The sequence below is a fragment of the Rossellomorea vietnamensis genome (genome assembly GCF_008180415.1).
Lineage (GTDB): Bacteria > Bacillota > Bacilli > Bacillales > Bacillaceae_B > Rossellomorea > Rossellomorea vietnamensis_C.
On record NZ_VTEI01000007.1, the window covers coordinates 230,687 to 318,988 of the forward strand.

An 88,302-nucleotide genomic window follows, 5' to 3' on the forward strand; every position below is an offset into this window, starting at 1 on the left:
TACTCCTAGAATTCTTACCGAATGCGGAGGCAACAAGGAAAAAGTGAAACAAATTTTCACCTTGATGCTTACTTTCATCGGATCTCCTTGTATCTATTATGGAGATGAAATCGGGATGACTGGAGGAGCGGATCCAGGGTGCAGAAAGTGCATGGAATGGGATACCGCGAAACAGGATAGAGGACTCTTCGAACATGTCCAGAAGTTGATTTCCCTCAGAAAAGAACATAAGCTTCTCGCCAATGATGGAACATTCACTTTCTTGCCTGCTGAGATTAATGACGATTTCATAGCTTATACCAAATCAGATGGAGAGAATACAATCGTCATTATTTTAAATGCGTCAGATAAACATGTCGTGTACCCTCTGCCATTTACTCTAAAAGGAAAGAAAATTACAGATGTTTGGCAGGATCAAGAATTTGCTGCAGATTCCGAAGATATAGGGGTGGAATTAAATCCGCTCGGCTTCAGCATCCTGCAATTTTAATGCAACTTCCTCCCGGCATAAGAAACTGCCGGGAGGAAGTTGTTTATTTCGCAGATGATTTTTAAAGAAATATACCTTTTATTTTTTCCAATCAGCCCTCCTGCTGATATTTTTTGAGTATAATTGAGTAATATAATTTATTAGAAAAGAGATGACTGCTTCATGAGTCTAGATAAGAAAAAACTTAGTCTTTACGCACTCACATGGCCGATTTTTGTAGAAATATTCCTGCATATGCTAATGGGGAATGCTGATACATTGATGCTGAGCCAATATTCGGATGACTCTGTGGCGGCTGTCGGGGTTTCAAACCAGGTACTGTCCTTAATCATTGTAATGTTCGGATTTGTTGCAACCGGGACCTCCATACTTGTCTCGCAAAACTTAGGTGCCGATAAGATCACCTCGGCACGGGAAGTAGCTGTAGTTTCGCTGATTATCAATCTGGCATTTGGATTTCTCTTAAGTGTGCTCATATTTGCATTTAACGGTCAAATTCTCAGCCTGATGGATATCCCTCAGGAATTGCGCGGCGAAGCATCCACCTATTTAACTATCGTTGGCGGTTTCTCCTTTATTCAAGCTTTAATTATGACAGCAGGCGCAACTCTGCGAAGCTATGAGTTTACTAAAGATGCCATGTATATCACTATTGGGATGAATATCTTGAACGTGATCGGAAACTACCTATTTATTTTCGGACCATTCGGTATTCCTGTCCTGGGTGTTGAAGGTGTATCCATTTCTACTGTTGTCAGCAGGACAATCGGCCTCATTGCCATTTCCTTTGTTTTAGTGAAACGGATTCCAGGGATTTTCTCCGTCAATCGGCTTTTTCCTGTACAGCACATTAAAGACCTGCTCAGGATCGGCATCCCCTCAGCGGGTGAACACCTGTCCTATAACGGTTCACAGATGGCCATCACTTACTTTATTGCCATTCTTGGGACTGAGGCATTGACAACAAAGGTATATGCTCAAAATCTCATGATGTTCATCTTTTTATTTGCCCTTGCCATCAGCCAGGGGACTCAAATCATGATCGGGCACATGATAGGCCGCAAAGACTTTCAATCGGCCTATGAAAGATGTATCAAAAGCTTAAAGACATCAATCATTATCTCCTTGGGAATGGCCGTTATTTTTGCATTGTTCTCTGAACCGCTTTTGAGGATCTTCACAAGCAATGATGACATCATTTATCTCGGAAGCATTTTAATCTGGCTGACCATCATCCTCGAACCAGGAAGAAGCTTTAATTTAGTCGTCATCAGCTCGCTCCGTGCAGCGGGCGACGTCAAATTCCCGGTTTACGTTGGTATCCTCTCCATGTGGGGAGTAAGTGTGTTTCTGTCTTATTTATTAGGAATTGTATTTGGACTCGGCTTGATCGGTGTCTGGATCTCCTTCATTGCAGATGAATGGCTCCGTGGACTGATCATGCTCCGCCGTTGGAGATCAAAAGTATGGATGGATAAAGGCTTTATAGGCAAAGCTTCAGCAAAATAACTCACCCCCCCTGCCTGTTCAAGCAGGGGGTTAATTTCGCTTTAATTCAGCCCATCCTCCCTCTTTTTTTCCTTTCCATCTAGTACTGTCCTGCTTATAGCTTGACCATATTTCCCATCCTTTCTTCAATACCCTCCGCTATTTTCTAACTGGTTTGATTAGAGGTGCATCCATTAAACAAATTTGAAGAAGAATCACTTTCAAATTCAGAGTGTATTTTTATTTAGCGCATAATGACTTTTCAAAAAAATTTTCATGTATCCACTTAAAGGCTTAGAGATTATTTTATCTCTAAGCCTTTAATCTACTATTAAGCTTTGCGAAAACAATCTCTCTAAAAAACCAGGCTTACTTGCAGTGGAAAAGCCCACTTTAAATTTTTTTAACATTAAAACGCTTACATAATTTTTATTAGTTGATTTTTTCAAGTATTCAGAATATGATAGGAAACATAACTAATTGATGTTAGTTTTTCTGACATCAAATTCAAGGAGTTGATATATATGAAAAAAATCGAAGCTATTATCCGTCCTGAGGTATTTCAAGCATTAAGAGAAGGCTTGGCTGCAAGTGGATTTAATGGATTGACCGTTTCTGAAGCTGCAGGCTGCGGCAAACAAAAAGGAAAACAAGGGTTGTTTCGAGGCACCACCTTTGAAGTAGCTCTCTCCCCGCGAGTAAAGGTTGAAATGATTGTAGAGGATTCTGAAACAGATGAGATTGTCGACTTGATCTGTGAATACTGTTCAACAGGAAAAGTCGGCGACGGTAAGATTTTCATCTCCGATATTCAGGAAGTAGTCAGGATCCGTTCCAAAGAACGCGGTAAGCAGGCCTTTATTTAATTTATTTACAAATGTCAAACTCTATTCTAAACACGTAAACCATTCTCCATCAAGACTCACTGCAGGCCCTTACTTTCTCTTACGCTTTATGACCACAAAGAATTTAAAATCAGGAGGAAAAATAATGCTGAAAAAAGTATCATCTTTATCTGCTTTACTTTTGCTGGCTGCCACTCCCGCTTTTGCCCAGACACCTACTGCCGCTAGTGTTCAGAGTTCCGTTGACGGTATGTGGATCATGACCGCAGCTTTATTGGTGTTTTTTATGCATGCCGGGTTTGCGATGGTGGAATCCGGGTTTACCCGCTCTAAAAATACGCTGAATATCCTTATGAAGAACTTCCTTACAATTTCCATCGCCTCTATCCTCTATTTTCTTGTTGGTTTTGGCTTGATGTTTGGCAGCACTGCCAACGGACTTACTGGTACGGATGGGTTCCTTCTGGCAGGCCGCGAAGACATCGGATTCTTTGTCTTCCAGGCAGTGTTCGCAGCAACTTGTGCGACGATCATATCAGGCGCAGTTGCAGAACGGATGAAATTAAGAAGCTATATGATTATTACCGTGGTTATTACAGGAGTCATTTATCCTGTTGTCGGACACTGGGTTTGGGGCGGAGGCTGGCTTTCAGAACTCGGCTTTGTTGATTTTGCAGGCTCCACTGTCGTCCACTTAAGCGGTGCAGTAGCTGCTTTCATTGCCGTTCTCTTCCTTGGACCGCGTATAGGCAAATATACCAATTCTAAAGTAAATGTCATTCCCGGCCACAACATCCCCATCGGAGCTCTTGGCGTTTTCATCCTTTGGTTCGGATGGTTTGGTTTCAATGGAGGAAGCACATTGGCTGCCGATCCTGATTTGGTGCCGCGGGTAATCACTGCAACACTCCTTTCTGCTTCAGCAGCTGTTTTATCTTCTGCTTTTTACACTGCATTCCGCTTTAACAGAATTGATCCTTCCCTGACATTGAACGGCGCTTTAGGAGGGTTGGTAGGAATCACAGCTGGATGTGCCAATGTTTCCATCGGGGGATCCCTTGTAATAGGACTCATTGCAGGAATACTATTGGTCGAGGGTGTACGCTTTATAGAAGTAAAATTGAAAGTGGATGATCCTGTAGGAGCCATTGCCGTGCACGGACTTTGCGGAATCTGGGGAACATTGGCTATTGGTTTCTTCGATGTATCAAATGGACTTTTCTATGGAGGAGACCTTTCCCTTTTAGGTACACAGGCAATCGGGGTGGGTGCTGTCATACTCTGGGTCGCTGCTTCTTCCGGTGCAGTCATCTATCTTCTCAACAAGGCCGATAATATCCGCGTCTCCAGTGAGGATGAGTTGGCTGGTCTCGATTTCTCCGAACATGGCGCCACTGCATATGAATTAAGTGAAACTGTGCTGACGTCGCACTCTAACCAGCCGAATACTGCTTTTGGTAAAGAGCTGGTGAGGAAGCTTGATGGCTTGAGTGTTCCACCTTCAAAGAAACAATATCACTGATAAAAAAGCGCAAGCGCCCCTTTTAGCCCCGACAGGCAAATGTTCCCCGGAGAAAAAAAGGCGGGCTTTCCTTTTACTCTCCGGGGGTTATTTGATCCCGAGGGGCTAAGTCCGTTCCAGTGGGTACGGACCCTAGGGCGCTGGAGCCGGATTCATAAAAAGCGGAAAGGCCCCGCTCAGCGGCGTACGGACTGTACCAGCCCCGCATGAGATAAAGGAATCACGAAGAACGAAGTGATTCGATGATAACTTATCGCAAGGAGGGGATGGGCAGTACGCTAGCCGCTGGGGCCTCGGAGCTGGATTAAGAAACGCTGCCTAATTTTCGATTTAAAAAAGTTATACTTTCTTATTTTGATGAATTCAAACCCCTTCCTGTTTACGGAAGGGGTTTTTCGTGTACCTTGAAGGGGTTTAATAGATTGATGATCAGGCTGTATTAGGGGCTTTCTGACTGCATCATTTTTCAACTTTACATTCAAGGCACTTCCTTCAACCAGACTATTAAACCATACACCCCGCCACTGCAAAAAAAAGCTCACACCGGTAAACGGCATGAACTTCAAAAGATCATCGATCCACAATATTAATATTGTAATCTTTGAACCAAACGTGCATCTGTGCGAGATGAGCGAGGAGCTGCGGTCCTGTCATCAACTGTCCGAACCAAGGGGTTTTAAAGGCTTCCCCGTTCGTTTCAACAAGGGACTTCAGCTTCCCATGATCAAATAACTCATAAAGTGCGCTTGATTTGTCTTCCAATATTTCCTCAAGCCAGTTCTTAACCAAGGAAGTGTAAACGGGATGGTGCGTCTTGGGATAAGGACTCTTCTTTCGGTAAAGCACTTCATCAGGTAAAGTCCCTTCCAGCGCTTTTCTCAGAATCCCCTTTTCCCTGTCTTCATGCATTTTCCATTTCCAAGGAATGTTCCAAACATATTCAACCAGGCGGTGATCAGCAAACGGCACACGTACCTCAAGGCTCGCTCCCATACTCATCCGGTCTTTTCGATCCAGCAGGGTCGTCATGAACCAGATAATATTCAGATAGAAGAGTTCCCTTCTTTTAGCTTCTATTGGGGTTTCACCTTCAAGAGCAGGGGTTTCTGCCACGGTTTCATTGTATTTCGAGAGTACATATTCTTCGAGATTTAACTTTTTACGTAAATCGGCTTTCAACAGAGACTGCCTCTCTTCTACAGATCTCATCCACGGGAAGCCTTTACGATTGAAATCATCTTCATTGTGGAACCATGGATATCCACCGAAAATTTCATCCGCACACTCCCCAGAAAGTCCGACAGTGAATTCGTTCTTAATTTCTCTGCAAAACCATAAGAGCGATGAATCGACATCAGCCATGCCAGGCAGATCTCTTACATGCACGGCCTCGGTCAGATAATTCTTTAATTTCTCCTGTGTAATGATGCAGTTATGATGGACAGTATTGAACGTATCCGACATCAGGTTAATCCATTTGCTGTCAGAGTCAGGTTGAAACTTATTGGATTTGAAATGCTCATCATTGCCCTCATAATCAATAGAATATGTGTGCAGCCTTCCTTTTCCTTCCTTTTTAAAGGCCTCTGCTGCAATGGCTGTGATGGCACTGGAATCCAGTCCTCCAGATAAAAACGTGCATAAAGGAACATCCGAAATCAACTGTCTGGTGATACTGTCTTTCACTAAGAAGCCCACTTTTTCAACCGTTTCATCAAAACTATCCGTGTGCTGGCCGCTTTTGACATTCCAATATCTCCAGACCTTCAGTCCATTTTTTGAGAATATCAAGGCATGCCCCGGTCTCAATTCCTTAACACCTTTAAAAACTCCCGATCCCGGTGAACGTGATGGTCCGAGTCCAAGGAGATCTGACAAGCCCTCTCTGTTGACTTCTGCTGGTATAGACGGATGGGCCAGCAATGCTTTTAATTCTGATCCGAATAGAAGACCACTATCTCTCTCTGTAAAGAAGAATGGCTTCACACCAAGCCGGTCCCTTCCGATAAATACCTGCTGTTTCTCGCTGTCCCATACAGCAAATGCAAAGATTCCGTTTAGATGCTGAACACAGTCCTCCCTCCACTCAATATAGGAAGTCAAGAGCACTTCAGTGTCTGAATGCCCCTTGAATGTATAGCCCTTGGAGATCAGTACTTTTCTTATATCCTCCGTATTATACAGCTCTCCGTTATAGCATATGACGAACCTGTATCCCTCCGCCTCTTTTGCCATCGGCTGTTTACCGCCTTCAGGATCTACGACTGTAAGCCTTTTATGCCCAAAAGCAGCATGAGTATCCAGCCATACATTGGAATCATCCGGTCCCCTTTTAGAGAGTGTTTCGGTCATAGTTTCCAAGATACCCCTGGAGTTTCTCAAGTCTTTTCTAAAGTTGATCCATCCTGTTATTCCGCACATTTCAGTCATCCTTTCTATTTCAGGCAAATTGGGCTAGATGCAATATGGATTATCATATGCAATCTTCAGAAAATGGTTAATTGTCTTATTTCACTTTTACTTTAAATGAATATGCTAAATTAGGCCCAAAATGTAGATAATGTTGATATAACATTTTCAGGTAAGGGGGGAAATAGGTGAATAACCTGTACAGAAAGAAGCTCCTTCAGCGGCAAAACCGCTCCTACACACTAGGAACTGTAGAATTCATTCATAATCAATGGGTGTTTTTTGATGATGAGTTGGATGAAGCGACCGATCTGGAATTTTACACACAGCAGGAAGTGGAAGTTTTTCGGGACCAGGGATGGGAAAGAGGGATATTAGAGTCTGAAGGCATTGTAAAGACACCTTACGATAAGACGAATCTCAAAGATACGGAAACAATCCGGATAAAAAAAGCACTGATCTATTCACTGGAAATGCTGATTGAGGAATTAAGTGATGATTCTTTTTTTCAATTTCTGACCAGCTTGAACTCACTTGAATTCTCTTTGTATGATTGTATATTCTGCCACAATCACCTTTGTTTTCTCGAAGACAGGAAAATCAGAGAAGGAGTGAACTTTTTGACGTTTGATAATGGAGAGACAGTGTGTTCGGTACAGCATCACTTTACTTATTATAAAAAACAACGTGACCGATTTGAGTTCACCTTGAGTACAGGAAAGAGAATCGTTATTGAAAAACTTGAATAAGACAAGATCAAAAGCGGAAGCGCCTTGACCAGCCCCGACAGGCAAATGTTCCTCAGAGAAAAAAAGGCGCTCTTTCCTTTTATTCTCTGAGGGTTATTTGACCCCGAGGGGCTAGGCGCTGCAGCTGGACGGATCAAAAGCGGAAGCGCCTTGACCAGCCGCAGCCGAGGAGGCTCATCTAGCTTCAGCGGCCAGCGACTAGCAGATTTCGGTCTCTCTCCTTGCGATAAGTCATCATCGAATCGCTAAGGCTCTTCGTGATTCCTTTATCTCATACGAGAGCCCTAAAATCTGTAGGTCGCTGAACGGCCGCTTCTGCTTTTGCTTCACCGCCCGCCCCGCGGAGTCGTCCGCCTGGAGCGGAAATCCATTTCGTTTAATGCAGCCACAATCTTTTCGAAAACAGCCATTTTTAAAGTAACACAACACTGCGATTTCAAAGATAAACCCGAGTATCTCTCATCCACTTTTCCATTTCATCCGGACGAACAGGCCTTGAAATAAAGTAACCCTGTCCCAAGTCACAATTGAGATCATGAAGGAGGTCGAGTTGTTCACCAGTTTCAATTCCCTCGACGATTACCTGCATGCCCAGCCCTTTCCCCATTGTTGAAACAGCCTGGACAATGGCATAGTCAGAACTGCTTTCCTCGATATTCTGAACAAATGATTTATCAATTTTAAGAACGTGTAAAGGAAGATGCTTCAAATAACTTAAAGATGAATAACCTGTTCCGAAATCGTCAATGGCAATTTTGACTCCGAGGGCCGACAGTTCCTCCATCCTATCAATCGTATGTTCCGAATGCTGGATCATCACACTTTCTGTCAATTCCAGGCATAGGTACTCCGGGGACAGCCCAGACAGTTTTAATGCGCAGTTGATTTCCTGGGTGAAGGACGGCTGTTGAAACTGGTTAGCAGAGACATTCACTGAAATATAAAAATCAGGAAGCCCTTTTTCCTGCCATTCCTTCGCCTGCTTACAAGCCTCTTGAAGTACCCAGTTTCCTATTGGACCTATCAATCCAGTTTCTTCCGCCAACGGAATGAACTCCATTGGAGATACGGTTCCCAAGTAAGGGTGATTCCATCGGATAAGAGCCTCTGCTCCAATTACCCGCCTTCCGCTCAGCTTCACAATGGGCTGATAATAAAGGGTGAATTCCTCCCTTTCAAGTGCCTTTCGCAGATAACTTTCCATTTTCACTTTTTTCAGCGTATTTATATTCATTTCATCCGTATAGAAAACAACCTGATCTCCACCATTTGATTTGGCCCAATTCAATGACGTATCGGCATTTCGCAATAAGTCTGACAGGTTGGTTCCATGGCTTGGATATACGGCGATACCTATACTTGCTTTTATATAGAATTCCTGGTTTCCCTGTACGATTGGCAGCTGGATATGTTCTGCAATTAGTTCTGCAACTTGCCTGATTTTCTCGTCTGTTACGTTTTTGCTTATCAGTATGGTGAATTTATCACTGCCAAACCTGCCAAGATAAGCCCCTTTTGGCAGCACACTTTTAATCCTTTCAGCCAGCTGGATCAATATGCGGTCACCTGCAGAATGCCCCAGTGTGTCATTAACCAGCTTGAAACGGTCTATATCCAGAAAGAGGATGCCGAGACGGCGCTTCTTTTTATTGGCCCGTTCGATGAATTCTTCTGATAACTCCCTGAATTTCACTCTGTTCGGAAGACCTGTTTCTGCATCGAAATAAGCCAGCTGGGTGATTTTCTCTTCCGTTTTCTTCTGTTCGGTAATATTCCTGCCGATTCCGAATAAACCCACGCACTTACCGTCAATGGTAATCGGGATATTTTTTATATGAAATAGTTGAACCTCCCCTGACTTGGAAGGAATCCATAGCTCATAGAATTGCTCTTTCCCTGACAGGGTCCTGAAGAAATGCCTTTTGATCCGGGGAACATCCTCTTCAAATATATAAGATATGGATAGTTTTCCGATCAGCTCAGATTCAGAGTATCCAAATGTCTTCAGGAAAGTGGGATTAACAGAATTAAATTTACCTCTTAAGTCGGTTGAGTAGACAAAATCAGTATTATTTTCAAATAGAGACCGATAGTATTCCTCGGAAATCTGGATATTTTCATTCAACTTCTGTATGTCGTTAGAAGAAGCATTAATCAGCTGTGTAAGGGAAACCCTTGTATTTCCTTCTGAAGTATGAGTGTACTGAAACCTGTCCCTCTCAACAGGGAGCAGCTGATCATTTTCAGAGATAGAGAGATAAGTAAGAGAATGGGAATATAAGTCAGGTGTTTTGCTGCCGTCCATTAAAATTTCCCCATGCGAGAAAAAACCTGATGTATTTGCTATCTCTGCCATCATCTCCATTTCGGACTTAGTAAAGTCCGAAATGAACTGCCTGCGTGCAGCGCAGTTAAAAATGAATAGAGCTTCGGCCGGCTTCCTCCTTAACCGATTTAATTCTTTCAATGAACATTCCACAATTGATTCCAGATCAGCAAACGCAAAAGTGAGACTGTCTCCCTGTTTCACTTCTTTACTCATTTCTATAGAACCATTTCCCAGGATCCTTATTGGAAAGAGAGTGGTTACCCCCTCATTTCTCTTCACTAGGAAAGGAAACTCAACACCTGACTCCGGAAGACGGGAAACAAAGCTTTCCCCTAGATAGTGTGCCAATACCTTCAGTGGTTTCAAATGATCGATCTTTTCAATGACGGCTCCTTTTGACTGCGTGACCGTTAATGGCCTTCCAACTTCTTTCCATTGTTCATTGATAAAGGTTTGAACAATCAAGCCAGAGTTGTTCAGGGCAGCCGCAACTATACCCTTTTCCGATGCTTCTATTTCCGTCAATACAATTGACTGTTTTCTTCCTGGAACATCTATTGAAACACCGCCTCCCACTGGTATCTGGGGAGTTATAGAATGAAATCCTTCAAGGATTCTTGGCAGATTTACATCCAGATGGCTCGCAAACAGGATGACTGCTTTTGTTTCCATATCGACGAGCTCTTCAGCCAGAAGTCTGCCTGTTTCATATGCTCCCTCATCATCAATGACTTCCAGAAGCTTAGAAACTGCTTCTGTTTTTTCAAGGATGGTAAAGGACAAAACAGGAGAATCATTAATAATCTCTCCATTTATAATCTGACCCTCAGTACTGCAGCCGATTATGACAGCCATAGGCAGATAGGATAAAATTTCTGCTCTGATCCGTTTCGCCTCATCCATAGGCACTTGTCCCAAAAACATCTGAACAAGTATAGTCGGGTATAGTTCTAATTTATTTGAGCTGATGTAACCAGCCAGTCTTTCTCGAGAAGAATATATATGATTGAATGATTTAGCCATTGGACACACCACCGCTCTTGAAAACAATCTATGTAATACTTTTTCTTTTGTTCAGTATTCGTATATTCAATTCAGACGTATAAGACTTATATAAAAAATACCATAATTTTCAGACATATTGTACAATTATTTGTGAATTTTGTAGAATATTAAGGGAATTTGGGTTGTTTTATCTTTTCAATTGGAGGCTTTTGGGATCTTTAATAGAGGGTGGATAACTTTATACTATCTGCTGGTCAGTACACTCTTTTAGCTTACTGCCGCAGAGTCGGTGTGTTTTCAGATAAGTTCGAGGCTGTACTCGTTTTCATTGTAATGTATTTCCATATTCATGCACAAAAAAGCTGCTCCCTTTAGAGCAGCCTTTGCAGTATTTAGGCCAGAGACCAAAGTCCCAATGGCAGCCAGACACCAAGGTAAAGTGTCACTACCAGGGCAATAATCAATTGAGCCCAAAAAATACCTGTTTTTTTGCCTTTATTAGTCCGGACTAAGATCATTTCAAACATGGCAATGACCCACAATCCTCCCAATAACTTCAGACCGTACTGCATCGGAAAGACTCCTTGATGTTTCCAGAACAGAAGAGCTCCTGTCAGGATGATCAATAGATAAAACAGTCTCAATGTCATATGAACAATTTTCATCGCTTTCTTTTTGCCGCTGTTATGTAGGTACAGTGCTGCAAAGAACAAAATAATCCCGATCACCCATGTTGCAATATGGGCATGAGTATTATCAAACATGTACATTTCCTCCTTGAACAACTAATATCCTCATTATCTTACCATACCTCTCTTCATCTGCACGAATAATACCTGCTTATGACAAGAAATTGTAACTTCTATTGAATGGTATTGGTAAGCGTTCCAATCCTGTCTATGGAAATTTCAACTTTATCACCGGATTTTAAGAACCTTGGAGGTGTGAAACCTTTCCCTACCCCTGAAGGAGTACCTGTTGCAATGATATCCCCTGGTTCAAGCGTCATGCCTGCTGACAGTTCTTCAATAATTTTTCCTATTGGGAAAATCATATCACTTACTGGTGCCTCCTGACAAACTTCCCCATTCACCCGGGTTGTAATGGTGAGAGATTCGGGATTCTCAATTTCATCTGCCGTTACGATATAAGGACCGATTGGGCAAGTCGTATCAAGGCTCTTGCCCAGGAAAAACTGCTTATGCTTTTTTTGAAGGTCTCTGGCCGTGATGTCATTGAGTATCGTATAACCAAAAATATGGTGACAGGCTTCTTTTTCCGAAATATTTATCCCTTTGTTACCGATAATGACCGCGAGTTCTCCTTCGTAATCAAGCTGTGAAGTTAGAGAATTATGGGATTGAATAGCCGTCATGCTGCCAGTCACCGATGTTGGTGCCTTTGTGAATATCATGATATGCTCCGGGATGTCCGCCTCGCTTCCCATTTCAATCGCATGTTCACGGTAATTCTTGCCTACACACATGATATTTTTAACTGGTCTCGGTATCGGCGGGAGCAGAGTCACATCTCTCCAAGGAAATACAAGTGAGACTGTATCCTCGAGTGACTCTCCGAATCTTACCAATTCCTTCAGGCGGCTCATATGCGTCTCTTCTTCTTCTTGAATAAGCTGAAGCAGTGAGTCAGGAAGCACTCCCTTCCCATCAAAACTTCTTTCCAAGGCAGCCAGATTCCAAATCGCCTCTCCTACTTCCTTTACAGCACCGTATCTTTCTTCCTTCCCTGCTTTGAATGATACCAGTTTCATGATTCACCCTGCCTTTATCTCTTTATTTGGCTCTTTTCATAAACTTTGTTGCTATTTGATACAATTTTACAAAGATACATCGGAATATCCTCGTTAGTAAGAGAACGAGAGCTGCTCTTTATGATTAGAGAGTTATACCTAAGTATCCAGGGGAAAAATCTGTATCTTGGTATTTTACCGAAAGCAGCAAGTTATGCGAAAACATCCTTTTATTTAGATGTTTCCGCTCCCTCTTTTTTATAAGTAAGGACTCTCCAAAGCTTTTCCATGGGTCCTTGGCGGAACTTGGACAACCATAATTCTGACAGAATCACTCCAATCAGGAAAATCGCTGCCGCCAGCCATGTTCCGGTTACCAAGGTCACTTCTCCATATAACCCCAAACCATAATTATAGAAAATCAATGTTCCGATGATTGACTGTGCCAGATAGTTCGTCAGTGACATTCTTCCTGCAGCTGCCAATGGCTTAAGAACGGTTGAAATTTTTCGGTTAATCAATAATAAAGCCAACAGTATCGCATATGATACTGATAAGAATGGAGCTCCCAGCATATCTTGAATATAGGCAGAAGCAATGTTGGCATGAGTAGTAAACGGCAATGATTTCAGGATCAATCCTGCAGAAGCGAAAACGGCCAGCATTACTATCCAGAATTTTTTATGTTCAGGAATCCGTTCCAGCACTTTCAGCTTGCCGGCACCTGCTCCAACCATGAGCATTGGAAGAATCGAAAGCATCAAGAAAATAATATTTCCAGGACCATTTACATTGTACCAATCTTCAAATCTCTGAAGAAAGATTTCTTTGAAGCTTCCACTGCTGTATGCTTCCAATGAATTCGTGATATTTGTTAAATCGGAATAAAAAGCAGTACCTGCCGGATCGGTAACACTAACGAGCAGAAGCAGGATACTGAAAAACATTTGTGGAAGCAAAAATAACAATGCGCCAGTCCACAGCAATGCTTTTCCGGACATTTTCATAAAAGCAAGTAATATCAGGCCAAATAATGCATAGTTGATCAGAATATCACCAGACCAAATCAGGAAGGCATGGACACAGCCTATGAGCAAAAGTACGAGAAGCCGCCTTACAGCAAGGGGGTAAAAGTTTACTCCTTTCTCTAGTGACCTTTCCTGCTGCATGGCCAATCCATATCCAAACAGCATAGCAAACAGAGGATAGAAGCTGGATTGAACCAAAATATCTATCCACGGGAACAGCTGCTGGTCAGCCGGCGAACTCCACCACGAATAGTGGTCCACATACAAAAATGGCGAATGAAAAGAGATCATATTAATGATGAATATTCCGAGCAGCGAAAAGCCTCTTATCACATCAAGTGAAAGCAGCCTTTCCTGTTTATTGACTGGTTGAAGTACCTGCATGTTTCTGTCTCCTTCTCTAACGAGTATATCCTCTATTGTAACTCGTTTAGCGCTTTTAGGCGATTATCACATCCACCGTCCGCTGTCATAAGATAATCTAACTAACTCAGCAGAAAAGGTGTGAACAGTATGCCGGCTTTTGTAGGAGCTGTTCAAGTTATCAGCGTGGGATCGAGCGGGGTCTTTCATATCGGTGACGTCTTTCAAATCAGACCGGTTTCTTCCGCAAAAACATTTGCAGGAGCGGGTTCGTTCATTACCGGAGATGGGATTTCTGTTTACAATGAAAACTCTGTTACCTACACAATTGATGATGATACGCTTGACCAGGGAATAAATTTTACATTGTGATTGTGAGGGTGATCAAGATGAAACTCTATGTCCAGCAGTCCATCCATATACACATGATTAAAATCGGGGGAATGTCCAACTCCTCCGTATTCCAGATTGGCACCTCAGGACAAATCCTCCCTACTTCTTACCTTTATAATACAGGCGGGTTTGAGGAACCAGCACCTGAACCGGAAAAGAACGGCCCAGCACCAGAGGGGAACGATGTATTGGTTCCTTTGACTGCTCCAGGAATATAGAATTTTAAAAGAAAGCGGTGACTACCATTGCAGCAGTATTATACTTACCAACAACTCTATCAATTTATAACTGAGCAAAACAAACGAGTAAGCAACCTTGAGACACTCATCCAAGAGCTGCAGCAGGAAGTCTCTGCTCTAAAAGAAAAACCATCCATCAATGTAGAAAGTATTGAATATCGATTTGACCAGCTCAAGGTTGAAACCCTGGAAGGGACGCTCAATATCGGCTTGAACCCCAGTGATTTGGAAAAAATTGAGGACTTCGCTGTTGAAGGGCAGCCTGCAGGCCCCACTCCCCCTGTCAAGCAAGTTGACATGGAAGATATGCAAAAGTCCCTCATGCCAAGGGTAAATGATTATATTCAGAAAGAAGTCCCAGGAATCATCAGTGACACCGAACTTCAATTAGGCATATCACTGGATGAATCTTATTATGAATTGATTAAAGAAGATATAAAGAAGCAAATGCCGCAAAGAATTCAATTTTACCTTCAATCCATGCCTGTATATCAGGAAAGGCAGCAAGGAGAACCAGCTTGGGAAGAGAAGATTTTCACCAAGGTAAAAAGTGATATCGTGAATGCCATTCATGCCTTCATGTCCAATCTTCCCCCCAATATGAAAGGAGATGTTGAAAATGAACCTTCAAGTGATCAATCGTGAATTATGCGTGAATACCCTCAATATTGAGGCAGTGGCAAGTTCTTCCCTGCTATTGATTGGAGACGCCAATATCATACAGCTTGCCTCCACCTTCGACACTCCCGCTGAGTCACTCATTATTGGACCATTTGTTCCTTTGACTCCGAAAGGGTGATTGTAAATGGGCAATAGATATTCCATTGTAAAAGAGTTTAAAATTCGGACTCTCTCTTTCAGTTCTGTCCTTCAGATCGGAGACTCTAAAGAGATCACCTCCTTTCAAAAGGCATTAGCCGTTCAAAGGGAAAGAGAGTTATTCTTTTCCAGCGAGGGGGATTTCAGCCAGTATCCCATATACAGTGAGCCTATTCCTTTTACGCTGCCCCCCCCTCCAGTTGCTTTCACAAAACTAGACGAGTGCCCGATAAAAGTGAACAACATCGATATTATCGGTTCTTCCTTTTCATCTGTCCTCCATATTGGCCAGACGGAAAATGTATTTATGGAGGCAAGGGTCAAGAATATCCGGCAGCTCAAGCCTCGTGGAAATGATGAAGTATGAACAAATGCCCTGTTTTTTTCATAAAGTAAAATTATAAGCCAATTTGACGATAAAGGGTGTATTCTTATGCCGGCTATTATAGGACCTGTCCAAATTCTCAGTGTAGGCGGAGGGAATGTCCAGTTCGGGGATGCAGGAATTATTTCTCCAAAATCCAGCCAAAAAACAACAGCGGGCTCCGGCGGTTTCAATACAGGGCCTTTCCAGCTTACGTATAACGTGTTCAGTGCGAATACGACCTTTGATTGCAATGTAATCGACCAGCCGATTACCGGGAATAACTAAGGGAAGGCAGATTGGTTGATCATCGCCTTCCCTTTCGTTTTCTTTCATTTGATTTCCTTGATCTGACCAGCTTGGTGGACGGCTGTTTTCTAATCCATTTTACGAATTTCGCTATCCTTTCATCTTTCTGGAGACTTTCGATGGTCGATAACCTTGCAGCCAATTCTTCGTTCGTATAAAGCGAATGAATTTGTTTATGGCAGGCTCTGCAAAGTTGAGCAGTCGGCAGGAACGTTCCTCCCTCTTCCTTCGGGGTGAGATGGTGCCTGGTTGTCTCAACTTCTTCTCTCATACATAATTCACAGGTCCCAATCAAATTCTTTACCATCCTTTCCACCTCCTGCCTTTTATTTGATGGTAGTCTTTCGGAATTTCAGAAAGACTGGGGTATCAGCAGACCTGCGGGTTTGTTGGCTGTTTAATGATATTGACCTTTGTTATGGGCCAGACTGAATACTGCTTTCTCTCTGTTTTCGTGTGCCTCGCTAACGTCGAACAACCCCCATCTCTGCCCGCTCGTAATCAAGTTATATTTACCCTTCCTTAAGCTTAAACATACATTTGGTTCCATTGCTGTATAACATGCTGTCTTTCTCCACACTAAAAATGCTCCGGTGAAAATATGAGGCCACTGAAAAAAGACCAGCAGAGACTTATAATTGTAGAATCGTGCCTTTTCCGCTTCAGGTGTTAGCCCCCGGCTCCACTGGGCTGGCGCCTGTTTTAGCCGGTCTTTTAGCTAAAGCTGCCTGTCATTTCCATGATTACGTACCCAGCGGTAAAAAATAAGGGAACTTTTTTCCCTTAATCGCAGATGCATACTTATTTAGGGGGTAAATAGCGGAAGTTTTTTCCTTTATATGATAAAAAAGCACCTTTTTTAAGTATATTAAGCTAAATAAGGGAAATTTTTCCCCTATTTCACATTTTTACAGTGTTTGTTAGTAAATAAGGGAACATTTCTCCTCTATTTTTATCAAAATAGTGAACCACCTTGCTCCGTGCCACCGGGCACTGCGTTAAATTAGCATCTTTCCAACCACTAGTTGAGAAAGTACACCGACAGCCAAATTTCCCAAAAAACATCTAAGGGTTCTAAAGCTAATGAAGCAAAGAGAGCGACAAACACATTGCTTTCAAAGAAAAAAGTCAACTTTTCCTCTTATTTAAGGAAGGAAAGTTGACTTTTTCTTTGTTAATAACAAGTGGATTTTAAAATTCGGCAGATCTTGAGTACCCCCAAAATCCCCCGGAGCTTTCGCATCTATTCTTTTTCCACATTCAATACATGGCTGCCGTCAAAGAAATAAAGATACCGTTCATTGATTGTTTCCTTCCAGATCCGTTCAACGGCTTTGGTATACAATCCTACCTGCACAAGATAACGATCAAGCAGAATCGGTCTTGCTTCCTCAAAGCCGCCTTTGTAACGGTCTTCTATGCCATCAGTCTTGTAATCCATGAGGACAAGGCCATTTTCGTCCCGGAAAATCAGGTCGATTATTCCCTGGACAAGAACTGTTTCCGAATCTTTTGCAGAAGCCGCCGCATCAATTTCCTGGACAGGTACAGCCATACTGAAAGGAACCTCCCGGTGAATTTCCTCAGCTCTCAATACTCTCTGCCCCATATCGCTTTTGAAGAATCCAAGGATGTTCTGCTGGTCAATGGCTTCGGCCTGTTCATCTGTCAGCAGTTCCTTCCGCTTCAGGTCTTCAAGGAGCAAACCCAGCGACTGCTCGTCCGGCATTTCAGAAAAAGAAATATGCTGCATGACCATATGCATGGCTGTCCCGATTTCAGCCGGGGTCAGCTCTTTCTCTTGAAGGAATTTAGGCCGCCTGAAGACCGGCTTCTGGATTTTCCTTACCATCCTGTCACTGCTGGCTTCGTCAGAAATCTCAAACATCCTTTTGATTTCCGAAACGGATTGCTTTGAAGGGAGTACTGCTGCTTCGGGAAATGGATAACGCCATGACAACGCTTCAACGACCTCCTCTTTATCAGGAGATTCCTGCTCAACCGGAAGTCCTTCTTTGACCTTTTCCAGCCATTCCGTCTCCTTGGCATCTTCTTCTCCATCTAAAATCAGGAACTGAGATTTCGGAATGACGTCAAGCTTCCAGCAAGACGGATGCTCACCGATTTCTGGATGAAGAGGACGGGATGCAGCACCACTCTCACTTAAGAGTGAGCAGTCCCTGTGTCTGACAAGGGCCGGTCCCACCCAATCCATGAAACTCAAGGCTTTGGCCCGTTCAAAGTCCGGAAGCAGCCATCCCTGATGATGCGCGGCTGCATTCCATTGTTTGATTGACTTTTCCGCATCTTTTACAGTGCCTATAAGGTATAGTTTTTCTTTCGCACGGGTAAGGGCGACATACAGCACCCTCATTTCTTCTGCTATTGTCTCAAGCCTCTTCTTTCTTTTAAAAGCCAGCTGAGGCAATGAGGGATAACTGATCCTATTATCCGGGTCAAGGTACTTCGAAGCAAAACCATATTCCTTATCAAGCAGATAGGGCTGGTTCAGGTCCATTAAATTGAACTGCCTTGATAGTCCAGCCACAAATACGATTGGAAATTCAAGCCCTTTACTGGAGTGGATGGTCATCATTCTCACCACATCTTCCTGTTCACTCAGGGCTCTTGCTGCTCCTAAATCATCTCCCCGTTCGCGCATACGGTCTATGAAGCGCAGAAAACGGAATAATCCCCGAAAAGAGGTTTCTTCATATTGGCGTGCTCTGTCATAGAGGGCTCTTAAATTGGCCTGCCTCTGCTTGCCCCCAGGCATCCCGCCGGCGAAATCATAAAACCTCGTATCGCGGTACAGCTGCCAAACTAATTCTGCCAGTGACCCCTGGCGCGCTTTGGTTCTCCAGACAGTCAAGCTGGAAAGAAACCTGCTTATCTTTTCATGCACTTCTTCATCATATTGATCCGGTTTTTTACGGATATATTTTTGGACCGCTTCATAATACGTACCTGATTTAGAGTGGATACGGACCTCGGCAAGTCCCTCTTCATCAATCCCGACTATCGGTGACCTCAATACCGAAACAAGCGGGATATCCTGATAGGGGTTATCGATCACTTTCAACAAAGACAGCATGATGGCAACTTCTGTCGCTTCGAAGTAGCCAGTTGAAAGATTGGCATAGATTGGAATGCCCTGTTTCTTGAACTCTTCCATTATTTCAGGAGCCCAAGGCATCGAGCGGAGAAGGATGACAATATCCTTGTATTGCAGCGGACGGTGGCGGCCTGCCTTCGGATCGTATATCTCTTTGCCTCCGCCTATCAACTCTTTGATTTTGAGTGCCATATACCTTGCCTCGACCACTGATTTTTCCAGGTCCGCTTCATCATAAACCAAGCCTTCCATTTCAGGAGTATCAACAGTTTGGCTGACACCTCCATCAGACTGGTCTATGACCGCCACTTCAATGGGATATTTTTCATCTTCAGGATAGGCCGCTCCCTTCACGAGCAAAGCCTCATGATCATAATCAATATCCCCGACATTCACACCCATAATCTGTTTGAATAAAAAGTTCGTTCCATCAAGGACTTCCATCCTGCTGCGGAAGTTCCTGGATAAGTCGATTTTCATTCCTGTCTCTCCGCCTGAAGGGGTGAATCGGTTATACTTTCCTAAAAACAGATTCGGCTCTGCCAGGCGGAATCGGTAAATCGACTGTTTAACGTCTCCTACCATAAACAAGTTCCCTGCTGACTCCTGGTCAGACGTTACCAGCCCCAGGATGGATTCCTGCACAAGGTTGGTATCCTGATACTCATCCACTAGCACTTCTTTAAACTGTTTCCTGTACTGGAGGGCTGCAAAGGATGGCTTCAATCCTTCAACTCCCCCATTTTCCGTCAGGATTTCCAGACAGAAGTGTTCAAGATCCGCAAAATCGACGACTCCCTTTTCATTTTTTAATGAATGGAATTTTTGACTGAAGCCTCTTACAGCTTCGACGAGGGATTGAACGACTGCCCTCATTTTTTTCATATCCCTCAAGTAGGTTCCAGGTTTACGGGAAAAGAAATCCTCCGCTATCTTCTCAATCATTTTCTTGCCTTTATCCCTTAGAACCTTTGCTTCTTCCACTAGGTCAGGATCATATTCTTCACCTTTACAAGGCTTCAATCTTGAAAATTTAATAGATTGAAACACGGCATGCCCCTCGGTCCATGACTGTTGAAAAGAAGAACTGATTCGTTCAGTCAGGGAGAGGTCATCCAAAAAGTTTTCCGCTCTTGGAGCAGGGCCGCCGGGCTCTTTCGATAAATCATATGCCTGCTGAAACAAGGCCTCTGCCCCTTTCAAGTTCAGCAGGATATCAAATTTCAGCGCTTCAATGAATGGGAGGTCATCAATACTTCCCTCTTCTTCCACATCATACATATCTACCAGATTGCCAAGCCACGCATCAGGGTCGGGATGCGATCTTGAAAAATCGTACAGCTTGCGGATCATATCCTGAAGAGCCGCGTCACTCCTGTCGTTTGTAAAGGTGTCCACAAGCTTGTAAAAAGAGTCATTATCCTCTTTTCCATATTCCTCTTCAAACAACTCATCCAGGACTTCATCACGTAACAGCTCACCTTCTGTATCATCCAGGATCCTGAAACCGGGATCGATATCAATGAGATAATAGTATTTACGGATGACCTCCAGACAGAACGAATGGAGAGTGGAAATCGACGCTCGGTTCAACAGGCTCAGCTGTTTCCGCAGGTGATAGGAACTGGGATCGGCCGTAATCGCCTTCTCCAATGCCGTTCCTATTCTATGTCTCATTTCTGCCGCTGAAGCATTGGTGAACGTCACGACAAGCAGCTCATCCACATTGATTCCATCTTCTTTGTCCAGCATCTTTTGGATGATCCTTTCGACCAGTACAGCCGTTTTACCGGAGCCGGCTGCCGCCGCAACAAGGATATCCCTTCCTTTTGCCCAGATAGCCTTCCATTGGTCATCTGTCCATGTAGCATCTTCGGGCTTCATTGGAATATTATTCATGGGCGTCTTCCTCTCCTTTCATCTTTTGCAGCAGGTCTGCCGGTTTTCCTTCGGTAAAAATACGAAACTCATTTTCTTCAAGAGAAGAATCGAACTGACAGACTGATTTGAATGAACAGAACTGGCATGGAGTCCGGTCCTTTAATTTATATGGAGTGATATCCGTTCTTCCAGACATAATGTCATCGCCTGATTTCTTATACAGGTTCCTTACATGTGTTCGCATGACATTAAATTCTTCTCTATCCGCTGCTTTCGTACGTGATGATAATGTTCCGTCTTTCTTCAATCCTGCAGAAATAATATTGGATGTACCCGATTCCAGTGACTGGTCCATCATGCGGACTACATCGGTTTCGCCCAGGACAAGCCCCTTCATCTTGAAGCTTTTGAAGATTTCCTCTTCAATTTGTTCAAGCGTAAGGATTTTTTTGCTGTTCACCATAGGGTTATGAACATGGAAATAGAATACCCCCGCAGGATTTGCATCTGCGCCGATCAACTTCCGTGAATGCGTCAAAACGATATCCAGGTATGTCAGCATCTGCAGTGATAGACCATAGTACACTTCTGTCATATCAAGGTCCCTGGCACTCGATTTATAATCGATGATCCGCAAAAAGACTCCTTCATCACTTTCCGCTTTATCAACCCTGTCGATCCTGCCTTGAAGCGCCATCTTTGTCCCGTTTTTCAATGTAAAGGAGAATGGTGGAAGTTCCGCTTTCGGTCCGAACCCTAATTCAAGCCCTACCGGTGAGAAGCCGCTTGCTTTTGCATGCTCGCTCAAAATCAAGGACGCCCTGCCGATAACATCCTGAAGCTTCTTTTTAATATAGTGGTGCCGATTGGAACTGAGCAGAATTTGGTGCTGAAGCTTAGGAGCAAGCGACAGAACCGCTTCCCTTGCCAGTTCAAGGCACTGCGTTTTTGTCAGTTGTTTCCACGTTAATCCATGCCGGTCGATTTCCTCCGAAATCCACTTAAGCGCAGCGTGGAACATATCTCCTATATCAGGTGCTTCCAGACGGTAGATGTCCCGTTCACGGAGTTTCAGTCCATGATTGGCGAAGTGGGAGAAAGGACATCCATGGAACATCTCCATTCTTGAAACACTCGCCAATATTTCATCACCATAAAGTGCCTGGCTCGTATCGTCTCCGAGCCGCTTTCCTTTATTTTGATAAGACAGGCTGGAAAGTATATGACTGGCCCGTCCTTTCCAAACAGGATCAGCAACGTAGTAGTTGTAGACGTCCCACCAGAATTCCTGCAGGTGATAGCCTCTCTTCTTCGCTTGCAGACCAGATGTCAGATAGGAGATGGTCACATTGGGATGAGAGACATAAGCAAGCTGCTCATTCTTTGGCAGCTCTGAAGGATCATTGATCAGCAGGCTGATTGAAGTTTGAGAACACAGCTCTGACAACCTCTTAATATAAGCCGATGGCAGAAGTGCCTTTCCTTCTTCGTTTGCAATTGGATAGGACACATAAAGCCTTTCTGAAGGTGTAGTGAACGCCTTATAAGCAATAAACTCTTCATCAAGGAGCCTGGTTTTGCTTCCAGGGGCTATACTCAACCCAGCCGTGGTCAATTTCTCCCTGTCTTCATCAGAAAAAATTCCGTCCTCTGTGATTTTGGCAGGAAGAACACCATCATTCACCCCGATGACAAATGCTGCCCGCAAATCGGCCAGCCGTGATTGCTCAAGATTGGCGATCATCACCTGGTCAACCGCAGGAGGCACCAGGGAGAACCTCATTGATTCAATTCCGGCATCTATAATGGAAGCGAATTTCTTCACGGTTACTTCTTCGTCTCCTAAAATTTCCACAAATTGATCAAGCAGATCCATGACGGCATTCCAAGCCTGATCATGCTCCCTCGCTGAGATGATATCACCTCTGCTCTCTGCCTCCATTCGCAGCCTTTCCAGCTTGGCGGGAATATCGAGTTCTTCCAAATAAAGATAAAGAATCTCACATAAATCCCGGCCGGTACTGCCTTTTTTCAACCGGCGGCCAAAACGCAGGATTGGTGCAGAGATAAATAAACGCAGCTCATTTATCTCCTGCTCCATCTCCCGTTCTCTATCTGTTTGGGGCATATCCGCCTGTTCCAGGCCGCGGAACCTGCGGTATAGCCATCTATCCCTCCTGGTCCACTTATCCCCCTGTATTCCGTAGGCAAGAACGTAATTCTCAAGCCTGTCCATCTGCTCCCTCAGCAGCTGGGGATCACGCTCATATGGAAACAGCAAGTCTGTCTTGACTGCACGGAATACAGGTTCGTACCGCCAGTTGCTGTTCATGATTTCGAGTGTGGAGCGGATCAGCTCAATCAACGGATGATTCAGCATCTTCCGTTTCTGGTCAATAAAGTAGGGAATTTCATAATCATAAAATACCGTCTCAATGATATCCTGATACTCCTGGCCATTCCGGACAAGAACAGCCATGTCTTTATATCGGTAACTCTCGTTTCTGGCGAGTCTTCTGATTTCCCTGGCCACTCCTTCAATTTCCGCTCTCCGGTTTGAGGCTTCAAGGATATTCACCCCTGAAGCTCCCTCAAACGGAAGTACCGGCCTTTTTTCAAAGTTCTCTTCTATATGCTGCAATCCCTTATCCAGAAAGCGGCTGGTCTTCTTCAGGACGATTTCTTCTTCCACGCCCCCTCTTGAGACATGAGCAAGTCCGGATAAGGCACCGTAGGTTTCGGAAGTCATCCTGAATAAATCTGTCTCATCACCCTGATGTGAAGAAGATTCAGCAGTTAAGGAAATCGTAACTCTAGGGCAATAATCCATCAACTTACCAATCACCGCATATTCCTGAGGTGTGAAGCTATGAAATCCGTCTATGAAAATCTCAGCTTCCTGAAGAAAGCCGGACTTCTCTATCGACTCTTCCAATAAGGTAAAATAATCTTCCGAATCAATATACTTGCCTGATAGATTTTCTTCAAAGCTGTCATAGATCAACTGCAGATCATGAAGCTTGTCCGCTAATGCCTTCGACTGCTGTCCGTCATCCGCGTAGCTCTCCCGGTTTTCTGATAATTCTTCCGGCGAAACGCAATACCGCTTGAATTCAGTCAGCATCATTTCCACATGCTCAATAAAACCAGCCTTATCCGATGCACGCGAAAATAACTTCAACTGATCCTTTTTATCATCAATGATTTTCCTGATCAGCATATTCAGGCCGACACTTGATAGGTGATACCGGTTCAATCCTCCGGTCTCCTGAAGGATTCTCCAGGCAAGGCGTGTAAAACTGTACACCTGAGCACGGATCATCCCGTTTATCCCTTCTTCATTGACCAAATTATATTCAGAAAGAAATGTCATTTGGTCTGGAACAAGGTAAATGACCGGACTGCCGTTTGGTTCCTGTCTCAGTTTTTCTTTGATTTCATTTAAAATCATATTGGTTTTGCCTGTTCCGGCACGTCCCAAAATAAATCTGACCGACATGTTCCCACTCCCTGTGTTCATTATTTTCTTTATTATTTATAAATTGAGGATATTTTGTTTTTAGTTATTTAAAAGGTCTTTTCGTAAGGCTGTTTTCGCAAAGATTGTGGCTATTTTAAAGAGTAATGGATTTCCGCTCCAGACGCGCGACTCCGCGGGGCGGGCGTTGAGCCTCCTCGGCTTCGCCTGCGGGGTCTCACCTGTCCCGCTAGTCCCGCAGGAGGTCGCACGCCTTCCGCTCTAATCCTTCCACGTACAAATGAGGAGAGGATAAAATAGCATCAAAAGCAATAATCTTTTAGAAAAGAGCCTTTCGTAAAGAATATGGCTGATTTATAGAAACTTCATATTAAAATGAAGAATTGTATTTTTAACAGATCACAAGGACAGCCAAGCTCTTAATCCTGATTTACTTTCTTAGATTTCGAATTTCTTTGTACCAACAGTTCCTCACAAAGCTCAATACAAATACCTTGTGAACGATAATGATTAAGCAGCTGCACTGAATCAAGATCAATGTCGTTATCCTTTAAAATCTGTGTGAACTGCTGAAAGGTTAAATTAGATATCGTCATAACCCTTTTACCAGGAAACGATAGCTGCAGACTTCTATTTATAACATCTTGCTTACTCCCAAGTGTTTTTAGCGAAGAAGCAAAGGTCAAGACTGTTTCAATGAAGTTGATTTCTTCGTTATTGATGCTGTTTTTAATTAACCAATCTGTTACTGTCTCGTTGTTCATTTTATAATCCACTCCGTCATTCGGCTATATATAAGAAATTTCAGCTCTCCAGCCATTACATCCATAACGGAGCTAAAGGACTGTCTACGTTCATTATAATATACTGTGTTCAATCTGTCGGGATTTGCAGTTCTGTTATCCATGGAAAAATTATGGAAGACAGCAGGAACTGTAAATGTGACAGGCTGCCTTACATATTTTATGGGTAAAGGAGGATGAAACATGAAACTCTCTTCTTTACGTGCAGAAGCTCTTTTGGTCACCATGGGGATTTTTGTGGCCTGCAATATATATACCTTGATTCCGATGTACGATGCTGTGGCGGAATCCATTTCGATCAGAGCCGAACAGGTTGTATTTGCCGGAAGTATTTTTACATTTTGTTACGCTGGAGGTCTGTTTCTTTTTGGAGGAATTTCCGATGTAGTCGGCCGAAAATCAGTGATTGTATTCGGCATAGGGATTTCAGCTCTAGCTACAGGGGCTGTCGCACTATCAGGAAACGAATGGAGTTTGTACGCCACCAGGGGGCTGCAGGGCTTTTTTCTGGGCAGCTTTGCACCTGTTGCTTTTGCCTATTGTTATGAACTGTTTGAAACGAAGAAGCGCACTCTTCTGCTCGCGTTAATCAACTCCGGGTTCCTGGCTGCCGGCATTCTTGGGCAGATTATCAGCAGTTCCCTGTCAGGATGGTTCGGCTGGCAGACCGTTTTTTATTTCTTTGCGGCCATTTATGGCTTCTTGTTCCTGTTTGGTCTCAGTGAACTTCCGGTTACTTCTAACACAGAAAAGAGAGATTTTTCCCCTGCTGCTTACATTTCCATTTTAAAAAAGCCGGCTTTATTCATGTGCTACGGGATTGTCCTTCTCCTGCTCTTCACCTTTGTCGGCTACTATGATACTCTTTCCCGGTACTATACTGGAAGCTCCGCTGAATTGCTGGCCATACGCTCAGCCGGTTTGCTAGGAGCAGGACTATCTTTATTTACCAACTACTTCATTAAGCAATTGGGGGAGACGAAAACCTTGTTTTTCGGGCTTCTTCTGGGCAGCATAAGCATCCTCCCTCTCCTGTATCATTCAGGTTATACTATCTATCTTCTGTCTTCTATAACCTTTGTGTCTGCCATTTCTTTGCTCATTCCCACGATCATCACGTTCATCGGCAATTGGGCAGGCAGCCACAGAGGAAAGGCTTTGAGTTTATACTCTTTTTTCCTTCTCACCGGTGCCAGTTTTGCTCCTTTGACTATTATGGTTCTCTCCTATAAGCAGGCATTATTTTTGCTTTTAGGAGCATTTGCCATTCAGGCGATTTTCGGGTGTTTCATGAGAGTGAACCACAGTTCACTTCAAGATCAGCAAACAATCTGACGAGGCTTAGCCATTGAGATCAATAACCAAACAGAGAGCCCGGATGTATCCTGGCTCTCTGCTGCTGTTTTACATTGTTTCCACAAAAACGGTCGCACCCATGCCTCCGCCTACACATAGAGACGCAATCCCTTTCTTCAGTTCCCGTCTGTTTAATTCATGGACCAGGGAAACGACGATTCTTGCCCCTGTACAACCAACTGGATGGCCAATGCTTATCCCGCTTCCATTGACATTCGTCTTATCCCGGTCAAGGCCGAGCTCTTTTTCTACAGCAATATACTGAGCTGCAAAAGCCTCATTCACCTCAATAAGATCAGCTTCCTCAAGAGACCAGCCTGTTTGGGAAAGACCTTTCTCCACTGCCGGCACCGGCCCCCTGCCCATCAGCTTCGGATCAACTCCGGCCACTGAACATCCAGAGATTCTTGCCAGCGGTTTGAGGCCTCGCTTTTGTGACTCTTCTTCTGACATTAAAATCAAGGCTGCTCCGCCGTCGTTCAAACTTGAAGAATTTCCTGCTGTCACGGTTCCTCCCTGTCGGAAAGCTGGCTTGAGAGAAGAAAGCTTCTCCATTGACAGGCCGGCACGCGGACCTTCATCCTTTGTTATCGTTTTGGATTCCCTTCTGGACTTGACCGTTATAGGGACAATTTGATCATCAAAATATCCCTCTTCAGCGGCCTTAACAGCCCTTTGATGGCTCAACTGCGCCAATTCATCCTGTTCTTCTTTCGTAATATTATGCATCTCTGCCAGGTTCTCCGCTGTCTCTCCCATCATGATTCCATGAATTGGATCCTCCAGGACTTCCCAAACTGAGTCGCGGATTTCACCATGCTGCAGCCTCTGTCCCCAGCGATGACCTTTCATTACGTAAGGACTAGAGCTCATAGCTTCCACTCCGCCGGCAAGCACTATATCGGACATGCCCGTTTGAATCTGCATGAATGCAGAAATGATGGCCTGCATTCCGCTGGCGCATTGTCTCTGGATAGTGTAACCAGTCGTTGTATCCTCAAAGCCGGCCAACAGTGCTGCGGTCCTTGCTGTATTCGGCTGATCAGTCCGCTGGATACAGTGACCCAGTATGACTTCATTGATATCTCCCGGTCCAAGCCCGCTTTCTTCCGCAGCCTTTTTCATTACCGGCACAATTAAATCGGTCGGCAGCAGATCTTTGAATGCTCCGCCAAAAGCTCCTACAGGAGTCCTGAACGCAGACGTTATCACTACATTTCTCATTTTCTTCATCCTCTCATTTACATCATTATTCCGCCATCAACCTGAAGAACAATTCCATTAATATAGTCAGATTCCTCCGAGGCTAAAAATAAATAAGCGTTTGCCGCATCCTCGGCTTTCCCGAATCTTCCCAAAGGAATTAAAGCATTCATTTGTGCTTTCACCTTATCGGGAATCTTCGCGGTCATTTCTGTCTCGATTACTCCCGGTGCAACGGCATTGACATTGATTCCCTTCGATCCAAATTCCTTTGCCCAGGTTTTGGTCATCCCGATGACAGCTGCCTTAGATGCAGCATAATTCGTCTGGCCCACATTCCCGAAAAGTCCACTGGCAGACGCTGTATTGATAATTTTTCCCTTTCCACTTTTCACCAGGGCCGGCAGAAATGCCTGAGTACAGTGAAATACCCCTGTTAGATTAACATCGAGTACTTTTTGGAAATCTTCCACCGTCAACTTCGACATAAGGCTATCCCTCGTGATACCGGCATTATTGACTAAAATGTCAACACCGCCATGTTCCTTCATTACCTTTTCCGCAAGGGTGTTAACGCTTTCACGATCGGCAGTATCAACCTGATAGAATGAAGCATTTCCTCCTGCATCCCTTAATGCTTGAGCCTCCGTCGCTCCCTTGCTCTCATCGAAATCTGCCATAATCACCCTGCAGCCTTCCCGGGCAAACTTTTTAGCGGCTGCCAGCCCGATTCCATTCGCACTGCCCGTAATAACAGCTGTTTTATTCTTCAATCTCATTATGTATCCTCCTTACAATCTTCTCTTCATGGTTGAATATTTCGACAATAAACCATCTGATTCCTCTAATTTCAACGGAAAATGTCTGTATTCGAAATTAATGGATGACTACAGTGAGGATATTACTTCTGTTTTAGTGCACTCTATGAGTAGATTTTGAAAAATAGACCTTACCGAACGGAGGGATACTATGAAGAAAAAGCTGCTATATATGCTTCTTGCTGCGATGCTGGCAACTTCGATGACTGCATGCGGTGACGCCCCTGGCGAAGACGAAGTAGGCGATGGTGAAGTGAATGATGAGGAGTAAAACCAGTTTTCAATGCGGCACACTCTGATACGCCGTTCCTCCTGGTCATTATGAAACACATCATTCAACTTGCCATGCTGCAAGTTGATGCTGTGTTTATTTTTATGATTAGGTTTGTCTTTTTTTCGTTATTCCAGTTTTTAGAAATTTTAGTTTTCCTGTACTTTAAGGCAGGCACCCGGTCGGGACTTGATATCCTTTAGTAATTACATGGCTTGGCAAAAAACATACCGTTATCTTTTGCTTAACTTATCTATAATGGTATGCTTTCCCGCTAATCGTCCCGTTATCTTCTACTAAGCTCTTTTTATTGGTACGATTCGCGTTCATCCAGCTTATATCTATTTATGTCAGACTGATATTGCTTCTTCCCCGACAACCTGCCATTCAGGTTATTTGCCCCTGGGAACTGAGTCTGTTTCACTGCATACGGACTCTCCGGCGCTGTGATGGGCGGGGACATAATGCAAAATCATCATAAGAGGTTGATATTTCCTGCATAACTAAAAAACGCCCGATTCATAAGAATCAAGCGTCTATACTTCAATCACCAAACTGGACATCGAATTCATTCAACGGCCAATAGCGCATATTCACTTTTCCGACAATCTGTTCCTGATCGACAAATCCAAAGTAGCGGCTGTCCATACTGCTGCGCCTGTTGTCGCCCAGAACGAATACTTTCCCCTCAGGAACGGTTTGTTCGCCTGTGATTTCCTCCAGCGTGAAGTCGCCAGTCAGTTTGGTGCCAACCATTTCCTCTTTGAACTTCTCCAAATAAGGCTCTGGCTGAGCTTCGCCATTTACATATAATTTATCATCTTTGTATTCCACGGTATCCCCGGGCAGTCCGATGATGCGTTTGACATAATCTTCAGTTTCGCTTGCATGAAATACTACAACGTCATAACGATGAAGTTCTCCTACCTGATAGCCAATCTTGTTGACAACAAGCTTATTGCCATCCTCAAGGGTTGGCATCATGGATTCTCCTTCAACAACATAGTTTGAAAACAGGAAAGTCCTGATGACTACAAATATAATCAATCCGATTCCTAAAGCTTTCACCCATTCAAGACTCTCTCTTTTTATGCTGTCTCTCAATCTAATTCCTCCTACCCAGGTTACCCGCGGGAGTGATCTTTTTCTACTTTTTTGTTGATTCGGGCTTCCACCCGTTTACCTCCAATCCAAAGAACGAAGATACCTGCCAGTACCAGTGCAGTACGCAATGGTTGTTGAAATAATGATACAATATCGTGGCCGATAAAGCTAATGGTGAAAATCATCACGGCTTTTCCGGCTGCGACGGCGAGCATATATTGAAAAATATTGATTCCCGACAAGCCAGCCACGATATTGACCAGGGCCGATGGTGTAAAAGGAAAGCATAACAATAAGAAAAGCGGACCAAATCCGTGGCGGTCAACCCACTTCGTCAAACGGTGAACCTGCTTGTTGTTTTTTAAAAAACGGAAAATACGGGCTTGGCCATATTTTCTCACCAATAAAAACACAATCAATGCACCCAGCGAGGCACCTAACCAGGAAAACAGAAAGCCAAACCACAAGCCGAATGCATTCACATTTGCCAGAACAAAAACAAACAGCGGCAGAAACGGCAGGAAAGCTTCAAGCATTGGCAGCAGAATGCCTGGCAAAGGACCGAACGAACGATACTCCTCTATTAAATTCATAATATTTTCAAGTGTGAACCATGCTTTTATCATCTCAATATCCATACTATATCTTTCCCCTAAATATTCATAGAACAAAACCAGTTTTTTAATTTTTCTTCGCAGTGACACTCTCAGTACGCATTACTATTAGGGAAGAGAATAGAATAGACTGGTTATTCACTAACTAAATACCCGAATTGCGTAAATTCTTAGTATTTAGTAAAAGTATATCATAGGTGCTTGCTTTTCTTTATATTGTTACGAAAATGAAATATCATTTACACTGCACCCTGCACAAAAAATATCCGGCAAAAGCATTCTAGCTCTTTTACCGGATATCTCTTCATAACATCAGATATACTTGCCAAACCAATCTTTAATATAATTCAATCTGGCCACTCTCAAATTAGGTTTGCCGTTCCTTGAAAGGTTATGATTCGATTCAGGGAACCTCACCATCTCAGTTTCTTTCCCCTGCCTTTTGACAGCAATATACAGCTGCTCCGCCTGTTCTATCGGGCATCGGTAATCTTTTTCGCTGTGAAGGATCAGGAGCGGTGTATTAATATTCTTCGCATAAGCAAGAGGCGAGTGTTTCCAAAGCTTTTCTATATCATTCAGGCCGGCCTCTATCTGCCATTCTGAAAAGTAGTATCCGATGTCACTGACACCATAGAAACTCACCCAGTTTGAAATCGACCTTTGCGTGACAGCTGCTTTGAATCGATCAGTATGGCCTACAATCCAGTTTGTCATAAAACCACCGTAGCTGCCGCCCGTGATCCCCAGTCTGTCCTTATCGATAAAGTCATATTTTTCGATAACATGATTTACGGCTGCCATTACATCCTCATAGTCTCCGCCGCCATAGTCCCCTCTGACAGCATCCACGAATGTCTGACCGTAGCCATGGCTTCCCCGAGGATTGATGAAGAGAACAGCATATCCTTCAGCTGCAAGCATCTGGAACTCCTGATAATAGGTATTCCCGTACATCATATGAGGACCGCCATGGACTTCAACAATCAAACCGCATTTCTCTCCTTCTTTAAGGTTTGCAGGCTTCATCAGCCAGCCTTTCACTTCCCGATCATCACTGCTCTTAAAAGTGATAGCTTCTGTTTTCGAAAGCTCCACTTCTGATAGAAATTCTTCATTGACTGACGTTAGCTGCTTCAAGCTGCCTGAGGGAATATCAAGTATGAACAGGTCGCCTGGGAGTTCCGGGTTACTGATGGCGGCAATAGCTTTTTGATTTTCGGCATCCAAATCAAATCCGTAAATATGCTGGTCATCCAATAATGCCGGGTAGAGGGCACCGTCCCGATTTCCGTAATAAAGCACGGTGTTTCCATTGTCGGAGGCAAGAAAATAAAAGCTTTGATTATCCGACGCCCATTGGATTCCCGGATTCGAGACTCCCTGCTGAAAATCAATGACCATGAAATCGCCAACCGGGCTGTCCAATTCGCTTGTCAGGCAGCTTAACGATTCTGTTTCCATCTCATACAGCCATACCTTCGTCTGAGTAGCATTCTGATACTCTTTTTCATGTCCAAGAAGAGCGATGAAGCGGCTGTCTGGCGACCAGGCTGCGTTCCCGAAATACCCCGTTCCTCCCGTTACCTTTTTCTCCGTACCGTTTTCTGCATCATATAAGAACAAATCGGTTTGAAAAGATGTATCCAGGTCGGTGCTTTTATCAGCACCATACGCTATGTACTTGCCATCGGGCGACCAGGATTGCAGGGAGTAGTCAACTTCCCCTTCCGTAATTTCCTTCATCTCCAACGTTTTGAGATCCATGACCGCAATATGGCTTCTCTTACCGCTGAAAAACCCGCTGTCATCCGATTTATATTTCATCTTCTTGACTTCAAGCGGCTGCGGGATTTTTTCCTCTTCCTCTCCTTCTGTCAGAGTCTCCCCTTCTTTTAAAGCTGCAGAGAAGGCAATTTTCGTGCCGCATGGAGACCATAACGGCTGTGATGCACCGTTCGGGCAGTGAGTAAGCTGCTGCGCTTCCCCGCCGTTTACTGACAGTAAGTACAATTGGCTTTTGCCGGAACGGTCTGATACAAAAACAATATCTTTCCCATCCGGAGACCAGCGTGGAGAACTGTTCCGGTTTTCTCCGAAAGTCCACTGGCGGCTGGTTCCCTTATCAATATTTAAATGGTACAAATTAGATATGTAAACGTTCTTCTCCTGATCCATTTCAGTTAACACATAGACGGCTTCATTTCCGTGAGGTGAAAACTTTGGGTCTGAAACCGACTTCAAAGCATATAAATCTTCTGCCGTGATTCCTCTTTTGTTTGTCAAAACGCCAACTCCCTTTCAAATAAATGGTTACCCTATTTTAAAAAGTTCGACAGTCCGGGCGCAAATCCTTTGTCTGCGGAATTTTTTGCATTTTGGGGGAGATTTTTTCTATAGTCTGTTTTTTCAAAGTGTTCTTGGAGCTTAAGGTGTGCAGTCTCCTGCGGAACTAGCGGACCCGCTCAACACCCAGACCACCGGGAACGTGCATTTGAAGTCTGAACCCTTCTAATGCCAACCCCTTATTATGAAAAAGTGTTTTGATTTCCCTCCATTTGAGCAGTTCAATCTGATTAGATTTAGAAATATTCAACCATACTATAAAAAAAGATTTCAATTCGACCTTATTCTTCAATATTGGATATTGATAAATCCGTAAAAAGTACGTACAATAAAAATACGAACACACGTTCTTAAATTCCTTATAAAAAGGAGCATAATTATGACCAGGATATCTGAGGAAGATCGAAACATCTTAGAGCAGGCGATTTACCTGCCCATGGTCTTGACTGTGCTGGACAGGGATTTCACGGTTGTGGAGAAGAGTCCCTTCAAACTGAAAAGGCCCTACCTGGAACTGATTGAGGAAACAATGAAGGTCATCCAGAGTGAACTTGCAAGTGTGAAGAAGCACATGAAACTCAACGGAATGAAAGTGGAAAGAATTAAATCGGACGATGCCTTCACCATGTATCTATTTCTCTACAAAGGATACGAAGAGCATCACAACTACTTCAATCCCCGGCTGCGCAACAGGGTCGAGGATTTGCTGAGGCACTACTTGTATCAGCGCTTCCTAAGCACCCAGGCCCCCAAAAGCAAAAAAGCGTGAGGCATCTCACGCTTTAAGCTGTTGGCCAAACAACTGCCTTCTCAGCAATAAGGCGGGTTTAAGCAACTCTTATACATCCTCCCCCGAGGTTTTCTGTCCCCAGGCATACACCGGCACATGCTCGGAGGCTCTCCCTGGATAGGCTGCAAAATTCTGCGACGGAGACTTTCTGTCAGCATTCAAGATCCTATGCTGAAAGTTGATCCGGAGCATTGCCGTCCTCATCATCTGCGCCTCAAAGCTGGCAAATGACATGGGCAGGCTTAAACTCCTGCGGTTCCGGAATGTGACGCTAATCTCTTTGCTGTTTAATTTAGTATAGGAAAGTACGTGATCATGGGATATCCAAATGCATTCTGATTTGGCTGGTGAAGTGGTAGGGAACAAATAAATAGACGAATGAGGATCTACAATGATGGGGGCTTTATGGGTAATGCCTGTTAACCGCTTCGTTCCGTCTTTTCTTCCCTGATAGGAAGACCCGAAAAACTCACAGCTTTTCTTGATAATTTCAAAGGGTTTAAAGGGAGATACTAAGGTTTCATTTCCTTCATGGATTTCCGTATAAGTCCGGGTTCCATATTCTATTGGCATAATCAACATCGTATAAGGGTTGATTTCATATTCTTCGATTATACGAGATTTTTCGACCATTTTTTCGCCTCCTCTACATTTTTCTCTAATAGAATAGCATAATATTCCCAAAATAACACTTCTTTTCCATTAAATATTCCAAATTTGTCCACTAAATAATTATCAGAAAATTAAAATATTTTCGTTGTTTTCTTATGACTTTTCTCATATAATATAAAAAAGTTCTTTTAAAACAAAAGCGGAAGCGCCTTGGTCAGCCCCGACAGGCAAATGTTCCAAAGAGAAAAAAAGGCGCTCTATCCTTTTATTCTCTTTGGGTTATTTGACCCCGAGGGGCTAGGCGCTGAAGCTGGCCGGAACAAAAGCGGAAGCGCCTTGTCCAGCTCCGACAGGCAAATGTTCCAAAGAGATTGTCTTTATTCAGGTCAGACAGGCAAGGCAAACACCATCCAACCGGCATATGCTGTATGAGATTCTGTAACAGATCTTAAATCAGCAATTGATTACATCATCACCCGTCTATATCGTATAGCTTAGTATCCTTCCGAAACTTATCGTCCAGGTGTCATGTGTTAATCGGGTTCTGTGGAATCTGCTTTTTAAAAGCTGTTTTCGCATATATCGTTGCTTTCAGAAAAATCCTAAAAGCCGGATTTTTCCCTGGATACTAAGGTCTTTCGCTCTGAACGAAGAGAGAAGCTCGTTTCTCTCTGCTTAACAGGATTTTCAGATTCATTATGGCGCTGTCTTCGATATTAAAATCAAATGGCCACAAAGTTTACGAAAAGAGCCTTAAAAAAAGACTTCAGAGGTGAGCTTAAATGGATAAAAAGAAAACTTATTCAGAAATGATGAAGGCTTGTGCAATGTCACGGAAAACAGCCACCGATATGACTTTAACTGAGATATATGTGGATATGATTTTAAATGAATTGAACTTAGTCAATCAAAAACGAAAGCTGCAAGAAGAATTGGACTCCGCTCTCGACCAGCGGGACAAGAAAAAATTCATGGAATTATCACAGCAGCTGAAAAAAATGACAGAGGAATACGGTATATAAAACATGGACTGACTCAAAAAGTCAGTCCATCTTTCATTTAGGCGTTCTCGAGATTTATTTTCTTCTTCTCTTCTGTCTCTTCTATTTCTTCAGCCAGTTTATTCGCATTTTGCCCCAGCTTCGCAGAAAGACTGCGCAGCTCTCTTCTTGTTTCGCCCACCCCAGCAACTGTACGGCTGATTTTATCTTGAACCATCATATCGGAGAAAAAGTTATCGAAAAACAGATCGGTCATATTTAAAAAGCCCGAAGTCTCCAGGGTTTGCGTGGATTCCATATTCAGGTCCGCCAATTCTTTTTCAAGCTTCTTCAGGTATCTCTGTGCTTCGTGAAGTGATCTTTGGGCTTCATCCATTTTTGAACGTTTGGCGGCACTGGAGATAATTCCTCCTCCGACCATATCAACCATTCCCCAGTTCCCCGCACTTTCAAGCGAAGCTGCTGCAGAGTCCAATTTCAGAAGCGCCATGGCAGCTGCATCTTCAGCTTCCTTCACTTCTTTCAGCTGAGTTTTAAATTCAGCTGACTGTTCAGCAAGGTTAAATAACAGCTGGCTTAATGGTGAAGAAGAATCATGAATCATTTGTTCTTTCGTTTCAAGCAGAAGCTCATACCGGGACTGGGGAGATCCCAGCTCCGTGAGTTTACTGGAAACTTCCTGATCTTCCTGGAGAAGTTCCTCCAAGGTCTGCTTCCACTCATCAACTCGAAGCTTTGCTTTAACAGCCTCTTCCTTTTCCTTTTGAAGACGCTCCTCTTTTTTTCCTGTCATCGCCAGCAGCAGCCCTGTTAAAGTCCACTCTTCAAGCTTGTCTACATCACGGTTTTCTTTTTGCAGTTCTCTTTTCAACTTATCCAGCTTGCCTTGTACCTCATTAATTTCTTTTTCAAGGCTGCTTTGCTGATCCGACCACTTTCTATGTAATCTTAAGTCTTCTTTAACCTTTTCAAGTCGAGAATTGATTTCTTCCATAATAAAAATCCCTCCCATTGTCTGTACTATTACATACGGATGGGAGGGATTTTAGTTTCACTTATTCTTCTTCATATTCCTCCAGCATGATCAGTCTTTCAAGCATTGTCGGATGTCCGTATCTGAAAACTTTGACCAGGAGAGGAGGATTGACCTGGCTCAAGCCCACCCTCGACAGCTCTTGGAAGGAGGAAATGGCGGCTTCCTTATCTCCCGTCATTTCAATGGCATAACGATCGGCACGAGTCTCTTGATATCGGGATATATAATTTGAGAACGGGCTGATCGTGAACATGAGCATAGAGGTGATCACCAGGAACAGCGGAAGCGAACTCAGGCTGGAGACTCTTTCCACCTTCACCTTGTCTCCATGTCTGCCGACAATAAAATTCATCAGTTTCGCGGCGATCCACAAACCGAAGAATGAAAAAGTAAGGTACAAGGCTATTCCGATATATATATGCTTTTCGACATAGTGAGCCATTTCATGTGCCATGACAAACAGGATTTCTCTTTCCGAGAGTTTGTTGATGGTCGTATCCCATAGTACAATTCTTGAATTCGACCCAACTCCTGTCACATAGGCGTTAAGCGAGTTTGTCTTCGAGGACATATCGACTTCATAAACATGATCAGCCGGGATATTTGCACGATCAGCAATGTCCAGGATTTTTTCTTCGAGAACCTTATCCTTCAAAGGGGTAAAGTCGTTATACAAAGGATCAATCAGGACAGGCTGGATGAACATCATGAAAATACTGAATGGAACAGACAAAGCCCATGCAGCAAGCCACCATCTCTTAGGAAACTTCCGTATCAGCCAGTATAGAACGGAAACAATGATGAACATCGTCAGGTAATTCACCCAGAAGTCAGTCAATTCATCCTTCATCCACTCAGAGAAGGTCTGTGTAGAAATAGCATAGTCCCTCGAGATTCTGTAAGAAATATATTGAAAAGGAAAAATCACCACATTGGAAAGCAGCGAAAGCCAGAACAGATAAATCCCCGTCTGAAGTATTTTATATTTAGATGTGGACTGGGACCAGCGTTGGAATGCCTTCGAAACCCCCAGTATCAATATCAGAAAATAAAACAGCCATTCATATGGGGTGGACAGAAAGAACAATAAGTTCTTTATCTTCGAATACTCTTCACTCAGCATCAGTTCCCTGCCGTTCATAAACGTTTCCGGATCGGCACTGCTGCCTTTATAAACATCAGGCAAAGATGAATCCGCTAAAAAGTAAAGATAAACGTAAAAAAAGATCCCTAACAGCAAATATAACAACACAGCCCTGAAAGCCCATTTACGCAATACTTGTTCCTCCTTTCATTCCTCTATACTATATGTAATAACATGTCCTAAAGAATAGAACAACCAGTTCCAACAAACTCCTCTTAGTTTACCACTTAGGGAAAAACATATTTAACATCACGAAAGATGGAAGTGTCATACTATCGACTTCTTTCAAGAATGAATAGTTCTTTTTGAGCTCTCGAACAGCTTTGATGGATTGGTTCTTGTTGAAAAATTCACCTTTCCAATTGTTCTGCGAAAGCTGTCCATTCTGTACCATTTCATTTACGATAGACCAATAAGCGTCTTTGTTCTTTTGTTTCCCAACAAAATAGTTGTAGATGAACCGGGAACAACCGAACGTTTTATTGATTAATTCAGTCTGTTCATGATTTGGATAGATCCTGAATTTAAAGGTTTTTTTAACATTCAAATGGTTTCACCTCCTTGTAGTAATTATACCAAGAAAGATGGCACCATAGGAACATATGTTTCTTTCGAAGTTTTTTTGTAGAGCCCAAAAGGCAGGCGATTCATCTCCCCCTTATCGATGGGCTATGCCCTTCACACGCTTGAAGAGGGAGTTTTCTCGCGATTTTTTAGATAAAATAACCTGCCTTGTGTTTCTCAAAAGAGACTCACAGCCTGGGAGCCGTGTACCTCGAGTGAACAGCCTCCTCAAAAACTGATCTAAAAAAGAGAAGAATCCAAAGACCCTTCCCTACACAAATAACAATGAATATACAGAAAGCACGGCTATAGCACCAAGAACGACAACAATGACATTCGCCCCGAGATACGCGATAATGAACGCTGCTGCTGCTCCAACAACGCCAAACCAGATATCTCCTTCACTGATCAACAGGATTTTTGGGAAAATCAAGGCGCCCAGCACAGCAAATGGTACATTTTTTAAAACTCCCTGCAAAAATGAAGGAAGTTCTTTCCCTTGAAACATGATGAGGGGAACAAGACGCGGAATATACGTGACAGCCGCCATTCCGATAATCATAATTAGAATAGTTTCACTCATTGGATGGCTCCCCTTTCATATTCCGGCTTGTCACAAACTCTACTAGGACAGCAGACACAATTGTCGATATCATGATTGCCCAGCCTTCTGATATGGAAGTGGTAAACAGAAACACACTGTTCAACGCAGCTGCTGTTGCGGCAAGGTAGACAACCTTCACACTTTTCTTCATGGAAGGGACGAGCAGGCCGACGAACATGGCATAAAGTGCTACCCCCATACTTACCTGCAGGAATTGAGGAAGAATTTCTCCAATGATATAACCCAGCCCGGAATTGACTACCCAGCTGGCATAAGAAATGAGGATGACCCCAAATGCAAAAGCAGTTTTCACTTTGCCATCCTTGACGGAAATCACGGTAAAAGTCTCATCGGTAATGCCAAAAGAATAAATGGCTTTTACCCATCCCTTTTCTTTTTCGAGCTTTTCATTCAGGGAAGCCGACATGAGGAAATGACGGATATTCACAATGAATGTAGTAAGTATAATTTCAAAAACACCAGTGCCAATAGCTATTAAACTTAGAGAAATGTATTGTGCAGCCCCTGCGAACACAAGCAGGCTCATCATCACTGTTTCGTAAAAGGACAATCCGGTTGTACGTGCCAGAAGGCCGAATGTCAGTGCCACTGGAAAATAACCGACTGCAATACTGATCCCTGCCTGGAGGCCCAGGCGGAAGTCACCAGGCTTCCTCGTGTTGATCAAAGCTTCCACTTTCAATCCCACCCCGTTTATATTATAAAATCATTTACTAAATGAATAATTTCACTATATTATAGCGGGGAAGATTTCAGTATACAATAATAATTGTAAAAGTTTTGAAGATAATCTTTTCCGTTACGGGTCCAATACTCGGAGAATGCATACTAACGAAGCCTCTTTATTTCGGCTTTCATTTTTGAGCAATGAACCTACTAAAGCTTTACAAAGTGTACATGACATCAACCAATACTCATTCTCCTCCAATGAAAATTGTCTTTACCACAGCAAAGTATTCCCTGATCATATAATTGATTTTAATGAAGAAGCCTGACTCTCCTGCCAGTCCGCTGCAGTCCAGTCCAAGCTGTTCCCCGGTAAGTCTGGCACGGAAAACGTGATAATCGCTGGTAATGATCAATATTTTTTCATCTGCTCCTCCTATGCTTTCCAGTAAAGCTTTTGAATTGTGCAGATTTTCCCATGTAGTGGTCGATTGGTTTTCCTCGGTTATCCTGTCTTCTGAAATGCCGTGTGCTGAGAGATACCGGAACATTGCGGTTGATTCAGGTATATCTTCTCCTTCCCCCTGTCCTCCAGATACAATAACGGGAACTTCAGGATGCTTTTGCAGATACTCAGCCCCTGCCTCAAGTCTGGACTTCAGGGTCTCTGAAAGTTCCTCTCCCTTCAAGCCGGCCCCGAGAATGACAGCATAATCTATATCATCCGGTATTTCCCTGCCCGCCTCCAACATCAGCATGATCTGCACCGCACCAAAGGAAACAAAGAACAAACCGTAAGCGACGAGGGCTGTTCTTTGAATAATTCTCCACCATTTGTTTCCAAGCTTTCGAGATATAAAGTATAAAAATACCACAAATATAAAGTTCGCTATAATAAATAGAATTCCGAATGTGACTCCAAATATCAAAATAAAAAGGAGCAGCAAAATCACTGCCGATATAAAAATAGACCTTAAAGTTTTTAGATTCATATATAACCTCGCTGATGAAAGATTTTCTTTATTTTACCATTATTTTAAACGGGTCTGCTTCTTCCCTTTCATAAAATTATATAACTATAAGAATATGTGTAGATAGCCCCCTGAATCAGATGGTAAAATGAAGCCAGTATACAAATCTTTACATAAATTGGATGGTGTTCTTCTATGGAAGAGATTGAAAACATATACAAGTGTGAGAACTGTGAGCGGATCCTGCCATGGGTGTACCCCATTTCTCCCTTTATTGATTCGCCGTCATTTGCCATATTCAATTTAGCTGCCGGTCCCCAGCAGGTCGATCTTGTCGAAAAAATCAATGACCATAAGTATACGTTCAGGCTATTTTGCAATCTGTGCGGCTATACCAATATTTTCACTTATGACACTCAAGAGTGAGAGAAGCATACCGGCAATGATATGCTTTTTTTAGTCCGTAAATTAATTCTAAATTCAGCTCAAAAGAACCGAAACAAATTAAAATTTTTAAAAACGGCCTCCAGGAACCCTTTAAACATCCATCCAGCTCAGTAGGGTGATCCGAACTGCTCTGTTCGGCGCTCCTCGAGACCACTTAGGGCGGAATCCCAAGCGAACTGGTCTCTAAAACCTTCCTCGAGACCACTTCGGAGCGGATTCCCAGGCGAACTGGTCTCTAAAGCCTTCCTCGAGACCACTTAGGGCGGAATCCCAAACGAACTGGTCTCTAAAGCCTTCCTTGAGACCACTTCGGAGCGGATTCTCCAAGCGAACTGGTCTCATGAGGCTTCCATATACCGGAGCTTGCAGGGACAATTAAACAGCCTCCCTCCTCCAAATAAATCAGCGATTTTTCCACATAAAAAGAAGCATAGCGGTTTAGATATGCTTCTTTTTATAAGTTATTTCCCCTTGAACTGCGGCTTCCGTTTTTCACTGAAGGCGGCCAGTGCTTCAACACGGTCTTCAGTAGGAATCGTGATTTCATAAGCTTTTCTTTCAATTTGAAGGCCAGTCTGCAGGTCTGTATTCATGCCGTTTTTAATAGCAAACTTGGCCTGCTGAAGGGCAACGGGTCCATTGGACAGCATTTCACCCGCAAATGAGATTACTTCTTCCATGAATGACTCGGGTGATGCCACTCTAGTCAGCATGCCGATATCCAAGGCTTCCTCGGATTTTAACCTTTTAGCTGTCAGGATCAGTTCCATAGCTTTGGATTCACCTATCAAACGCGGAAGGCGCTGCGTTCCTCCCGCTCCCGGGATGATTGCGAGGCTCGTTTCTGTCAGCCCCATGCTAGTGCCGCTGACAGCAATTCTGAAGTCACAGGAGAGAGCGAGTTCCATGCCTCCCCCAAAAGCATACCCGTTCATCGCCGCGATGGTTGGCTGCGGAAGGGTAGATACCCCATTAAACACATCCCCGATTTTCATGACATTTCTTCTCACCTGCTGTTCGGTCAGGTTTTTTCTTTCTTTTAAATCAGCTCCAACGCTGAAAGCTTTTTCTCCCGCTCCTGTAAATATCACAACCCGGATATCAGGATTGATGCGGATGGATTCAATCATCTTCTCCAATTCAAGAAGTGTATCGTAATTAAAAGCATTCATGGCATCAGGCCGGTTGACCGTAACGATCCCCAAGTGTTCACGCTGTTCCAACAAAATGGATTCCAAGTATGTATCCCCCTTTTTGTAATTCTGAATAAAACGCTTCCATACACTCATTCGACAAAACCTGCCTAAAACCTTTCTTCTAAGAACAAAAGCGTAAGCGGCTTGTCCAGCTCCGACAGGCAAATGTTCCAAAGAGAAAAAAAGGCGGGCTTTCCTTTTATTCTCTTTGGGTTATTTGACCCCGAGGAGCTAGCCGCTGAAGCTGGACGGAACAAAAGCGTAAGCGGCTTGTCCAGCTCCGACAGGCAAATGTTCCAAAGAGAAAAAATGGCGGGCTTTCCTTTTATTCTCTTTGGGTTATTTGACCCCGAGGAGCTAGCCGCTGAAGCTGGACGGAACAAAAGCGTAAGCGGCTTGTCCAGCTCCGACAGGCAAATGTTCCAAAGAGAAAAAAAGGCGGGCTTTCCTTTTATTCTCTTTGGGTTATTTGACCCCGAGGAGCTAGCCGCTGAAGCTGGACGGAACAAAAGCGTAAGCGGCTTGCCCAGCTCCGACAGGCAAATGTTCCAAAGAGAAAAAAAGGCGGGCTTTCCTTTTATAGTTTATGGTTTCCCCAGCTAAAAGTCTGTTTCAGTCGGACGGACTGCCGGCTGCTGAAGCAGAGCTGCGGACAATAACCCTATAAGCTGCTCACATCAGCTGCCTTTGTAATCTCCTCAATAAAGAAAGGCTCGTTTCCGATGGCTTCTGCCTCCGGAAACAAGCCCAAATGGATTAAGACTGAACTACTTGCTGTTTTAATGCGCGGCGCAGAATCTTCCCTGTTGTATTCTTAGGAAGCTCTTCTAGGAATTCGACCGATCCAGGAAGCTTGTACTTAGCCAAGTGCTCACTGCAATACGCAATCAGTTCCTGCTCTGTAAGTTCACTGTTCTTTTTTACCACGAAGCACTTTACCGCTTCCCCCATTTCCGGGTCGGGAAGCCCGATTACCGCTACTTCGACTACCTCGGGATGACTGTATAGTACTTCTTCCACTTCACGCGGATATACGTTATAACCGCCGACAATGATCATGTCTTTCTTTCTGTCGACTATTGTGAAGTATCCCTCTTCATCCATCTTAGCCAGGTCTCCTGTGTAAAGCCAGCCATCGCGGATGCTTGCATTGGTTTCTTCTGGAAGTTTGTAGTAGCCCTTCATGACATTAGGTCCCCTGACAATAAGTTCCCCCACTTCACCTGCCGGCACTTCTTCTCCCAGTTCATTCACCACTTTGTTTTCAACATTCACGATAGATGTACCGATAGACCCTGCTTTCCTAGGGCGGTCAAGCGGATTGAAGCAGGTAACCGGTGACGCCTCTGACAAGCCGTATCCTTCTGAAATGGCAACATTGAATTTCTTTTCAAAGTTTTTCAGAAGAGCTACCGGAAGTGAAGCCCCTCCTGATATGCAAAGTCTTAACGTGGAGAAGTCCTCTGGATTTCCTTCTTCATACTGATAAAGGAAATTATACATTGTCGGCACACCCGCAAAGACGGTCGGCTTATATTCTCTTGCCAATTTAAAAATATCCTGCGGGCTGAATTTCGGTGCAATCAGCAGCGTCGCACCTGTCATTAATGGCGCATTCAGGACAACTGTTAAACAGAACACATGGAACATTGGAAGTGTCGTGATGACTCTGTCGTCTTCATTCATCTTAAGATATTCCCCGGTATCCCTTGCATTGGAATAAAGATTCTTATGCGTCAGCATCGCACCCTTTGGTTTCCCTGTTGTACCTGAGGTATATAAGATTACAGCTGTATCCTCTTCAACTAATTGAGGCCCTCTGAATCCAGGATCTCCGGAACCGACAACCTCTGTAAACGATTTCATTTTAGGGTAAGCTGACAGCTGCTCAGGCTGGATGCCCTTTGCTCTTTCATCTCCGGTTTCACAATAGATGAAATGTTCCACTTCAGGCAGATGATGATGCATTTTTTCTACAAGCGGAAGCAGAATATCCAGCGTGACAACCGCTTTGACATCCCCATTTTTCATGATATAGCCTATCTCGTCAGGCGTGTAGATGGGATTGATCGGTATGACTGTTGCCCCAACTCTCATCGCTCCATATAAAGCGATAATAAAATGAGGTGAATTTCCCAAAACGAGTGCTACATGATCCCCTTTGCCAAGCCCAAGCTTTTCAAGTCCGCTGGCAAATTTATTAACAGCGCCATTCAATTCTCCATATGTACTCGACTGGCCCATAAAATAATAAGCCGGCTTCATTGCATGGAGCTTTGCGGATTCTTCCAATCGTGCTGAAAGATTCATGTTCTCCCTCCCCTTTTCCGAAAGATGAATGAATCGTCATTCATCTAAAAATTATAAGTTTTCAAAATATATTTTATATAAAGAATACATAAAATACAAGCATCCTACTATAATTTTACTAATTATAACCAGATAATGGAGGAATTCTACTCTGCTATTCGAGAACAAAAAAACGTATGGACTACACCCTGCTGGTCCATACGTTTCATATTCATAAAAGGTTCTATTCATAAACTTTGTTGCTAATTCATATCAACTTCGTAAAATAAAGGCTTTATATTCTGTTAACCCAAAAGAAATGAACTGCTCCCCTTAAAGAAAAAATCTTCGTATATGGATGGGGATACTGCCGAAAGCAAAATTAATGCTAAAACAGTCTATTTAATACAACCTTATTAAATTTAATTGCTGCTATAGAATGTGATTTCACCTTTATCCCCCTTTAGGTAGAAGGATCTTCGCTGCAGGCGTACGATCTCCTGCGGGACTAGCGGCCGACTAGTTCCAGCGCCCAGCCCCGCGGAGTCGTCCGCCTGGAGCGGAAATACATATCGTTCAAATCAGCAGCAATCTTTGCGAAAAACAGCCTTATCAAAAGAAATTTTTAACAACCTGTTCTTCCCTGCCGCAAACCGTACACTTATACTGAATTTCAAGCGCATCTTCGACAGCATCATGAATCGTTTCTTTCTTATCGTTTTCACAATATCGTTTCACTTGAGCTCTTTCCATTTGAAATCACCACTTTCTTCAAATCTGCTTTTCACTATGTTTTATCCATAAGCAAAAAGAAATAACCTGTTTTCAGAAAAAAAGCGGTGACAGGAATGCCTCTTTGATTAGTATATCAGGTTGATGATGTCCTCTTTGGTGACATTTCCAAAGTAGTGTGGAATTTCCACACCTTCAAGGGCATGCTCAACCTCGGCCTTTTCATATTTCAAGCCAGTAAGCTTGTTCTCTATGTCACTGACATCGCCGACACCGAAGAAATCGCCATAAATCTTACAGTTTTCAATAACCCCTTTATTCACTTCCAGCCTGATATCAATGGAACCGACAGGAAAACGGTGGGAATGCTGAAGGTTGAATTTCGGTGATTTCCCGTAATTCCAATTCCAGTTTCCATATCTTTTTTCGGATAATTCATGTATGTTTTTCCAATCTTCCTCCGTCAGTTCATACTCTTCGATTTCATTCACATCGAAGATATAGCGAAGCAGCATAGAGCGGAATTCAGTGATTGAAATCTTCTCTTCAAGAAATTCGGAAATATTGGCAACACGGCTGCGAATTGATTTAATTCCCTTCGATTCAATTTTATCTTTTCTGACTTTCAGGGCAGAAACAACATTTTCAATTTCAGAATCAAACAGAAGAGTTCCGTGGCTGAACATTCTTCCTTTTGTTGAGAACTGGGCGTTGCCGGAGATTTTACGGCCTTCTGCTTCAATATCATTTCTTCCGCTTAGTTCAGCATTCACTCCTAATTTTTTCAAAGCCTTGATCACAGGCTCAGTGAATTTGCGGAAGTTGTGAAAACTTTCTCCATCATCTTTCGTTATGAAACTGAAGTTCAAGTTTCCGAGATCATGATAGACCGCTCCTCCTCCAGAAAGGCGGCGGACAACATGCAGGTTTTCGGACTCAACATATTCAGTGTTGATTTCTTCTATTGTATTTTGGTTTTTTCCAATGATAATCGAAGGTGCATTGATATAGAACAGCAGATACGTTTCATCAATATCCAAATTTTTCAAAGCGTACTCCTCGATTGCCAGGTTTATACGCGGATCTGTAATGCCTTTATTGTCTATAAACTTCATAAAATATCCTCCTTAAAATCGTTAAATGTGTATCTGTAAGTCTTTATGGGCGAGAAGGATTTCTCCATCAAATACACTCCGGGCTTCCTTCACCAGGTTTTCCAGGTTACCGTAATGAGGCAGATGGGTGAGCACCAGCTTTTTTACACCCGCGCCTTTTGCGGCTCTGCCGCTGTCGAGGCTGTTCATATGCCCTGCTCCGCTTCCATCCATGTCTGCATAGAAATTGCATTCGCAAAGGAATAAATCGGCATCCTTTGCAAAAGGGATAAAAGATTCCTGATAAGCTGAATCTGCCGTGTAAACAAGGGTTTTGCCTCCTGCTTCAATTCTCATCGCGTAACATGGCACTGGATGCTTGGTTCGTAAAAAAGAAATGGAAAAGGGACCTGCCTTCAAGGTGGTTTCAGGATTGTATTCTATACCTGCCATCAGGTCCTTGTATGTAAGTGACTCGAAGCCCTGCTTGTCTTCCTTGTGAGCATAAAACGGCAGTGATTTATTATGTTTTCCCAAGTACTTTTGAATTAAAAGGGCATGCTGAAGAACTCCGATATCGGCTGTGTGATCAGGATGGTAATGAGATAAGATGGCAGCGTCCAGCTCGTGTGCTTCCATATGCTCCTGCAGAAAGGACAACACACCGCTTCCGCAGTCAATCAACAGTTTAAAGCCCTGATCTTCCAACAGATATCCCGAGCTGGCTTCATTCTTCTTTGGGTAGCCGCCCCAATGGCCTATTACAGTCAATTTCAATGAACTCTCTCCTTTCCGCATCCCCATTATGAGAATGGTTTTCATCCTATGTCCACTATACTGCAATACGCCTATTTTTTCATTATTTTTGAATTTCAATACAAATTCAATTGACGAAACGACAACTGTTATAATACAATATAAGAAATAAAGAAAACAGTTATATAACAAAGGGGTATACTAAAACTGGAGGGTGATCAACATGTTAACGAATGTAGTGGAGTTTTTCAGGAACTTACCTAAGAAACAATGTGTACAGTGCGGCGAGAATATTGATGAACAACATGAATGCTACGGCAATCATTGCGATGGCTGTCTTTCCGATCACGAGCTGTAAAAACAGGTATCGCTGTTGAAAAACAAAAAAAGCTGAAGCGGATGATTCTCGCTTCAGCTTTTTTTGCTATTCGACGGTGATTTCTTCCTCTGAATGTTCATGAAGGCCTTCATCATTCTCTGCATGAATCGTTACATGATACAAACCAGACTCCGCAAATTCATAATTCCCTTTATAGCTTCCTGCCTCGGATTCTTGGGTTTCAACCCAGGCATGATCCTCCGTTCCTTCCAGCCAGATTTCAAAACGAATACTAGCTGCTTCCAGAGGTTTCCCGTCTTTTTCAAGTTGGGCTGTCAATTCAGTGTCGGTTCCTGATTTAATTGTGTCAGGTTTCATTAAATGAAAGGAGACTTCGCTGTGTCCATGATCATGATCTCCCTCTTCAGAGGAGTGTGATTCATGGTCCTCTGTGACTTCAGCATTCCCAACAGCAATTTGTTTCTTAGGCATTGTATGCATATCGTTAGCAGTTACATGGACTTGTACATGATATACACCATCTTCATCGAACGTCTTTTCAGCCGTATAATGTCCATCTTCGTGATTTTCTGCTTCGATCATTTCACTGTCTTCTTTTTGTCCTTCTTTCCAAATCTCGTACTCCACTTCTGTTGCGTCGGTGATATTCTCTTCACCCTGGGTCACATGTGTACGGAATTCCACTGTTTCACCAGGCTCTGCTGTATCAGGAAGACTCAGGTCAGCACTGATTGCGGTTAAACCGCCTTCCTCACCTGAGTGGCCATTTCCGTGATCTTCATGGTTATTTCCCCCGCTGCCGCAGGCTCCCAATAGCATAATGCCTAATATTAATAAAAAGGGCAGTAATTTCTTCATCTATGCATCCTCCTGAAAACGTGTTAGTTCTTGAATCTTGGCTCTTTTCGTAAACTTTGCTGCTATCTGATAATAATTCCGAAAAAAAAACCTAATTATTAGTGTAACGGTTGAGTCTTCCATAAGTATAGGGCAGTTGTTACAATTTTTAAACATATGTTGATTTTCACAGAGATAGTTCGTTTTTTACTTTTTCAATTAAATCCGGCGAATCTTTAATCCCAGCAACCGTTACTCCGGTCATAAGCCAGCTGAATGCTTGTTTCAGCAAAATGCCCTTATCAAATGTCTCCACTCCATATTTCGTAATCAGCCACGCATTAACACCTGCCACCACACCGCTTCTCAGTGCGAAAACAAAGGTGATATCCACAGGAACACTTTGAAAATCCGACTCTGTCCGTAAAGCTTCTTGCTGAATTGGCGGTCATACCCTTGAAGTTCAGCAAAATCAAGACCGAAATAAAGAGTGATGGGTTTCTTGAGTAAAATAGTGATTAAGAAAAACAGACTCATTGAAATGCTGAAATAGACATTATTCCAAAGGAGTTGAATGGCAGAGCCGGCTAGTACTTCAATGAGGGTGCCTATCACTAAAGTCGATATAATATAAATTCCGAAAATATTAACTCTCTTCATCTCCCAGAAGCGGTACATAGTATAGAGAATCGCAGGCACAGAAGAGAGCAGCATCGCGTAGTAATCACCAGTGACATCCCTCAAAACATTCCAGAAAAGCAGTGGCAGAGCTGCATAAAAAATAAGATCAAGCAGCACTATATTTTTTTTTCATATGTAAAACCCTTTCTTTTAAGGTGAAAATCTTATTTCCGATTAATAAACGTACGTAGTAGAGCTTCAAAAGTGTCATAATTATGGAAATACAAAAAGTTCCGCCATAACAATGGACGGAACTTCTTTGAATGGATAAACAACATGTTCTATCGGTTAGACCACAAACCATACTTTATTTATTTTATCTTCCAGAGCTTCATACATCGCAACGGCAAAGCTCTCCCTGCCATTTGCTCTGCCTGTGACATGTTCATGGTCAATAGCAATATTGTCTTTTATAATGCGGGACAGGAGCTCGGCATGGTTATCAGGATTCTCGCGAAACATTTTACCATAGCGTTCCTTCATCTCCTCAATTCCTTGGTACACCACAGCGTTCGATGGAAATTCCATGACCGTCACATCATCACTGTAGCATTCCAGAAACGCCTCCAGGTTTTGGGCATTATACGCGTCAAGCTGCTTTTGTGCCAATTCTTCTGCCTTTGTATTCATTATTGACCCTGCCTTCCATTTTCTTCTTTTGCTGCTATTCCAGCTGTTGCAGCTTTGATACTTTCCTCGTACCATCTCAGTCTATTTTCCAATTTGACTATTAAACCGTTTACCCACTGAGGCTGCCCGGAGTCAATGACCACGTCCAACGATTTTTTCAACTGTTTAAACATGATCAAATTATGCAGTCTCAGAAACATAGGAATCTTTAAAACTTCCTCATCAGACAGTGTGCAGATAAGGCGGTACCCCTCTATAAACAGAAGGAATTCCCTGCTTTTAAGACTGCTGTCCCTTTCGAAAAGGTCTCTTAGAGCAAAGCATATATCCGCTGCGTACCATCCTGCCACACTGCTTTCAAAATCTATGAATTGCGGATGGCCTTCTTGCCAGATGATATTATCCAATTCAAAATCAAAGTGAATTAGCCCGTATATATCATCTTTATGTTGAAGCTTCAACAGCCATTCTCCGAGAACTTCCTCTTCCATTTGAACTGCTGACGGGAGTCCGGGAACTGTTATATTCAACAAGTCTTCCATTTTACGAATATCTTTTAAGACACCCGATTTCTTAGACACCTGATGAATGCTTCCCAATGCTTTTCCCCAGGCTATCCATTGCTTATCTCCCATTTTTTCCATTTCATGATGAGATCCCTCAATAAAATTCAAAGCCACAGCATGAAAAGTGCCCCATTCTGTCTGCACTTCTTCTATGAACTTGCTATTGACCGAGAGGATTGGTATATTCACCGCTATGCCATTCGCACTTAAAACATCAAGAAACTGAAGTTCCCTTTCCAGTCTTTCCTTGTCCCCAGCAGGTGTGATCCGCAGGATAAAAGAGGAATTTCCTCTTTTGAAAGAATAAACGAAATTACTGCTGGCTCGCATAAATTTTACAGAACCCTTTTCGTATTCCCATAATTCAAGAGCATTGGTAACCCACTCTTCTTGAAAGGGCGAGTGCAGGAAATCCCGCATTAAAGAAAGTTTCATCATCACTATTTTCCTCCTGTTTCGCAGAACGGAAAGAAGTCAGGAGCACCGATTTCAATTCCAATGCATAGGCTCGCAGTTCAGTTACGGCGGGTAAAGACCCTCGGGCGCTGAAGCTGACGGGAGAACATAGTTAAGAGCTGTCCAACCAGATGCAGTATATGAATTTCAATCATCTAAAAAGAGGCTGCCAATCAATCCGACAGCCTCCATTCCAGAGCCAAAGCTATGTTATCTCCATGAAAAGGAGAACTCATACAGGATATCGGTGTTCTTTCGTTCTAGTTTAGATTTATTCGATACCACAATATCAGCCTCCTTTTTAGTATAATTTCCCAACAAATCTATTTTATCTTAAATGTAATATTTTGTGTATTATTTTTTCGTCTGCCTGCGAAGTTTCTCACGATTCAATGTCTGCGGAGGTTTTTCAAACCAGCCCTGCCTGATCATGAGTTTAGCTCCCTCATCTGCGTATTTTCCAAGGCCTATGAGCAGCCTTTCATAAAGCAGTGCTATATCCTTTCTCATAGAGGAGGCAAGCGCCATTCCGTAATCACCCATGCCAATTGAATTCAGCGCCGATATTTGAAACATCATGAGTTTATCTGAAAAAGGACTTTTTGTGGAGGAAGTAATCGTCGAATCCCATGTGGAAGGATAGGAACAGTCGTCTGATTTTAAACAGGCAATGAACTTCTCATTATGTTCTTTGGAGGCATCATACCCCTTTTTAAAGTAATCTGACACCTTCCTTGAATGAGCTACCTGGCCGAATCCCATAAGCAGGGTCTTGGCAACATTCGATACTTCTATATTTGTGCCAAGGTGGGCAACTTCCATTGCAAGCAGGGGCCGCTTCTCTCCAAATATTCCTCCCATGAAATCAACATCTGTCACATACTCGACCCTCTCTGGATAAGCCATGTATGGTGATCTGATGAACACGCCTTTTTCCAGCATGATTTCAGAAACTCTGTCAAATAATTCGTTGGACTGCTGCAGCCACTTGCTGTACAGATCCCTGACATCCCTTCTTGCCAAGACGCCTTTCGCAAGAGAATAGGCATTCAAACCGCTTCTACCGACATGGTGAATATATCTCAGGTAAGTTACATCCGAAAACAGCTTGGGGGCTTCAGAATTAACATCATTCTTCCCAAATCCATTCGGGATAGGCAGTTCTTCTTTAATAAAAAGCGCATGAATGACTTCGATATGTTCTTTGGCAATATCTAAAGCAAACTTGATAACAGGGTCAATCCCCTTATCATCCGTTGTTTTCAGGAAATGGTGCAGAATACAGTAAGCCATCGTGTCAGCCATATATGTATTCCAAAGCATGGCGATTTCAGCTGATGTTAGATCAGTATGATGATTATTTTCCATAAGGTCACCTCGTCGGACTCTTTTCATATTATTATTATTGCCGGCAACACTCGTTAAAATGTAAAATTTCTTCCAACCCCTCCAATAGACCCGGATATTTATGTATACTCCAGCCGTTTTGCTCGAAATAGTTATAAAAAAAGCTGTGTCTGTCGTGGGACAAACACAGCGTCTTTATGAAGTTCTTCATTTTCAGAGAAGTTTCTGGCTTCTTACGATAACCATTCTAGTGACTAAAAACATTGTTCTTCCTGTTCAAAGAGAAGAAACCTTTTATGAAGAAATCAAAAGTCCTCTTGAGGCCTCTCATCCTTGTTTTTGAGATTCCATGGGTCTCTAGAAGCCCGTTTGAGGCCCTCTTATCTTAGATTTTTCGCTTCCTTTGGTCCTCTTGAAGACCTCTCCTCGACACCTCTATCTACAGTATTCTTAACTAGTTATGGGTTTCTACAATCTCATTGCTATACGTCTTCTTGAAGTATCCTGAGAAGTATACGGCAGTAAATGTAATAAACACTAGAAAATAAACGGCTAAGATGCCTGTGTTCTGCCACATGAAACTGAAATCACCGCTTGAAATGACTGCTTTGAAGGCCGCTACCGAATAAGTCATCGGAAGCAGGGCACTTATCGGCTGAAGCGGTGCAGGGATCAGTTCAAGAGGGAACGTACCGGCACTTGTGGTCAGCTGCAGGATCAGGATAATAATGGCTGCAAACCTTCCAGGGTCTCCTAGGATTGTGACCAAAGCCTGGACCAAAGCAATAAATGTAAGGCTGGCAGCAATGGACACTGCAATGAATAAAGGTACACTTTGAACTTCTATTCCTAACCCAAACAATAAGATGCTGTCAGCGATCAAGGACTGGATAACACCAAATACGATCAAAACCGCAAGCTTCCCTCTGAACCAGGCGAAACCTGAAGCAGGTATAGCGGCAGGTTCACGGAGCGGATAGACAATCGAAATCAATAATGCCCCTACAAACAAACCTAAGGAAAGGAAATATGGAGCAAAACCAGTTCCGTAATTCGGCACATGGTTCACCGCCTCTTTCTCCACTTCAACCGGCTCTGCCACCATATCCGAAGTTTCTTCGGTGGTTTGGATTGAATTCGCCTGTTCATCTGCTTTTTTCATTTCTTCCTTGAATTCGGCTGTTCCCTTATAAAGGGAGTCGGTACCTTCTTCCAGCTGGGCTGAACCTTCTGCAAGGTCCTGAGATCCCTGAGTTAATTTACCTGACCCATCCTGAAGCTGCGCTAAGCCATCTTGTAAATCAGATTCTCCCGTTGAAATTTGTTGAGAGCCAGTTACAGCATCTGAGAGACTTTGATTGGCTTTGGAAAAGTTTGAAATGAAATCTGACTGTCCTGCAGCCAATTCTTTTGTCCCTTGGGAGAGTCCTGAAGCACCTTCTTGCAGCTGAGCTAATGCAGTGTTCAATTCAGCACTGCCTTTGCCAAATAGCTGAAGACCGTCTTGAAGCTGAGAGGCACCAGACTGTAATTCAGAAGCACCTGTGGTTAATCCGGCTGTTCCAGTTTCAAGATTGCCGCTTCCTGCTTTCAACTTTTCTAATAGAACCTTAAGCTGAGCACTCTTCTCTTCAGATAAAGATTCCAGCACCGGTGTCAATGCCTGATCAAGAGTGGACATTCCCTCGCTGAGTTCGACAGCACCTGAATGAACTTCGGAAGCCCCTTTTTCAAGAGAGGCCGCTCCGTCAACGACATTACCAGCTCCACTCTTTAATTGTTCATTGCTGTCCAAGAGCTTTCCAAGCCCTGCTGCAGCTTGACCTGTACCACTTTCGAGCCGGTCAGCTCCTGCAGCAGCTTCCTCTGAACCCGCCTGCAGCTTTTCAGCTCCTTGATAAAGCTCGCTGTATCCGCCCGAAATCCTGCCGAGCCCTACAGACAGCTCTTTCGTTTTAGCCGCAAGTTGATCTGCCCCGCTTTTAACTTCGGATAAACCACTATCAAACTCGAGATTTTTCTTAGCCAGCTTCGTAAGGTTTTCCTTAATGTCAGTGGCACCAGTAGAAATTTTTCCAGAGCCTTCATTAAGCTCATCAGCCGCCTTGCTTGCATCTGCAAAGCCCTGGCCCATTTTATCAATGTTTTCAAACATCGTTTCAGCATAGGTCTCTGTGACACTCTTCGATAAGCTCGCTTTTATTTCTTTGATAGCAGTATCCCCGATTTGTGCTGACAGAAAGTTAAAGCCCTCGTTCGGCACATATTTCAAAGAAAGCTTTTCAGGGTGTTCATCCAGCAAGGTAGTTGCATTTCCTGAAAAATTTTCAGGGATTTCAACCAGCATGTAGTACTCCTGTTGCTGCAGGTTTTCATATCCCTCATCGTTGTCGACAAATTGGAAATGAAATTGGCTGCTATCCCTCAGCTTCTCTACCAATTCATCTCCGAGCTTCATATCTTCTCCCTCAAAGACTGCTCCACTGTCATTATTGACGACAGCTACAGGCAGATCCTTTAACTGGCTGTATGGATCCCAAAACGCCCACAAGAACATTCCGCTGTACAAAATTGGAATAAACATGACAGCAAGAATCGGAATGAGCAGTTTCCGATTTTTAAAAATGCTTTTCATTTCTGCTAAAAATAATGATGATTTCATTTTACATCCTCCTGGTATGAATAATTGACTATTTTGGACACATAGTCACTTTTAAGCAAAAAGAAAGAATTACCTTGGAGATAATCCTTCAAATATATACATTTCGAACAGCTTCGCTATCTCATCTTTATCAAGGGGTTTGTGCTCTTGTTCCCAATCAAATATGAGGGATACATACAATTGGAGCATGATGAAGGCGGTGACTTCGGGATTGCATGGCCTGATCTCACCCTTATCGACCGCTTCCGTTATCTTCACTTTAATATAGGAGATGATAGCTTCTTCCAATCGCTTCCGGACTTCAATGACAGCAGGTGTCCCCATTTCCCTTTCTTCCTGGAAGAGTTTAATGGTCAGCTGATGTTCTTTTCTAAACTCGAGTATGCGGAACAGGGCTGCATGGACATTTTCATAAAAGGAATGATCCGGGTCGATTACTCCCTCTGCCGCCTCTTTCATTTCTTTAATAAGAGACCCTGTAATTTCATCAAAAAGCTCTTCTTTGTTTTTGAAAAAATTATAAATTGTTCCCTTTCCAACATTCGCAAGCTTGGAGACTTGATCCATCGTGGTAGCTTTATAACCAAACAATGAGAATGATTTTGTGGCAGCATCTATGATTTGTTTTTTTCGGTCTATGGACAAAGAACCACCTCTTTTTGACCATTTGACTAAATTAGAATTTTGGTCACCTTTGATGTCATTACTTTATCATAACCTATAACAAATAACAAATGGAATTTAAATTTAGTCTGCATGCGTTCATGCCACCTATTAGAATAGGGACAGGCAGAAGAAGAATATATGTTAAATAAGGTAGGATTTTCGAAAGGAGAGTCATCATGAATATACATGTGGTTCAAGGAGGAGATACATTGTGGTCACTCTCTCAAAAATACAGGGTGCCCATAAACCAGATATCAGCTGGAAATCAGCTTAAAAACCCAGACCAGCTGGTCATCGGGCAATCGCTTTTCGTTCCACAACCGGAACAGGAGTATATTGTCCAGCCAGGCGATACGTTATGGTCGATCTCTCAACGCTTAAGGGTGCCATTCACCACCCTCGTCCGATTTAACCAACTGTCTGACCCTTCACGGTTATTTGTCGGCCAGCTGCTTCTTCTTCCTTACCTAGAATACACAGTTAAAGCCGGAGATACTCTTTATGCTATCGCTAACCGCTACGGCTTCACGGTAACAGAGCTTGCATCCCTGAACAATCTTGCCAACCCATCCGCCATCAATGAAGGACAAATTATCAGGCTTCCCAGAAAACAGCCCGAAATTGAAGTGAATGCCTATTCCACAAGGACGGGCTCAGAAGGTGTTGGTGAAGCTTTAAACCTTGGACCTTATTTTACCTACCTAACTCCTTTCACCCATTCGATTACATCGGATGGAGGCATCACTGAATTAAATGATGCAGACCTGATCTCTGCGGCAAAATCCAACAATGTTGTTTCTTTACTGACTCTGACTAACTTTGCCAACCGTACATTTGATTCAGACCTTGCAGCTGAAGTTTTAAGAAGTGAGGAAAAGCAGGAAACCTTGATCAGCACTATACTCGCCAGAATCAGAGAGAAAGGATATGGAGGCCTTAACATCGATTTTGAATATGTATATCCCGAAGACAGAGAAAATTATAATACCTTCTTAAGAAGAATCGTGGCGAGACTAAGGCCGGAGGGGTATTCGGTATCCACTGCCCTCGCACCGAAAATTAAGGAAGACCAAGTCGGCTTGTTGTATGAGGCTCATGATTACGAGGCTCATGGCGAAATAGTTGATTTTGTTGTATTGATGACCTACGAGTGGGGCTGGGCAGGCGGCAGACCTTGGGCGATAGCTCCCATCAGTGAAGTGAAGAAGGTACTTGATTATGCCGTGACCGTCATTCCCCGCAGCAAAATTTTAATGGGTGTCCCGCTATACGGAAAAGTATGGAAAATCCCATGGGTGGATGGAACTTTAGCAAGAACCATCTCACCGCAGGCAGCAGTTGAACTGGCAGCGTCGGAAAATGTAAGCATTCAATATGATGAAACCTATCAATCTCCTTTCTTTACCTATACCGATGACAGCGGCCAGGAAAATGAAGTGTGGTTTGAGGATGCGAGGAGTATTGCTGCCAAATTCCAGACGGTAAAAGATTATAATCTCAGAGGAGTAAGCTATTGGGTCCTCGGCAGCGCATTTCCGCAAAACTGGCTGGTCCAGCACGCGACCTTTTCGGTGAAGAAGTATGGAAGATGAGTGAAGGCTGCGGTGACTGCTGCATCTTTTTGTTTTGTTTTTTTGGAGCCTTTTTTGTACATTTTCGCATTCTTAATGAAGACATATCTATTGGGTTTGATTTGGGACATTTTCTCTCTATTCACACAAGTTCATGGGCCCATTCAGCTCGCTTAGGGACATCATCTCAGCTATTTACTTGAGTTCATGTAACCATTCCGCCCGCTTGGGGACATCTTCTTCTCAGGTATTTTCTTGAGTTATGTATCCATTCCGCTGCTTGGATACATTTTCTCTTCTATTTATAGAAACTCATGTAAGCTTAGGCGGAAAACGCATCAAAGAAAAACCCTTAATGCCCTAGACCACTTAGTTTAATTATAAGGCTGTTTTCGCATATATTGTTGCTCTCGGAAAAATCCCAAGAGCATGCTTTTTCCCCGGAAACTAAGAGTTTTAACTCTAATCGGGGAAGAGCAGCTCTTTTCTTTTCTTTTCGGTTTTGCCAAATTTCATCTTTGTTATAGGGCTATTTTTTTAGAATCAAATAGCAACAAAGTTTACGAAAAGAGCCTATTATAAACTGGCACCTGGATTGATCCTGATACCCAAATCCATTAGTTGATTTAAAACGGTCAACTAAACCGAAGCTTGAAGTTCAACCTGTATATACACTACTGCTGCTGCACGAGGATTAGTAACCTTCATAATCTATTTAAATGTTTTTTTCAATGTTTACGCCCTCAGTTTAGTCTCCATAATTTCATTAATTTCACATTTCCATTACATCGAGACTGGCCCACCTCTTCTGCAACTTCATCCAATTACTTCCCCAATCAAACGTTCGAATTCTTGTCACAGATTCACCAAGCACCTCAACCCCAGCCCTATCAAGCTTTCATAGGGTTTTCATTTAAAAATGAAAGATTGTAAAAATCAACCTTACTTTTTTTGTAACAAATTGAACAGCTTTCATGTGATATTATTCACTTACTAGAAGGCGCGACTATGATAAATGCGCTCTTCTGAAGCATATATAAATTTTTTTCTGGAAGTTTGTGAAACACTGAACAAATTTTGAACAATTTGTGACATTTATAAAAAGAAGGTGAGGAACAGAGATGAGATCACTAAAGCCTTTGCTGATATTCTTATCATTATCACTGATGCTTTTCTTGACCGGCTGCGAAACAAATATGGTTGTATTCGAACCACAGGGGCCGGTGGCGAGGTCCATTACAGACCTGATTAATTGGTCACTGATATGGATGCTGATCGTCGTAGTTATCGTATTTGCATTGTTTGCTTATATCATTTGGAAATACAGGGAAAAGCCTGAAAATATGGATTATGAGCCTCCAGAAGAACATGGAAGCACACTGCTCGAGATCATTTGGACAGGAATTCCGATCCTTATCGTTATTGCTTTGACAATACCTACCGTTAAGACGCTTTACGCTTTGGAAGAAGTTCCTGAAACACTCGAAGAAAAAGATCCGATTACCATCCATGTAACTGCCGCGGATTGGAAATGGATTTTCAGCTACCCTGAGGAAGGAATCGAGACTGTCAACTATGTCAACATTCCAGAAGATACACCTGTTTTATTCAAACTTACTTCAGCCAGTACGATGCAGTCCTTCTGGGTACCTGCACTTGGCGGCCAGAAATATGCAATGGCTAAAATGGAAACCGAGCTTTTCCTTGCAGCCGATAACCCAGGTTCTTATATGGGGAAAAACTCCAACTTTAACGGCCGCGGATATGCTGAAATGGAATTTGAAGTTTTAGCACAAACACAATCTGATTATGATGAGTGGGTTGAAGAAGTAAAGGACACTGCTCCTAAACTTACAGAAGATAAATATGAAGAGCTTCTAAAACCTACCCACCTTGGCCGGATGACATTCAATGATACACACCTTGCTTGGGTGAACCATGCGGATATGGATTCGAAAACATACACAAACCCTGAATTGTACCGCTACCATGGCTACCAAGGTAAAACGTTTGAAGAAGAAGATAATTACAAGAATGAAGATAATGAGAATGAATCTGATCATGATGAACACGGAGATGAAGACCATTCCGGACATGGTGAACATGATGATGAAGAAGATTCTGATGGAGGTGAGCACCATGGGCATTAAATGGGATGAATTTTTTGTTACGGGTGATCCCCTCATTTTGGGAGCCCAAATTTCAATAGGACTCACAATGATCGGACTTTTGGCCGGGATTACTTATTTGAAAAAGTGGAAATGGCTTTGGACGGAATGGATTACGACAGTAGACCATAAGCGTATTGGAATCATGTATATCATCGCTGCTGTCCTGATGTTCTTCCGCGGAGGAATAGACGGACTGCTGATGAAAGCCCAGACGTCCAGACCAGAGATGGAATTCCTAAATGCACAACACTATAATGAAATTTTCACAACGCACGGAGTCATCATGATTTTGTTCATGGCGATGCCTTTCTTGATTGGTCTCATGAACGTGGTGATTCCTCTGCAAATCGGTGCCCGTGATGTTGCTTTTCCGCAGCTGAATGCACTCAGTTTCTGGCTGTTCTTTGCAGGAGCAATGCTGTTCAACCTTTCATTCGTCATCGGGGGCTCCCCTGATGCTGGGTGGACTTCTTACTTCCCATTGGCTGGTAAAGAATTCAGTCCGGGTATCGCGAATAACTATTATGCAGTTGCCCTTCAGATTGCCGGTATCGGTACTTTGATGACAGGGATCAACTTCATCGTCACTATTTTAAAAATGAGAACAAAAGGCATGGGATTAATGAAAATGCCAATGTTCACTTGGACAACATTGATTACATCTGTGATTATCGTCGCTGCTTTCCCTATTTTCACAGTAGCATTGGCGCTGATGACAACAGATCGTATCTTTGGTACTCATTTCTTCACGGTCTCCGGTGGAGGAAGTGACATGCTTTGGGCAAACCTCTTCTGGTTATGGGGACACCCTGAAGTATATATTGTAGCATTGCCTGCTTTTGGTATTTTTTCTGAAGTCATTGCTACATTCTCAAGAAAATCACTATTTGGTTATAAATCAATGGTGTATGCGATTGTCGGTATTGCCGTATTGAGTATGGTCGTATGGGTCCACCATTTCTATACTATGGGATCCGGTCCTGCCGTCAACTCTTTCTTCTCGATTACCACGATGATGATTGCCGTCCCGACTGGTGTTAAGATCTTTAACTGGCTCTTTACAATGAGAAAAGGCCGAATCAAGATGACTACCTCCATGCTGTGGGCACTAGCTTTCATCCCGACATTCACGATTGGTGGAGTAACAGGGGTCATGCTTGCCATGGGTGCAGCAGATTATCAATACCATAATACCTTGTTCCTGGTTGCCCACTTCCACTATGTATTGATTCCTGGTGTGGTTTATGCCGTATTCGCTGGATTGTACTACTGGTGGCCAAAAATGTTCGGCCATATGCTGAACGAGCGATTAGGAAAATGGCACTTCTGGTTATTCAACATCGGATTCAATGTAACGTTCATGCCAATGTTCTTCCTGGGATTAAAAGGAGCGGTCCGCCGTTCTTACACATTCTCAGTAGAATCAGGTTTCTCAAATCTGTTCCTGCTGTCTGCTATCGGATCGATCATTCTAGCAGCAGGTTTCGCAGTATTCTGCTATAACATTTACTGGAGCATCCGTTATGCCGACAGAAATATCTCCAGCGATCCTTGGGATGCAAGAACTCTGGAGTGGGCAACTGCTTCTCCGGTTCAATACTACAACTTTGCCAAGCAGCCTGAAGTGAAATCAATCGATGCTTTCTGGTATATGAAGAAACATGATGAAGGTTTGTCACTTAGCGATTCTGAAATCAAAAAGATTCATATGCCAAGCAATTCCGGTTTGCCGTTCATTATGTGCGTGTTCTTCGGAATAGCCGGATTCTTCCTGGTATTTGAATGGCAGATTGCCACAGTCATCGCTTCACTTGGTATCATTGCAGGCTTGATTTACCGCTCGTTTGACTATAACGACGGCTACTACATCCCTGTTGATGAAATCAAAGAAGTAGAGCGTTCTTGGAGAAACAAAAAAGGAGAGGTGAACAAACATGTCAGCTAAAGTCGATACTTCACTCCCTTTAGAATATCAAACTGAACAAAACCGATTAAATATACTAGGCTTCTGGATTTTCCTTGGAGCGGAAATTGCTCTCTTTGCGACCTTGTTTGCGGTTTACGCTGTGCTGAGCCAGCGTTATGCCGGCGGTCCTGCACATCAGGATATCTTTATGATGAAGGAAGTCATGATTCAAACAGTATTGCTTCTTACAAGCAGCTTTACATGCGGGCTGGCTATTTTTGAAATGCGAAAAGGCAATTTAAAAGGCCTGATTACCTGGTTGATCATCACCCTTGGCCTTGGTGCCGGATTCTTATTCATGGAGATCAATGAGTTCATCCATTATGTCCATGAAGGAGCGACTATGCAGACAAGCGCCTTCCTCTCCAGTCTATTTGTACTGCTGGGAACACACGGAGCCCACGTTACATTCGGTATATTCTGGGCAGTCATGGTCATCTTCCAGCTTGTCAAGAGAGGACTTACTCCGGTAACAGCACGTAAAGTCTTTATCATCGGACTCTACTGGCACTTCCTTGACGTCGTCTGGATCTTTATCTTCACATTCGTTTACTTGAAAGGAATGATGCTATAATGGAAAAGACAAAAAGCTACCCAATAAGCCACTTTGCCGGCTTTATCATGTCACTCGTCCTTACCTTTGTAGCAGCTTGGGTTGCTTTAAAAACCTCTCTCTCATTTACTGTAGTGCTTTGGGTGATTGGCACGCTCGCCGTCGTTCAGGCAGGCTTGCAATTATTCATGTTCATGCATGTCAATGAAGGTGAAGACAGCAAAGTACAGATCATCAACATAGCTTATGCAGTATTCTGTGCGGCTGTAATTGTAGTCGGCTCCATCTGGGTCCTGACTTCAGGCCATGCCGCTCACTAATAAAATCACTTAAAAAGGCTTGGAGATGTATTCTCCAAGCCTTTTTTGTTTTTACAATTATAATCGATTTTTAATAATGCCAGTCATTTCAGGCTTGCTTTTTCCCGTAAATTCTTCAATCAGGGGCAGGAAAATCAATGTTCCAAAGATGAACATGAAGCCGACCATCACACCGATTCCAATAGAAAGAAAGTACTCCTGCATGATACCGCTTACAAAAAAGCTGTAAATTGTTAAGACTAATCCGATTGCTGTTCCTGCCGCTGAAAACCATTTAATGGCTGCTAATGTCTGATGTTTGTCTCCCATCCGTTTTTCCCCCTATATATTTTCCTTTATATACTACTATTTTATGTTTGTTCACAGATTTGTCAAATAAAATTCTTAAAAAGTTCAAAAATAGTTGTTTGAGCTGGATTATATATATGGTTGGAATAACGCTCTTTATCCTCTAGTTTGTTTGTTTCATGCTGGCTGGACGGTTCTCTGGCTGCATCGAATCTTTAAATTCTTGATTTCATGCTGTTTAAATACACATTTTACTGCATGGAGCCCTCTATTCTCCTGATTTCATGCTGTATATACTCACTTTTTACTGCATCAAACCGAAAACCTCCTGGCTTCCATGCTGTTTAATCACTTCCCCACCCAACAATTAGTAACAACTCATTACAAACCAACCAATTTAGCACATTACCACAACAAAAGGGGACAGTCTCTCAAGATCTATTTTCAAAACAAAAAAAGCATGCCCACTGGAAGGAACCAGCGGGCATGCGTAAAATTTTATGAAAGATAGTTTAATACGTTTTCGACGGCTTTTTCACCTTGATCAATACAATCGGGAAGGCCGAGTCCTTCGAATGAGCTTCCGGCGATGAATAGTCCCGGCAATTCATTGCGGACTGTGGACTGCATCGCTTCTAATCGTTCTTTATGCCCGACCGTATACTGCGGCATAGCATCCTTCCATCTAGAAACGATTGTAAATTCCGGATCCATCGTAATATTCATGATTTTGTTCAGGTCCTGCAGTACTATTTTTTCAATCTGGCTGTCAGATAGGTCGACAACCGCTTCATCTCCCGCTCTTCCCACATAGCATCTGATCAATACTTTGCCTTCAGGAGTTGTATGCGGCCACTTTTTATGCGTCCACGTACAGGCTGTAATCGTATAGTCGCTGTTTCTTGAGACGACGAAACCAGTTCCGTCGATGTCCTTTTGAATCGCTTCTTCCGGAAAAGCCATGGCGACAGTTGCCACTGAGGTAGCAGGAATCGATTTCAAATGGTCGAAGAAGCTGTATTGTGGAAACATTGCCGGTATGGTTGGATGCGGTGTTGTAAGGATGACACTGTCCGCATCAAGATTTTCACCATTATTGAGCACCAGAGAATAACGGCTGTTTCCTTGTTTCTCAATCTTTTCAACTCTGACACCTTTCAGAACTGAGTCAGCTGCAAGCCTTTCCTCTATAGCATCAACCAATGACTGCAGTCCTTTAGTCAATGTAAGGAAGATCGCTTTTTTCTTGCCGCTTTTGTCCTGCGGTGCAGGGGTCGTTTTTTTCATGCCAAGAATCAAGCTTCTGTGTTTTTGCTCAACCTGGTAGAACTGTGGAAATGTTGACATTAGGCTTAGTTTGTCAATATCTCCCGCATAAATCCCGGATAAAAGTGGCTCGATCAAATTTTCAACAACTTCATCGCCCAATCTTCTTCTGAAGAATTGGCCGAGTGACTGATCACCTTTTGCATTCGATTTAGGTAAAATAAAGTCGGCTGCAGCTCTTGCCTTGCCCTGCATAGAAAACAAACCGGTAGTAACAAAAGGAGCCATTTGTGTCGGAATGCCCATCACAGATCCGCCCGGCATGGCATGAAGCTCCTCATTAACAAGAACATAAGACTTGCCTGTTGAGTTGTTCACAAGATCATTATCGATGCCGACTTCCTTAGACAGCTTTGCTGCGCTCGTTTTTCTTTCGAGGAAAGAGTCCGGTCCCCGTTCAATTATGAAACCGTCCCGTGTCACTGTCTGGATTTTGCCGCCAAGCCTGTGGCTCGCTTCTATTAACTTAATTTCAAGTGGACGGCCGGTCTTCTCAGCTTCTTTTTGTAAATAGTAAGCTGATGTTAATCCTGTAATTCCCCCGCCGATAATTACTACCTTCTGTTTCTCCACTGCTCATCGCCTTCTTTTTATAATTTTGATTCTTATTTTAAATGCTTCATTACAACCGCTGCCATTGCATCAATGAACTCCGGCTTGGCATTTGGCATTTCCGGTCTGTAGTAGCTTGCGCCGATTTCATCTGTGACAACTTTACATTCATAATCATTATCATAAAGAACTTCCAAATGATCCGCCACAAAGCCTACTGGAATGTAAACAAATGTGTTATAGTTCTTTTTCTCATGCAAGTCTCTCGTCAAATCCTGGACATCCGGGCCGAGCCATGGATCAGGTGTGTTTCCTTCACTCTGCCAGCCGACAGCATATTCAGTGATTCCCGCTCCTTTGGCAATCAGATCAGCTGTTTCCTGAAGCTGATTCGGGTAAGGGTCTCCATCTTTGAGGATTTTTTCAGGAAGACTGTGAGCTGAAACGATTAAAACAGCCCCGTTCCGTTCTTCTTCCGTCATTTTCGCATAGGTATCTTTTACTTGCTTAACCCAGTAATCAATGAACTTGGGTTCATCATACCAGCTTTCAACCGAAGTGATGCTCGGACCTCCGATTTTAGCTGCTTCTTCCTTGGCACGTCCGTTGTAGGATTTAACACTGAAGGTGGAGAAGTGAGGAGCCAAGACGATTGATACTGCCTCTTGGATTCCATCTTCATGCATTTGCTGGACCGCATCTTCAACAAATGGCTCAATATGCTTTAAGCCAAGATACATTTTGAACTCCACTTCATCCTGGATGGCATTTAGATGCTCTTCAAGAGATTTACCTTGGTCAAGTGTGATTTTTGCCAAAGGAGAGATTCCGCCGATTGCCTCATAACGCTGTGTCAAGTCTTCAAGCATCTCAGGAGAAGGCTTTCTGCCATAGCGGATATGTGTATAATACCGTTCGATGTCTTTTTCTTTATAAGGAGTTCCATAAGCCATTACAAGGAGCCCCATTTTTTTCTTTGCCATATTGATTCACCTCAATAGTAAAATTCGTTGCTGCCTTATAGACAATTCTCTGCCTTGGAGACATTTCAGCATGGTCTATGAGCAGTATTTCATAAAGAATTACCCTTTTAGCTTCTGAGAACTGTATTCATGGATAAATGCCGTCAGCCTTTTCAGCGTTTCCGGCTTAACGGAAGGGAATACTCCGTGGCCAAGATTGAAAATATAACCCGGCTCCAGGACCCCTTGGTCGATGATTGCTTTTGCTTTATCTTCAATGACATCCCATGGAGCAAGAAGGATAGCAGGATCAAGGTTGCCCATGACTGTCTTGGAAATTCCATTTGAACGTGCTTCCTGGATTGGAAGCCTCCAGTCCAATCCGACAACGTCGATAGGAAGGTCATGCCACTCCTTGGAAAGGTGGCTCGCTCCTACACCAAACATGATCAACGGAACATTCTCTTTTTTTAACTCAGTAAAGATCTTTTCCATTGTCGGTTTGATGAATGTACGGTAATCCTCTACATTCAGCGCGCCAACCCATGAATCAAAGATTTGGAAAGCCGAAGCTCCTGCCTGGATTTGTGAGCGGCCATAGCGAATGGTCATCTCCGCTAATTTATCCATCAATGTGAACCAGGCTTTCGGTTCTGCGTACATGAACGCTTTCGTTTTATTATAGTTCTTCGAAGGTCCGCCCTCGATCATATAACTCGCTAGTGTGAAAGGTGCCCCGGCAAATCCGATCAGCGGTACAGACAGCTGCTCCTGAGTCAGCAGTTTGATGGTATCCAGCACATAAGGAACATCGCTTTCCGGATCAATTTCCCCAAGTTTTTCTACGTCTGCCAGCGACTGGATCGGATTGTCGATTACAGGGCCGATACCGCTTTTGATATCAACATCCACTCCGATTGAAGGCAGCGGGGACATGATGTCCTTATAAAGAATGGCTGCGTCTACGTCATATTGCTCTACAGGCAAACGAGTGACATACGCACAAATTTCCGGCTGATGAGTAATCTCAAACAGCGAATATTTTTCTTTCAGTTTTCGGTACTCTGGCTGGGAACGTCCAGCTTGTCTCATATACCATACAGGTGTATAATCCGTCCTCTCACCTCTGGCAGCTTTTAGAAATGTGTCATTCAACTTTTTCATATATATATATCCACCCTTCTGTAATCCTCTATGTACACCATTGTATTATATTTTGGCTTAAGAACAAAAAATCAAGCAGCAATACAGCCTATCCGTTCATATATCCCGTTTTCACTATAGACTTTTCCACTATAAAAGTATAGTTCAGGACATTAAATGTCATAAATTTGCCGATTTTTTTATGTCCTTTTGTTCAAAAATCCACCCCGGTTTGCAGGAGCCTCCCCAAAGCGCTATCATGAACATACAGACTTGATACATACTCATATTGAAAACCCAGAGTTTACCCGTATTAACCGAGGGGAAAGATAGCAATATAATCAAATCGGCAGGAGTGAAGTGAAAATGTATGTTTATTTAACAAGCGGAACGCACGACTTTCTAAAAACACTTGAAAACAAGTACTCGGATCAAACGTTGGTCCTGATGGATAATGCTGACACGGCTGTCCTTGTCCATGAAACAGAAGGTGAATCCGTCTTTCAGGAACCAAGACGCTACGAGGTGATCGACTCTACAGGCAGCCTTAAAAAGCACGGATTCATCGTCATCAACAATATCCCTGTTTCCGATGAGGGACGCCCTGTTTTTGAATACCGATTCAAAAACCGCGCAGGATTAATAGAAGAAGTTGATGGATTCATCGCCATCAGGGTGCTTCGCCCAATTGATACAGACACGTACGCCATCTTGACACAATGGGAAGATGAGCATTCCTTCAAAAAGTGGCAGGATTCACAGCAGTATGCCAAAGCTCATGAAAAACGAGGAACAGAAGACGGAGTGGATGCTCAAAGAAATATGTTCCCCCGTCCTTCCTATGTAACAAAATACAGCATCGCAGAAGACGAAGAATAAACCAAATACAGAAATGCCCCTCTCAGCAGCGCATGAATTCTAGGCCTCTGGTATGTGATAAAAGAATAATCTATAACGAAAAACGGCACAGATGAAATCAGTTAGCTGCAGGGGACATGCAGCTGAATTGTCTAGAGAGCTGCAATCACCCATTTAGCCGCGGCAATCAAATACCCCTTAGAGAAAAAAGGCAGCTTTCCTTTTGATCTCCAAGGGGTTTTTTTAGTGCCATATTTTTGTGCTGCTTCGGTCGGGAGAGACGTATTTCCATTGAGATAAGTATGATGTTGATGCTGCTTCGGTCGGGAGAGGCGTATTTCCATCGAGATATGTATGATGATGGGACTCTTCGGTCGGGAGAGACGTATTTCCATTGAGATAAGTATGATGTTGATGCTGCTTCGGTCGGGAGAGGCGTATTTCCATCGAGATATGTATGATGATGGGACTCTTCGGTCGGGAGAGATGTATTTCCTGTGAGATATGTATGATGTTGGGACTGCTTCGGTCGGGGAAGACGTTTTTCCGCTTAGATATGTATGACGATGGGGCTGCTTCGGTCGGGAGAGACGTTTTTCCGGTGAGATATGTATGATGATGAACCTGCTTCGGTCGTGGAAGACGCCATTTTCATCAAGACATGTTTGAGAGGACGATACTTAGGTCATTAGAGCCGTGTATCCCTTCAACTTACTTAGGAAAACAAGGGACTAAGTCATGTTGAGTGTTTACGAGAACTGGATTCCAGAACACTGGCTAATTTCCAATATGAGAATACTTTCCCATCATTCCAAAAAGCCGGTCCACAGTTTCAATTGCGGACCGGCTTTCTCATTAATTAAGAGAATTTGATATAGGCCCTTTTCAAGTCAAGAACCTACTCCCTGCTGTTAGTTCCCGGGACCATTAAGCAAAATACCATTCCGGTTGGCATAAATGGCTGCCTGTGTCCGATCGGCCACACCCAATTTACTGAGGATATTGCTGACATGGGTTTTGGTCGTTTTCACCCCTATAAACAACTCCTCAGAAATTTCCTGATTGGTCATCCCTTCTCCAAGGCATTTCAGAACTTCTATTTCCCTGGCTGTCAGATCCTCATGCAGCTTCCTTACTTGTGGACGGAATCTGCTCATCATCTTGTCCGCAACCTTTGGGGCAATCACGCTCTCTCCTTTAGCTGCTTTATAGACTGCAGAGGTTACTTCATCTGCACTTGCAGTTTTCAATAGATAGCTGTGGGCACCTGCCTCGATTGCAGGGAAGACTTTCTCATCATCATAATAACTTGTAAGGATAATAATTTTACAATCCGGCAGAAACGTAAGAATTTCCTGTGTAGCTTCAATTCCATTTCCGTTCTCCATCAATAGGTCCATCAAAATGATCTGCGGCTGATATAACTTTGCTAGCTTAACCGCTTCATTTCCGCTGGATGCTTCCCCAAGAAACTCAATTCCATCCTCAGTCAGCAGGTAGGTTTTCATCCCAAGCCTGACCATTTCATGATCATCCACGATCATCACCTTGATTTTATCCATTCCCGCTCTCTCCCTTTTCTTTTAAAGGTATTCTTATATTAATATATGTTCCTTCATTTTCTTTTGACCTGATTTGAAAAACGCCGCCAATCTCTTCACACCGCTCTCTCATTGTCTGCAGGCCGTAGGATGTCATTTTTTGCTGATTGACGCTGAAACCTTTTCCATTATCGCTGATGTACAAGGTCAAGGTCGAATCGATTCTTTTGGCTGCTATCTTTATTTGAGTAGCTTCAGCGTGGCGAAGGATATTGGAGATCCCCTCTTGCACGATACGAAAAAGGTGGGCTTCCGTTCCCTTTGTCAAACCTTCCAAGTTGTCCAGCTCGGGGGTTATTTCAATTGGAGTTTTTTCGATTAATTCACTAATCAGCTTCTTTAACCCTTCAGCCAGATTTTCACCCTTAAGATCAATCGGCCTTAGGTGAAGCAGCAGTGCCCTCATTTCTCCTTGAGCTTTTGCGGCGATTTCGGCTACCTGCTGTAAAATGGGTTCTGCATCCTTTGGTTTGTTTCTCACCGTTCTCACAGCCGCTGATGACAGCATATTCAGAGCAAACAGCTGCTGGCTGACTGAATCATGCAAGTCTCTTGCCAGTCTGTGTCTCTCCTCCATGACTGCCGCCTGGTGGGCCTGTTCTGCTAACTCCGATTTCTCATCGGCCAGCCTTTGCAGGATTTTCACCTGTTCTTGTATATAAACAGCCAGTTGGTTCAGTTCGTCTGTGATGATTCCAATTTCATCCTGCTTGCTGTCTTCCACTCTGGCAGAAAACCTTCCGCTTCTTAAAACGGATACAAAGGTGGAGATATCATCGAGCCTCCCCTTGAACAGGGATCCGGTCCTGACCCCGAAATAGATACTGAGCGACGAGAACAGCAAAAAGATAAGGAGAGTCAGATAAAGAGAGCCAGCCAGCGTGATAGAAGGGATATCTGTCATCAGAATATAGAATTGAATGATCAGAAAGAAGATCAGGGTACCCATAAGCGCCATCATGAAAAAACTTCTAAAAAACCAAAAACGGATATTCATAGATTTATTCAACAGAAACACCCCCTCATACCTTGTTGATCCGGACAGAGCCGATGGAGTACTCTATCTCAATTTTCAACTTCTTCTCTGCTTCTTCATATCCCGGAGACCGATAGCTCAGATTCGGCTTGATGTCCGAGGACTTTTGTCCGAAAATCTTAATATCTCCAATACTTCCTGCAACGTAGATATCAACCGGAATATCCTCTGGAATCAGCATTTTCACGTCACCTATCCAGCCCTTTATCTGGATGGGCGTTTCTCCCTCAGGGACATATGCCTTACTGATATCAAAATAATAATCTCCAATCATGTTATACAGCCTCATGGGCTCCAAGGGCCAATTGGGCTGATTGAACTTTACATCTCCTATGATAAATCCGCGGTTTACTTTTATTCCTTTTTTCTTCCTTCTCTCATTGTGCAGTTCTGTTTCATCCTCAAAAGGATAATCATCCGTTATCCTCACTCTGATCCGGCTTTTCTTCCATAACACCATGAAGGCGAAACCGATTAAGCTGACCGGCCACAATTTCCACCAGTCCCAATAGCTGAACGCCATAACCCCAAATACATCGAGAAGCAGCAGCCCTCCATAAATAAAAAGAAACAACCCCATGGTGAACTTCAAGGTTCTTCTCCATTTCAAACTTGTGTAAAGCCACTTCACTCCCTCAATAAGGATGAGAAAAGGGATAAATATGACAAATAACTGTTTTATTTCCAAGGAAATGACACCTATATTGATTAAAAGAAACACGACTCCTGTAAATAATAGAATTGCAGAGAAAAACCATTGTTTTCCGCCAGAATTATTCATTCTTCCACACCGCCTTTTACCATACTTTCTTCATTTCGCTGATTAATGCAAAATCCCTTTAATTATTTCACTGCTTTGCTTTCATTTGGCTGTTTTCGTAACCTTTGCTGCCATTCCATATAAATTTAAATTTAGAAAACGATAGCCATAATTGAAGGTAAATCGCCTGTAAAGCAAGAAAGAAAAGAGCCGCTCTCTCTGTTTAGAAAAAACACTAAAAAATTCCGCACTTGTGATTTTTTCGAATGTCCAATTCATGTGAACACAGTCTTTCCTTTTAGGACGTTTCTTCATATAGCCCCGGAAAGGAGCTTTTGCAATTAATAATCGTCTAACAGACAGTCCTTATCACCCTTAACTACAGTTTACCTCTCCTTCCTCTAAACTAAGAGGAGCAAGGGCAGGATTCATCCTCCGTCCAGAGGCGGATTTTTTCTTTCCAGTCTCTTCACCTTCACTATTTTAATGAATAGTCTGTAGTACAAAAAGGCAGATGCCCCTTTTTGAAGTAAAAATCATGTGAGGGGGAGTATCCATGCTGGTGGAATTGACTGCATTACACTGGCTGTATTTAGTTTTTATCGGGTTAATCATTGTTTTCATGGTGTTTCGGAAGGATACGACCATCGTTTGTATATCAGGGATCTTTCTCATTGCCCTTGTTGCCAGCGGTTCATTGACCAGTTCTGTCAGCAGTGTTTTTACAAGCTTTATTTATGCCATCACAGAACTTTTATCCACCATCCTGGTCATTTCAATTATTGTCGGAATGAGCAGGACTCTCACAAAAACGGGAATCAATGATGTAATGATCAGTCCTTTTGCGAGACTGATTAAAACCCCTGCTCTTGCTTATTGGACCATCGGTATCGTCATGATGCTGATTTCCTGGTTCTTCTGGCCATCTCCTGCAGTAGCCCTTCTCGGAGCAGTACTGGTACCTGTTGCTCTGCGTGTCGGACTTCCAGCTTTAGGAATAGCAATGGCGATGAACTTATTCGGTCATGGAATTGCGCTTTCCGGCGATTTCGTCATCCAGGCTGCCCCCAAGCTGACTGCAGATGCAGCAGGACTCCCGGTTTCAGAAGTCATTCAGGCGAGTATCCCTCTTGTTGCTGTTATGGGGATCGTTACAACGGCTACTGCATTCTTTCTTATAAAAAGAGACATGAAAAGAGGAATTATGCGAGTAGAGGATTCACAGCTTCAGGAAATTGAAAAAGAACAAGGGCCGGAGCTGCTGAGTTCAGGTGCAAAGAAATTTTTCGCGCTGATGATTCCTGCGCTGTTTGCCCTTGATATCCTTGCCATGTTTTTGTTCGATCTGCAGGGAGGCGATGCAACAGCTCTCATTGGAGGAACATCGGTTTTTATCTTGCTCATCATATCCCTAGCCGCATACAAGACAAAAGGATTGGAGCAAACCACAAGTTTCATTATCGATGGTTTTCAATTTGGGTTTAAAGTGTTCGGGCCCGTCATTCCCATTGCGGCTTTCTTTTACCTTGGAGATTCCGGGTTTTCTGTGATTATTGGAGAAGGCATTCTTCCTGCAGATTCTGCCGGAATCGTCAACGACTTAGGAGGAGCTCTCGCAGCTGTTGTCCCCCTCTCCAAAGCCGTCGGAGCGGTAACCCTCACTACTGTGGGAGCCATCACAGGGTTGGATGGGTCGGGGTTTTCAGGAATCTCACTAGCAGGTTCGGTGGCACTGCTCTTCTCTGACAGCATCGGTTCAGGAGCAGCAACCCTGACAGCGCTCGGACAGATTTCTGCCATCTGGATAGGGGGAGGCACCCTTGTCCCGTGGGCATTAATTCCCGCTGCAGCAATTTGCAATGTTGATCCATTTGAACTGGCGAGAAGGAACTTGGTCCCCGTTTTAGTCGGCTTGACAGCTACTACCTTCACGGCAATGTTTCTCATATAACCTTCAGCCTTTTCGAATGAAAGACCTTAATATCCAGAGTTTTATCAGCAAAAAACCAGAGCTGAATGCCCTGGTTTTTTGCTATATAATCTTCTCATTCCGTTGGCATCCTTTACTTGGATATCACTCTTAAATGCTCTTCTTCATTGATTATTATTTGCATTTTTTGATTTAGCTATAGAGGTAATGGTGTCAGCAGAAAACATAATTAAAGCAAAAGTGAGTATATCACTCTTTCCGCCAAGCAGGAATAAAACAATGATTAAAGCTAGAAATCCTATTCTTACTAGAAATAGCAGCGTTTTTTTCTCTTTAACAAACTTCTGGAATTCAGGTGTCTGAGGAAGATAAATACCAGTGGCTGCAGACAGCATTAACAAAGCTATCTTGAGGAAATAGTCATTCCAAAAGTAACCTCCAAGAGCAGCCAGAGTTAGAAATGAAGATGTTGAAATCAAAAATAAGGCTGCAGTGCCAAGGATAAAATTTTTCTTTGTTTTTAATGTTGAAACAACCATTATAGTTATTCTCCTTCTTCCCCTTATGACAGAAAAACAAATTCCGCTAACCTGTTGAAATAGCTCTTTATCAATTAGACGGACAACCTATTAAGAAAGTTTCAGATTATTGCAATAACCGTTAATGAAATATCCATACATCTTATAATTCTTTGCAAAAAATTGAATGAGGGCATTGTTAATACAAGGCTGTTCTCACATTTGTTGGTGCTTTGGGATATCCCCTGGTACTCCAGAATCGGGGGAGAAGCTGTATTATGGTTATTTTTCGAAACTAATATCAAATGGCAACAAAGTTACGAAAAGATTTACAACAAATAAAGCTGGTCTAATTTTCATGCGAATCAGTTTGCAATTTACACTTTAAATTTGAGATTTACCAGCCAAAACGATCTAAGAGTGAGGCGAAAGCCCGCTCTTAAGATTCATCTTATTAATAACATTATTTTTTAGTTTAAGATATACATACTCGCATAGAACATAATAGGAAAATCCAATCAGAAAACCGGCAAGTACATCTGATGGATAGTGCGCAGCGTCCACAACCCTGCTGAGACCTGTCAAAAGTGCCAAAGATACAGCAGCTGCATAAACAGCGAATCTGCCTTTTTCGGAACTGATCACCGCTGAAATAAAGAAAGCCAGCACCAGCATAAAGATGAGGCCAACCATCGCGTGGCCGCTTGGAAAACTAAATCCTTCTTCGCCATGCAATGCTTCGGGTCTTCCTCTTTCCACTGCTGTTTTCAAAAATTTATTTATTAAATTTCCTCCGCCGATGGCCAAAACAGTAAATATGATGCCGATAAAATTTCGTTCTTTAAAAGCCAGCCATAGTATCAGAATTACACTGACCGAACCAATGACCAATTCGCTTCCCATTATAGAAAAACACAGCAAAAAAGGTACCTTTTTCAATAAGGAAAAGAGCGGCTGATCAAACCAATGTATGTAATCTGTTGAGATTAGTAAAAGAACTGCCATGAACGTAGTGAACGTTATCCAACCCCATATGATTTTTTTCTTGAACATATTTCACCTCCCCTATATGTTTTAACATACTTTGAAGTCTTGCAGCTATATAGTATTCACCTAAGCAAATTCAGTGAAGGAATGATATAATATTCTTAATTTTCATATATTTAACAACAGTAAGGACGTTTTAGGGAGGAATGGGAATGCTTAATCAATTGTATGAAAAACTGGAAAGTGACTGGGAGGAAATGATAGAAATCAGGCGTTATCTCCATCAGAATCCGGAAGTTTCATTTAAAGAGGAAAAAACTGCTCAATATATTGTTGATTTCTATCGGAACCTGGATATCGAAGTAACCGAGGGAGTTGGCGGCAATGGCGTCGTTGCGAGGATTCAAGGAGGAAAGCCTGGGAAAACGATTGCTTTAAGAGCTGATTTCGATGCTCTTCCTATCCAAGATGAAAAAGAGGTCCCCTACCGTTCTAAAGTAGAAGGGGTCATGCATGCTTGCGGCCATGATGGACATACAGCCACATTACTGGTACTGGCAAGAGCTATGAATGAAATCAAGGCAGAACTGCCGGGATCCTATGTATTTATCCATCAGCACGCAGAGGAATATGCACCTGGAGGAGCAAAACCAATGGTGGAAGCTGGCTGCCTCGAAGGAGTCGATGCTGTATTCGGCACACATCTCTGGGCGAGCGAGCCGGTTGGTAAAATTCAATACCGTACAGGTCCCATCATGGCGGCGGCTGACAGATTCGAAATAACAATACAAGGTGCCGGAGGACATGGAGCCCAGCCTCATAAGACAAAAGATTCTATTGTAATCGCATCACAATTGGTCGGTACTCTCCAGCAGATTGTCAGCCGCAGAGTGAACCCTATTGAACCTGCTGTTGTCACCATAGGCTCGTTTACAGCAGAAAATGCATTTAATGTTATTGCGGATACAGCCAAATTGGTTGGTACTGTCCGCACCTTCAGTGAAGAAACCAGGGATTTTATTATCGGTGAAATGGAAAGAATCATTAAGGGCGCCTGCTTCTCAGCTGACTGTTCCTATACATTTAACTATGATAAAGGCTACCCGGCTGTGGTAAACCACAAGGAGGAAACAGAGCATCTTATCGGTGTTGCAGAAGGCGTAAAAGGAGTCAGTGAAGTAGAAGAGTGTGAGATGCAGATGGGTGGAGAAGACTTCGCCTACTATCTGCAAGAAGTTCCGGGCACCTTTTTCTTTACCGGTGCAAAGCCTGAGGGAGTCGACACCCCCTATCCCCATCACCACCCGAAATTCGATTTTAATGAGAAAGCAATGCTGACTGCTGCGCGTGTTCTGGCCAGCGCGGCTATTACTTACGCAGGGTAACAGGGATGCCGGTACATTATGTGCCGGCTTTTTTTGATTTGTGAGCACTGAAGGACATCATCTCCACAAAAAACAAACATCATGTACCGTGCTTCCCTGGCAAAAAGGTCGCTATCCTGCAAAATATAAAAAAATGCACTCCGCTCACCCAGCGAAGTGCATCTTGATAAATACTGAAGCAAAAAATACTATGAAGACTGCCTGTTAAAATACCTGCTTCTATAGGCATAAACAGCTGCTTCCCCCAACTCCTCCAATAAGCCATAATTGGCATAGGCACCGACAACTGCCCCTATACCCGGTATGAGCTGGAACATCTTCACAAAGTCGATATAATCACGGTATTCCTGTTGAAACACTTTCCAATCCATCTCTACCAGTTCCTCTTTATTTTCATCCCAGCGGTCGATAATGGAAAACACTTCGCGGCGGTGTTCATCACTGGAAAAGGCCAGCTGAAAAATGTAAAGCACGAATAACCTTTCCTCATAAGACGATGGATCATAACCATGAATCTTGGCAGCTTCATACAGATATTTCATCTTAATGGAGAGCAATAAAGGAAAGTCTGCCATGCCCAGAAAAATCCCTCCGGCGCCTGTCCCTGCCCCCTCAAGAGCAGCTGCCTTTCTGTAAAATGACAGCCTTTCCCCCATATGCTTTTCCTTTTCTTCCAAACTCTCTGGAATGGCTACTTTGTTGCTGGAAGTAAACCCCGAACCAGCCAGTGTCACCTTTACCATATTTTTAATGCTGTCAGTTATGACTGTGTGCACCCGCTCAGGAATAACCGAGTTGAATTTTTCCTGAGCTTTCTTAGCAGTACGATTCAATATTCCCGACCTTTTCAGTTTCTTTCTCTTCCAGGTATCCATATCGTTTTGCGCGTCATTTTCAAAGCTGTTCATCTGCCACACCAGTCCCTTTCATTCTTCCTTCGCTGTGAAGCTTTTCCTGATCCACACTTCTATTGCCGCTGCCGGCGGATGAATTTTTCCGATAGCACCCATCTATAAACAAAGCCTGTTATAGCTTACGAATGAAGAAGGGCAGAGTTTCACTCAGGAGTCAAATTTCTTCAGTCTCTGAATGAGATAAGAGAAAGAAAATACAAAGGAGAACAGCAGACCCGCAGCGAGCATCAAAGCTGAACCTGCCCATTGCCCGCTCACAAGCAGGGCTATTGAAAACAGAATCGCTTGGACGATCAATGACCATAGCACCACTTTTTGAAATGACTGGTTCTTGATCCCCTGGGCTGCCGGGTAAAGCGATACCCATATTTTATAATCAAACCGCTTATACATAGGAATAAGCTGGAACCCTGTCAAATACATGAACAGCAGGCCAATCGCAATGCCAAGCCAAAGTGTATCGCTGAAAAAGAGAATGACCATGGCAATCAGTGATAAGCGAATATATAAACCGAAATATTCACTGGTCCTGAGAAGGGAACGGGCATATAAAAATGTAAAAGTCTGCTTTTGCTGATACTTGATTGTATTCAGCAAGCCATCAAGCCACCTTCTTCTGTGCACTTTCCCTTTAAGCTTTGGCACATCTGTAAACATATTCGCCATTCTGTAAAACAGCAGCATCCTTTGCTCTTCCAGGGAAATCAGCACATCCCATTTCAGGCTTTTCTCTTTTACAGATAACTTGAAATAAAATAAGTAACCCAGAAGGATGATTGCAACAACGGCAGCCAGGACCATAGAGGCGTCGCTCAGGACCATATATAAGAAAACGCCATTTAACGCGAACCTGATGACATAATCAACAAGATGAGCCTCTCGTTCCTGGTTTTTCAAGGTGTACCACCGCACATAGAGATTCCAAACCTTCAGCCCTAAAAGAAGCGCCAAGAGAAGAAAGAAGGATTGAAATCCCTGCCCGGTCACCTTCACATACATAGGCATCATTGCCGCCAGTACAAGGAGCAGTATATAGGACTGGGAAATGAAGCTTGTCCATATCCCTTTTTGAAAGAATGATTTCATTCGGCTCTCCAATGGAAGCAAGAAGACTGCATCTGCTTCGCGCAGGAAAGTGTATACAGGACTCCAGGTTAGAATGAGGCCAAGTATGACTGCCATGATCAAAGGAGCAGGAAAAGAACCGTCCAGAGTCGCAACCCACTGATTGTATGTAAAAGCACCCCCGCCCAAGGCAAAAATCAGGACAAACAGGAGATGGTCATTGAACATATAACGGAGGTATTTCCTGAGTTCGGTATTATATTCTACTACCCTTTTTTTCCAAATTTCATCGATATTCTTCATTGATCCATTTCTTCCTTTGTCAGTTCAATATAGATATCATCGAGAGTTGCAGACGGCATGCCAAATTCCTGGCGAAGTTCCTGCAGCGTCCCTTTTGCTCTTATTTGTCCATCATGAAGAATGACAAAAGAATCGCAGTACCTTTCAGCAGTAGCCAGAATGTGAGTCGACATAAGGATGCCAGCTCCATTTTTTTTCATTTCCTCCATCCAGTTCAACAGGGATTGAATGCCAAGTGGATCAAGACCAACAAAAGGTTCATCAATGATATACAGGCTCGGCTGCACTAAAAACGCGCACATGATCATGACCTTCTGCTTCATCCCTTTGGAGAAATGGGAAGGAAACCAGCCAAGCTTCTTTTGCATGCGGAATTCCTTCAGCAGCCCCTCTGCCCTCTTTTTATATTCATCTTCTGGAAGGCCATAGGCCATGGCCGTCAATCTCATATGCTCCTCCAGGGTCAATTCGTCATAAAGGATGGGGGTTTCCGGTATGTAGGCAAACTGTTTGCGATATTCATCTGTATCGCTTTTTAACTGAAGACCATTTATGTTGATTTTCCCCTGTTTAGGCTCCATCAACCCAATAATATGTTTGATTGTCGTACTCTTTCCGGCGCCATTCAAGCCGATTAGGCCGACAATTTCATTAGAATCAATACTGAATGAAATGTCTTTTAAGACTGGTTTTCTCGTATAGCCTCCAACGAGATTTTGAATATCCAAAAGTGACACAAGCAACTCCCTCTCTTTCTGTTGTTGATTTCATTTTAGCAAAGCGAGTGATTCCAGGCTATGCCGGAACCTTACTGCTCATAATATATTCCATGTTTTTCCTGTAGTAAGATGAACAATATTGGCCATCATAATGGAGGAAGGGGACAGCAAATAAAAAAACGGGGTGGTTGTTAAAGACCGGTATCCGATTTAAACGTTTGCTTTCAATAATTTTAGGGGATGGTCGTCATGCATAGTATTGGACTGTACTCACACCATAATTTTTAACATACTTTAAAAATGAGGTGTTTATCAAAGAGAAAAGACTGTCAATGAACTCTTAAAGTGTAAAAAGCTATAAGGTAAGGGGATGGTCGCTTTGAACCAGAGTCAGACAAAACAGAATCTCTATACTCACTGATCTTGCAAAATAATGCAAAATGAGGTGTTTATCGCAGAGTATTCAGACGTTCCACAAATGAACCTATAATATAGTCCCCCTTCAAATGGGGCTGGCAGAGGGTGATGCAGATATTGCCTTCTTGCCAGCCCCTTCTTTGTCCTTTCCATCATTTCACTTCTTGTGATAAAATCAGAAAAACACAGAAAGGCGGGATAGTATGAGTGACTGTATTTTTTGTAAAATCATCGACGGAGAGATTCCTTCCTCCAAAGTGTATGAAGATGAACACGTCCTTGCATTCCTCGATATCAGCCAGGTGACCAAGGGACACACTCTTGTAATACCGAAAGTACATAAAGAAAATGTTTATGAATTGACAGAAGAAACGGCTGCCAGGATTTTTTCAGCGGTTCCGAAAATCACAAATGCAATCAAAGCCGAATATAATCCCATCGGCTTAAACCTTCTCAATAACAACGGCGAAGATGCAGGACAATCGGTCTTCCATTTCCATTTGCACATCATTCCCCGCTACGGACAAGGCGATGGATTCGGAGCCGTATGGAAAACACACACAGATCAATACAGCCCTGACGATCTGAAAGAAATTGCTGAAGGGATCAGCAAGCATTTTTGAACTACCCACCACTTACCGCCCTTACAGGTCGCTTGAAGTGGGGGATTCCTAAGAACACAAACCTATTGGTTCATTTTTGGTTAGGCTATCCCCGCAGTCCCTGCGGTTAATCGCAATGCTTCATTGCAAAGATTTATACTTGCGTTAAGATCCCTTTGATGGCTGCTTTTACAAGTTGGACACGTCCATTCACGCAACGCAAGATCTTTAACGGCTTTATACTTATGATTACATACAGAACATAGCTGGCTGGAAGGGAAATTTTTCGCTGCGGCTATCACCTGTTTACCGTACCATGATGATTTATATTCCAACATAGACCTGAATTGGGCCCAGCTTACTTCGCTGATCCCTTTTAAAAGGTCTTTGTTTTTTAACATGTTTTTGACGGACAAATCTTCAACGCCGATAATGTCGTGGTTTTTGACTATTTCGGTAGAGATTTTGTCCAACATATCTTTTCTTGCATTACCTATTTTTTCGTGCAGCCGGGCAACTTTCTTTTTTTGTTTAGTCCAATTCGAAGAACCCAATTGCCTCCTTGAAAGAATGCGTTGGGCAATAATTATTTTCTTTTCTAGTGTACGGAAAAAGCGGGGGTTTTTATAGGTTGTGCCATCTGAAAGAGTTGCGAAATCCTTCAAACCTACGTCGATTCCGACAGAGGTGCCAGTTTTATTATAGGGTTGAACTGCTGATACAGCCAAAATTGAAACGAAGAACTTACCCGAAGAGCTTCGTCGAATGGTGGCGTTCATTATACGTCCTTCTACCTCACTACTCTTGGCAAAGCGAACCATACCGAGTTTAGGCAATTTGATGTGTTGATCTTTCACTTGTATATTCCCGTTCACAAACTTTGTGGTATAGGATTGAACAGGATTCTTCTTCGATTTGAAGCGAGGTAAACGATTTTGTTTCTTGTAATACCGTGTGTAGGAATCATGAACGATTTCAACTGATTTCTGAAGGGCAATACTATCGACTTCTTTTAAGAATGAATAGGTCTTCTTGAGCTCTCGAACAGCTTTGATGGATTGGTTCTTGTTGAAAAATTCACCTTTCCAATTGTTCTGTGAAAGCTGCCCATTCTGTACCATTTCATTTACGATAGACCAATAAGCGTCTTTGTTCTTTTGTTTCCCAACAAAATAGTTGTAGATGAACCGGCAACAACCGAACGTTTTATTGATTAATTCAATCTGTTCGTGATTTGGATAGATCCTGAATTTAAAGGTTTTTTTGACATTCAAATGGTTTCACCTCCTTGTAGTAATTATACCAAGAAAGATGGCACTTTAGGAACATATGTTCTTTCAAAGTATTTTTAGTAAAGACCAAAAGGCAGGCGATTCATCTCCCCCTTACCGTTGGACTATGCCCTTCACACGCTTGAAGAGGGAGTTTTCTCGTCTTTTTCAGATAAAATAAACATACCTTTACTTATTACACAGCAGAACGAAAACTCCTCCTAACCCGGGGAGTTTTTAAATTTCAATTTTTCAGGCTCTGTAACTTTGCTGCTATGTGTTACTAATTCCGAAAAGAACAACCTTCATTCACTGGAATAACCTAGTTGGCATGAAAAGAGCTCCTATCCCTGATTAAAAGAGAATTCTTAGTATCCGGGGAAAAATCCGGCTCTTGGGATTTTCACGAAAGCAGCAATTTATGCGAAAACAATCATTTTTCAACTTCGTGATAATGCTTTCTGCTGAAGGTTTACGACACTCGATGGGCGTCATTCCTCTTCCCGGCTTGCACAATGAATTCATGGAAGCATTTTGATTAAGAAACAGGATTCTTCAAAAATACGTCCAAAAAATACACTAGAAAAGTTCAGACTGAAAGCTGTTCATGCGATCCCCGCTGTGATATACTAATTTTAACTTTTCGCTGCCGGCAATGAGTGCACGGCGGGAGAAGCACAGTTGAGAATAGAATAGATGAGGAGAGATGAGAAATGAACACAAAATCTTTGGTCGCATTATCACTGTTAGTAGGAATAGGTGCTGTACTGCATGCTGTCATCCCTGGAGTTTTTCTTGGTATGAAGCCTGACATGATGCTGACAATGATGTTCCTGGGTATTTTATTATTCCCGGATAAGAAAAATGTTTTGCTGCTCGGAATCACCACTGGAATTATTTCCGGTTTAACAACACAGTTCCCGGCAGGCTTTGTCCCGAACCTGATCGACAAACCGCTTACTGCTTTTGTCTTTTATCTGATGGTTCTGGGAGTTAGAAAGTATTCAAATTCAATTGCTGGAACTATAATACTTACAGCCGTCGGAACAATAATCTCAGGAATTTTCTTCCTGACTTCAGCTTACCTGATAGTTGGCCTTCCAGGAGCTTTTATTGGATTGTTCGCCGCTGTTGTACTGCCGGCGACACTGGTCAATGCAGGAGCAATGTTTGTGGTTTATCCACTCGTTACTACAATTATCAAGCGAACCAGCTTCGCTCAATCTGTATCATCATAAACATCGGCCTTTTGCCGTATTTACAAAGGAACCTGCCTTGGGTTCCTTTTTATTAGGTTCTTTTTGTAAGGCTCTTTTCGTAAACTTTGTTGCTATTTCACACTAATCCCGAAGAAACAACCCTAATTCACGGGTATAACCTCGTAAATAGGAAAAGAAAAGAGCTGCTCTTCCCCGATTTTAGATAAATTCCGTAAGTAACAGTATTTGCGAATACAGCTTTTTATGATGAGCTGTTTTTATACAGATGGCCTGCTTTAGGGAAAAATTTTCGGGCTCCCCCTTTGTGACTGCAGACTTTCTTTCTGAACAAGGATAAGCTGCTCTTATTTACTGCCTATTATTTCTGATGAATAATGACGGTCGTTTTCCATTGTTATAAATACCACCAATGTTTAAGAAAAGAACTTATTAATTCAGAAACCTACTTCACTGCAACCCACAATAATACTCCCAGAATTAAGGTTATGACTCCTCCTGATCCCAGCACCCCGGCTCGTCTCCTCAAAATATTTTTAGGCGGGTACATCCCCGGCTTTTGGGCAGCCATAAAATAGTGGACCGTTCCAAAGAACAATATAGCGCTCAACGCGAAAAATCCGAATATAATTCCATCCACATCCTCCACCCCTTCCTTTTCCAAGGCTATTCAGAAAAAATTAGTCTGCAGGTAAGAAGCTGCTCACGCTATTCCATAAAAATAAAGCACTTCAATAGACATTCTCTAAACGACCCTATAAATCATGTTTATGCCGAAACGAGAAGGTTATGAGAAAAGTTGATTAGCGTTTTGCCGAAAAGGGTAAAAAGGATATAAAGGATAAAATGTCGAATACTAATTCAAGATTAGATTTGGGGGAAGTTAAATGAAATTTAAATCAGTAACCTTCGGGATATTAGCCGGAAGTGCAATTGGAGCAATCGCCACACTTCTTTCTGCTCCTCAGTCCGGAAAAGATTTGAAAAGACAAATCAACAAGAATAAAGACGAATGGAAGGCTGTTTTGACAGAGATTAAAACCAATGCAGTCGAGGTAAAAGATTCAGTTTCCCGTCTTACATCTGAAAGTAAAAAAACGATCACTCATGTTAAAGATGACATGCAGAGTTCCATTCAGACCTGGCAGGGAGAAACAGAACCAAACATACAGCATATCAAGGATGATATTACCGCAATAGAACAGCTCGCTGATAATATGGAGCAAAAAGTCAGTAAACAATAACTTTAGAAAGCCCTGCAAAATTTTACGCAGGGCTCTTTTTCTTTCTAAATGCAGGGAAAATCTTCGAATATAGAGAAAAAATACTCCCTTTCAAAAAATTTAGTAAATTTAAACCTTTATTAATTTTTATTTTATTGGCATAATAAAAGGGAGAGAGTTGCAAGACTTAAAGATTAGTTGAATCAGACACGGTGAATCAATCAACTTTTGCAAAGCGGGTGAATCATATGGACGAAAGAGAATTCTCCATGAAGGAAGCTATGTTGTTCAGCCAAAGAATGGCTCAACTGAGCAAGGCCTTATGGAAAGCGATTGAAAAAGATTGGCAGCAGTGGATTAAACCCTACGACCTCAATATAAATGAACATCATATTTTATGGATTTCCTACCATTTGAAAGGTGCTTCAATTTCAGATGTAGCTAAATTCGGGGTTATGCATGTATCAACAGCTTTCAACTTTTCTAAAAAGTTGGAAGAAAGAGAATTGCTTCGCTTTTCCAAGAGGGAAAATGACAAACGCAATACCTATATCCAGCTTACTGAAAAAGGTGAAAGCGTTTTACTTGAATTAATGAGGAATTATCAGCCGGAAAAACATTCAATCTTTCAGGGCGTTACCCCGCTCAGGGAGCTATATGGCCGCTTCCCCGATATGATTGAAATGATGGCTGTAGTGAAGAATATTTATGGAAATGACTTTATGGAAATCTTCGAAAAATCTTTCCATAATATCGAAGCAGAATTCACTGAAGAAAACGGCAAGCTTCAAAAAATTTCTTCTGATGACAGGTTCTGACTACAGGTTGCGTTTCAGCTGTGCCATTAACAAAGGATACAATTTTTGAGCGGTACATGCATGAATTACCTCTTGAGGGGTCAATCGCGAGTTTAATTCCTTTGTAAATTCCTTGAAAAGCGGAGCAAAAAATACAAATCCTTCCGCTTTTTGTTCTTGGTATTTAATGTTCAATCTTTCACAAAGTTCATAAAATTCTTGAACCTGTTCTTCTGTCAGTTCTTTTTTAATGACAAGCCTGTAAAATTCGTATCCTCTTTCTGGAATCATTTCCAATAACAGCTTCTGTTGAAATTCAATTCTTTCAATCCTCTTCAATAAATCGACCATATAGACACCTTCTTTTATCTTAGTTAACTTTTATAAAATCACAAACCACTCTTATACTGCGAACATGTTTTAAGTCTTTCTAAAAGCCCTTCCAATTTTTCCTTTCTTAAATAATATCAAATGCCCTTGAAACATGCTATCAGCCTGTTTTCCAAGCTCTTTATCTACAGTAGATTATAGAAAAAGTTATTTGAATATTTTTTTTACAAATTAATGTTATTTTCCCTATTGATTTTTTCGTTCAGACGACGTAAAGTATGAAAGCGAAAGATCAAATCAAACTTGTCGTCTAATGGAGGCGATTTTTTTATGCATTGCTGGAAAACAATTAATTTGGAAAAACAATTCGGCCACAGCCGCGTCATGCTGCTATCTGCTATTGTGATGATGATGGTCTTCACGATCATCTATGTACCTGTCAATCTCATACTATCTGAAGATCTTTATGATAGTCATTTTTATTTCTTTCTGTCGGGTATGCTGGTTATTTACCCATTGCACAAGCTGCTGCATATAGTACCGATATTGACTTATCTGACTAAAATTAAATATCAAGTGAAACGTCATTTATTTTTTATTCCAATCGTCTCTTTTCGTGTGGGAGAGCCCATTTCCAAAAACCGTTTTATCTTAGCGCTTGTGTTTCCCTTTTTCACGATTAACACATTGCTGCTTGCCGGTTGTGTTCTCATGCCCCATTATTCACATTATTTTACGATTCTCACGGCTTACCATACTGGAATCTGTACAATTGACTTTCTGTATGCAAAATGTTTGCTCTACTCTCCAAGAGATGCGATGATTGAAGAAAATGAAGACGGATACGAAATATTGAACCTTCAAAGAGGCAGTATATAGATTATTCAGCATAGACCCCCTTTAGATTATGTTGAATTCCATATCTATTGCGCCTCTTCTTAATTTTTCAGGACTTCATTCTACCAATTTAGAGGATATTTTGGTATCGTATAGCATATAGGAGATATAGGGAGGGGATAAAGTGATCTCCATATTTATCATTTTTTCAGTATTTATCCTTTATTTTATAAACCAAATGACAAACTCGCTTTGTCTGCAAAAAGAAATACCTGAAGAAAGACAGCCAAAAGTCTTCAGGACCATAAACATACTCATAACCATACTCTTGATCTCATCATACATAGAAATATTGTATGCATAACAGAAAAGCGGAGCCGACTGTCTTGGCCCGACAAGCGCTGACGCAACAAAGAAAGGAAGCCTGCACTTTGGCTTCCTTTCTTTGTTGTGCAGCGACTCGAGGGACAAGGAGGCGGAGCTGGACAGCCTTGGAAGTGGAGCCGGCTCTTTCAGCTCCGACATGCACTAGGGCGAAAAACAGTGGAGGTCTGCTCTTGGACCTCTGCTGTTTTTTGTCTAGTGACACGAGGAGCTAGCCGGCGGAACTGGACAGCGAAAAGTGGAAGGCCTTATACAGACCCGACAAGCGCTGACGCGAAAAAGGAAGGAAGCCTGCACTTGGGCTTCCTTCCTTTATTGTGCAGCGACTCAAGGGGCAAGGAGGCGGATCTTGGACAGTGTAGGAAGTGTAGATCTTCCTCTAATATCTACCGCTCAGGCTCAGAGGTACATCTCTTCTGGATTTCCCTTTTCCGTATCTTGCTTTGTCAGCGAGGTACATCACATCGCAATTTTCTTCTTTTCATGTATCTCGCTCCCACACCGAGGTACATCACATCGCAATTTCTTTCTTTTCATGTATCTCGCTCCCACACCGAGGTACATCACATCGCAATTTTCTTCTTTTCATGTATCTCGCTCCAACGGCGAGGTACATCGCATCGAGATTTTTTTCTTTTCATGTATCTCGCTCAAACGGCGAGGTACATCACATCGCAATTTTCTTCTTTTCATGTATCTCGCTCCCACACCGAGGTACATCACATCGAGATTTTTTTCTTTTCATGTATCTCGCTCAAACGGCGAGGTATATCACATCGCAATTTCCTTCTTTTCATGGATCTCGCTCCCACACCAAGGTACATCACATCGTGACTCTCTTCTTTTGAGTACCCCTCTCCCGCTCTGGCTGCAAGAGGGATTATTTCTAAGGAAACATAAGGGATTGGCGAACTTCTATATGTATTTAACTTACCCTGCTGAACACTTCTTCACTAAAGGCTCTTTTCGTAAACTTTGTTGCTAATTAATATCAACTCCAAAGAAATATCAATATTTATAAGGAAAAATACAGTAATGCCGTAAAGAAAAGAGCTACTCTTGCTGATAAGAGTTAAAACTCTTAGTATCCGGGGGAAAATCGGCTCTTGGGATTTTCCCGAAAGCAACAATATATGCGAAAACAGCCCCCCTAAAATACAACAGCGGACCGCCGCTCAGGCAGTCCGCTGTTTTTATGGTTTTATATTTTCAAGCAGTTATTAAACCCAAGCTGCTCCGATGATAATCAACAAAATGAACAATACAACGATTAACGCAAATCCTCCGCCATATCCGTATCCACCTGACATAAGACGCTTCCTCCTTTCTTAATGAAGCATAAGGCAACGAATTGCCTTATGCTTATCGAGGTTAAATTATAGCCAAGCTGCACCTACGATGATTAACAAGATGAACAATACTACGATCAACGCGAATCCTCCGCCATATCCGTATGAGCCACCCATAACTTTCCACCTCCTTTAGAAGCGCTACTTTATCCTATTCAAATAATCATTTTTTGTTTAGGCGCATTACATGTTTCCTTTGAAAAAACTTAGCAAATGTAGGCTGCACCTACGATAATTAATAAAATGAACAGCACCACAATCAGCGCAAATCCTGAGTTATTTCCGTAGCCCATTTTTATTACCTCCTTTTTTCTAGTCAAAATATCTTATGTATGAAGAAGAGATTTGGGTGTTATATATGCCCATTTTTTAGAAAACACTCCATTAATATGTTTATTTTCCTGTTAAGTTTGTGATATAGTATGTTTTGTAGTTTTTAGACAAACCTTATTGACAATACAAACAATTAGGAGATGTTATACCTATGAAGAAATGGATTTTGACAATGTCTTTAGCAGCTGGTGTTATCGGGCTGTCAGCCTGCAGTAATGGAGATGACAATGGTAACAGCGAAGTAGTGGCTGAGACTAAAGCGGGAGATGTTACGAAGGAAGAACTTTTTGCATCCATGAAAGAGAAGTTCACTCCTCAAATGGAACAGGCTCTGCAGGAATTGGTTCTTACAAAAGTTCTTAGTGATAAATATGAAGTGTCTGAAGAAGAAGTAGATGAAAAGTTGAATGAAGCGAAAGATCAACTTGGACCTCAATTTGAAATGTTCTTATCTCAATATAATCTGGATGAAGAATCATTCCGCGAGTATCTGGAGCTGCAGCTGCTTCAGGAAAAAGCAGCTACTGCTGATGTCGAGGTATCTGAAGATGAGTTGAAAGAATACTACGATAATTGGAAACCTGAAATCGAGGTGCGCCACATCCTTGTCGATGATAAAGAGACAGCTGACGAAGTGAAACAAAAGCTTGAGGATGGCGCTGCATTTGAAGACCTGGCAACGGAGTATTCCAATGACCCGGGCTCTGCGGAGAATGGCGGAAGCTTAGGATGGGTTGATTCTGAAGGCAGACAGAGCTTTGTGCCTGAATTCTCAGAAGCACTGGACAAGCTTGAAACAGGCAAAGTCAGCGAACCTATTCAAACTCAGTATGGCTTCCATATTATCGAAGTAACGGATAAGAAAGAGAAAAAGCCGTTTGATGAAATGAAAGATGAACTGGAAAATTCATTGAAGTTATCCAAAGTCACTCCTGAAAAGATTCAGCAGACAATGAAGGCGATTGTTGAGGACGCAGGACTGGATATTAAAGACGAAGACCTTGAGAACAGCTTCGAACAAATTTTGAACCCTCAGGAAGCACCGGCTGTGCCTGAAGAGGGAGATACACCAGCTCCAGCAGAAGACTTACCAGCTGAGGGTGAAGATGCTCCTGCTGAAGGAGAAACAACAGAAGAATAATCGAGTAGGAGGGGGTGACTAACCCCCGACCTCTCACACCACCGTACGTACCGTTCGGTATACGGCGGTTTCAATTAAGTCAAACGCAAAGTTTGATATCTCATAAGCAGACTCTTGAGCCCTTGATTCGACCAGTATTGGTTATCAAGGGCTCTATCTAAGATGGGGCTTTTAGCGATACGCCAATAACCCAACCTAGTATTTGCCCATTCCCAAGCCTTGTTAGTTTGTATTCCTAACTTCGTTAGGTTTCTATGTTTTGTTTTAACTTTCT

Annotated in this window: 85 protein-coding genes and 1 pseudogene (1 of these 86 running past the window's edge); 33 read left to right on the forward strand and 53 right to left on the reverse strand. The window is 42.8% G+C overall.

The window, feature by feature from the left end; genetic code table 11:
* The 4 genes from FZC78_RS14860 to FZC78_RS14875 form a co-directional block, all read left to right on the forward strand.
* Positions 1-490, forward strand: the 3' end of a protein-coding gene (locus FZC78_RS14860; protein WP_148940715.1) for an alpha-glycosidase. The gene continues 1,268 nt to the left of window position 1, outside the view; only the last 490 of its 1,758 coding nucleotides appear in the window; its start codon lies beyond the left edge, outside the window; its stop codon occupies positions 488-490.
* 162 nt (positions 491-652) lie between these two features.
* The gene (locus FZC78_RS14865; protein WP_148940717.1) at positions 653-1,999 is read left to right on the forward strand and encodes an MATE family efflux transporter; all 1,347 of its coding nucleotides are present in this window, start codon (positions 653-655) and stop codon (positions 1,997-1,999) included.
* Positions 2,000-2,502: 503 nt separating this feature from the next.
* Positions 2,503-2,844, forward strand: a complete 342-nt coding sequence (locus FZC78_RS14870) for a P-II family nitrogen regulator (protein WP_148940719.1) — start codon at positions 2,503-2,505, stop codon at positions 2,842-2,844.
* Positions 2,845-2,968: 124 nt separating this feature from the next.
* Positions 2,969-4,345 (forward strand): ammonium transporter, encoded by a 1,377-nt coding sequence (locus FZC78_RS14875; protein ID WP_148940720.1) that lies wholly within the window; start codon positions 2,969-2,971, stop codon positions 4,343-4,345.
* 570 nt (positions 4,346-4,915) lie between these two features.
* Here the strand turns inward: FZC78_RS14875 and asnB are convergent.
* Positions 4,916-6,766, reverse strand: a complete 1,851-nt coding sequence (gene asnB, locus FZC78_RS14880; RefSeq protein ID WP_148940722.1) for an asparagine synthase (glutamine-hydrolyzing) — start codon at positions 6,764-6,766, stop codon at positions 4,916-4,918.
* A 176-nt stretch (positions 6,767-6,942) separates the two neighbouring features.
* Here asnB and FZC78_RS14885 point away from each other — a divergent pair, with 176 nt between their 5' ends.
* Positions 6,943-7,503, forward strand: coding sequence for a DUF2777 family protein (locus FZC78_RS14885; RefSeq protein WP_148940724.1), 561 nt, complete (start codon positions 6,943-6,945; stop codon positions 7,501-7,503).
* A gap of 436 nt (positions 7,504-7,939) precedes the next feature.
* Here the strand turns inward: FZC78_RS14885 and FZC78_RS14895 are convergent, their stop codons facing one another.
* From FZC78_RS14895 to FZC78_RS14910, 4 genes are all read right to left on the reverse strand, one after another.
* On the reverse strand, positions 7,940-10,855 hold the full coding sequence (locus FZC78_RS14895; RefSeq protein ID WP_148940726.1) for an EAL domain-containing protein: 2,916 nt from the start codon (positions 10,853-10,855) through the stop codon (positions 7,940-7,942).
* A gap of 374 nt (positions 10,856-11,229) precedes the next feature.
* The gene (locus FZC78_RS14900; protein WP_148940728.1) at positions 11,230-11,601 is read right to left on the reverse strand and encodes a YisL family protein; all 372 of its coding nucleotides are present in this window, start codon (positions 11,599-11,601) and stop codon (positions 11,230-11,232) included.
* A 98-nt stretch (positions 11,602-11,699) separates the two neighbouring features.
* Entirely contained in the window at positions 11,700-12,608 is a 909-nt protein-coding gene (locus FZC78_RS14905; RefSeq protein ID WP_148940729.1) for a fumarylacetoacetate hydrolase family protein, read from the reverse strand.
* 209 nt (positions 12,609-12,817) lie between these two features.
* Positions 12,818-13,999: a DUF418 domain-containing protein gene (locus FZC78_RS14910; RefSeq protein WP_148940731.1), complete on the reverse strand. Its 1,182-nt coding sequence runs from the start codon at positions 13,997-13,999 to the stop codon at positions 12,818-12,820.
* 129 nt (positions 14,000-14,128) lie between these two features.
* Here FZC78_RS14910 and FZC78_RS14915 point away from each other — a divergent pair, with 129 nt between their 5' ends.
* The 6 genes from FZC78_RS14915 to FZC78_RS14940 all read left to right on the forward strand — a co-directional run bounded on the left by FZC78_RS14915 (position 14,129) and on the right by FZC78_RS14940 (position 16,081).
* Positions 14,129-14,350: a spore germination protein gene (locus FZC78_RS14915; RefSeq protein ID WP_148940733.1), complete on the forward strand. Its 222-nt coding sequence runs from the start codon at positions 14,129-14,131 to the stop codon at positions 14,348-14,350.
* Between the two features lie 17 nt (positions 14,351-14,367).
* Positions 14,368-14,589, forward strand: a complete 222-nt coding sequence (locus FZC78_RS14920; protein WP_148940735.1) for a spore germination protein GerPB — start codon at positions 14,368-14,370, stop codon at positions 14,587-14,589.
* Positions 14,590-14,616: 27 nt separating this feature from the next.
* A complete protein-coding gene (gerPC, locus tag FZC78_RS14925) occupies positions 14,617-15,255 on the forward strand; it encodes a spore germination protein GerPC (RefSeq protein WP_148940737.1) in 639 nt (212 codons plus the stop codon).
* Positions 15,230-15,409, forward strand: coding sequence for a spore gernimation protein GerPD (locus FZC78_RS14930; protein ID WP_148940739.1), 180 nt, complete (start codon positions 15,230-15,232; stop codon positions 15,407-15,409). Before gerPC ends, FZC78_RS14930 begins: the two co-directional genes overlap by 26 nt.
* A 6-nt stretch (positions 15,410-15,415) precedes the next feature.
* Positions 15,416-15,796, forward strand: coding sequence for a spore germination protein GerPE (locus FZC78_RS14935; RefSeq protein WP_148940740.1), 381 nt, complete (start codon positions 15,416-15,418; stop codon positions 15,794-15,796).
* Positions 15,797-15,862: 66 nt separating this feature from the next.
* Positions 15,863-16,081 carry a spore germination protein gene (locus tag FZC78_RS14940; protein WP_148940742.1) on the forward strand — a complete coding sequence of 73 codons (219 nt, stop codon included), beginning with the start codon at positions 15,863-15,865 and terminating at the stop codon, positions 16,079-16,081.
* A gap of 19 nt (positions 16,082-16,100) precedes the next feature.
* On the opposite strand, the gene FZC78_RS14945 is transcribed toward FZC78_RS14940, so the two are convergent.
* From FZC78_RS14945 to FZC78_RS14960, 4 genes are all read right to left on the reverse strand, one after another.
* On the reverse strand, positions 16,101-16,409 hold the full coding sequence (locus FZC78_RS14945) for an HNH endonuclease (RefSeq protein ID WP_148940744.1): 309 nt from the start codon (positions 16,407-16,409) through the stop codon (positions 16,101-16,103).
* Between the two features lie 936 nt (positions 16,410-17,345).
* Positions 17,346-21,116 carry a helicase-exonuclease AddAB subunit AddA gene (gene addA / locus FZC78_RS14950; protein ID WP_148940746.1) on the reverse strand — a complete coding sequence of 1,257 codons (3,771 nt, stop codon included), beginning with the start codon at positions 21,114-21,116 and terminating at the stop codon, positions 17,346-17,348.
* Positions 21,109-24,597: a helicase-exonuclease AddAB subunit AddB gene (gene addB / locus FZC78_RS14955; protein ID WP_148940748.1), complete on the reverse strand. Its 3,489-nt coding sequence runs from the start codon at positions 24,595-24,597 to the stop codon at positions 21,109-21,111. Before addB ends, addA begins: the two co-directional genes overlap by 8 nt.
* Positions 24,598-24,995: 398 nt before the next feature.
* Positions 24,996-25,340 carry a hypothetical protein gene (locus FZC78_RS14960; protein WP_148940750.1) on the reverse strand — a complete coding sequence of 115 codons (345 nt, stop codon included), beginning with the start codon at positions 25,338-25,340 and terminating at the stop codon, positions 24,996-24,998.
* Positions 25,341-25,562: 222 nt separating this feature from the next.
* Here FZC78_RS14960 and FZC78_RS14965 point away from each other — a divergent pair, with 222 nt between their 5' ends.
* Positions 25,563-26,714, forward strand: coding sequence for an MFS transporter (locus FZC78_RS14965; protein WP_148940751.1), 1,152 nt, complete (start codon positions 25,563-25,565; stop codon positions 26,712-26,714).
* 69 nt (positions 26,715-26,783) lie between these two features.
* On the opposite strand, the gene FZC78_RS14970 is transcribed toward FZC78_RS14965, so the two are convergent.
* The 5 genes from FZC78_RS14970 to FZC78_RS14990 form a co-directional block, all read right to left on the reverse strand.
* Positions 26,784-27,959: a thiolase family protein gene (locus tag FZC78_RS14970; RefSeq protein WP_148940753.1), complete on the reverse strand. Its 1,176-nt coding sequence runs from the start codon at positions 27,957-27,959 to the stop codon at positions 26,784-26,786.
* A gap of 17 nt (positions 27,960-27,976) precedes the next feature.
* Positions 27,977-28,717, reverse strand: a complete 741-nt coding sequence (gene fabG / locus FZC78_RS14975) for a 3-oxoacyl-ACP reductase FabG (protein ID WP_148940755.1) — start codon at positions 28,715-28,717, stop codon at positions 27,977-27,979.
* 853 nt (positions 28,718-29,570) lie between these two features.
* On the reverse strand, positions 29,571-30,131 hold the full coding sequence (gene lepB / locus FZC78_RS14980; RefSeq protein WP_148940757.1) for a signal peptidase I: 561 nt from the start codon (positions 30,129-30,131) through the stop codon (positions 29,571-29,573).
* A gap of 20 nt (positions 30,132-30,151) precedes the next feature.
* Complete coding sequence (locus FZC78_RS14985) at positions 30,152-30,769, reverse strand: TVP38/TMEM64 family protein (protein ID WP_148940759.1); 618 nt, start codon at positions 30,767-30,769, stop codon at positions 30,152-30,154.
* Positions 30,770-31,057: 288 nt separating this feature from the next.
* Positions 31,058-33,031 (reverse strand): S9 family peptidase, encoded by a 1,974-nt coding sequence (locus FZC78_RS14990; RefSeq protein ID WP_148940761.1) that lies wholly within the window; start codon positions 33,029-33,031, stop codon positions 31,058-31,060.
* A 439-nt stretch (positions 33,032-33,470) separates the two neighbouring features.
* On the opposite strand from FZC78_RS14990, the gene FZC78_RS14995 reads away from it, so the two are divergent.
* Positions 33,471-33,860, forward strand: coding sequence for a hypothetical protein (locus FZC78_RS14995; protein ID WP_148940763.1), 390 nt, complete (start codon positions 33,471-33,473; stop codon positions 33,858-33,860).
* 69 nt (positions 33,861-33,929) lie between these two features.
* On the opposite strand, the gene FZC78_RS15000 is transcribed toward FZC78_RS14995, so the two are convergent.
* A complete protein-coding gene (locus FZC78_RS15000; RefSeq protein WP_148940765.1) occupies positions 33,930-34,514 on the reverse strand; it encodes a competence protein ComK in 585 nt (194 codons plus the stop codon).
* Between the two features lie 189 nt (positions 34,515-34,703).
* Here FZC78_RS15000 and FZC78_RS24315 point away from each other — a divergent pair, with 189 nt between their 5' ends.
* Together FZC78_RS24315 and FZC78_RS15010 are read left to right on the forward strand one after the other, a co-directional pair.
* The gene (locus FZC78_RS24315) at positions 34,704-34,925 is read left to right on the forward strand and encodes a hypothetical protein (protein ID WP_252183632.1); all 222 of its coding nucleotides are present in this window, start codon (positions 34,704-34,706) and stop codon (positions 34,923-34,925) included.
* Positions 34,926-35,275: 350 nt separating this feature from the next.
* Positions 35,276-35,515, forward strand: a complete 240-nt coding sequence (locus tag FZC78_RS15010; protein ID WP_148940766.1) for an IDEAL domain-containing protein — start codon at positions 35,276-35,278, stop codon at positions 35,513-35,515.
* Between the two features lie 37 nt (positions 35,516-35,552).
* Here the strand turns inward: FZC78_RS15010 and FZC78_RS15015 are convergent, their stop codons facing one another.
* The 6 genes from FZC78_RS15015 to FZC78_RS15040 all read right to left on the reverse strand — a co-directional run bounded on the left by FZC78_RS15015 (position 35,553) and on the right by FZC78_RS15040 (position 40,521).
* Positions 35,553-36,488 (reverse strand): hypothetical protein, encoded by a 936-nt coding sequence (locus FZC78_RS15015; protein ID WP_148940768.1) that lies wholly within the window; start codon positions 36,486-36,488, stop codon positions 35,553-35,555.
* Positions 36,489-36,549: 61 nt separating this feature from the next.
* A complete protein-coding gene (locus tag FZC78_RS15020) occupies positions 36,550-37,806 on the reverse strand; it encodes a M48 family metallopeptidase (RefSeq protein ID WP_148940770.1) in 1,257 nt (418 codons plus the stop codon).
* Positions 37,807-37,894: 88 nt separating this feature from the next.
* Positions 37,895-38,221: a helix-turn-helix domain-containing protein gene (locus FZC78_RS15025; protein ID WP_252183633.1), complete on the reverse strand. Its 327-nt coding sequence runs from the start codon at positions 38,219-38,221 to the stop codon at positions 37,895-37,897.
* A 288-nt stretch (positions 38,222-38,509) separates the two neighbouring features.
* Complete coding sequence (locus FZC78_RS15030) at positions 38,510-38,821, reverse strand: AzlD domain-containing protein (RefSeq protein ID WP_148940771.1); 312 nt, start codon at positions 38,819-38,821, stop codon at positions 38,510-38,512.
* Entirely contained in the window at positions 38,814-39,539 is a 726-nt protein-coding gene (locus FZC78_RS15035; protein ID WP_148940773.1) for an AzlC family ABC transporter permease, read from the reverse strand. Before FZC78_RS15035 ends, FZC78_RS15030 begins: the two co-directional genes overlap by 8 nt.
* 238 nt (positions 39,540-39,777) lie before the next feature.
* Positions 39,778-40,521, reverse strand: a complete 744-nt coding sequence (locus tag FZC78_RS15040; protein WP_148940775.1) for a YdcF family protein — start codon at positions 40,519-40,521, stop codon at positions 39,778-39,780.
* A 174-nt stretch (positions 40,522-40,695) separates the two neighbouring features.
* Here FZC78_RS15040 and FZC78_RS15045 point away from each other — a divergent pair, with 174 nt between their 5' ends.
* Entirely contained in the window at positions 40,696-40,926 is a 231-nt protein-coding gene (locus tag FZC78_RS15045; RefSeq protein ID WP_148940777.1) for a hypothetical protein, read from the forward strand.
* 482 nt (positions 40,927-41,408) lie between these two features.
* Here FZC78_RS15045 and FZC78_RS15050 read toward each other — a convergent pair whose 3' ends face one another.
* Complete coding sequence (locus FZC78_RS15050; protein WP_148940779.1) at positions 41,409-42,185, reverse strand: enoyl-CoA hydratase-related protein; 777 nt, start codon at positions 42,183-42,185, stop codon at positions 41,409-41,411.
* Positions 42,186-42,287: 102 nt separating this feature from the next.
* On the opposite strand from FZC78_RS15050, the gene FZC78_RS24320 reads away from it, so the two are divergent.
* On the forward strand, positions 42,288-42,746 hold the full coding sequence (locus tag FZC78_RS24320; protein ID WP_252183634.1) for a hypothetical protein: 459 nt from the start codon (positions 42,288-42,290) through the stop codon (positions 42,744-42,746).
* A 153-nt stretch (positions 42,747-42,899) separates the two neighbouring features.
* On the opposite strand, the gene FZC78_RS15065 is transcribed toward FZC78_RS24320, so the two are convergent.
* The 4 genes from FZC78_RS15065 to FZC78_RS15075 all read right to left on the reverse strand — a co-directional run bounded on the left by FZC78_RS15065 (position 42,900) and on the right by FZC78_RS15075 (position 47,035).
* A complete protein-coding gene (locus FZC78_RS15065) occupies positions 42,900-44,453 on the reverse strand; it encodes a fatty acid--CoA ligase family protein (protein ID WP_148940781.1) in 1,554 nt (517 codons plus the stop codon).
* A 591-nt stretch (positions 44,454-45,044) separates the two neighbouring features.
* Positions 45,045-45,185: a hypothetical protein gene (locus FZC78_RS23750; RefSeq protein WP_187444358.1), complete on the reverse strand. Its 141-nt coding sequence runs from the start codon at positions 45,183-45,185 to the stop codon at positions 45,045-45,047.
* Between the two features lie 107 nt (positions 45,186-45,292).
* The gene (locus FZC78_RS15070) at positions 45,293-46,279 is read right to left on the reverse strand and encodes a lipoate--protein ligase (protein ID WP_148940783.1); all 987 of its coding nucleotides are present in this window, start codon (positions 46,277-46,279) and stop codon (positions 45,293-45,295) included.
* Positions 46,280-46,300: 21 nt separating this feature from the next.
* Positions 46,301-47,035, reverse strand: a complete 735-nt coding sequence (locus FZC78_RS15075) for an MBL fold metallo-hydrolase (RefSeq protein ID WP_148940785.1) — start codon at positions 47,033-47,035, stop codon at positions 46,301-46,303.
* 202 nt (positions 47,036-47,237) lie between these two features.
* On the opposite strand from FZC78_RS15075, the gene yhfH reads away from it, so the two are divergent.
* The gene (gene yhfH / locus FZC78_RS15080; protein ID WP_148940787.1) at positions 47,238-47,372 is read left to right on the forward strand and encodes a protein YhfH; all 135 of its coding nucleotides are present in this window, start codon (positions 47,238-47,240) and stop codon (positions 47,370-47,372) included.
* A 66-nt stretch (positions 47,373-47,438) separates the two neighbouring features.
* On the opposite strand, the gene FZC78_RS15085 is transcribed toward yhfH, so the two are convergent.
* The 8 genes from FZC78_RS15085 to FZC78_RS15115 all read right to left on the reverse strand — a co-directional run bounded on the left by FZC78_RS15085 (position 47,439) and on the right by FZC78_RS15115 (position 55,178).
* The gene (locus FZC78_RS15085; RefSeq protein ID WP_148940788.1) at positions 47,439-48,212 is read right to left on the reverse strand and encodes a FixH family protein; all 774 of its coding nucleotides are present in this window, start codon (positions 48,210-48,212) and stop codon (positions 47,439-47,441) included.
* Positions 48,213-48,378: 166 nt separating this feature from the next.
* Entirely contained in the window at positions 48,379-48,546 is a 168-nt protein-coding gene (locus FZC78_RS24325) for a hypothetical protein (protein ID WP_252183635.1), read from the reverse strand.
* A gap of 11 nt (positions 48,547-48,557) precedes the next feature.
* Positions 48,558-48,989, reverse strand: coding sequence for a VC0807 family protein (locus tag FZC78_RS15090; protein ID WP_252183636.1), 432 nt, complete (start codon positions 48,987-48,989; stop codon positions 48,558-48,560).
* A 171-nt stretch (positions 48,990-49,160) separates the two neighbouring features.
* Positions 49,161-49,502 carry a nuclear transport factor 2 family protein gene (locus tag FZC78_RS15095; protein WP_148940790.1) on the reverse strand — a complete coding sequence of 114 codons (342 nt, stop codon included), beginning with the start codon at positions 49,500-49,502 and terminating at the stop codon, positions 49,161-49,163.
* Positions 49,502-50,506 carry a phosphotransferase enzyme family protein gene (locus FZC78_RS15100; protein ID WP_148940792.1) on the reverse strand — a complete coding sequence of 335 codons (1,005 nt, stop codon included), beginning with the start codon at positions 50,504-50,506 and terminating at the stop codon, positions 49,502-49,504. Before FZC78_RS15100 ends, FZC78_RS15095 begins: the two co-directional genes overlap by 1 nt.
* A gap of 372 nt (positions 50,507-50,878) precedes the next feature.
* Positions 50,879-51,892, reverse strand: coding sequence for a DUF3231 family protein (locus tag FZC78_RS15105; RefSeq protein ID WP_148940794.1), 1,014 nt, complete (start codon positions 51,890-51,892; stop codon positions 50,879-50,881).
* Positions 51,893-52,325: 433 nt separating this feature from the next.
* Positions 52,326-54,533 carry a YhgE/Pip domain-containing protein gene (locus tag FZC78_RS15110; RefSeq protein WP_148940795.1) on the reverse strand — a complete coding sequence of 736 codons (2,208 nt, stop codon included), beginning with the start codon at positions 54,531-54,533 and terminating at the stop codon, positions 52,326-52,328.
* Positions 54,534-54,602: 69 nt separating this feature from the next.
* Positions 54,603-55,178 (reverse strand): TetR/AcrR family transcriptional regulator, encoded by a 576-nt coding sequence (locus tag FZC78_RS15115; protein WP_187444947.1) that lies wholly within the window; start codon positions 55,176-55,178, stop codon positions 54,603-54,605.
* A gap of 197 nt (positions 55,179-55,375) precedes the next feature.
* Here FZC78_RS15115 and FZC78_RS15120 point away from each other — a divergent pair, with 197 nt between their 5' ends.
* The 5 genes from FZC78_RS15120 to qoxD all read left to right on the forward strand — a co-directional run bounded on the left by FZC78_RS15120 (position 55,376) and on the right by qoxD (position 61,780).
* The gene (locus FZC78_RS15120; RefSeq protein ID WP_148940797.1) at positions 55,376-56,791 is read left to right on the forward strand and encodes a LysM peptidoglycan-binding domain-containing protein; all 1,416 of its coding nucleotides are present in this window, start codon (positions 55,376-55,378) and stop codon (positions 56,789-56,791) included.
* Positions 56,792-57,891: 1,100 nt separating this feature from the next.
* Complete coding sequence (gene qoxA, locus FZC78_RS15125; protein ID WP_148940799.1) at positions 57,892-58,920, forward strand: cytochrome aa3 quinol oxidase subunit II; 1,029 nt, start codon at positions 57,892-57,894, stop codon at positions 58,918-58,920.
* Positions 58,910-60,886 (forward strand): cytochrome aa3 quinol oxidase subunit I, encoded by a 1,977-nt coding sequence (gene qoxB, locus FZC78_RS15130; RefSeq protein ID WP_148940875.1) that lies wholly within the window; start codon positions 58,910-58,912, stop codon positions 60,884-60,886. The genes qoxA and qoxB overlap by 11 nt, the downstream gene beginning before the upstream one ends.
* Positions 60,876-61,481, forward strand: coding sequence for a cytochrome aa3 quinol oxidase subunit III (qoxC, locus tag FZC78_RS15135; protein WP_148940801.1), 606 nt, complete (start codon positions 60,876-60,878; stop codon positions 61,479-61,481). The genes qoxB and qoxC overlap by 11 nt, the downstream gene beginning before the upstream one ends.
* Positions 61,481-61,780: a cytochrome aa3 quinol oxidase subunit IV gene (gene qoxD, locus FZC78_RS15140; protein ID WP_148940803.1), complete on the forward strand. Its 300-nt coding sequence runs from the start codon at positions 61,481-61,483 to the stop codon at positions 61,778-61,780. The genes qoxC and qoxD overlap by 1 nt, the downstream gene beginning before the upstream one ends.
* Positions 61,781-61,837: 57 nt before the next feature.
* On the opposite strand, the gene FZC78_RS15145 is transcribed toward qoxD, so the two are convergent.
* From FZC78_RS15145 to hemE, 4 genes are all read right to left on the reverse strand, one after another.
* Positions 61,838-62,089 (reverse strand): hypothetical protein, encoded by a 252-nt coding sequence (locus FZC78_RS15145; protein WP_148940805.1) that lies wholly within the window; start codon positions 62,087-62,089, stop codon positions 61,838-61,840.
* Between the two features lie 477 nt (positions 62,090-62,566).
* Positions 62,567-63,967, reverse strand: coding sequence for a protoporphyrinogen oxidase (gene hemY, locus FZC78_RS15150; protein ID WP_148940807.1), 1,401 nt, complete (start codon positions 63,965-63,967; stop codon positions 62,567-62,569).
* A gap of 32 nt (positions 63,968-63,999) precedes the next feature.
* On the reverse strand, positions 64,000-64,929 hold the full coding sequence (gene hemH / locus FZC78_RS15155) for a ferrochelatase (RefSeq protein WP_148940809.1): 930 nt from the start codon (positions 64,927-64,929) through the stop codon (positions 64,000-64,002).
* A 99-nt stretch (positions 64,930-65,028) separates the two neighbouring features.
* A complete protein-coding gene (hemE, locus tag FZC78_RS15160) occupies positions 65,029-66,072 on the reverse strand; it encodes a uroporphyrinogen decarboxylase (protein ID WP_148940811.1) in 1,044 nt (347 codons plus the stop codon).
* Between the two features lie 345 nt (positions 66,073-66,417).
* Between hemE and FZC78_RS15165 the strand changes: the two genes are divergently transcribed.
* Positions 66,418-66,930, forward strand: a complete 513-nt coding sequence (locus FZC78_RS15165; protein ID WP_148940813.1) for an antibiotic biosynthesis monooxygenase family protein — start codon at positions 66,418-66,420, stop codon at positions 66,928-66,930.
* An 890-nt stretch (positions 66,931-67,820) separates the two neighbouring features.
* On the opposite strand, the gene FZC78_RS15170 is transcribed toward FZC78_RS15165, so the two are convergent.
* From FZC78_RS15170 to liaF, 3 genes are read right to left on the reverse strand one after another with little or no spacing between them, the layout of a single operon-like run.
* A complete protein-coding gene (locus FZC78_RS15170; protein ID WP_148940815.1) occupies positions 67,821-68,471 on the reverse strand; it encodes a response regulator transcription factor in 651 nt (216 codons plus the stop codon).
* Positions 68,464-69,519: a sensor histidine kinase gene (locus FZC78_RS15175; protein WP_252183637.1), complete on the reverse strand. Its 1,056-nt coding sequence runs from the start codon at positions 69,517-69,519 to the stop codon at positions 68,464-68,466. The genes FZC78_RS15170 and FZC78_RS15175 overlap by 8 nt, the downstream gene beginning before the upstream one ends.
* A 13-nt stretch (positions 69,520-69,532) precedes the next feature.
* On the reverse strand, positions 69,533-70,327 hold the full coding sequence (gene liaF / locus FZC78_RS15180) for a cell wall-active antibiotics response protein LiaF (protein WP_148940817.1): 795 nt from the start codon (positions 70,325-70,327) through the stop codon (positions 69,533-69,535).
* A 535-nt stretch (positions 70,328-70,862) separates the two neighbouring features.
* Between liaF and FZC78_RS15185 the strand changes: the two genes are divergently transcribed.
* Positions 70,863-72,257, forward strand: coding sequence for a hypothetical protein (locus tag FZC78_RS15185; RefSeq protein ID WP_148940818.1), 1,395 nt, complete (start codon positions 70,863-70,865; stop codon positions 72,255-72,257).
* 143 nt (positions 72,258-72,400) lie between these two features.
* On the opposite strand, the gene FZC78_RS15190 is transcribed toward FZC78_RS15185, so the two are convergent.
* A complete protein-coding gene (locus FZC78_RS15190) occupies positions 72,401-72,775 on the reverse strand; it encodes a hypothetical protein (RefSeq protein WP_148940820.1) in 375 nt (124 codons plus the stop codon).
* A 393-nt stretch (positions 72,776-73,168) separates the two neighbouring features.
* The gene (locus FZC78_RS15195; RefSeq protein ID WP_148940822.1) at positions 73,169-73,807 is read right to left on the reverse strand and encodes a phosphatase PAP2 family protein; all 639 of its coding nucleotides are present in this window, start codon (positions 73,805-73,807) and stop codon (positions 73,169-73,171) included.
* 146 nt (positions 73,808-73,953) lie between these two features.
* Here FZC78_RS15195 and FZC78_RS15200 point away from each other — a divergent pair, with 146 nt between their 5' ends.
* Positions 73,954-75,126: a M20 family metallopeptidase gene (locus tag FZC78_RS15200; protein ID WP_148940824.1), complete on the forward strand. Its 1,173-nt coding sequence runs from the start codon at positions 73,954-73,956 to the stop codon at positions 75,124-75,126.
* A 188-nt stretch (positions 75,127-75,314) separates the two neighbouring features.
* Here the strand turns inward: FZC78_RS15200 and FZC78_RS15205 are convergent, their stop codons facing one another.
* The 3 genes from FZC78_RS15205 to FZC78_RS15215 all read right to left on the reverse strand — a co-directional run bounded on the left by FZC78_RS15205 (position 75,315) and on the right by FZC78_RS15215 (position 78,145).
* A complete protein-coding gene (locus tag FZC78_RS15205; protein WP_148940826.1) occupies positions 75,315-76,034 on the reverse strand; it encodes an EcsC family protein in 720 nt (239 codons plus the stop codon).
* 153 nt (positions 76,035-76,187) lie between these two features.
* Positions 76,188-77,408, reverse strand: coding sequence for an ABC transporter permease (locus FZC78_RS15210; RefSeq protein WP_148940828.1), 1,221 nt, complete (start codon positions 77,406-77,408; stop codon positions 76,188-76,190).
* Positions 77,405-78,145, reverse strand: coding sequence for an ABC transporter ATP-binding protein (locus FZC78_RS15215; RefSeq protein ID WP_148940830.1), 741 nt, complete (start codon positions 78,143-78,145; stop codon positions 77,405-77,407). Before FZC78_RS15215 ends, FZC78_RS15210 begins: the two co-directional genes overlap by 4 nt.
* 602 nt (positions 78,146-78,747) lie before the next feature.
* Between FZC78_RS15215 and FZC78_RS15220 the strand changes: the two genes are divergently transcribed.
* Positions 78,748-79,167: an HIT family protein gene (locus FZC78_RS15220; RefSeq protein ID WP_148940832.1), complete on the forward strand. Its 420-nt coding sequence runs from the start codon at positions 78,748-78,750 to the stop codon at positions 79,165-79,167.
* Between the two features lie 80 nt (positions 79,168-79,247).
* On the opposite strand, the gene tnpB is transcribed toward FZC78_RS15220, so the two are convergent.
* Entirely contained in the window at positions 79,248-80,420 is a 1,173-nt protein-coding gene (gene tnpB, locus FZC78_RS15225; protein WP_148940834.1) for an IS200/IS605 family element RNA-guided endonuclease TnpB, read from the reverse strand.
* A gap of 710 nt (positions 80,421-81,130) precedes the next feature.
* Between tnpB and FZC78_RS15230 the strand changes: the two genes are divergently transcribed.
* Complete coding sequence (locus FZC78_RS15230; RefSeq protein ID WP_148940836.1) at positions 81,131-81,655, forward strand: tryptophan transporter; 525 nt, start codon at positions 81,131-81,133, stop codon at positions 81,653-81,655.
* Positions 81,656-82,079: 424 nt separating this feature from the next.
* Here the strand turns inward: FZC78_RS15230 and FZC78_RS15235 are convergent, their stop codons facing one another.
* Positions 82,080-82,274 carry a hypothetical protein gene (locus tag FZC78_RS15235; RefSeq protein WP_148940838.1) on the reverse strand — a complete coding sequence of 65 codons (195 nt, stop codon included), beginning with the start codon at positions 82,272-82,274 and terminating at the stop codon, positions 82,080-82,082.
* Positions 82,275-82,521: 247 nt separating this feature from the next.
* Here FZC78_RS15235 and FZC78_RS15240 point away from each other — a divergent pair, with 247 nt between their 5' ends.
* Both FZC78_RS15240 and FZC78_RS15245 read left to right on the forward strand, forming a co-directional pair.
* The gene (locus tag FZC78_RS15240) at positions 82,522-82,878 is read left to right on the forward strand and encodes a YtxH domain-containing protein (RefSeq protein WP_148940840.1); all 357 of its coding nucleotides are present in this window, start codon (positions 82,522-82,524) and stop codon (positions 82,876-82,878) included.
* A gap of 227 nt (positions 82,879-83,105) precedes the next feature.
* Entirely contained in the window at positions 83,106-83,675 is a 570-nt protein-coding gene (locus FZC78_RS15245; protein WP_148940842.1) for an HTH-type transcriptional regulator Hpr, read from the forward strand.
* On the opposite strand, the gene FZC78_RS15250 is transcribed toward FZC78_RS15245, so the two are convergent.
* On the reverse strand, positions 83,676-84,005 hold the full coding sequence (locus FZC78_RS15250) for a DUF1878 family protein (protein WP_148940844.1): 330 nt from the start codon (positions 84,003-84,005) through the stop codon (positions 83,676-83,678).
* A gap of 309 nt (positions 84,006-84,314) precedes the next feature.
* Here FZC78_RS15250 and FZC78_RS15255 point away from each other — a divergent pair, with 309 nt between their 5' ends.
* Complete coding sequence (locus FZC78_RS15255) at positions 84,315-84,863, forward strand: DUF3267 domain-containing protein (RefSeq protein ID WP_148940845.1); 549 nt, start codon at positions 84,315-84,317, stop codon at positions 84,861-84,863.
* Positions 84,864-85,005: 142 nt separating this feature from the next.
* The gene (locus FZC78_RS24330) at positions 85,006-85,185 is read left to right on the forward strand and encodes a hypothetical protein (protein ID WP_113928232.1); all 180 of its coding nucleotides are present in this window, start codon (positions 85,006-85,008) and stop codon (positions 85,183-85,185) included.
* Positions 85,186-86,425: 1,240 nt separating this feature from the next.
* Here FZC78_RS24330 and FZC78_RS15265 read toward each other — a convergent pair.
* From FZC78_RS15265 to FZC78_RS15275, 3 genes are all read right to left on the reverse strand, one after another.
* Positions 86,426-86,515: a YjcZ family sporulation protein gene (locus FZC78_RS15265; protein ID WP_044022973.1), complete on the reverse strand. Its 90-nt coding sequence runs from the start codon at positions 86,513-86,515 to the stop codon at positions 86,426-86,428.
* 66 nt (positions 86,516-86,581) lie between these two features.
* Positions 86,582-86,671 (reverse strand): YjcZ family sporulation protein, encoded by a 90-nt coding sequence (locus tag FZC78_RS15270; RefSeq protein ID WP_044022974.1) that lies wholly within the window; start codon positions 86,669-86,671, stop codon positions 86,582-86,584.
* An 89-nt stretch (positions 86,672-86,760) separates the two neighbouring features.
* Positions 86,761-86,847, reverse strand: coding sequence for a YjcZ family sporulation protein (locus FZC78_RS15275; RefSeq protein ID WP_148940879.1), 87 nt, complete (start codon positions 86,845-86,847; stop codon positions 86,761-86,763).
* A 191-nt stretch (positions 86,848-87,038) separates the two neighbouring features.
* Here FZC78_RS15275 and FZC78_RS15280 point away from each other — a divergent pair, with 191 nt between their 5' ends.
* Positions 87,039-88,028, forward strand: a complete 990-nt coding sequence (locus FZC78_RS15280) for a peptidylprolyl isomerase (RefSeq protein WP_148940847.1) — start codon at positions 87,039-87,041, stop codon at positions 88,026-88,028.
* 74 nt (positions 88,029-88,102) lie between these two features.
* Here FZC78_RS15280 and FZC78_RS24020 read toward each other — a convergent pair.
* Positions 88,103-88,302 (reverse strand): annotated as a pseudogene (locus tag FZC78_RS24020) (group II intron reverse transcriptase/maturase); the annotation flags it as partial.

Excerpts from the sequence above, each read along its gene's own strand:
- FZC78_RS14995 (WP_148940763.1), top strand. The coding sequence starts at position 33,471 with ATGACCAGGATATCTGAGGAAGATCGAAACATCTTAGAGCAGGCGATT.
- FZC78_RS15265 (WP_044022973.1), bottom strand. The coding sequence starts at position 86,515 with ATGTCAGGTGGATACGGATATGGCGGAGGATTTGCGTTAATCGTTGTA.
- addA (WP_148940746.1), bottom strand. The coding sequence starts at position 21,116 with ATGAATAATATTCCAATGAAGCCCGAAGATGCTACATGGACAGATGAC.
- FZC78_RS15170 (WP_148940815.1), bottom strand. The coding sequence starts at position 68,471 with ATGGATAAAATCAAGGTGATGATCGTGGATGATCATGAAATGGTCAGG.
- FZC78_RS15030 (WP_148940771.1), bottom strand. The coding sequence starts at position 38,821 with ATGAGTGAAACTATTCTAATTATGATTATCGGAATGGCGGCTGTCACG.
- FZC78_RS23750 (WP_187444358.1), bottom strand. The coding sequence starts at position 45,185 with ATGGAAAGAGCTCAAGTGAAACGATATTGTGAAAACGATAAGAAAGAA.
- FZC78_RS14895 (WP_148940726.1), bottom strand. The coding sequence starts at position 10,855 with ATGGCTAAATCATTCAATCATATATATTCTTCTCGAGAAAGACTGGCT.
- FZC78_RS14920 (WP_148940735.1), top strand. The coding sequence starts at position 14,368 with ATGAAACTCTATGTCCAGCAGTCCATCCATATACACATGATTAAAATC.
- FZC78_RS15045 (WP_148940777.1), top strand. The coding sequence starts at position 40,696 with ATGGAAGAGATTGAAAACATATACAAGTGTGAGAACTGTGAGCGGATC.
- FZC78_RS14935 (WP_148940740.1), top strand. The coding sequence starts at position 15,416 with ATGGGCAATAGATATTCCATTGTAAAAGAGTTTAAAATTCGGACTCTC.
- FZC78_RS15195 (WP_148940822.1), bottom strand. The coding sequence starts at position 73,807 with ATGTTCAAGAAAAAAATCATATGGGGTTGGATAACGTTCACTACGTTC.
- FZC78_RS15095 (WP_148940790.1), bottom strand. The coding sequence starts at position 49,502 with ATGAATACAAAGGCAGAAGAATTGGCACAAAAGCAGCTTGACGCGTAT.
- FZC78_RS14900 (WP_148940728.1), bottom strand. The coding sequence starts at position 11,601 with ATGTTTGATAATACTCATGCCCATATTGCAACATGGGTGATCGGGATT.
- qoxB (WP_148940875.1), top strand. The coding sequence starts at position 58,910 with ATGGGCATTAAATGGGATGAATTTTTTGTTACGGGTGATCCCCTCATT.
- FZC78_RS15240 (WP_148940840.1), top strand. The coding sequence starts at position 82,522 with ATGAAATTTAAATCAGTAACCTTCGGGATATTAGCCGGAAGTGCAATT.
- FZC78_RS14910 (WP_148940731.1), bottom strand. The coding sequence starts at position 13,999 with ATGCAGGTACTTCAACCAGTCAATAAACAGGAAAGGCTGCTTTCACTT.
- yhfH (WP_148940787.1), top strand. The coding sequence starts at position 47,238 with ATGTTAACGAATGTAGTGGAGTTTTTCAGGAACTTACCTAAGAAACAA.
- FZC78_RS15270 (WP_044022974.1), bottom strand. The coding sequence starts at position 86,671 with ATGGGTGGCTCATACGGATATGGCGGAGGATTCGCGTTGATCGTAGTA.
- FZC78_RS14875 (WP_148940720.1), top strand. The coding sequence starts at position 2,969 with ATGCTGAAAAAAGTATCATCTTTATCTGCTTTACTTTTGCTGGCTGCC.
- FZC78_RS15010 (WP_148940766.1), top strand. The coding sequence starts at position 35,276 with ATGGATAAAAAGAAAACTTATTCAGAAATGATGAAGGCTTGTGCAATG.
- FZC78_RS15245 (WP_148940842.1), top strand. The coding sequence starts at position 83,106 with ATGGACGAAAGAGAATTCTCCATGAAGGAAGCTATGTTGTTCAGCCAA.
- FZC78_RS15280 (WP_148940847.1), top strand. The coding sequence starts at position 87,039 with ATGAAGAAATGGATTTTGACAATGTCTTTAGCAGCTGGTGTTATCGGG.
- FZC78_RS15110 (WP_148940795.1), bottom strand. The coding sequence starts at position 54,533 with ATGAAATCATCATTATTTTTAGCAGAAATGAAAAGCATTTTTAAAAAT.
- fabG (WP_148940755.1), bottom strand. The coding sequence starts at position 28,717 with ATGAGATTGAAGAATAAAACAGCTGTTATTACGGGCAGTGCGAATGGA.
- FZC78_RS15070 (WP_148940783.1), bottom strand. The coding sequence starts at position 46,279 with ATGAAGTTTATAGACAATAAAGGCATTACAGATCCGCGTATAAACCTG.
- FZC78_RS15185 (WP_148940818.1), top strand. The coding sequence starts at position 70,863 with ATGCTGGTGGAATTGACTGCATTACACTGGCTGTATTTAGTTTTTATC.
- FZC78_RS14970 (WP_148940753.1), bottom strand. The coding sequence starts at position 27,959 with ATGAGAAATGTAGTGATAACGTCTGCGTTCAGGACTCCTGTAGGAGCT.
- liaF (WP_148940817.1), bottom strand. The coding sequence starts at position 70,327 with ATGAATAATTCTGGCGGAAAACAATGGTTTTTCTCTGCAATTCTATTA.
- FZC78_RS15255 (WP_148940845.1), top strand. The coding sequence starts at position 84,315 with ATGCATTGCTGGAAAACAATTAATTTGGAAAAACAATTCGGCCACAGC.
- FZC78_RS15100 (WP_148940792.1), bottom strand. The coding sequence starts at position 50,506 with ATGATGAAACTTTCTTTAATGCGGGATTTCCTGCACTCGCCCTTTCAA.
- asnB (WP_148940722.1), bottom strand. The coding sequence starts at position 6,766 with ATGTGCGGAATAACAGGATGGATCAACTTTAGAAAAGACTTGAGAAAC.
- FZC78_RS14905 (WP_148940729.1), bottom strand. The coding sequence starts at position 12,608 with ATGAAACTGGTATCATTCAAAGCAGGGAAGGAAGAAAGATACGGTGCT.
- FZC78_RS15190 (WP_148940820.1), bottom strand. The coding sequence starts at position 72,775 with ATGGTTGTTTCAACATTAAAAACAAAGAAAAATTTTATCCTTGGCACT.
- FZC78_RS15145 (WP_148940805.1), bottom strand. The coding sequence starts at position 62,089 with ATGGGAGACAAACATCAGACATTAGCAGCCATTAAATGGTTTTCAGCG.
- FZC78_RS15220 (WP_148940832.1), top strand. The coding sequence starts at position 78,748 with ATGAGTGACTGTATTTTTTGTAAAATCATCGACGGAGAGATTCCTTCC.
- FZC78_RS14915 (WP_148940733.1), top strand. The coding sequence starts at position 14,129 with ATGCCGGCTTTTGTAGGAGCTGTTCAAGTTATCAGCGTGGGATCGAGC.
- FZC78_RS15085 (WP_148940788.1), bottom strand. The coding sequence starts at position 48,212 with ATGAAGAAATTACTGCCCTTTTTATTAATATTAGGCATTATGCTATTG.
- FZC78_RS15040 (WP_148940775.1), bottom strand. The coding sequence starts at position 40,521 with ATGAATCTAAAAACTTTAAGGTCTATTTTTATATCGGCAGTGATTTTG.
- hemE (WP_148940811.1), bottom strand. The coding sequence starts at position 66,072 with ATGAAAAAGTTGAATGACACATTTCTAAAAGCTGCCAGAGGTGAGAGG.
- FZC78_RS14965 (WP_148940751.1), top strand. The coding sequence starts at position 25,563 with ATGAAACTCTCTTCTTTACGTGCAGAAGCTCTTTTGGTCACCATGGGG.
- qoxA (WP_148940799.1), top strand. The coding sequence starts at position 57,892 with ATGAGATCACTAAAGCCTTTGCTGATATTCTTATCATTATCACTGATG.
- FZC78_RS15210 (WP_148940828.1), bottom strand. The coding sequence starts at position 77,408 with ATGAAGAATATCGATGAAATTTGGAAAAAAAGGGTAGTAGAATATAAT.
- qoxD (WP_148940803.1), top strand. The coding sequence starts at position 61,481 with ATGGAAAAGACAAAAAGCTACCCAATAAGCCACTTTGCCGGCTTTATC.
- qoxC (WP_148940801.1), top strand. The coding sequence starts at position 60,876 with ATGTCAGCTAAAGTCGATACTTCACTCCCTTTAGAATATCAAACTGAA.
- FZC78_RS15200 (WP_148940824.1), top strand. The coding sequence starts at position 73,954 with ATGCTTAATCAATTGTATGAAAAACTGGAAAGTGACTGGGAGGAAATG.
- FZC78_RS14945 (WP_148940744.1), bottom strand. The coding sequence starts at position 16,409 with ATGGTAAAGAATTTGATTGGGACCTGTGAATTATGTATGAGAGAAGAA.
- FZC78_RS15120 (WP_148940797.1), top strand. The coding sequence starts at position 55,376 with ATGAATATACATGTGGTTCAAGGAGGAGATACATTGTGGTCACTCTCT.
- FZC78_RS15205 (WP_148940826.1), bottom strand. The coding sequence starts at position 76,034 with ATGAACAGCTTTGAAAATGACGCGCAAAACGATATGGATACCTGGAAG.
- FZC78_RS14930 (WP_148940739.1), top strand. The coding sequence starts at position 15,230 with ATGAACCTTCAAGTGATCAATCGTGAATTATGCGTGAATACCCTCAAT.
- FZC78_RS15105 (WP_148940794.1), bottom strand. The coding sequence starts at position 51,892 with ATGGAAAATAATCATCATACTGATCTAACATCAGCTGAAATCGCCATG.
- FZC78_RS14960 (WP_148940750.1), bottom strand. The coding sequence starts at position 25,340 with ATGAACAACGAGACAGTAACAGATTGGTTAATTAAAAACAGCATCAAT.
- FZC78_RS15015 (WP_148940768.1), bottom strand. The coding sequence starts at position 36,488 with ATGGAAGAAATCAATTCTCGACTTGAAAAGGTTAAAGAAGACTTAAGA.
- FZC78_RS14985 (WP_148940759.1), bottom strand. The coding sequence starts at position 30,769 with ATGGATATTGAGATGATAAAAGCATGGTTCACACTTGAAAATATTATG.
- hemH (WP_148940809.1), bottom strand. The coding sequence starts at position 64,929 with ATGGCAAAGAAAAAAATGGGGCTCCTTGTAATGGCTTATGGAACTCCT.
- FZC78_RS15250 (WP_148940844.1), bottom strand. The coding sequence starts at position 84,005 with ATGGTCGATTTATTGAAGAGGATTGAAAGAATTGAATTTCAACAGAAG.
- FZC78_RS14870 (WP_148940719.1), top strand. The coding sequence starts at position 2,503 with ATGAAAAAAATCGAAGCTATTATCCGTCCTGAGGTATTTCAAGCATTA.
- FZC78_RS15275 (WP_148940879.1), bottom strand. The coding sequence starts at position 86,847 with ATGGGCTACGGAAATAACTCAGGATTTGCGCTGATTGTGGTGCTGTTC.
- FZC78_RS15000 (WP_148940765.1), bottom strand. The coding sequence starts at position 34,514 with ATGGTCGAAAAATCTCGTATAATCGAAGAATATGAAATCAACCCTTAT.
- FZC78_RS14865 (WP_148940717.1), top strand. The coding sequence starts at position 653 with ATGAGTCTAGATAAGAAAAAACTTAGTCTTTACGCACTCACATGGCCG.
- FZC78_RS15165 (WP_148940813.1), top strand. The coding sequence starts at position 66,418 with ATGTATGTTTATTTAACAAGCGGAACGCACGACTTTCTAAAAACACTT.
- addB (WP_148940748.1), bottom strand. The coding sequence starts at position 24,597 with ATGTCGGTCAGATTTATTTTGGGACGTGCCGGAACAGGCAAAACCAAT.
- FZC78_RS15230 (WP_148940836.1), top strand. The coding sequence starts at position 81,131 with ATGAACACAAAATCTTTGGTCGCATTATCACTGTTAGTAGGAATAGGT.
- FZC78_RS15065 (WP_148940781.1), bottom strand. The coding sequence starts at position 44,453 with ATGAATCTTTCAGCACGATTGGAAGAATCCGCAAAGCTCCATGCAATG.
- FZC78_RS14940 (WP_148940742.1), top strand. The coding sequence starts at position 15,863 with ATGCCGGCTATTATAGGACCTGTCCAAATTCTCAGTGTAGGCGGAGGG.